At 58.7% G+C, this 107921-nt stretch carries 136 protein-coding genes (1 of these 136 running past the window's edge); 72 read left to right on the top strand and 64 right to left on the bottom strand.

Translation table 11 applies throughout. The annotated features are described in order from the left end of the window. The 3 genes from FHT76_RS00680 to FHT76_RS00670 form a co-directional block, all read right to left on the bottom strand. Positions 1-423: the 5' portion of a hypothetical protein gene (locus FHT76_RS00680; protein ID WP_259183601.1), read on the bottom strand. It extends 546 nt beyond the left edge of the window; 423 of the gene's 969 nt are visible here — the first part of the coding sequence; its start codon is at positions 421-423; its stop codon lies off the left edge, out of view. A gap of 443 nt (positions 424-866) precedes the next feature. Further along, positions 867-1181 (bottom strand): hypothetical protein, encoded by a 315-nt coding sequence (locus FHT76_RS00675; protein ID WP_259183600.1) that lies wholly within the window; start codon positions 1179-1181, stop codon positions 867-869. Beyond that, positions 1181-1660 (bottom strand): GNAT family N-acetyltransferase, encoded by a 480-nt coding sequence (locus FHT76_RS00670; protein WP_259183599.1) that lies wholly within the window; start codon positions 1658-1660, stop codon positions 1181-1183. The genes FHT76_RS00675 and FHT76_RS00670 overlap by 1 nt, the downstream gene beginning before the upstream one ends. Positions 1661-1861: 201 nt before the next feature. On the opposite strand from FHT76_RS00670, the gene FHT76_RS00665 reads away from it, so the two are divergent. After that, positions 1862-2305: a PRC-barrel domain-containing protein gene (locus FHT76_RS00665; RefSeq protein WP_259183598.1), complete on the top strand. Its 444-nt coding sequence runs from the start codon at positions 1862-1864 to the stop codon at positions 2303-2305. A 69-nt stretch (positions 2306-2374) separates the two neighbouring features. Here the strand turns inward: FHT76_RS00665 and FHT76_RS00660 are convergent, their stop codons facing one another. Then, positions 2375-3202, bottom strand: a complete 828-nt coding sequence (locus tag FHT76_RS00660; RefSeq protein ID WP_259183597.1) for a hypothetical protein — start codon at positions 3200-3202, stop codon at positions 2375-2377. 550 nt (positions 3203-3752) lie between these two features. Here FHT76_RS00660 and FHT76_RS00655 point away from each other — a divergent pair. Continuing rightward, positions 3753-4172 (top strand): helix-turn-helix domain-containing protein, encoded by a 420-nt coding sequence (locus FHT76_RS00655; protein ID WP_259183596.1) that lies wholly within the window; start codon positions 3753-3755, stop codon positions 4170-4172. Further along, positions 4172-5488: a type II toxin-antitoxin system HipA family toxin gene (locus FHT76_RS00650; RefSeq protein WP_259183595.1), complete on the top strand. Its 1317-nt coding sequence runs from the start codon at positions 4172-4174 to the stop codon at positions 5486-5488. The genes FHT76_RS00655 and FHT76_RS00650 overlap by 1 nt, the downstream gene beginning before the upstream one ends. Positions 5489-5560: 72 nt before the next feature. Here FHT76_RS00650 and grxD read toward each other — a convergent pair whose 3' ends face one another. Together grxD and FHT76_RS00640 are read right to left on the bottom strand one after the other, a co-directional pair. Then, a complete protein-coding gene (grxD, locus tag FHT76_RS00645) occupies positions 5561-5887 on the bottom strand; it encodes a Grx4 family monothiol glutaredoxin (RefSeq protein WP_259183594.1) in 327 nt (108 codons plus the stop codon). Between the two features lie 141 nt (positions 5888-6028). Continuing rightward, on the bottom strand, positions 6029-6382 hold the full coding sequence (locus FHT76_RS00640; RefSeq protein WP_259183593.1) for a hypothetical protein: 354 nt from the start codon (positions 6380-6382) through the stop codon (positions 6029-6031). Between the two features lie 305 nt (positions 6383-6687). Here FHT76_RS00640 and FHT76_RS00635 point away from each other — a divergent pair, with 305 nt between their 5' ends. Continuing rightward, the gene (locus FHT76_RS00635) at positions 6688-7404 is read left to right on the top strand and encodes a hypothetical protein (protein WP_259183590.1); all 717 of its coding nucleotides are present in this window, start codon (positions 6688-6690) and stop codon (positions 7402-7404) included. On the opposite strand, the gene FHT76_RS00630 is transcribed toward FHT76_RS00635, so the two are convergent. From FHT76_RS00630 to FHT76_RS00620, 3 genes are all read right to left on the bottom strand, one after another. Next, the gene (locus tag FHT76_RS00630) at positions 7392-8456 is read right to left on the bottom strand and encodes a hypothetical protein (protein ID WP_259183589.1); all 1065 of its coding nucleotides are present in this window, start codon (positions 8454-8456) and stop codon (positions 7392-7394) included. The two genes, FHT76_RS00635 and FHT76_RS00630, sit on opposite strands and share 13 nt — an antisense overlap. Positions 8457-8570: 114 nt before the next feature. After that, complete coding sequence (locus FHT76_RS00625; protein ID WP_259183588.1) at positions 8571-8885, bottom strand: hypothetical protein; 315 nt, start codon at positions 8883-8885, stop codon at positions 8571-8573. A gap of 154 nt (positions 8886-9039) precedes the next feature. Beyond that, positions 9040-9420, bottom strand: a complete 381-nt coding sequence (locus FHT76_RS00620; RefSeq protein WP_259183587.1) for a diacylglycerol kinase — start codon at positions 9418-9420, stop codon at positions 9040-9042. A gap of 261 nt (positions 9421-9681) precedes the next feature. Here FHT76_RS00620 and FHT76_RS00615 point away from each other — a divergent pair, with 261 nt between their 5' ends. The 10 genes from FHT76_RS00615 (at position 9682) to FHT76_RS00570 (ending at position 17002) form a co-directional block, all read left to right on the top strand. Next, positions 9682-10578, top strand: coding sequence for a hypothetical protein (locus FHT76_RS00615; RefSeq protein WP_259183584.1), 897 nt, complete (start codon positions 9682-9684; stop codon positions 10576-10578). A 35-nt stretch (positions 10579-10613) separates the two neighbouring features. Beyond that, on the top strand, positions 10614-10892 hold the full coding sequence (locus tag FHT76_RS00610) for a hypothetical protein (protein WP_259183583.1): 279 nt from the start codon (positions 10614-10616) through the stop codon (positions 10890-10892). A gap of 32 nt (positions 10893-10924) precedes the next feature. After that, positions 10925-11146, top strand: a complete 222-nt coding sequence (locus FHT76_RS00605; protein WP_259183582.1) for a hypothetical protein — start codon at positions 10925-10927, stop codon at positions 11144-11146. A gap of 32 nt (positions 11147-11178) precedes the next feature. Beyond that, positions 11179-11400, top strand: a complete 222-nt coding sequence (locus tag FHT76_RS00600) for a hypothetical protein (RefSeq protein ID WP_259183580.1) — start codon at positions 11179-11181, stop codon at positions 11398-11400. 255 nt (positions 11401-11655) lie between these two features. Beyond that, on the top strand, positions 11656-12744 hold the full coding sequence (locus FHT76_RS00595; protein WP_259183577.1) for a hypothetical protein: 1089 nt from the start codon (positions 11656-11658) through the stop codon (positions 12742-12744). Positions 12745-12818: 74 nt separating this feature from the next. Then, the gene (locus FHT76_RS00590; protein WP_259183576.1) at positions 12819-14438 is read left to right on the top strand and encodes an FMN-binding glutamate synthase family protein; all 1620 of its coding nucleotides are present in this window, start codon (positions 12819-12821) and stop codon (positions 14436-14438) included. 91 nt (positions 14439-14529) lie between these two features. Next, complete coding sequence (locus tag FHT76_RS00585; RefSeq protein WP_259183574.1) at positions 14530-14724, top strand: hypothetical protein; 195 nt, start codon at positions 14530-14532, stop codon at positions 14722-14724. A gap of 90 nt (positions 14725-14814) precedes the next feature. Next, positions 14815-15345 (top strand): hypothetical protein, encoded by a 531-nt coding sequence (locus tag FHT76_RS00580; RefSeq protein ID WP_259183573.1) that lies wholly within the window; start codon positions 14815-14817, stop codon positions 15343-15345. Between the two features lie 4 nt (positions 15346-15349). After that, positions 15350-15775 (top strand): hypothetical protein, encoded by a 426-nt coding sequence (locus FHT76_RS00575; protein ID WP_259183572.1) that lies wholly within the window; start codon positions 15350-15352, stop codon positions 15773-15775. A gap of 210 nt (positions 15776-15985) precedes the next feature. Further along, positions 15986-17002, top strand: a complete 1017-nt coding sequence (locus FHT76_RS00570) for a hypothetical protein (protein ID WP_259183571.1) — start codon at positions 15986-15988, stop codon at positions 17000-17002. A 58-nt stretch (positions 17003-17060) separates the two neighbouring features. Here the strand turns inward: FHT76_RS00570 and FHT76_RS00565 are convergent, their stop codons facing one another. Further along, a complete protein-coding gene (locus FHT76_RS00565) occupies positions 17061-18071 on the bottom strand; it encodes a hypothetical protein (RefSeq protein ID WP_259183570.1) in 1011 nt (336 codons plus the stop codon). Between the two features lie 336 nt (positions 18072-18407). Here FHT76_RS00565 and ileS point away from each other — a divergent pair, with 336 nt between their 5' ends. Continuing rightward, positions 18408-21302, top strand: coding sequence for an isoleucine--tRNA ligase (gene ileS / locus FHT76_RS00560; RefSeq protein ID WP_259183568.1), 2895 nt, complete (start codon positions 18408-18410; stop codon positions 21300-21302). A gap of 34 nt (positions 21303-21336) precedes the next feature. On the opposite strand, the gene FHT76_RS00555 is transcribed toward ileS, so the two are convergent. Genes FHT76_RS00555 through FHT76_RS00535 form a run of 5 tightly spaced genes read right to left on the bottom strand, consistent with a single transcriptional unit; the run spans position 21337 to position 23324 of the window. After that, positions 21337-21483: a hypothetical protein gene (locus tag FHT76_RS00555; protein ID WP_259183566.1), complete on the bottom strand. Its 147-nt coding sequence runs from the start codon at positions 21481-21483 to the stop codon at positions 21337-21339. 12 nt (positions 21484-21495) lie between these two features. Beyond that, entirely contained in the window at positions 21496-21747 is a 252-nt protein-coding gene (locus tag FHT76_RS00550; RefSeq protein WP_259183564.1) for a hypothetical protein, read from the bottom strand. Continuing rightward, on the bottom strand, positions 21744-21992 hold the full coding sequence (locus tag FHT76_RS00545; RefSeq protein ID WP_259183562.1) for a hypothetical protein: 249 nt from the start codon (positions 21990-21992) through the stop codon (positions 21744-21746). Before FHT76_RS00545 ends, FHT76_RS00550 begins: the two co-directional genes overlap by 4 nt. A gap of 8 nt (positions 21993-22000) precedes the next feature. Further along, positions 22001-22969, bottom strand: coding sequence for a hypothetical protein (locus FHT76_RS00540; protein ID WP_259183561.1), 969 nt, complete (start codon positions 22967-22969; stop codon positions 22001-22003). A 49-nt stretch (positions 22970-23018) separates the two neighbouring features. After that, positions 23019-23324 (bottom strand): hypothetical protein, encoded by a 306-nt coding sequence (locus tag FHT76_RS00535; RefSeq protein WP_259183560.1) that lies wholly within the window; start codon positions 23322-23324, stop codon positions 23019-23021. A gap of 221 nt (positions 23325-23545) precedes the next feature. Here FHT76_RS00535 and FHT76_RS00530 point away from each other — a divergent pair, with 221 nt between their 5' ends. After that, positions 23546-24205 (top strand): hypothetical protein, encoded by a 660-nt coding sequence (locus tag FHT76_RS00530; protein ID WP_259183559.1) that lies wholly within the window; start codon positions 23546-23548, stop codon positions 24203-24205. Here FHT76_RS00530 and FHT76_RS00525 read toward each other — a convergent pair whose 3' ends face one another. Next, positions 24206-25516 carry a hypothetical protein gene (locus FHT76_RS00525; RefSeq protein WP_259183558.1) on the bottom strand — a complete coding sequence of 437 codons (1311 nt, stop codon included), beginning with the start codon at positions 25514-25516 and terminating at the stop codon, positions 24206-24208. It abuts the gene before it with no gap. Between the two features lie 303 nt (positions 25517-25819). Between FHT76_RS00525 and FHT76_RS00520 the strand changes: the two genes are divergently transcribed. Continuing rightward, on the top strand, positions 25820-25999 hold the full coding sequence (locus FHT76_RS00520) for a hypothetical protein (protein ID WP_259183556.1): 180 nt from the start codon (positions 25820-25822) through the stop codon (positions 25997-25999). Between the two features lie 74 nt (positions 26000-26073). Next, positions 26074-27132 (top strand): hypothetical protein, encoded by a 1059-nt coding sequence (locus FHT76_RS00515; RefSeq protein WP_259183552.1) that lies wholly within the window; start codon positions 26074-26076, stop codon positions 27130-27132. Positions 27133-27139: 7 nt separating this feature from the next. Here the strand turns inward: FHT76_RS00515 and FHT76_RS00510 are convergent, their stop codons facing one another. Further along, positions 27140-27367, bottom strand: coding sequence for a hypothetical protein (locus FHT76_RS00510; RefSeq protein WP_259183551.1), 228 nt, complete (start codon positions 27365-27367; stop codon positions 27140-27142). Positions 27368-27675: 308 nt separating this feature from the next. Here FHT76_RS00510 and FHT76_RS00505 point away from each other — a divergent pair, with 308 nt between their 5' ends. After that, complete coding sequence (locus tag FHT76_RS00505; RefSeq protein ID WP_259183549.1) at positions 27676-28641, top strand: hypothetical protein; 966 nt, start codon at positions 27676-27678, stop codon at positions 28639-28641. A gap of 3 nt (positions 28642-28644) precedes the next feature. Here the strand turns inward: FHT76_RS00505 and FHT76_RS00500 are convergent, their stop codons facing one another. After that, on the bottom strand, positions 28645-29196 hold the full coding sequence (locus tag FHT76_RS00500) for a hypothetical protein (protein ID WP_259183548.1): 552 nt from the start codon (positions 29194-29196) through the stop codon (positions 28645-28647). Between the two features lie 121 nt (positions 29197-29317). On the opposite strand from FHT76_RS00500, the gene FHT76_RS00495 reads away from it, so the two are divergent. The 5 genes from FHT76_RS00495 (at position 29318) to FHT76_RS00475 (ending at position 34695) form a co-directional block, all read left to right on the top strand. Further along, the gene (locus FHT76_RS00495) at positions 29318-30331 is read left to right on the top strand and encodes a hypothetical protein (protein WP_259183546.1); all 1014 of its coding nucleotides are present in this window, start codon (positions 29318-29320) and stop codon (positions 30329-30331) included. 56 nt (positions 30332-30387) lie between these two features. Continuing rightward, a complete protein-coding gene (locus FHT76_RS00490; RefSeq protein WP_259183545.1) occupies positions 30388-31449 on the top strand; it encodes a hypothetical protein in 1062 nt (353 codons plus the stop codon). Next, positions 31446-32570 (top strand): hypothetical protein, encoded by a 1125-nt coding sequence (locus FHT76_RS00485; protein WP_259183543.1) that lies wholly within the window; start codon positions 31446-31448, stop codon positions 32568-32570. The genes FHT76_RS00490 and FHT76_RS00485 overlap by 4 nt, the downstream gene beginning before the upstream one ends. Before the next feature lie 377 nt (positions 32571-32947). Beyond that, entirely contained in the window at positions 32948-33619 is a 672-nt protein-coding gene (locus FHT76_RS00480) for a hypothetical protein (protein WP_259183542.1), read from the top strand. Next, on the top strand, positions 33616-34695 hold the full coding sequence (locus tag FHT76_RS00475) for a hypothetical protein (protein WP_259183541.1): 1080 nt from the start codon (positions 33616-33618) through the stop codon (positions 34693-34695). The genes FHT76_RS00480 and FHT76_RS00475 overlap by 4 nt, the downstream gene beginning before the upstream one ends. 85 nt (positions 34696-34780) lie before the next feature. Here the strand turns inward: FHT76_RS00475 and FHT76_RS00470 are convergent, their stop codons facing one another. Both FHT76_RS00470 and FHT76_RS00465 read right to left on the bottom strand, forming a co-directional pair. Beyond that, positions 34781-35380 (bottom strand): hypothetical protein, encoded by a 600-nt coding sequence (locus tag FHT76_RS00470; RefSeq protein ID WP_259183539.1) that lies wholly within the window; start codon positions 35378-35380, stop codon positions 34781-34783. A 111-nt stretch (positions 35381-35491) separates the two neighbouring features. Then, positions 35492-36319, bottom strand: a complete 828-nt coding sequence (locus FHT76_RS00465; protein ID WP_259183538.1) for a helix-turn-helix transcriptional regulator — start codon at positions 36317-36319, stop codon at positions 35492-35494. 180 nt (positions 36320-36499) lie between these two features. Between FHT76_RS00465 and FHT76_RS00460 the strand changes: the two genes are divergently transcribed. Next, positions 36500-36901, top strand: a complete 402-nt coding sequence (locus FHT76_RS00460; RefSeq protein WP_259183537.1) for a hypothetical protein — start codon at positions 36500-36502, stop codon at positions 36899-36901. 63 nt (positions 36902-36964) lie between these two features. After that, a complete protein-coding gene (locus tag FHT76_RS00455; protein WP_259183536.1) occupies positions 36965-37375 on the top strand; it encodes a hypothetical protein in 411 nt (136 codons plus the stop codon). 275 nt (positions 37376-37650) lie between these two features. Here FHT76_RS00455 and FHT76_RS00450 read toward each other — a convergent pair whose 3' ends face one another. Beyond that, a complete protein-coding gene (locus FHT76_RS00450) occupies positions 37651-37863 on the bottom strand; it encodes a hypothetical protein (protein ID WP_259183535.1) in 213 nt (70 codons plus the stop codon). Positions 37864-37991: 128 nt separating this feature from the next. Here FHT76_RS00450 and FHT76_RS00445 point away from each other — a divergent pair, with 128 nt between their 5' ends. Together FHT76_RS00445 and FHT76_RS00440 are read left to right on the top strand one after the other, a co-directional pair. Further along, a complete protein-coding gene (locus FHT76_RS00445; RefSeq protein ID WP_259183532.1) occupies positions 37992-39017 on the top strand; it encodes a hypothetical protein in 1026 nt (341 codons plus the stop codon). Positions 39018-39062: 45 nt separating this feature from the next. Next, positions 39063-39308 carry a hypothetical protein gene (locus FHT76_RS00440; RefSeq protein ID WP_259183530.1) on the top strand — a complete coding sequence of 82 codons (246 nt, stop codon included), beginning with the start codon at positions 39063-39065 and terminating at the stop codon, positions 39306-39308. Positions 39309-39334: 26 nt separating this feature from the next. Here the strand turns inward: FHT76_RS00440 and FHT76_RS00435 are convergent, their stop codons facing one another. From FHT76_RS00435 to FHT76_RS00400, 8 genes are all read right to left on the bottom strand, one after another. After that, positions 39335-40600, bottom strand: coding sequence for a type II toxin-antitoxin system HipA family toxin (locus FHT76_RS00435; protein ID WP_259183527.1), 1266 nt, complete (start codon positions 40598-40600; stop codon positions 39335-39337). After that, positions 40597-40926: a helix-turn-helix domain-containing protein gene (locus tag FHT76_RS00430; protein WP_259183523.1), complete on the bottom strand. Its 330-nt coding sequence runs from the start codon at positions 40924-40926 to the stop codon at positions 40597-40599. Before FHT76_RS00430 ends, FHT76_RS00435 begins: the two co-directional genes overlap by 4 nt. A 160-nt stretch (positions 40927-41086) precedes the next feature. Continuing rightward, entirely contained in the window at positions 41087-42115 is a 1029-nt protein-coding gene (locus tag FHT76_RS00425) for a hypothetical protein (RefSeq protein ID WP_259183522.1), read from the bottom strand. 1 nt (position 42116) lies between these two features. Beyond that, a complete protein-coding gene (locus FHT76_RS00420; protein WP_259183521.1) occupies positions 42117-42452 on the bottom strand; it encodes a hypothetical protein in 336 nt (111 codons plus the stop codon). An 87-nt stretch (positions 42453-42539) separates the two neighbouring features. After that, entirely contained in the window at positions 42540-42980 is a 441-nt protein-coding gene (locus FHT76_RS00415) for a hypothetical protein (RefSeq protein WP_259183520.1), read from the bottom strand. 31 nt (positions 42981-43011) lie between these two features. After that, positions 43012-43845 carry a metallophosphoesterase gene (locus tag FHT76_RS00410; RefSeq protein ID WP_259183519.1) on the bottom strand — a complete coding sequence of 278 codons (834 nt, stop codon included), beginning with the start codon at positions 43843-43845 and terminating at the stop codon, positions 43012-43014. Beyond that, positions 43842-44747: a hypothetical protein gene (locus FHT76_RS00405; protein WP_259183518.1), complete on the bottom strand. Its 906-nt coding sequence runs from the start codon at positions 44745-44747 to the stop codon at positions 43842-43844. Before FHT76_RS00405 ends, FHT76_RS00410 begins: the two co-directional genes overlap by 4 nt. Positions 44748-44758: 11 nt before the next feature. Then, complete coding sequence (locus tag FHT76_RS00400) at positions 44759-45247, bottom strand: ImmA/IrrE family metallo-endopeptidase (protein WP_259183517.1); 489 nt, start codon at positions 45245-45247, stop codon at positions 44759-44761. Between the two features lie 147 nt (positions 45248-45394). Here FHT76_RS00400 and bamA point away from each other — a divergent pair, with 147 nt between their 5' ends. From bamA to FHT76_RS00385, 3 genes are all read left to right on the top strand, one after another. Next, on the top strand, positions 45395-47644 hold the full coding sequence (gene bamA, locus FHT76_RS00395; RefSeq protein ID WP_259183514.1) for an outer membrane protein assembly factor BamA: 2250 nt from the start codon (positions 45395-45397) through the stop codon (positions 47642-47644). Between the two features lie 162 nt (positions 47645-47806). Then, the gene (locus FHT76_RS00390; protein WP_259183511.1) at positions 47807-48700 is read left to right on the top strand and encodes a radical SAM protein; all 894 of its coding nucleotides are present in this window, start codon (positions 47807-47809) and stop codon (positions 48698-48700) included. A gap of 61 nt (positions 48701-48761) precedes the next feature. Then, on the top strand, positions 48762-49403 hold the full coding sequence (locus tag FHT76_RS00385; RefSeq protein ID WP_259183510.1) for a hypothetical protein: 642 nt from the start codon (positions 48762-48764) through the stop codon (positions 49401-49403). Positions 49404-49478: 75 nt separating this feature from the next. Here the strand turns inward: FHT76_RS00385 and FHT76_RS00380 are convergent, their stop codons facing one another. Then, positions 49479-50129: a glyoxalase superfamily protein gene (locus tag FHT76_RS00380; protein ID WP_259183509.1), complete on the bottom strand. Its 651-nt coding sequence runs from the start codon at positions 50127-50129 to the stop codon at positions 49479-49481. 350 nt (positions 50130-50479) lie between these two features. On the opposite strand from FHT76_RS00380, the gene FHT76_RS00375 reads away from it, so the two are divergent. The 5 genes from FHT76_RS00375 to FHT76_RS00355 all read left to right on the top strand — a co-directional run bounded on the left by FHT76_RS00375 (position 50480) and on the right by FHT76_RS00355 (position 54416). Next, on the top strand, positions 50480-50713 hold the full coding sequence (locus FHT76_RS00375; protein ID WP_259183507.1) for a hypothetical protein: 234 nt from the start codon (positions 50480-50482) through the stop codon (positions 50711-50713). Further along, positions 50710-51087, top strand: coding sequence for a hypothetical protein (locus tag FHT76_RS00370; protein ID WP_259183506.1), 378 nt, complete (start codon positions 50710-50712; stop codon positions 51085-51087). Before FHT76_RS00375 ends, FHT76_RS00370 begins: the two co-directional genes overlap by 4 nt. 124 nt (positions 51088-51211) lie before the next feature. Then, on the top strand, positions 51212-53431 hold the full coding sequence (locus tag FHT76_RS00365) for a PcfJ domain-containing protein (protein ID WP_259183505.1): 2220 nt from the start codon (positions 51212-51214) through the stop codon (positions 53429-53431). A gap of 68 nt (positions 53432-53499) precedes the next feature. Beyond that, a complete protein-coding gene (locus FHT76_RS00360; protein ID WP_259183502.1) occupies positions 53500-53706 on the top strand; it encodes a hypothetical protein in 207 nt (68 codons plus the stop codon). Between the two features lie 140 nt (positions 53707-53846). Next, positions 53847-54416 carry a DUF1810 domain-containing protein gene (locus FHT76_RS00355; protein WP_259183500.1) on the top strand — a complete coding sequence of 190 codons (570 nt, stop codon included), beginning with the start codon at positions 53847-53849 and terminating at the stop codon, positions 54414-54416. Between the two features lie 26 nt (positions 54417-54442). On the opposite strand, the gene FHT76_RS00350 is transcribed toward FHT76_RS00355, so the two are convergent. The 7 genes from FHT76_RS00350 to FHT76_RS00320 form a co-directional block, all read right to left on the bottom strand. Further along, positions 54443-55576 carry a hypothetical protein gene (locus FHT76_RS00350; RefSeq protein ID WP_259183499.1) on the bottom strand — a complete coding sequence of 378 codons (1134 nt, stop codon included), beginning with the start codon at positions 55574-55576 and terminating at the stop codon, positions 54443-54445. Positions 55577-55655: 79 nt separating this feature from the next. Next, positions 55656-56180, bottom strand: coding sequence for a hypothetical protein (locus tag FHT76_RS00345; protein ID WP_259183497.1), 525 nt, complete (start codon positions 56178-56180; stop codon positions 55656-55658). Positions 56181-56255: 75 nt separating this feature from the next. Then, a complete protein-coding gene (locus FHT76_RS00340) occupies positions 56256-56813 on the bottom strand; it encodes a hypothetical protein (RefSeq protein ID WP_259183496.1) in 558 nt (185 codons plus the stop codon). Further along, complete coding sequence (locus FHT76_RS00335) at positions 56813-57307, bottom strand: hypothetical protein (protein ID WP_259183495.1); 495 nt, start codon at positions 57305-57307, stop codon at positions 56813-56815. Before FHT76_RS00335 ends, FHT76_RS00340 begins: the two co-directional genes overlap by 1 nt. 150 nt (positions 57308-57457) lie before the next feature. Beyond that, positions 57458-58195: a metallophosphoesterase gene (locus FHT76_RS00330; protein WP_259183493.1), complete on the bottom strand. Its 738-nt coding sequence runs from the start codon at positions 58193-58195 to the stop codon at positions 57458-57460. 207 nt (positions 58196-58402) lie between these two features. Next, the gene (locus tag FHT76_RS00325; RefSeq protein ID WP_259183491.1) at positions 58403-59404 is read right to left on the bottom strand and encodes a hypothetical protein; all 1002 of its coding nucleotides are present in this window, start codon (positions 59402-59404) and stop codon (positions 58403-58405) included. Positions 59405-59622: 218 nt separating this feature from the next. Continuing rightward, entirely contained in the window at positions 59623-61023 is a 1401-nt protein-coding gene (locus tag FHT76_RS00320) for a hypothetical protein (protein ID WP_259183490.1), read from the bottom strand. A gap of 217 nt (positions 61024-61240) precedes the next feature. Between FHT76_RS00320 and FHT76_RS00315 the strand changes: the two genes are divergently transcribed. After that, entirely contained in the window at positions 61241-61720 is a 480-nt protein-coding gene (locus FHT76_RS00315; protein ID WP_259183488.1) for a DUF4262 domain-containing protein, read from the top strand. Between the two features lie 129 nt (positions 61721-61849). Here the strand turns inward: FHT76_RS00315 and FHT76_RS00310 are convergent, their stop codons facing one another. From FHT76_RS00310 to FHT76_RS00295, 4 genes are all read right to left on the bottom strand, one after another. Beyond that, complete coding sequence (locus FHT76_RS00310) at positions 61850-62494, bottom strand: hypothetical protein (protein ID WP_259183487.1); 645 nt, start codon at positions 62492-62494, stop codon at positions 61850-61852. 235 nt (positions 62495-62729) lie between these two features. Beyond that, on the bottom strand, positions 62730-63815 hold the full coding sequence (locus FHT76_RS00305) for a hypothetical protein (protein WP_259183486.1): 1086 nt from the start codon (positions 63813-63815) through the stop codon (positions 62730-62732). Positions 63816-63854: 39 nt separating this feature from the next. After that, positions 63855-64331, bottom strand: coding sequence for a hypothetical protein (locus FHT76_RS00300; protein ID WP_259183485.1), 477 nt, complete (start codon positions 64329-64331; stop codon positions 63855-63857). A 196-nt stretch (positions 64332-64527) separates the two neighbouring features. Then, positions 64528-65166, bottom strand: a complete 639-nt coding sequence (locus tag FHT76_RS00295; RefSeq protein WP_259183484.1) for a hypothetical protein — start codon at positions 65164-65166, stop codon at positions 64528-64530. A 193-nt stretch (positions 65167-65359) separates the two neighbouring features. Here FHT76_RS00295 and FHT76_RS00290 point away from each other — a divergent pair, with 193 nt between their 5' ends. Both FHT76_RS00290 and FHT76_RS00285 read left to right on the top strand, forming a co-directional pair. Then, the gene (locus FHT76_RS00290; RefSeq protein ID WP_259183483.1) at positions 65360-66352 is read left to right on the top strand and encodes a hypothetical protein; all 993 of its coding nucleotides are present in this window, start codon (positions 65360-65362) and stop codon (positions 66350-66352) included. Positions 66353-66364: 12 nt separating this feature from the next. Further along, entirely contained in the window at positions 66365-66577 is a 213-nt protein-coding gene (locus tag FHT76_RS00285; RefSeq protein ID WP_259183482.1) for a hypothetical protein, read from the top strand. Positions 66578-66723: 146 nt separating this feature from the next. Here FHT76_RS00285 and FHT76_RS00280 read toward each other — a convergent pair whose 3' ends face one another. Continuing rightward, on the bottom strand, positions 66724-66993 hold the full coding sequence (locus tag FHT76_RS00280; protein WP_259183481.1) for a hypothetical protein: 270 nt from the start codon (positions 66991-66993) through the stop codon (positions 66724-66726). A 110-nt stretch (positions 66994-67103) separates the two neighbouring features. Beyond that, positions 67104-68261, bottom strand: a complete 1158-nt coding sequence (locus tag FHT76_RS00275) for a hypothetical protein (protein ID WP_259183477.1) — start codon at positions 68259-68261, stop codon at positions 67104-67106. A 137-nt stretch (positions 68262-68398) separates the two neighbouring features. Between FHT76_RS00275 and FHT76_RS00270 the strand changes: the two genes are divergently transcribed. The 7 genes from FHT76_RS00270 to FHT76_RS00240 all read left to right on the top strand — a co-directional run bounded on the left by FHT76_RS00270 (position 68399) and on the right by FHT76_RS00240 (position 73348). After that, positions 68399-68947, top strand: coding sequence for a hypothetical protein (locus tag FHT76_RS00270; RefSeq protein WP_259183474.1), 549 nt, complete (start codon positions 68399-68401; stop codon positions 68945-68947). Between the two features lie 95 nt (positions 68948-69042). Then, positions 69043-69768: a hypothetical protein gene (locus tag FHT76_RS00265; protein ID WP_259183472.1), complete on the top strand. Its 726-nt coding sequence runs from the start codon at positions 69043-69045 to the stop codon at positions 69766-69768. Next, positions 69765-70241, top strand: a complete 477-nt coding sequence (locus tag FHT76_RS00260) for a hypothetical protein (RefSeq protein WP_259183470.1) — start codon at positions 69765-69767, stop codon at positions 70239-70241. Before FHT76_RS00265 ends, FHT76_RS00260 begins: the two co-directional genes overlap by 4 nt. A 139-nt stretch (positions 70242-70380) precedes the next feature. Continuing rightward, positions 70381-71124, top strand: coding sequence for a hypothetical protein (locus tag FHT76_RS00255; protein WP_259183468.1), 744 nt, complete (start codon positions 70381-70383; stop codon positions 71122-71124). A 118-nt stretch (positions 71125-71242) separates the two neighbouring features. Next, positions 71243-71719: a hypothetical protein gene (locus FHT76_RS00250; RefSeq protein WP_259183466.1), complete on the top strand. Its 477-nt coding sequence runs from the start codon at positions 71243-71245 to the stop codon at positions 71717-71719. Positions 71720-71794: 75 nt separating this feature from the next. Further along, the gene (locus FHT76_RS00245; protein ID WP_259183465.1) at positions 71795-72649 is read left to right on the top strand and encodes a hypothetical protein; all 855 of its coding nucleotides are present in this window, start codon (positions 71795-71797) and stop codon (positions 72647-72649) included. A gap of 219 nt (positions 72650-72868) precedes the next feature. Next, positions 72869-73348 (top strand): GNAT family N-acetyltransferase, encoded by a 480-nt coding sequence (locus tag FHT76_RS00240; protein WP_259183464.1) that lies wholly within the window; start codon positions 72869-72871, stop codon positions 73346-73348. A gap of 55 nt (positions 73349-73403) precedes the next feature. Here the strand turns inward: FHT76_RS00240 and FHT76_RS00235 are convergent, their stop codons facing one another. Together FHT76_RS00235 and FHT76_RS00230 are read right to left on the bottom strand one after the other, a co-directional pair. Next, positions 73404-75080 carry a hypothetical protein gene (locus FHT76_RS00235; RefSeq protein ID WP_259183463.1) on the bottom strand — a complete coding sequence of 559 codons (1677 nt, stop codon included), beginning with the start codon at positions 75078-75080 and terminating at the stop codon, positions 73404-73406. A 469-nt stretch (positions 75081-75549) separates the two neighbouring features. Continuing rightward, positions 75550-76170, bottom strand: coding sequence for a helix-turn-helix domain-containing protein (locus FHT76_RS00230; RefSeq protein WP_259183462.1), 621 nt, complete (start codon positions 76168-76170; stop codon positions 75550-75552). A gap of 173 nt (positions 76171-76343) precedes the next feature. Here FHT76_RS00230 and FHT76_RS00225 point away from each other — a divergent pair, with 173 nt between their 5' ends. The 3 genes from FHT76_RS00225 to FHT76_RS00215 all read left to right on the top strand — a co-directional run bounded on the left by FHT76_RS00225 (position 76344) and on the right by FHT76_RS00215 (position 78370). Further along, a complete protein-coding gene (locus tag FHT76_RS00225; RefSeq protein WP_259183460.1) occupies positions 76344-76913 on the top strand; it encodes a hypothetical protein in 570 nt (189 codons plus the stop codon). Between the two features lie 72 nt (positions 76914-76985). Beyond that, positions 76986-77903 carry a hypothetical protein gene (locus tag FHT76_RS00220; protein ID WP_259183458.1) on the top strand — a complete coding sequence of 306 codons (918 nt, stop codon included), beginning with the start codon at positions 76986-76988 and terminating at the stop codon, positions 77901-77903. A gap of 86 nt (positions 77904-77989) precedes the next feature. Further along, positions 77990-78370, top strand: a complete 381-nt coding sequence (locus FHT76_RS00215) for a hypothetical protein (RefSeq protein ID WP_259183457.1) — start codon at positions 77990-77992, stop codon at positions 78368-78370. Positions 78371-78455: 85 nt separating this feature from the next. On the opposite strand, the gene FHT76_RS00210 is transcribed toward FHT76_RS00215, so the two are convergent. Continuing rightward, a complete protein-coding gene (locus FHT76_RS00210; protein WP_259183456.1) occupies positions 78456-78827 on the bottom strand; it encodes a hypothetical protein in 372 nt (123 codons plus the stop codon). Between the two features lie 14 nt (positions 78828-78841). Here FHT76_RS00210 and FHT76_RS00205 point away from each other — a divergent pair, with 14 nt between their 5' ends. After that, the gene (locus tag FHT76_RS00205) at positions 78842-79867 is read left to right on the top strand and encodes a DUF6036 family nucleotidyltransferase (protein WP_259183455.1); all 1026 of its coding nucleotides are present in this window, start codon (positions 78842-78844) and stop codon (positions 79865-79867) included. Between the two features lie 22 nt (positions 79868-79889). Here FHT76_RS00205 and FHT76_RS00200 read toward each other — a convergent pair whose 3' ends face one another. From FHT76_RS00200 to FHT76_RS00185, 4 genes are all read right to left on the bottom strand, one after another. Beyond that, complete coding sequence (locus tag FHT76_RS00200) at positions 79890-80126, bottom strand: hypothetical protein (protein ID WP_259183454.1); 237 nt, start codon at positions 80124-80126, stop codon at positions 79890-79892. Between the two features lie 74 nt (positions 80127-80200). Further along, positions 80201-80395: a hypothetical protein gene (locus FHT76_RS00195; protein WP_259183452.1), complete on the bottom strand. Its 195-nt coding sequence runs from the start codon at positions 80393-80395 to the stop codon at positions 80201-80203. A gap of 159 nt (positions 80396-80554) precedes the next feature. Beyond that, complete coding sequence (locus FHT76_RS00190; protein WP_259183449.1) at positions 80555-80926, bottom strand: hypothetical protein; 372 nt, start codon at positions 80924-80926, stop codon at positions 80555-80557. Positions 80927-80961: 35 nt separating this feature from the next. Then, on the bottom strand, positions 80962-81303 hold the full coding sequence (locus FHT76_RS00185) for a hypothetical protein (protein ID WP_259183446.1): 342 nt from the start codon (positions 81301-81303) through the stop codon (positions 80962-80964). 160 nt (positions 81304-81463) lie between these two features. Between FHT76_RS00185 and FHT76_RS00180 the strand changes: the two genes are divergently transcribed. The 7 genes from FHT76_RS00180 (at position 81464) to FHT76_RS00150 (ending at position 88202) form a co-directional block, all read left to right on the top strand. Then, on the top strand, positions 81464-81877 hold the full coding sequence (locus FHT76_RS00180) for a hypothetical protein (protein ID WP_259183444.1): 414 nt from the start codon (positions 81464-81466) through the stop codon (positions 81875-81877). Between the two features lie 66 nt (positions 81878-81943). Then, positions 81944-82366: a DUF4262 domain-containing protein gene (locus FHT76_RS00175; protein WP_259183443.1), complete on the top strand. Its 423-nt coding sequence runs from the start codon at positions 81944-81946 to the stop codon at positions 82364-82366. Between the two features lie 403 nt (positions 82367-82769). Beyond that, positions 82770-83381 (top strand): hypothetical protein, encoded by a 612-nt coding sequence (locus tag FHT76_RS00170; RefSeq protein ID WP_259183441.1) that lies wholly within the window; start codon positions 82770-82772, stop codon positions 83379-83381. Positions 83382-83491: 110 nt separating this feature from the next. Beyond that, positions 83492-85009: a PcfJ domain-containing protein gene (locus FHT76_RS00165; protein ID WP_259183440.1), complete on the top strand. Its 1518-nt coding sequence runs from the start codon at positions 83492-83494 to the stop codon at positions 85007-85009. 11 nt (positions 85010-85020) lie between these two features. Next, positions 85021-86070: a hypothetical protein gene (locus FHT76_RS00160; protein WP_259183438.1), complete on the top strand. Its 1050-nt coding sequence runs from the start codon at positions 85021-85023 to the stop codon at positions 86068-86070. A gap of 184 nt (positions 86071-86254) precedes the next feature. After that, positions 86255-87442: a hypothetical protein gene (locus FHT76_RS00155; protein WP_259183436.1), complete on the top strand. Its 1188-nt coding sequence runs from the start codon at positions 86255-86257 to the stop codon at positions 87440-87442. A gap of 61 nt (positions 87443-87503) precedes the next feature. Then, on the top strand, positions 87504-88202 hold the full coding sequence (locus tag FHT76_RS00150; protein ID WP_259183435.1) for a hypothetical protein: 699 nt from the start codon (positions 87504-87506) through the stop codon (positions 88200-88202). Positions 88203-88220: 18 nt separating this feature from the next. On the opposite strand, the gene FHT76_RS00145 is transcribed toward FHT76_RS00150, so the two are convergent. Further along, positions 88221-88724, bottom strand: coding sequence for a hypothetical protein (locus tag FHT76_RS00145; protein WP_259183433.1), 504 nt, complete (start codon positions 88722-88724; stop codon positions 88221-88223). A gap of 179 nt (positions 88725-88903) precedes the next feature. On the opposite strand from FHT76_RS00145, the gene FHT76_RS00140 reads away from it, so the two are divergent. Beyond that, positions 88904-89629, top strand: a complete 726-nt coding sequence (locus FHT76_RS00140; protein ID WP_259183430.1) for an ATP-binding protein — start codon at positions 88904-88906, stop codon at positions 89627-89629. Between the two features lie 264 nt (positions 89630-89893). Here the strand turns inward: FHT76_RS00140 and FHT76_RS00135 are convergent, their stop codons facing one another. Continuing rightward, a complete protein-coding gene (locus FHT76_RS00135) occupies positions 89894-90718 on the bottom strand; it encodes a DNA topoisomerase (RefSeq protein WP_259183429.1) in 825 nt (274 codons plus the stop codon). 1002 nt (positions 90719-91720) lie between these two features. Between FHT76_RS00135 and FHT76_RS00130 the strand changes: the two genes are divergently transcribed. Together FHT76_RS00130 and FHT76_RS00125 are read left to right on the top strand one after the other, a co-directional pair. Beyond that, positions 91721-92443 carry a DUF4262 domain-containing protein gene (locus tag FHT76_RS00130; RefSeq protein ID WP_259183428.1) on the top strand — a complete coding sequence of 241 codons (723 nt, stop codon included), beginning with the start codon at positions 91721-91723 and terminating at the stop codon, positions 92441-92443. A 130-nt stretch (positions 92444-92573) separates the two neighbouring features. Beyond that, a complete protein-coding gene (locus FHT76_RS00125; RefSeq protein WP_259183426.1) occupies positions 92574-92963 on the top strand; it encodes a hypothetical protein in 390 nt (129 codons plus the stop codon). A gap of 69 nt (positions 92964-93032) precedes the next feature. On the opposite strand, the gene FHT76_RS00120 is transcribed toward FHT76_RS00125, so the two are convergent. Further along, positions 93033-93620, bottom strand: a complete 588-nt coding sequence (locus FHT76_RS00120) for a hypothetical protein (RefSeq protein WP_259183424.1) — start codon at positions 93618-93620, stop codon at positions 93033-93035. 153 nt (positions 93621-93773) lie between these two features. Here FHT76_RS00120 and FHT76_RS00115 point away from each other — a divergent pair, with 153 nt between their 5' ends. After that, entirely contained in the window at positions 93774-94484 is a 711-nt protein-coding gene (locus FHT76_RS00115) for a TIGR00266 family protein (RefSeq protein WP_259183422.1), read from the top strand. A 4-nt stretch (positions 94485-94488) separates the two neighbouring features. Here FHT76_RS00115 and FHT76_RS00110 read toward each other — a convergent pair whose 3' ends face one another. From FHT76_RS00110 to FHT76_RS00065, 10 genes are all read right to left on the bottom strand, one after another. Next, positions 94489-95289: a hypothetical protein gene (locus FHT76_RS00110; protein ID WP_259183421.1), complete on the bottom strand. Its 801-nt coding sequence runs from the start codon at positions 95287-95289 to the stop codon at positions 94489-94491. Positions 95290-95350: 61 nt separating this feature from the next. Continuing rightward, on the bottom strand, positions 95351-95797 hold the full coding sequence (locus tag FHT76_RS00105) for a hypothetical protein (protein WP_259183418.1): 447 nt from the start codon (positions 95795-95797) through the stop codon (positions 95351-95353). Between the two features lie 98 nt (positions 95798-95895). After that, positions 95896-96363: a hypothetical protein gene (locus FHT76_RS00100; protein WP_259183415.1), complete on the bottom strand. Its 468-nt coding sequence runs from the start codon at positions 96361-96363 to the stop codon at positions 95896-95898. A gap of 18 nt (positions 96364-96381) precedes the next feature. Then, positions 96382-96825 (bottom strand): hypothetical protein, encoded by a 444-nt coding sequence (locus FHT76_RS00095; protein ID WP_259183413.1) that lies wholly within the window; start codon positions 96823-96825, stop codon positions 96382-96384. Between the two features lie 11 nt (positions 96826-96836). Continuing rightward, entirely contained in the window at positions 96837-97298 is a 462-nt protein-coding gene (locus tag FHT76_RS00090) for a hypothetical protein (RefSeq protein ID WP_259183411.1), read from the bottom strand. 9 nt (positions 97299-97307) lie between these two features. Further along, positions 97308-98099, bottom strand: a complete 792-nt coding sequence (locus tag FHT76_RS00085) for a hypothetical protein (protein ID WP_259183410.1) — start codon at positions 98097-98099, stop codon at positions 97308-97310. Between the two features lie 27 nt (positions 98100-98126). Next, the gene (locus FHT76_RS00080) at positions 98127-98585 is read right to left on the bottom strand and encodes a hypothetical protein (protein ID WP_259183408.1); all 459 of its coding nucleotides are present in this window, start codon (positions 98583-98585) and stop codon (positions 98127-98129) included. Between the two features lie 19 nt (positions 98586-98604). Then, the gene (locus FHT76_RS00075) at positions 98605-99201 is read right to left on the bottom strand and encodes a hypothetical protein (protein ID WP_259183406.1); all 597 of its coding nucleotides are present in this window, start codon (positions 99199-99201) and stop codon (positions 98605-98607) included. Next, positions 99195-99536, bottom strand: coding sequence for a hypothetical protein (locus FHT76_RS00070; protein ID WP_259183404.1), 342 nt, complete (start codon positions 99534-99536; stop codon positions 99195-99197). Before FHT76_RS00070 ends, FHT76_RS00075 begins: the two co-directional genes overlap by 7 nt. A gap of 1 nt (position 99537) precedes the next feature. Beyond that, positions 99538-100383 (bottom strand): hypothetical protein, encoded by an 846-nt coding sequence (locus tag FHT76_RS00065; RefSeq protein WP_259183402.1) that lies wholly within the window; start codon positions 100381-100383, stop codon positions 99538-99540. A 276-nt stretch (positions 100384-100659) separates the two neighbouring features. On the opposite strand from FHT76_RS00065, the gene FHT76_RS00060 reads away from it, so the two are divergent. The 6 genes from FHT76_RS00060 (at position 100660) to FHT76_RS00035 (ending at position 103884) form a co-directional block, all read left to right on the top strand. Beyond that, a complete protein-coding gene (locus tag FHT76_RS00060; protein ID WP_259183400.1) occupies positions 100660-100986 on the top strand; it encodes a hypothetical protein in 327 nt (108 codons plus the stop codon). A 10-nt stretch (positions 100987-100996) separates the two neighbouring features. Further along, on the top strand, positions 100997-101566 hold the full coding sequence (locus FHT76_RS00055) for a hypothetical protein (RefSeq protein ID WP_259183398.1): 570 nt from the start codon (positions 100997-100999) through the stop codon (positions 101564-101566). Further along, positions 101566-102192: a hypothetical protein gene (locus FHT76_RS00050; protein WP_259183396.1), complete on the top strand. Its 627-nt coding sequence runs from the start codon at positions 101566-101568 to the stop codon at positions 102190-102192. Before FHT76_RS00055 ends, FHT76_RS00050 begins: the two co-directional genes overlap by 1 nt. Positions 102193-102347: 155 nt before the next feature. After that, positions 102348-102929, top strand: coding sequence for a hypothetical protein (locus tag FHT76_RS00045; RefSeq protein WP_259183395.1), 582 nt, complete (start codon positions 102348-102350; stop codon positions 102927-102929). After that, positions 102914-103483: a hypothetical protein gene (locus FHT76_RS00040; RefSeq protein ID WP_259183392.1), complete on the top strand. Its 570-nt coding sequence runs from the start codon at positions 102914-102916 to the stop codon at positions 103481-103483. Before FHT76_RS00045 ends, FHT76_RS00040 begins: the two co-directional genes overlap by 16 nt. Before the next feature lie 233 nt (positions 103484-103716). After that, positions 103717-103884: a hypothetical protein gene (locus tag FHT76_RS00035; RefSeq protein ID WP_259183390.1), complete on the top strand. Its 168-nt coding sequence runs from the start codon at positions 103717-103719 to the stop codon at positions 103882-103884. Here the strand turns inward: FHT76_RS00035 and FHT76_RS00030 are convergent. Continuing rightward, on the bottom strand, positions 103862-104224 hold the full coding sequence (locus FHT76_RS00030) for a hypothetical protein (RefSeq protein WP_259183388.1): 363 nt from the start codon (positions 104222-104224) through the stop codon (positions 103862-103864). The genes FHT76_RS00035 and FHT76_RS00030 overlap by 23 nt on opposite strands. Positions 104225-104354: 130 nt before the next feature. On the opposite strand from FHT76_RS00030, the gene FHT76_RS00025 reads away from it, so the two are divergent. From FHT76_RS00025 to FHT76_RS00005, 5 genes are all read left to right on the top strand, one after another. After that, positions 104355-104891: a hypothetical protein gene (locus FHT76_RS00025; RefSeq protein ID WP_259183387.1), complete on the top strand. Its 537-nt coding sequence runs from the start codon at positions 104355-104357 to the stop codon at positions 104889-104891. Then, positions 104888-105706 (top strand): Sir2 family NAD-dependent protein deacetylase, encoded by an 819-nt coding sequence (locus FHT76_RS00020; protein ID WP_259183386.1) that lies wholly within the window; start codon positions 104888-104890, stop codon positions 105704-105706. The genes FHT76_RS00025 and FHT76_RS00020 overlap by 4 nt, the downstream gene beginning before the upstream one ends. 60 nt (positions 105707-105766) lie before the next feature. Beyond that, a complete protein-coding gene (locus tag FHT76_RS00015; RefSeq protein ID WP_259183385.1) occupies positions 105767-106987 on the top strand; it encodes a hypothetical protein in 1221 nt (406 codons plus the stop codon). 62 nt (positions 106988-107049) lie between these two features. After that, positions 107050-107325, top strand: a complete 276-nt coding sequence (locus FHT76_RS00010; RefSeq protein ID WP_259183384.1) for a hypothetical protein — start codon at positions 107050-107052, stop codon at positions 107323-107325. A gap of 16 nt (positions 107326-107341) precedes the next feature. Continuing rightward, entirely contained in the window at positions 107342-107569 is a 228-nt protein-coding gene (locus FHT76_RS00005) for a hypothetical protein (protein ID WP_259183382.1), read from the top strand. The last annotated feature ends 352 nt before the right edge of the window (positions 107570-107921 follow it).

Raw genomic sequence — 107921 nt, 5'->3', positions numbered from 1 at the left:
GCCTGCCAGAGGACGGGGCGTACGCATCTCCCGGTCGTATTCCAGCAGGAACAACAGATGGAAGAACGCAACGTCGCCCGTACCAGCCTCGACGATTTGGCTTCCTGACGGAACCATGTGGTCGCGTGGCACCCCGCTGATAAGGGCTTCGACATCGTTGGCGGAGATCGGCTTGCCGTATTCCGCTCCCAAACTGGATGCTAGGCGAGAGGCGAAGCCATTCGGAGCGATGATCGCCGGCTCGGGATCGCGGCCGTCTAGTGCATATCTATTCAGTTTGTTCAGAAGGGCATCAGGTTGCCAACCAAGGGCGGCGCAGATGATCTTGAGCACGCGCATGTGTTTCACGTCGCTGCCAAAGGCCGCGCGCACGGATTTCGCGAGAGACTTGACGGATTGTTGGTTTACGAAGAACGCAGGCATTCGAACCTCCAGAGAATGGTGGCGGACAAGACGTCTTCCGGTCTCCCCACTCCAGTGCCACCGATTGGTCGGTCGAATACTGAAATTCCCTATCGATCTTCAGCTTGCCTCGCGGCGGGGAGTGCTGGGCGATCGATTGCCCGTGCCAATTGGCATACCGGAGAGGAACTGGGCTGTCAACGCGGAGCAAAGTATAGGTGAGGCGCGGGCCTGGTCGGTCATTTCGGCTCGATCCCGCCGAGCGTCGGCCTGGTCACTTGCGATCACGGCGCAAAAATGAACCAGTTCACATCAGGGATTTGAGATGATGCAAAAGCTCAACACCGCGCTCGCGGCAACCAAGGCCGGCTACGACGATGGCAAGCCTTCGGCGCAGCCTAGCGGGATGAGGATGTAAGTCTTCGCTCGCGTTGCTGATGAACGCGTACGCATCGGAATGTAAATCAGTGGTTTCCAGATCGTCTTTCTCGTCGAATTCGGCACCAACGCTGGACCTTCAAGCTACCGTACGTTCCGATCCAGCTCCCGATAACGACGAAGGCAAGGTAGGCGTTGTTCTGCGTATATTGGACGACGGCGAACGCGGTGAAGACATAGATCGCCGCACCGACGGTAGCTGCGGCCGCATCTCTGCCTCGGCCGATTGCTTCGGTGTAGAGAGCATGGAGACCGTCCGAAACGATCACCGACGCCATGATGGCAAGCGCCGTCAGGGGCTTGATAGTGGCGAGAATTTCTAACACAGGCAGCGCCGCCATCAGTGTTCGCCGTACGCCGACTTGAGCCGCTGATCGTCGGTGTCGTTGAAGACGTACTCGAGCATGCCGGGACGATATAGGCCCTTGTCGACATGCATCAGGTTGAAGCTAAAGCGGTTGACCATGATCCGAGACAGCTCGTTGATCTTCTCCTCCGGCACCGTGACCATCGGCTTGTCGCAATCGAGTTGTCTCAGCGACCTGTCGATGAGATGGACGCCGATCCCCTTGCTTGAATACTCGGTCCGCACGCGCAGGCAGCGCAGTTTGGGCTTTTCTCCCCGTTTGACCAGCGCGACGCCGACGATCTGATCGTGTTCTTCGGCGAGGATGATCTCGCTGTCGCCAAGAACAGTCGATGGAACGACCTTGTTCCAGTACCAGTCGTTGAAGTCTGGATAAAACCGATCCAATCCCGAGGTCAGCTCGAAGGAGCGGTAGCAATCGGTCAGCTTCTTGGAAATGCGATACGTGATCATTGGTGCACCCGTTGAGGAACAGCGCGTGTCGCCGCGGCGGCTTTCAATCGAGTTCTTTAATTACCAAGCCAATAAATGTCAACCTGAAGGGCGGGCCGATATCCCTGGGGACGCGCCGGCGGTCGGAACAATTGTAGACCTCGGACATTGAACTCATGTCAGTTAATTCTGACGAGAAACAGAAAGCAGGAGAAGAGAAAAATGAAAACTCTAGCTATTTCCGTGCTCGCACTTTCCCTCTCGGCGGCGACGGTGTTCGCTCAATCCGAGGCCGCTCCAGGCGCGGATGCAACCCTCTCAGGTCCTGGTGTAACCGCTGGCGCTGCGCCCGTGATGCCGGTGAGATACGTGAGCATCCAGAGCGGCGATCTTCTTTCTTCGCGGCTCATCGGAACCGACATCTATAACGCCCAAAACGAAGAGATCGGCGAGATTTCCGATATCGCGATCGCCGACGGCAAGGCGGTCGTCGGGATCGTGGCGAGCGTCGGTGGTTTCCTCGGAGTGGGAACGAGCTACGTCGTTCTCGATCCTTCGTCGGTCTCGCTGTCCAACGCCGACGGTACTTGGAAGGCGCATGTGGACACCACCAAGGAGGACCTGAGCAACGCGCCCAAGCTCGACTACGACAAACTGTCCAAGTAGGCCATTGCGGTTGTGAATTATTTCAACTCAGGGAGACCGCGTGATTAGCGCGGCCTCCCGAACCTTCGTTCAGTGTGCGCCTACGGCAATCTTGGTGTCATCGGCCATCGGCTCAGCGCCGTGCAGGGATTGAGCGTTCGACTTGGAACGTCCGCCGGTCCTCGCCTTGCGCAGTTCGCTGCGATAGCTCTTGGACAGCTCCCAGCGGACGTTTTCCGCGCCCTTGCCGTTCTGTCGCTCGTCGGCGATTCGCATTGCCTGGCCGCGATCCTTGATGTAGTGAAGCGCCGCGGCAACCCGTGAAGTATGGAGGGATTTCATCTCCGCGCTGTCGTCCGGCAGAGGGTAGAGAGCCCTATAGTCCTTTGCCACGGTCGCGGCGTTGACCGGTTCGTTCTTGCTCTCGAGTATCTTGAGGATGGTGTCGTTGCGCTTCGACTTTCTGAAGTAGTCGGAAATCGCCTGGCTCGCCGGGTCCCGTTCCGCCTTGGCACCAAGCGCGGCGTCAACGGCGGCGATCTGTTCCTTTACGGTGAGCTTCTTGTCGAGGATAGTCTTCTTTGCCTTGGTTGCGGCTTTAGGCTTGGCAGAGGCTTTCTGTTCCGCTTCGGCGGCCGGCTGCGCGACGGCGACTTCCGCCACGGACGACGCCAGTTGCAGTGGGCGTCTGCCAATCACTAACATCGGGGCGGCATCGGCATTGGAGCGAACATCCAAAGCCACATGCTCGGGGTTGAACATGAGCATAACGTTGTCGGTGGACTCGATCTGGGTCGCGTTCATGTCTAGTTCGGCCTGAAGCGCCTGCATCCGCTGAATCATGTCGGTCCGATTGACCAGAAGAGCGTCCCGGGTGCTGCGCAGTTGCTGGGTGAGTTTTGGATTGCTGTCCGGCATTTCGTGTACCTCGCTTGTCCCAGGACTTCCTGATCTCCTGGGTTTTTCCTTCAGGGTCTGCGCTTACGGCAGAATTTTCTGGGTCAACACGACGCGATCGGCATTAGTGGTCTCCGAAGCTAAACCAATGCAGAACTCGAAGATGAATTTGGATCGCTTACGCACGCTACAACTGTCTTTCCTGTCGCCCTGCAGCTATCTCCTACAGGCATGGTTAACAGCTCGTAAAAATTGTGGACAAAATATGATGGATGTATCGGGGGAAACATGAACTCACCTGACCTATTTAGACGGGAGTTCATGTTTTTATGGCGAAATATTGCGGCGGCCGAGATCAGAAAAGCTGGGCGGAGAAGAGAATTCGAAATGCGTGGCCGATAAGGCCCGTTGTCGGCCGGCGGACGCTGAGGATGTCCGCTATGTCTCGTATATAATACGGAAAAGGCTAGAACGTCTTATATACAAGACGTAATAATGTGATCGCTTGCGTCATGCTCAGTTATGTATTATAAACGAGACACAAGGCAGCGTTACGTATCGGATAAAAGACATGGACGGTGACAACGGTGTAAAAACCACGAAGGGCGGCATCGTCCATCCGAAGGTCGATCGGGCGATTGCCAAGATCGGCGCTGACATTTCCCATGCGCGTCGGGTGCGAAGGATTGCCGCCGAGGACTTCGCAAAGCGCATCGGCATCTCCCGCGCCACCTTACACCGTCTGGAGACCGGCGATCCGGGAATCTCCTTAAATACATTGGCTATGGCTCTTCACGCGATCGGCCGGCTGGACGCATTGGCGAACATCGCAGACGCGGCGAATGACCATATCACGATGATGCAGATGCGGGAGCAGGCACCGAGGCGCATCAGCAAGCCGCGCGTAGCGATGCCAGTCCACCAAGTCGAGGAGGATGCTGAGGAAGTCGCTCCGACACCGCGTCCCGAAACCAAGTTCAAGGGGTTCTGATGGCCAAGAAGCAGATTTTCGTACGCATTGGCCGCGCCGCGACCCCGGTCGGGGAGATGATCGTCAGCACCGATGGCGCACGGGAAACATCGGTCTTCCAGTACGACCGGAGTTGGCTCGAACATCCGCAGGCATTCGCCCTGTCGCCTGGGATGCGCCTCGACCAGAGCCCGTACTATTTCAACAAGGAGGACGGCTCCTCCCTGCCGCCGCCCATCTCCGACGGCACTCCGGACTCATGGGGCCGTGCCATCATCAAGGCGCACCTGGGAGGGCGTTCGTGTACCGATCTGGACTTCCTGCTCCAGTCGTCCGACGACCTTCGTTCCGGTGCCCTTCGCTACTATGAGAGCCGAGATGAGGCAGCTCCTCCGGTCGCGCCGCCGATCCTGAAGCCCGGGCTGCACTCCGTTCCAAGGCTGATCGACCTCGACGCGCTCATCATCGAGGCCAGGGCCTTCGAACTCGATCCGGCGCGCTACAGGGAAAAGCGGGCCAACATGCTCGGCGGCGATCTTCTCAAAGGGGCAGTCGGCTCCCTCGGCGGTGCGCGTCCCAAGATCAACGCGATCGACGAGGACGGTTCGCTGTGGATCGTCAAGTTGGCGAAGTTCGACGACCAGTATTCCGTGGCACATGCCGAGGTGCTTGCGCTGACGCTTGCACGGGCTGTGGGCATCGAGACCGCGGAAGCCAAGGTCATTCCGAGTTCGCAGAAATACCCGATCGCCATCGTCAGGCGCTTCGACCGAGCGGAGGAAGGCATCCGCATTCCGTTCATCTCTGCGCAGACCTTCATGAATCTTCCGGGTGCGGAACCCGGAAACTATGCCGACATCGCCTTCCAGATGATGGAATGGTCGGCAGATGCCACGAGCGACACGCAGGAGCTTTTCAGGCGCTTGGCCTTCAACATCCTGATCCAGAATACCGACGACCATCTCCGCAACCTGGGCTTCCTCTATGGCGGCGGGGGGCGGTGGAGGCTGTCGCCAGCATTCGACGTCAACCCCGTCCCAGAACGCGGCACTACCCTCAAGACCGCAATCTCTGAAATCCACGGTACCGAACTCGACATCGACCAGTTGATCGATGCAGCACCGTATTTCGGGATCGTAAAGGACGAGGCCATGGGGGTTATCTCGGAGATGGCGGCTACCATCAAGGACAGTTGGCGACAGATCGCGGGACGCTTACAGATGCCTGGGAAGGACATCCGCTTCGTCGCTCCGGCATTCGAAAACCCGCAGATGGATCGCGCCATAGCGCTCAAGACGCCTAACGTTGCCAAGCTCCATGGCTTGACGACCGGGTGAAGACGCTGACGATGCCCGAGAGCGTCTGTTTGGCAATCGCTCAGTCGTATTGGCCGCTTATGATTGAGGCTGTCAGGCCGCCAGAAGTCCCTTGTCGATGAAGAGCGCCTTGAGTTCTCCGGCTTGGAACATCTCGCGGATGATGTCGCAGCCGCCGATGAACTCTGCCTTGACGTACAGCTGCGGGATCGTCGGCCAGTTCGAATATTCCTTGATGCCTTGGCGGACATCGGGATCGGAAAGAACGTCGACGCTCTTATATACGACGCCGAGATACGACAGTACCTGAACAACCTGGGCGGAGAAGCCGCACTGCGGAAAATCAGGTTCGCCCTTCATGTAAAGGATGACGTCATTCGACTTCACGTCGGCGTCGATCACAGTTTGGATGTCTGACATTGGCATTTCTCCTCAGGATTATTAGGAAAGATGATGACCGACCGCTCCGATTGACGCAATCGTCGAATTATGTGTCGACCTCGGCGCGCCGTCGCGATCTTGCGTACAAGACGGTTGGAGACGACAGATTACGGCGCAAGATCAGTAGAACAGAACCTGCTCTCCGCCTTCAGTATCCAGAACCGAGAAACCCAGTTCCAGTCGCGTGTAGCGGCCGTTGTCGTGCTTCTTGAGGTTTTCGTACTTCTCCTGGGATAGGCCGAAAGCGTTTTTCACAACCAGTTTGCCATACTCGTCGATGAAAATGATGTAGTAGGTTCGCTCCTCGAAGTCAGGCAGCCAGATTTCCACGAACTGCACGTCGTTCTCGTCTTCTTTGCGCTCGAAGTCCAGCATTGCGATTGCGGCGACCGCGGCTTCTTGGTAGTAGCTGCTACGGCACGTCAGCTGCTGTTCCGGGCCACCGTTGATTTTCACCGCGAACGTTTCAGACATTTGTGCTTTCCATTTCAAGGTTTGCTCACATCCAATGGTTCGCCGAAAAACGGGCGTCGTCAACAATATGGGTTCTACGCGTCATAGCCGTCGACGCACTCTGATTTGAGGATCGGAGACTTCTTTTTTTGTTGACGGAAGGGACCACGTCTGCGCACTGTTTCTTCGCGGGCCGCCAGCAGCCTTCGGGAGTCCTCGCCCTCACGGGCATCCTAAACCTGGTATTGAATTCAACGATGTCGTCATGAACCCCTTGGGCCATGCCGGATGACGAGGACAGCCGGAAGGGCCAGTGAGGGATATCCATGACCTTCGAATTCGATCACGAGCGCATGCGTCAGCTTGCCAAGGCTTTGAGCGCGCGCACAAACCGGGAAATCAAGCTCGGCGACATCTACAACGACATCGCTTCCGTCTTCGGGATGAAGGGCGATGCGATGATGCACGCGCTCAAGAGTATGCCTGGGCTGTCGGCCGCCGAAGCCCAGATCACACCTGTCAGCAGCCTTGCCGACCTTTCCGCTTTCTCGGGCGCGATGCTTTGCAAGGCCGAAGCTCGCAAGCGCTGGTACTGTGGTGTATGCGTCGTCTATCTCGCAAGTCTGGAGGGCGTCGAGGCGCGGTCAGACGTGGAGGGGGCCGAAAAGCACCGTAGCGCGTTCATCAGAGCCATCGCCCCCGGTCCGCGCAGCGAGGTCGTCATTTCCGACCTCGGAGACGGGTTCTTCGCTCTCGGTCTGCCATGCGTGGACAGCTTCAGTCAGGTCGAGAACCACATCAACAGACGGATGGCTCACTGGGAAGCGCAACTGCTCGAGAATGGCGAGGAACCGGACGACTTCGAACTCTCGGCCTTCGCGTACGTGTTTGACGAGACGTCGATCAAAGCCGAGCGCATCGACAAGGCCATCGCCGACGGCAAGCCAAAGGCGGTCAACATCGCCAAGGCGCGTCGGGAGTTGGATGCGTTTCCGCGGCTTCGGTTTGATTCCTTCACGACGGCCGAAAACTACAGGCCGTAGGCGGCCGACGTTGCCGCCGCCCGTGGTCTCCTTGCCTCCCGCTCCCTGACGAGTTCGACCATTACGGGATCGATCGTCAGTGGACGGTAGAAGCCCGGTGTCTCTCGCCTCCCGATTTCCGCGTCGATGTTTTCGGCTTCGATGAAGCCGAGCTCCGCGTCTTCCAGGCGCTTGTCGCTGACGTCGAGCAGAAAATTGTTCGAGATCGCGGCGTTGAGGTCGTCACATCCTGCGCCACTGACAATCGATCCGTCTGCCCGTGTCGGAAACGAGTAGGCGACATCGTTGAAGCTCGGGAAGAAACAGGCGGGCTGCGATCCGAACGAAACCGTTGTCAGTCCGAGGCCCAGTTCCCTGGCGAGGAGCAGTCCACGGTCGTAGTCGTCCGAGTGGAACTTGAGGGCGCGTCGCGCCGCCATCTCGGGTAGCATCGCTGCCCTTGCGTCGATGTCGGCCCTGCCCTCCATGCCGGGAACCGGCTGGCGGAGCTTGCGGGATTGCCAGGATTTCCATGCGTCGTCGCTGGTCGAGCCATCCGTCCCCATAAAACCGTGAGGAACCGCCCTCAGGTCGGAAACCTTTTCGGCGAGATCGATGAGGCCAGCTCCAATGCCGCAACCACGAAGACTCTCGTCGAGATGGCGTGTCCCCTGAATGGTCAACTCGTCAAGGACGAAGGTAGCAAGCGGGTTGTTGATTCCGCCGAAATAGGTCCCGACCACCCGCCGTTCGTCGCCACTCCAAAGGCGGACGTCAAATTGTCCTCGGTCATAGCGTGCAGTCGCCTTGAGACCGGCGAGTTCGGTCGTGATCGTTGCGGACCGTTTGGCCTTCGCCACGTCGTACTCGACCCACTGAGCATCGGTTTTTTCGACTATGGCTTCCAGCTCGTCGATCGACCTGGAGAACCAGTAGAACGTAACTCCGGGGTTCCTCGTCCAAAGCTGCCAGCCGTCGTCGACCGCTTCTATGAAGTGCCGTCGGCTGCCCGAAGCGGACGCCGCCATCCATTTGTTGTTGCGGACTTCCCAGCGGGAAAGGATATCGGTCATTGATTGTCACCTGGTCGATGGCGCTATTTATAGGCCACTGGATGGCAACCGGCAAACACCGAGCCAAGGAGACACGGCGGCTCTGGAAAGGGTAACAGGAAGTCGATCGTCAGACTAAGCTTGGCGCTCCCAGCGGATAACGGTCGCCTCGGTGTCGGTGGACACGCATGGATGCATGGATTTCAGCATTTCGACCATGTTCTTCGGGTCGGCATAACCGTTCTGGCGCAGCTCCTCCGTCGTCAGTGACGAGATCGGCTTGCGGTCGATAGCCAGTACGTTGACGTTGGCCGTGGGCCAGAAGCCAGATACTGACCGAACGTGAAGGGGACCGAGCTGGATGCTGCAATACCCAAGACGAATGACGATCGTCTTTGTGCCGGCCTCTACGGATTCCAGCTGGTTGTCTGCGATCGCGATGCTCTGCATGAACTCTCCGAGGCCTGCGACGGGTTCTTTACACACATCGGGCCGTTGAAATAAGTGCCTACTAATTAACGTTTGGACCAGCCGGACTCAACCGAGCTGCGATCAGGGCTGATATGCGCCGCACGCAAGGCGCGATCCGGCCACACCCGACACGTCAGCCAAGAAGACGTGCTGCGATCACCGCGCCGCAGAAGCCGTAGGCGGCGAGGATCGACAGGGCGACCATCAGCGAGCCGAGGTCCTTGGCGTTCTTCACGGCGACCGAATATTCCGGCGAAACGAGGTCGGCGATCTCCTCGACGGCCGTGTTCATCGCCTCGGCAGCGAAGATACCAAGAAGAAGGGCGAAGCCGAGGAAGAAGTCCGTCAGTCCGACGCGAACGGCGATCATGGCGCTGACCAGCGCGCAGGCCACGAAAGCCTCGTGCCTGAACGCGGTCTCGCTGGAAAGGCGGCGAAGCCCCTGAAAGGAGTAGCGGGCCGCTCCGACGAGGTGCGCAATTCCAGTTCGTTTGGGTTTTGTGTTCTTTGTCATGAACTGAAGTCTTCTGCGGTTTTCGTCTCGCGTCAACATGTCGTCTACAGGCAACCGCCGGTCAAACCTAGTTTGCTGTGGTTCACCAAATCCGAAAATTAACCTATGGGCATGAGTGATGCCGCAGACCAAGTTTTATCGCTTCGCCCCAGAGCAGAATTTGTTGACAGGAAGATTTGGGGTCTATATTTAATCCAAGAACTCAACGGGCGTAAGCGGACACCAATTCTCCGACGCCCAGACGCGAGATTGAAAGACGCCATGACGGAAACCTTCAGCGAAATCTCCGACAGGTACAGCACGGCGGAAGTCGCCCTTAGCCTCGCTGCTCAACGCCTTCAGTCCGACAAGGATCGGCGCAAGGCATCGCTGATCGCCAGGTTTGTGGATTTCGTGTCCGAGACGGATGCGGAAGAGAACGAACGCAAGGCGCGCGAGGAATTCGAGAGCGTCAAGGCCGACACTGAGCGTCAGGTCGCCGAGAGGCTGCATGACCTCGCGATGTCCGAGATCGCGGAAGATGCCGACGTCGCTTCACGACGCTCCATCCAGGACGCGGAACGCGGCCGGTCACTCAAGGTCCTTCAGGACGTGGAGCAGGTTCTCGCCGTCGCCCGTGTCGCAAGCACGAAGATCGAAGAAGCGACAGATGCATGCAAATCGGCCTCCTCCATGGAAATGATGGATGCCTTCACCAGCAACAAGGCGATCTCGGCCATGTCGCATATGAAGACATCGAACGCGAAGTCCAAGCTCACCGAGGCAAAAGCCGCGATCGAGGCGCTTTGCGAGGCCATGCCGGACAGAGGGCAGAAACTCGACGCGGAAGAACCAGACGATTTCCTCGACCTCGTGCTTGATTTCGCGGACTTCCCCATCGACTTCATGTCTTGGATCAACAAGGGCAAGCTCGACACCGCCGCAAAGCAGTGCGCCGAGGCTCAGGAACGGGTCGCGGAGGTCATCGCCGACCTGAGCGCCGTCGAGGAGAAGCGTCGGCTGGCATACGAACACGAAGCGGCGCTGTTGGCGGAAATCGATCGGCCGTATCTGATTGCGGCGCTGGAATTCATTCCGACCGCGCTCCGTTTCGCTATTCCAGAGCATCTCGCAGACGTTCCTGTCGCACCGCGCGGGATCGCGTCGCCGACTGTCTGAAAACGGCCCGTGATCGTGGCCAACAGCAAGGAAGAATGATGTCTGAAATTACCCTCAAGGTTTCGAGCAGCGAAGTTATCCGGAAGCTTGGCGAAGCAGCTAAGGAATTCCAAGCGGCAGTCGGAGACGATGGCCTCGTCAACATGGATCAGGTGGCCGACGTCTTCTCCGAGAGCGACCTCGATTACAATTTCGTGGTGGACCTGATGGAGGAAATCCTCCTGATCGCCGGAGCGGTCGAAAAGGTCGGCAACGAGGTGCGGATCAACAACGAGCGCCTCGAAGCTTTCCTGTCCACGCTAAAGGGGGCGTGACCGTGGACGAAGCTGCTTTGAACGAGAAAAGAATGACGCTTCTTTTGGCCGCCGAGATATTTCGTGATGCGGCGGACGACAACGACGTGGTCGATACCGATCGTGTGATTGCCGTCTTCGCGCAGAAAGACATCGACATGGGCTTCGTGGTCGATCTCGTGCAAGAGGGCGTCGTCGCAAGGACGAAGGACGACTTGCGCATAAAGCGCGAGCAGATCGATGCCCTAATCGCCTCGATCCAAGTCGCCGAATAGGCACGGACAAACAGCAGAAAGGCACCACCCCCATGGCTAAAGACCAGTGGAACACCGGCGTTGAATATCTCGACAACGCTTTTAACGAAATCGATGCCGCCTTGTTTTCGGGCGACGGATTTGAAGACGAACATCGGGTCGCCGTTCTCGAGCGATACGTCGAGCGATGGTCGAGAAAGGTCGTTGAGATCAAGAAGGAACTCGCCGAAGACGCAGCGGCAGATACCGAAGACGATGGAGACGGCGACGAATGACGCAGTAGTTGTCGCGGCTATTGCCACTTTCACCGCGGGTCTATTGCTGCTTTCACCGCATTTTTATTGACACTTTGCCCAAGTTTCGATGGGCGTGCCGCGCGGGTGCAACAGGCATTCCGTGCCGCGCCTGGCGACCATTTCGCTGGACATCCACTTAACACCTGGCCCACCATCTACTTAACGTTTCGCCCACCACCTACTTAGCGTTTCGCCCACCATCTATTTAACGTTTCGCCCCAACATGGAGCCGTCATGCACGACCACTGGAAATCCGTCATCAGCTCGCGGACATCGTCGAAAGAGGTGGTGGATGCAACGGTCGGAAACATCGGCAAGATCAGAGAACTGGAAGACGAACACGATTTCCAAGGACAGATTGAAGACTGCGTCGCGTCCCTGACGGGATGGTTCTCACGGGCTGTCCGCTCGCGGGCTTCCATCTGGGGCAATCCTTTCCGACACTGCAATAACATCCTGGATTTGATCGCGACGGTCTCGAAAGAAAAGAGGCTGCGTCCGATGTCTTTCGTCCCGTCGTTTGTCGAGGAAGATGAAGAGGCTATTTACGAAATTGCGGGCGTCGGAAAAATCTTTCGTCTCGCGACCCCTGAGGCCATCGCCAGGGAGATCGCCTACAGAAAGGTCTCGTTTGCGAGCGAAATTCGCTCGGCTGTGAAGTTCTCGTCAAAAGGGCCTTCCGAATACTGGACGGCAAGGTCGGCTGATGGAGAACTGATCGCCGTCGGGCAGACGGTTGCGGGCATCGTTTGGGGAGCCATGTTTACCGCGCCCGGGAACCGCCCCGCCGCCGAAGACCTCGTGACCGCCTACGTCGTGGACAACCAGCTCCCCATGATTACGGCGACCGCCGTTTCGGGGCTGGTTTTGGCGGCCGACGGGGCTTTCCACAGGCTGACTGAAATTCCTGCGGGCACGACGATCAATGGCGACGTGGACCTGCTCGGAAAATACGCGGACCTGACGAACTGGCCGGACGGTGTCACGGTCGCCGGGTATCTCAACATTCACGGCGGACGCACCGGGGTGCGCGTCAGCCCGCCTCGGCTTCATGTCAAAGGCGATCTCGTGTGGGTCGACGAGGCGCTGGAAGCCATCGGAGACGGATTGGTCGTCGACGGGAACGTCAGTTTCCATTGCGGTCGCCTGACCAAGGTCGGTCTAGGGTGCAGCTTCGGCGGAGACCTCTGGGTCGCGAACGAGGCGATCATCGAAGAGACATTCACCGTGGCGGGGAAGGTCTTCACGGGCGACGTAAAGTCCCGCCGCCAACGCGACTATCCACGCCGATCACTGATCAAGCGCCTCCTGCGCGTGAAGTGACGTCTTAAATTCTGATTTAATCTTTCCCGATCGGCGGTCGCCATGCCGCCGCCAAGACATCATCTGGAGTGCCCGTGTCTGCCATCTTCAAAATCTCGATCCTCAGCCGCTACGCGTTCTTCGCGGCCTGTGTCATCGCCGCCGTGGGGTCGGCTTTCTTCATCGGAGACGCGGTCGGGATCGTCGTGTTCATCGTGTCGGCGCTCCTTTCCGCCATCGGTGTCTTCGACCTCTTCCAAAGCAAGCATTCGATCACCCGCAACTACCCGGTTCTCGGCCACGCCCGCTTCATGATCGAGGCGGTCCGCCCTGAACTTCGCCAGTACCTGTTCGAAACCGATTTCGAGCAGCTGCCGTTCTCGAGGACCCAGCGCGCGCTCGTCTATGCCCGCGCCAAGAACGAGCCCGACCAGCGCCCGTTCGGCACGATCCTCGACACCTATCTCAGCGGATACGAGTTCATGGGCCATTCGGCCCGACCGGTTCCGGTCCCGGACCCGTCTTCTTTTCGCATCACCATCGGCAACGACCAGTGTCGGCAGCCGTACTCAGGGTCGGTCTTCAACATCTCGGCGATGAGCTTCGGCGCTTTGAGCGCAAACGCCGTCAGGGCCTTGAACAAGGGTGCCAAGATCGGCGGCTTCGCGCAGGACACGGGCGAAGGCAGCATCAGCCCATATCACCGCGAACACGGCGGCGACCTGATCTGGCAGATCGCCAGCGGTTACTTCGGCTGTCGCAACCGTGACGGCACCTTTTCGCCAGAGAAATTCGCCAGGCAGGCTGCCGACCCGCAGGTGAAGATGATCGAGTTGAAGCTAAGCCAAGGAGCCAAGCCTGGCCATGGCGGCGTTCTGCCGGGCAAAAAGGTGACCAAGGAGATCGCCGATACCCGCGACATCCCTGTCGGTATTGAATGCGTCTCTCCGTCGTCTCACAGCAGCTTCTCGACACCGCTCGAAATGGTGCAGTTCCTCAAGACGCTGCGCGAGCTGTCGGGCGGAAAACCCGTCGGCTTCAAGCTGGCGATCGGCCAGCCATGGGAGTTCATGGCCATCGTCAAGGCGATGCTGGAAACGGGGATCATACCTGACTCCGTGGTCGTGGACGGCTCGGAAGGCGGCACGGGCGCGGCACCGGTGGAGTTCGCCGATCACGTCGGGGTTCCGATGCGCGACGCCCTCTTGCTCGTTCACAACACGCTCGTCGGGGCAGGCCTCAGGGAGCGCATCCGCATCGGTGTCGCCGGCAAGATCGTGTCTGCCTTCGACGTCGTCTGCGCGCTTGCCATCGGCGCTGACTGGGTCAACTCGGCCCGCGGCTTCATGTTCGCGCTCGGATGCATCCAGTCGCAGAGCTGCCACACCAACAAGTGTCCGACGGGGATCGCCACGCAGGACCCGCTTCGGCAGAAGGCGATCGTCGTTCCGACCAAAGGCGAACGTGTCGCCAGCTTCCATGGCAACACGATGCATGCCCTGGCCGACCTGATTGCCGCGTCTGGCATCTCCCATCCGTCGGAAATCAGGCCGCATCACCTAGCGAGGCGAACTGGCGGCGGGAATTTCAAGCTGTTCTCGCAGTTGCTGACCTACGTCGACAACGGCGCGCTCCTGAACGGAGCCGTCGAGGACGAACTGTATGCATCGTCTTGGCGGATGGCACAGGCGGCAAGCTTCGATGCCGTTCATTAGGCGCGAACTGGATGACGGATCGCCTGTAGGGCACCGATTTCGATCAATCGTGGAGCAATCCACACAATGCCAGAGTGGCGAGGAAACCAGAATGTATGGCACGGTGACAACGGTAGGCGTAAACGGCAACCATTCGGTCTATTCCGACAAGCGCGATGCGGAGCAGACGGTTGGGAAGCTGCGGATGTTCGCCGAGATGGGAGAAAATTTCGACCTTCGGGAATTTCCGGAAGGCGGATGGCACATCGAAATATCCTATCGCGGCCGGAGCGAAGGATTCCACTGACCGCGAAGCCTTGTTTTTTCGGGATCGGAGTCTTCCTTTTAAATGTGCGACGTGAAATAAGGTCAGCGATTAACGGAGACCATCGCACGCATGTCCGACATCGACCTTTCCGCCGTTTCGACCGAAGACCTGCTCAAGGCGCTGAGCGCCAGGCTTGCCGACGTCGACCTCAAGAAGCTGGATGGATATGACCGCTGGCAAGCGCCGGAGCAGATCGACGTCGTCCACGCAGTTCTGAAACTGCTGGCCAAGCCGAGAATTCCGAACGACGGCGGCTGGCCTGTCGTTCCCGTCGAACGTGTCCACGAGATGGCCTATATCGTCGGCCTGCTGCGGCAGTCGGCCATGGAACCCGATCCCGACGGCTCCCACGTCATCCGTATCCATTACGAGAACCGGAGGGACGGCTATCTCGCTGCGCAGCCTTTGCTCGTTCCGCACAAGCTGCTGACCCTCGACGACATCAAGATCGCCCAGCGCGCGCTCGGAATGCTCGGCAACTCCGTGAACAGGATTTCCGATGAAATCACCACGGCGTTGGGCTATTACGTCGCGGACCTCGAGTTGACCGACGACGGTCACCGCGAATTGGCCATGAGGGAAGAGCAGGCGGAGGGTTAGTACGATGGCGTCGGATTCGAACCGCTGGAGCATGTCAGGAGAAGAGATCGCGGCGCACCTCGCCTACCTGGCCCGCATCGGGATTTCAGACGGCGACGTCAGGGCGGCCGGGACCATGATGACGGGCATGATGGGAGACGGTAATTTCCCGATCTTCTCCCAGATCGTCCCTCTCCTGCCCGTGGGCCTCGCGATCAGCATGGTGGCTGGCGAGCGGCGCGGGATGGAAATCCGTCCGCACATGTACGTCGCCAATGCCGCTTGCCTCATTGAACTTGCCAGGTTTTACGATCTGGCGGCGGTCGTCATGAATATGCGGGCCGCACATGGCGAAGCCGATGCCTCGAGAGGCGCGGAGGCCATGCGCGAACACGCGCGTTACCTTGTTGAACTCGGTCAACGGCTTAACATTGCCGAGGATGAGACCTAAGGAGTGTCTGACCTGGAGATCGATGTAGCGTTTCCAATACGAGTGCACGGCATCATGTCGGGTCGGAGGTCGGAGCGCGCACTGTGCGGCAACCATGTGCATTCCCACCGCTTGACCGTCGTCAGCCCTGAAGAGACGTCCATCGTGTTGGAGGCGTCGACAGCACGTGAATCGAGCTACGCCGAAGGTCGCCTACGCGCTCGCGCAGGCGTGTTCGGCAAGGTGCGGGCGAAGCGCTTCGAACTACGGAGATGGCGAGGAAAGCTGTACTCGCGCTTTTGCGCGGTCGGTGATCTGGAAACACACTGCACAACCCCGCCCAGCGATACCCATAATATGTTCGAGACGGGAATCGGCTACGACACTATCTCGATGTCGGGCCATCCGACCTCGCCAGCTCGCCTCTACAAGTTCATGGAGGACTTCTTGTGGCGATGCGTGTATCAACATGGATGGATGAGGAGAGGAGACTGCCGGGACGAGCGAATATGGGTCGGCGGCTGTGTACACGATGCACCGCCATTTCGGGAGTGGCAAGGAGACCTCAAGTCTTGTGACATGACCGAACTCGAGGAACTCGATCGTCACTACCGGGCCATCTGCGAAAGGCTGTTGGTCATTGGTGACCATGTCTGGATCGAGGTCAAAAAACCTTGCATCGCGGTCATGCATTACGCGGAGGTCGAATCGACGGACTATCTCCGACGACCCAAGGCGTATGTCTTTCATGCCCTCCTACCCGACCTGGAAACCAATGACTCGATGCGGAGATGGTTCCCCATTGATCAAGGGGAACAGGCCTTGGAACATGCGCGTAGATATTGCGAAAGCGGAGACGAAGTCGTCGATCTCAGGCTTCCCATTGAATGCGATACGTCAGAGTTCGGCTTCGACTCGGACGGAGAGCGGCTTTGGAACGTTGCATATACCCTTGCGCTTCACTGCAAGGAAAGTGCTCGAATGATACCGCGGAAGTTCTCAGACGATGAACATGAATTGATCGCGGATGCGTACGCCGAGGCGATAAAGACAAACTCCGTATTGGGCGAACGAGGAAGTCCTGAATTCCACATCAGGAAGCTGATGGAGCTGAGCGAGCGAACCAAATATCGCGGATCGCGGATGACGCTAGGCCTCCCGTGGGAAGATTGGAAGCGTAGTCGGCTGCACGGTGAAATCCTCGATCTGCTGGACAACCGGGAAATCGACATCTATCGGCTTGGATAACACGTGGCATCGACTAGGTTGGGATGCGAGGAAGGACATCGCACCCCAACGTGCTTCGTCAGTTGCTTCCCGATTTCCGCCTGGTTTCGATGAAGACCTTCTGCTTACCGAAGAAGGTCCGCAGATAGCGGGTCATCTTCGCGCGCGCTTCGGCTGGCGGAAGCGCGGACCAGTCGGCGATCCGGAACGGAAGATCGCTGTCGAGGCAATTCGGATGAAGAAGGTCGAGGTAGCGTCGGCCGCCGTCTGTGATGTCGGTCTTCTTGCCGTTGCGCTCCAAGAAGCCGCCTTCAATCAGCTGTTGGAGGATAGCCGCCCGCGACGCGCACGAACCAAGTCCGTAGTATTTCCGGTGTCTGTATTTGCCAGTTCCCTTCCAGCTGCTCATCCGATCAATCCGTTGGCCGTCGTTGAGCGGTCCAGTCTGGCGAGCGTCATATAGTGTCTGAAGGCCATACTTGGATGGTACGGGTCCGCGCAGTCCTGCGTCTTCCATGACGGAACGACCCAACAGGGCGAACGAATTCACTAGAAAGTTGTAGTCGAAGAAGCGGAGGTTATCACCCATCTCGATGAGTGGAATCGCGAACTGGTCAGGCCGCCGCGCTGCTGATAGAGACTGTCGCATTGCGTTGTCCGATAGGTCCGGCACCCAAGGGAAAAGCGTCCGCTCCCACGGAATGGTCTCGAAATGGTCACCGAGGAACTTCGCCGCCAGATGGACGCTTTGTGCGGACGGGTCCATGAGGAGAAGAATTAGGTCGGCTGTATGAAGAGCTTGCAGGCCCTCTTCGGTCGAGATTACACGTCGGGCGGAAATGTCCTTGATGCCTTTGACAGGGCGCGCTGCGTCGATCGATATCGCTCGATATGCGGTGTCGCCGACAAAAGGAAAATCCTGCCACTTCAAGCCGCGCGGAAATTGAAAACGGCGATGGCCAACATACCAGCCGAGCATCGGGTGGAAGACAGCGACTTCTGAGAAATCAACGTCGGGATAGAATTCTGCTAGAACTCGGCTGAAACGAGCCGTAACTGAGGGTTTCTCGGCGATGATTGCCAAGCGCATATGTCCGGTCTCCTGATTAGGACGGTTGGGGTCGAATGCTTGGCTTGGCCAAGTGCTACAAATAGTGGACTTCGATTTCGAAGGATCGTCAACCAGACGTCGATATCAAATTGGACTAGGGCGGCCGCCTGGCATCGAAGTCTTTTTTTGGATTCAGCCTTGAATTCGGCTACCAGTTTCTGTTAGTGTCGCTGCCATGAGAAACTTTTGGGCCATAGCGATCCGAATTACTTACCTGGGCCACCGTTCGATCTAATCGCGGTGGTATCCAGGTTTTGCGCGTTTGCGCGATTTCTCACCAATTCCCTCACTGCATAGAAAACGCAGGATATCGCTATGTCTTCCGAAACGAAGTCGCACGACTACTCGTCGACGCTCGCCCTCCCCGTAAACAAGCTGCCGATGAAGGCAGCATCCGCCGAAAAGGAACCGGAACTGCTCGCCCGATGGGAGCAGATGGACCTTTACGGCCGCCTTCGCGCCGCATCCGCCGGCAAGCCGAACTTCACGCTGCACGACGGCCCTCCCTACGCCAACGGCCACCTACACATGGGTCACGCCCTCAACAAGGTGCTGAAGGACGTCCTCGTCCGGTCGCACCAGATGACAGGGTTCGACGCCGCCTATGTTCCCGGCTGGGACTGCCATGGCCTGCCGATCGAGTGGAAGGTCGAGGAGGCCCTCAGAGCTGAAGGAAAGTCCAAGGATGACGTCCCGGTCGTCGAGTTCCGCGCGCTGTGCCGCGACTTCGCCGAGCGCTGGCGCAGTGTCCAGTCGTCCGAGTTCGAGCGCCTCGGTGTCTCGGCCGACTTCCGCAACCCTTACACGACGATGGCGTTCCATGCAGAAGCGACGATCGCTGGCGAGCTCATGAAGCTCGTTGAAAGCGGTCAGGTCTATCGCGGTTCCAAGCCCGTCATGTGGTCGGTCGTCGAGCGCACGGCGCTGGCGGAGGCGGAGGTCGAGCACCTCGACTACACGAGCGATGCCGTGTGGGTGAAATTCCCCGTGGCGTCCGGTGCCGACGATCTCCTGTCCGCCTTCGTGGTGGTCTGGACGACCACGCCTTGGACCCTGCCCGCGAACCGCGCTGTCGCTTTCTCGCCCAAGGGCGGCTACGGTCTCTTCGAGGTGACGGCGGTCGAACGCGACTACGGCCCTGGTGTCGGAGAGCGGTTCCTGCTGTCGCTGGAGCTTGCCGACAAGGTCGCCGCGAGCGCGAAGCTTGCGCTATCGCTCGTCCGCGATGTCTCGTCCGACGAGCTGCAGGAGATGGAATGCCGACATCCGCTTGCGGCGCTCGGTTACACATTCCGGGTATCCATGCTGGTCGGCGATCACGTCACTCATGACAGCGGCACCGGCTTCGTTCATACGGCCCCTGGACATGGCCGCGAGGACTTCGACGTCTGGATGAGGAATGCGCCGCTCCTCGCTGCCAAAGGCGTGTCGACCGTCGTTCCCTTTACCGTGGATGACGCCGGCTGCCTGACGGATGCGGCTCCTGGCTTCGGGCCATCGTCCGAAGGCGGTGCGGCGCGTGTCCTCGACGACAACGGCGAGAAGGGAGACGCCAACGAGCGCGTGGTCGCCGCCCTGATGCAGGCGGATGCCTTGGTCGCGCGTGCGCGACACAAGCACTCCTACCCGCACTCCTGGCGGTCGAAGAAGCCTGTGGTCTACAGGAACACCCCGCAGTGGTTTGTCTACATGGACAAGGAACTCGGCGACGGCACGACGTTGCGCTCGCGTGGCCTGGCGGCCGTCGGGGAAACCGAGTTCGTTCCGGCCAGCGGGCGCAACAGGCTCAAGGGGATGCTGGAGGACCGCCCCGACTGGGTTCTGTCACGGCAGCGCCGTTGGGGTGTCCCGGTCACGGTCTTCCACGATGCCCAAGGCGAAGTCCTCGTCGACCCCGTCGCCAACGGCAAGGTTGTCGACGCCTTCCGGCACGAAGGGGCCGACGCCTGGTTCTCGGAAGGTGCCAAGGACCGCTTCCTGTCGCACCGCGACGACGCCGATCGCTGGACGATGGTCGACGACATCCTCGACGTCTGGTTCGACAGCGGCTGCACGCACGCCTTCGTTCTCGACGCTCCGCGCAATGGCGGCCCTGTGGCCGACGTCTACCTCGAAGGCTCGGACCAGCACCGCGGTTGGTTCCAGTCGTCGCTACTGGAGAGCTGCGCCACGCGCGGGCATGCGCCGTTCAAGAAGGTCGTGACCCATGGATTCGTCATGGGCGAGGACGGCATGAAGATGGCGAAGTCGTCGGGCAAGGCCTTGTCGCCGCAGTCGGTGGTCGACCAGTACGGCGCGGATGTCCTGAGGCTTTGGGTGGCCATGTCCGATTACAAGGATGACCTCCGGGTCGGTCCGGCAATCCTCAAGTCGGCGTCGGAATCGTATCGCAAGATGCGCAACACGTTCCGCTGGATGGTCGGCATGCTGGATCACTGGGACGGACGTGATGTCGATCTTGCCGCGCTGCCCGAACTCGAGCGGCTCATGCTTCACCGCTTGACCGAACTCGACGTCGAGGTGCGCGAAGGCTACGCTTCAATGGATTTCAAGCGGGTCGTGCGCTCGCTCTCGGAATTCATGAACGTGGAGCTGTCGTCGTTCTACTTCGTGGTCCGCAAGGACGCGCTGTACTGCGATGCCCCGTCAAGCCTTCGTCGGCAGGCGAGCTTCGCTGTGCTGTCCAAGCTGTTCGACTGCCTCGCGAAGTGGCTGGCTCCCGTTCTCCCGTTCCTGGCGGAGGAAGTGTGGATGGCGGCTTATCCGACTTCGGAGTCCGTCCATCTCGAGCAGTTCGAGGAGGTTCCGGGAGCTTGGGTCGATGCCGATCTGGACCGGAAGTGGGACACCGTCATGACGTGCCGATCGCTGGTGAACGTGGCGCTGGAGAGGGCGCGAAAGACCGGGGACGTCGGATCGTCGCTCGACGCGCGGCCGATGGTACATGTCGAGGATGCGGCCCTGCTGAATACGCTCCGCAGTGTCAACCTCGCGGAGGTCTGCGTCACCTCTGGTCTGGAGCTGCTTGAAGGTCGCGGGCCGGATGAAGGCGTAACCGATCAGGCTCTCCCGGGTGTCTCGGTCGTCGCACGCCGGGCGAAGGGATCGAAGTGCGCCCGGTCATGGGTCGTGTCGGTAGATGTCGGCAGCGATCCGGACTATCCTGATCTTTCCGCGCGAGACGCCGCCGCGCTGAGGGAGATGGCTTGAATAAATGGCTGGCCAGCAAACGCAGGCCAGCCATTTATTCGTTCGGGACGGCTTCCGCCTCGGCCATCCGACGATCCCATTCAGCCACAACCGCCGGCATGCCGTTCTTGCGTTCGCGACGCAGCTTGTCCATGGACCATTTGCTTGGGTCGCAAGACCAGTCATCGTGCTTAGGTTTCATCTCCATCTCCCTTTAAGCGATCCGGGCCTTGATGCCGACTTTGTCGAGATGCGAGAGAAGTCGGCCGTAAACCGCCGACTTCCTTTCCTGTACGTCGCGCTCGACGCAGGCGGTGATGAGGGCATCGGTGATCTCGAGGCCATTGCCCTCGGCGAACAGACCGTTGCGTGGCGCTTCCGTCAGCCCGTGAACGTCCGCGAGCTTGTCCTGGTAGCAGCGGCCGCTCTCGATCCACCAACAGCCTTTGCAAGGTAGGTTGCTCATGCCTTTCCATCCTTTCGCTTCGCGTCTCGGACTCTCGGCCACCATGTGCAGCCCCGCCAGTTAGGCCCGCGCGAGGTGATCATCGTGTCACGATCCACCACGATCTCGACGGGGCCGAGGTAGTAGGAACTCTCCGACAGGCTGATCCAGTCACCACGGTCTCTGTATCCAAATCGCCAGACAAGCGGATGGAGGCGAATGGCCTTCAGTCTTCCCTCTGGCGAACGATATGTACTTTGTGCCATCGTTGACCTCAAGGCGCGCGGCGGGCCGCGTCCACGGGAACGGCGACATCGTATTCGGGTAGGTTCTTCTGGACCGTCTCGTAGTTGGCGAGGAAGCCGCAAAGCTGCTGCTGATTGTAGAGGTTGTAGCTCGTGTAGAGCGCGAACAGACGGTCGAGAAGATCGGCGACGTTCACTTCGTCAGGAGACTTGCGCCAGAGCCTATACTGCTCGCGGATGTCGAGAAGTTCGTCGGCGACGGGACGAGGCCAGAAGAAGATGTCGCGCTGGTTGTCGAGGACACCTTGGGCAACCGTGCGCGCGCAGGCTTCGATTCTGGTGTCGAAATCGAGAACCTCCGGCATCAGGATGTCGAGATCGGTGATGCGGTTCCAAACCCGGCCGGGACGTTGCGCGGCGATGTCGAGCAAGCGAGCCTCGTGCATGAGCGGCGCGATAATATGGGTGTCGATACCCTTCACCGCACCCATGCTGTCGTATTTATAAGCGTCCGTCCGGATCGTCACGACATGGGAGTCGTAGCGGATTTCCAGCATCATGCGCGGCTGCGCGCATTTTCTGTACGGCTGGCCGTCAACCATCAGGAGGCCATCGGCGACCTCTCGTTTGGCTGCCACGTTGACCGCGCGCGTATCCCCGAGGCTGTAGCTGATCTTGGAGGCGGCCGGCATCGCGGCGGCCTTGTCTTTTGGAGCGAGGTAGAGGGTGAAGGCCTCCTTGGGATCGGCGGGCTTGTCTTTGTAGGGCCACCCCTGCCAGATCGGCTGGAAGAACCGCCCATCAAAGGTGCGGACAAGGAAATCGTCGGGATAGTTCGTATTTTCCGTGCTTTTCCAAGATGCGACGACAGGAGCGTCGGTACCGGAGACCTCAGGGACATCCACGCTGTCGGCTTCGTAAAGGACGCGGGACGTCGGGCGCTTGCCGTCGTTGAGTACGAAGTTGGCCTGATAGGCAACGTTATACGGAATATGCATTGCAGCTCCTCATCCTCGGGGCGTAGTCAACGACGGTATGTTTTGCCGATCAATAAACCGGCGCAGGCCACTTGAATGGTTCATTGGGTTCGGCAGGCTTCGCCTCCCACTTTACGCAGACCTGATCATCGACATATCCCGTGAGGGGACCTTTGATGTGATGCTTGGGTCCGGCCGCATAGATTGGGACAAGGTGACGCTCCGTGGCCACGCAAACCTTCTCGGGGCGCGTCGACTGCCAATAGAAAACCGCGACGCCAACCGCCAGTCCCGCGACGGCAACCACCAACCATTCGGACGATGACGTCGACTGAGAAGCCGTATCGCGGGGTCTGGCATTCGAAACGGAACTCATGGCTGATCTCAAACCGCGGGCGGGATCGAGCAAACGGTGCTCGAAGATGACGCCCTGATTATCTGGAGTCTTCAATATTGTCAACACTTGATGTCTTGATTTAACGACGGATTTGGGGATCGAAGGCCGAAAGATTAAGCCGGGATTAGACATGAAATCCAATGATTCGAGAAGCTTCGTTTAGAAGGCTTGCATGGCTTTGGAAGGCGTGAAGATCAAAGATGGAATCCAATCGCCCTTGGAGCATTGCCGTGCATCTTCCGTATCCATTCCTGGTCTACCTTGTCATCTGGATCGCCGTTTCCGCTGCCGTCTTTGTCGGCGCGGCAATGGATCGGCGGATAAGGTCCGAGATGAGGGCCTATCTCGGCTTTCTCTGCATGCCGTGGAAGATCGCGGTTCTCGTCCCTGCGGCACTGTTTGTCACCTTTGCCGGGCAGTTCGCCTTCGACGACACGTGGGACGTCGTGACGGGCGGTGGCATGTCGCTCCTAACCTACATGACGGCACCGTGGGCCGTCGGAATGTCCTACCTCGTCGCCACAGGGCGACGGCCATTGCGCCATGCGTTCATTGCGCTCGTCGCCTGCTTGTTCTCCGCCTCGTGGTTCTATGACGGCTGGCTCCTGCTGCGGGACGGCCACTACACGCCCATGTGGCTTCCGAACCTGCTGTTGTCGCCGTTTCTCTATGTCGCGGGAGGCGCGCTATGGAATCTCGAAGCGGACGCCGAGGGGAAGCCAATCTTCGGATTCTTCAGGAAGGACTGGCCAGCGCCACCTAAGCCGCCACAGGTCGGTCGGCGGCTGGCCATGGTGTGCCTGCCGCCGATCATGGTCGTCGCTACGGTGTTGCTGTTTTGCGTGAAGTGGCGGTTCTGACTACGGACGGAAAACGAACTCGGTGCGCTCTCGGTCCGTTACCAGAACGCATTCGAGCGGCCGACCGAGGCCCTTGCGGACATGGATGGCCGCGGACCCGCGCAGACCAGGCAAGGAGAGCGGGCGCTGGGAGGAGACAAAGGCCGGAGAGTTCGCCGCCTTCGCCGTTTCGAGGAACTGACCGCTGTCGCCGTCCCGAAGATATCCGTCCGCACCGTCGAGAACGGTGGCGAAGACATTGCCTTCTGGCTTCGTCTCGACGATTGCCCGGCCGATAGTCCGCATAAGCGAGCGGACAAACGTGGCCGATGCATCGTCCATGTCATCGGGGTGCGGCAGAAGCGCGACGATGATTTTGCCCTCCCGCACGGCTTCGGCGATGTCGAAGTTGAGGGCCAGGGCCGACTTCTGCATATCGGCGTGCGTACCTGCCGCCTGGCGCAAGGCCTCCTGATAGAAGCGATGAGCCTCGTTGGCTACACGATCAGGCTTGTAGTCGCGGTTCTCCGAGAGATCGATGCCCTGAAGGTAGAGGTAGTCGATCAGGGGTTCACAGACGGATGCGGGCAACGGACCGTCCCGGTGCAAGTCGCACAAGGCTTCCAAGCTCAGATGTTCAGGAAGCGATCTGGCGCTCACCCGATACCGATGCTCCTGCGGCAGTTCGGACAGGGCGGCGAGAGCCAAGGTCAGAAACTTGGCGCTCCGAATGCGGTGATCATAGAGCGGGTCGCCCTTGCCGAAATCGCCGAGCATGCTTTCGAACAGGAGGGCGGCCAGATCGTCCCTTCCGAGCAGTTCGTAGATGTCCAGGTTCCACCCTTTCCTCTCGCGATGGAGAGGATTGAGATTGATGATCCTGACGTCGTGTTCTCGACCGGCGGCCGTCGCAGCGGAGCGGACTTCCGTGATGCACTCTTTCTGCGCGCCCGTGAACGCGAAGAACATCCCGTTGCCGTTCCTGATCAACGAAGAGGCGGTCGCCAAAACGAAATCCTGTGTGGCGTGGCGATCGGCGCTGGAGACGATCTCGACGTGGTTCATGCAGTCGGACAGCGGAAGTCGAACAGCGGCGGCACCGGGTTCATCGTCGACAACGCCGATCTGGATATCGCCGACGACCGGAGACTTGACCAGCTGCGCCTTCACGGTCGCCCAGTTTTTGAAACCCCAAGCGGTGCCGAGCAACTCGTACGTATGCGCCAGAACGATCTTGTAGCCGAGTTCGTCGGCTTTGTCCTTGAGGGCGTACGCGCGTTTGCGTGCCGCTTCGAGATCGCGGACGGGAATTCCAAGGGTGTGGTCAGACATTTCTTTCCTCTCGTGGCATCGCGGTGAAGTGAAGGTCTCCCGTTGCTTCGTCACCATCGCCACAAGGGTGAATGTTTGACGGAGGTCTGCAGTCCAAATGCCGTTTTACCGTATCCTTTCGGACGGGAGTGGAAGGCCCGGCGGCCCTAAGCGGTAATTAATGACATCGACCGATACATGTCAACACCTTACATTCGGGGTCTTCTATTTTATGGAAACATTTTGCGCCGTCGCGCGGATAGGCTTATTTTGGATCGAATGCAATCGGATGGGTCTGAGACGGGACCCGCGAAAGGATATATGATGGCTATCCCGGCAGAAGAAGTCTTCGCGGCGACGATGACACCCGAGATGATCGCGGCGAGCGACCGCCGGGCCGCGGAGCTAGGCCAGGAATGGAAAGCAGCCCGGGCGGAACTGCCGGCAGAGGTCCGGGATCGATTGGACGTCGTGAGGCAGAAGCGCATCGGCTCCGCTCGATAGGAGAGATCGTTCCTTCCGCTGTAGTCGCTGGCATCCTGGCATGCCATAACTTCTCCGTCAGACGGAGAAGACCGATGCGCGTGCGAATTCCATTTTTCTACAAGGCCTCAGGAGTGCTGGCATCCGGCAGCTTTCCAGACCTGCCTGTACCCGCTTCGTTTCTCGAAAGTTTCGAACACGAGATTCCGGAGGCGACGACCGAAGACTTTCCGTTCGCCTTCTTCTATATCGATGGTCCGCCGACACGCGGCCTTCCGCATGTCGTGAGGATCGGAAGCGGCGGAAGCTTCTACAGGAGCGCTCCATGGCACGCGGGCCGCGGCGACATCAAGAAATCCCTGAGCGTTTCGTGCCTCGCCCCGGCGGCCAGGAACCCGAAAGCGGCGTACGAGGCTTATTTTTCCGAGCGTGGACCGCTCGGTCACCCGTCATCCGTCACCAGCATTTTGGAGTGGTACAATCGCGGAAGGGATGCGGAAAACAGGCCTGCATCCGAGAGGTTCTCATCCATCACCGAGACTGACCGTCCCCTGAGACTTTTGGAAGCTCAGGAATTCGCGGAAAGAATGGTCGTGATCGACGGCGAACTCGTCTTTCGTTGCGACGAGCCGAAGATCGTCGTGTCGCTAGACAGCAACATGGCTCCTGCTTTCATTCTCGGTTGGTCGGGATCGACGCGCTTCGGCACGGTGATCAGCGAAGCGTTCGGCGTCAAGGTCGGGTCGCCGGCGCAGACCCGCTTCTTCAGGGCGGACGACATCGACGGCGCGCTGGCGTTCGTGGCAAACAGAGGCATCGACAATGAAATGCAGTACGCGAGGGAATTCATCTGCCGCCTGCCGCAGCTGATGACCTTCGATCCCGCCAAAGATTTCATCGAGCGGTCGGCGGCTGCCGCTTTGGCCGGGGCAACCGACGGCGTCGGCGCGATGGACACGGACGCTGTGCAGTCTTGGCTCGCGCTTCGCGACGGCATCAGGTCGATCGAACCCGCCGAAGTCATGGGCCATGTTCGCGCCCTTGTTCCCCACATTCAGGACGTTTCCCAGCGCGTCGCGATGAAGGAAGTATTGGAGGAGTGGGACGAGATACAGGGGCGCGTCTCGACGTCGGCGGCCAAGCCGTCACCTTGAACCGGACCTACTGGAGGCCTGCCCGGTCTTGGAGGAGTTTCGCTGCCTGCTCTTCGGTCGCAATGTCGTCCCGATCACAAGCGTCTTCGGCGCACTCGCAGACCCAGTAGGACTGCCACGAATTCTCGTTTTCGTGGCCAGGGTTGTCACGATACCGTTCGTTGATGAAGCCGCCGTGGGCATGTGACCATTTCCAGCCGAGTGCTTCCGCTGCCTGCTTGTAAACGGTGGCCATAGGTTCATCTCCATCAATCGTTTCAACGTGTACGGAGACAACAGGAACGGCAGGTTTTCGTCAACGGAAATATCGGAAAATGTCGAGATAAGGCATTGAAATTGCATTGTATGTTTGTGTTTGGGTGTATGTATGTTTCCTACGAAACAAACAAAGCGGTCGAGACAAACAAACAACACATACAGCGCACCGTGGCAGCTTGCGGGGGCGTGAGATACTGTTGGCGGAATACTCCGGAGTACCTGTCGATGCGCGTCCAATTTCCATTTTTTTACTCTGCCGATGTCGTGATGGGTAGGACGGACCGCGTGAGGACGGAAACGTTCCTTGAGACATTCGAAATCGACGTTCCCGAACTGAAGGACGTCGACATGCCGGTCGCGCTCACCTTCCAAAGTCACTACGGACACCCGTCGGTCTTCAGGCACCACAACGGTACTTTTTTGTCCGAGGGAATTAATCCGGGGGGTGTCCTCGCAAAGGAATTCGTCCCCCATGAAGGAAACCCGGCCGCAAAGGGCATAGCCACTGAACTTATGGCGTCGGTCGATGAGCGGACGCAGGCGATCGAACAGGAACTTCAGAAGTTCTTCCGAACGCCGAATTTTGAGGCTGATCGCAAACCGAGCGCCTTTCACGTCAAGGATTGGTACTCGGGGACACGCGGGCGCGCCCTGGCGAAGGCCCAGCGGTTCGCCGAAGGCTTGGTGGTTTTTGACGGAAGGCTATGGTTCCCGATCGAGGAGCCGAAGCTGGGCGTTTCACGCGACGTCCAGCCGTTCCTTTCGGTGATCACCAACAGGGTGGATCACGCGTCGAGGGTCAACGCGCTTTGGGGCCACCCGGCCCGGACACCGGTCTTCAATATCAACGCTCTCGCCGATGCGGACGCCTATTGCGAGGCCCATGTCGGGGACGTCATGCAAAACTTCAATCGAGCATCGCTCGATATCCGCATTCCGGAAGCCTTCGTCTTCGACCGCGCGCGCCATGCCATCGAGCGGGCCGCCATGGATGTGCTGGAGGTCGTTGCGTCGACAATCCGTGACCAACAGGACGAAATCGTCGGCCGATGGTTGGAGGCCAGGCGCGTGTTCGAACGGGGCGACCGATCGGACGCAGGCTGGGAAGAGGAGGTCGTGCGCTCGGTCGAGGGTCTACTGCCTTACATTCGATCAATCGAAAAGCGCCGGGAGATCGCGGGCATCCTGGAAGTGTGGTCGGAAAGCACCATCTCGCTCGATCTGGCGGACCGACGCAAGCTCACACCCTGACAGTCAGAGTAAAAACCCGAAGGCGGGCCTGTTCGCGATGGCTTTGGCGACGATCGCTTTGGCGTCACTTCTTAGCGTCCTCACCGCTGCCCGCTCGAGCATGTTGCGCGGCTGGTAGGTCGAAAAGACCTCGGTCTCCTCCGTGACATCGAAGAACAGGTCCGTGGCGCAGCCGCCAAGCCCCCGCATACCGAGGCTGTAGTCAGTCACCTCGCCGATGAACACGATGGGCTTCCTTCCCCAATTCAGGGCGGCCAGTGTCGTCGCCTCGACCGTCGTCGGCCAGCACATCAGGAGGATGTCGCGCCCGTCGCCATAGCGGTCAACTGCCTCAACTGCATCCATCTCGACGACGTCGTGGTGCATGCCGAGATTATGGCAATCATGGCCCGAAAACAGCGACGTGGAGACGATATCGACGCCGCGGCTCGCAAGGCCGGCGGCAAGCAGGCCGTTTCCCGCAAATGTCTCAAGGACCCGACGTCCATCGACCCACGTCTTCAATTCGTCGCAGAAGCGATCGTCGAAGTTGCCGAATTGCCCAGGACCTCGCATTCCAGTCTCCCTTTTCGCAGGCATCCATAGGCCATTTTGTGGAATTGGCAAGCTTTGCTGTGCCCTCGGTTTGCTATTCGCATCCCGAGGGGCCAAGGTCATACGGTCACAGGAGCTTCAAATGCGTCTAACCGTTCCTTATTGTGAGATTGGCCGTCGAGACGACGGCGATTTTCGTTTGATCTGCGAAACGGAAATCGAGATTCCCGATGTTTCTGGGATGGATGCACCTGTGGTGGCACAATACGATGACCTGATAGCGATCCGCCAGATGACACGCCCGATAAGGCTTCGCCAGGGGCGTTTTTTCTTTCCGGCCATAGGCCCGAACGGGACGGTTCCACTCGATGCCGCCGCGATCCAGCGCAATCCGGCCGGTTCGCCCCCGTCTGATCTTCTTCTGTATCTCGAATTGAATGGCGGCTATGGTGAGGTAATGGGTGGCGCGCTGAAGGAAGATTTGGCGCTGTGGTACGCAGGCAGCCCGCCGAAGTGGTTTTTGGACGCGCGAGGCTTCGGGCCGTTCACACCCGTGAACGAGAGACGCCGTCAGGACCTGCTGGCGGCATCGCGCGGCCTGCTGCTCATCGACGGCCAGCTTCACTACGAGGCAAACGAACCTTTCATTGCCGTCACATCGACGGGACAGACCCTCGTCAGATGCGACTTCGACATGCGGGTTCACGCCAGGCGTTTCGGGGGAGATATCGCCCGCTTTAGTATCGCCGATGCCGAAAGGGCGGAAGAGTTCGCGGACCGGGAGTTTCAACACAGAGCTCCGATCGACAAGCAGTACGATGAAGTGACTGTATTCGACGGCCACGCTTTCGTGTTCGACGCCGCGGCGGACATCGCCATCACTGTCGGACTGCAACTCATCGAACTTTCGCAACACCGCATCCATCAGATGACGGCTGGACAGGTGCAGTGCTGGCTCGATCTCAGGGACGAAACCGAGGCGATGAGGACGCGGGGTCGCGACCCGGAAAAGCTGATTGACCTCATCAGGGAATTTCTCGACCTTGGCATGCCGAACGCCGATAAACTGGAGGCGAGGACGGTAGGTTGGCTCGACTGGGTCACAAAGGAAACGGGGCGTCAACTCCCATCGGCAGGCCCACTCGGCGGCCCCTGATCTGCTTGTCGCCCGCGGCCGCGAATGGCAATGTCCTCCCAACATCGGAGACCATCATGAAAATCCAGCTTCCCTTCATCTATGCCGCAGAAGCCGTCGTCGGCAAGAAGCGCAACCCGCAGACGCTGAACTACCTCGGGACGGTCGAGGCCGACATCCGGGAGATCAGCGCCGACATGGCTCCCGTTGCGGTTTCATGGGCATCGACGAATGGCGCGAACCGTCTGCACGAAGTCAGGACTTTCGATGGTGGCTTCTACGTGCCGGCCGCGAAATTGCAGCGGGATGCTAAAAAATTCCCGGCATCCATGCTCTCCAACATCTCCCGCATGGACGAAGACGCGGCCCGTGGCATCGCGGTTATGCATGGCTATCCGCTCACCGATCAGGCCTGGCATGATATCGCGAACTTCACAGGTCCGACTCCAAAGGGTGCTCCGCAAGTCAACGACATCAAGTCGCTCGTCAGTTCCGAGGAAGATGCCGAACGGGCCAAGGCCGAAGAAACGGCCGCCGGCCTAGTCTCCATCGACGGCATCCTCTTCAGACGTGTCGAGGAGCCGGTCATTGCGGTATCGAACCATCTTCTGCGCGGGTCGCCGAACGTTAGCGTCTCCGTCCATACGGGCGCGCGTCGTTTTGGAAAGCCGATCGATCTCGACGAAGGCATCCTCGTCTCCGATCCGCTGAACACGAAATTCTTCCCGCTGACCGAGATGGCTCGCGCACTCGATGTCGCCCGCGATTTCGGTCTCCCGCTCGATATCAGGATCGATGGAGAGCCGGAAATCCATATCCCGGTCGTCTTCACCTTCGACGCCGAATTCGATGCCGCGCTGCGCACCGTCGAGTACGCCTTCGAAGGCCTTAAAGCTGGAATCGCGCGCTTCGACCGAGCGACGATCGAGGATTGGGTCGTCATTCGCGAGCGCTGGTGGACATTCCTTAAAAACGGCGACCGCTCGATCATCGAGGACCTCGCGGACGACGCCTTGCCGCTGCTGGCCGAGCGTGTCGGCACGATCGATCCCAAGGTTTCGAACGCCATCGAGGCGGGCCTCGGTGACTGGGGCGAAGGAACGATCAGCGTCTCCTTCGGGGAAAGTCTCAAGCGATGATCCTCGAACGTCCTTACGTCATGCCCTATGCATATCTGGTGGATGCCGTTGTCCGCCGGAAGCGTTCTACCATCGGTCAGAAGTTCGCAAGGACAGGCCATGTCGAGGGCATGGTGAAGGAGGTCTCGCTGGTCGACGCACCTGTTGTCCTGTCGTGGAGCGTGAATGCTGGCCCAGATGCATTGCGGCACGAGGTCCGTTTCTTCGACGGAAAGTTCTACCTGCCTGCGATGTCGGCCCACGACTCGTTTCCCGCCAACTACCGGAGCGAAGTGTTCGAAAAAGGTGACCTCCCGAACCGGGCGGGAATGAAGACGTCGATGTCAGTCAAGCTTCACACCCTCAGCCAGGCCCGCCTCGGGACACCCCTCGCCATCGAGGAGGCCCGGGCGCTTGGCACGGTTCTCAAGGAAGGGTTCTTTATTCCCGCGGTCCTCGAAAGCCAAGTCGAGAGCATCGTCGCTTCAACCGAGGAAGATCGTCGTTCGGCGGCGACCAAGCTCCTGCAGGACTGCCTCGTCGTGAAGCGCGACCTCTGGATCAGAATAGAGGAGCCGCGTTTCATGCTCAGGCGCGAGGACCCGATCCCCGGCGGCGAAGGCGAGACGTTCAATCCATTCGCCGAAGTCTATTTCGGGCCGTCCGACGTCAGCGACTGCATCTTCCCGCTCGCCAGGCGGCACGTCGGATCACCTTGGCTCACGACGTTCTTTTCGCCGACAGAGCTACAGGCGTTCGCAGAAGAAGCGGCATCAAGGAATGTCGTTTACGCCTTCAGGAACGTCGTCGTCCACGATCCATCCGTGTTCACGTCCGACTGGGACCTGAACGCGCGCGTTCGACTGGTGGATTTCGCGGTCAGTTCCATGGCTCCAGAGATGGGGACCCAGTCACGCTCCGTGTTCGCCGCGTTCCTGGAGGCGCGCGACGCGGGCATACGCTTCCGCGAAACCGGAGACAGGTCTCTCATCGACGAGGCGCTGACCACTCACGTGCCGCTGCTCGCGGAAGAGTTCGAGGGCAAAAAGGACGAAGTGATATCGGAAATCATCGAAAGTCTGTCGCAACTCGGGTCGGAGAAAGCGCCGTCCACATCGGCGAGCCAGGGGCTGTCGCTGTGAAAATAAGCATCCCTTTTGGCTACTACCGCGGGGAGGCGTCGCCAAAGACCACCCGGCCGGCCGTCGTCGAGTTCATCGATGCCGACGCATCGGTGATCTCCGGCGTCGATGCTCCCGTGGTCGCGGAGTGGAAAAACTGGAAGGGTCAGCAAGGCGACGGGAAAACGATACCCTGCAGGCACTCCCAAGGGAGTTTCCTTGTTCCCCTGGGATGTGGACCGCGTAGCGCCGTGTCGGTCGACGACCTTCCGACACCTTCCAAAAAGAAGTCCGCAAAAGCTCTCGTCCTTATGGCGCTGATGCCAATGAACACGGGGGAACCCATACACAAGGCATGCATGGAGGCTCTTGCCACCGGCGAGGATAGATGGGCTGGATTGGACGTTTCCGAGGCTGGGTACGACCGCGCTGGCCGCATCAACCGTGCGTCGCGGGTAGCCACGTCTTTGGTGGTGGTCGATGGGATTGTATGCCGAAAGGTTCCGGAGCCAAAGCTTAAGCTCCATGTGTTCGGGAAATTTGCGAAGCTTGGCGTCTACTTCGGTGGCATCCACTGGAACGAGAACGGGAGAAACAATTTTCCCGGCGAGTACATACTCCCGCTGACGGCGACCGACACGGTGCGTCGCCTGGTCGAGCTTCATGGCATCGAAATGCTGGACGAAGAAGCCGTGGAACGGGTCGACCACCCGGAACTGTTTACGTTCCGAGCTTCCGATTCGTTGACGGAAGTCTTGGCCCGCCGGATTGTGGGAGAACTAAAAGAATATGTCGGGACGCTGGATCGCGAACAAGTAACCAGCTGGGTAGAACTAAGGGAAATGTCCGAGCCCCTGGGCAAATTGGACAATAGCTTCGGACACGACGTTCGCGGCGATTTTCGCCACGAGCATATGCTCGACATCGTTGAACAACTATCGACTTCGGTGCGTGACAACATATCGAGACGCGATATCGGAATTGTTGCGGGTTGGGCGCGGCAATTCGAAAAAGAGATGACGGCTGGCGCGGGACCTCAGCCGAAGCCTATGGGAGGACCGGGAAGATGAGATTTGAGCTGCCATTCGCCTACAACGTGGAGGCAACCACATCGAGATGGAAAACCCAGAAGACAGTGGCCAAGATCGGTTTCGTCGGTTGGGTTATCCCGGAAGTTTCGTCGGCTCAGGCTCCGCTCGCGATGGAATGGGAACACGTCGTAGTCGACGGCTACGCCCATGACCGCGGCGAGGTGTATCGTCGCGAAGTTCGCTTCATGGATGGCAAATTCTACACCCCGTTCGGGACCATGGGACGATCCGCCGACTACACGCGCGCGTTTCCGGTGGAAGAGCTGCCGACACAAGAAAACAACCGGCACACTGCGCTGCGGCATTTTCAGGATTTTGACCGGTACGAATCTGACGATCCAAGGGCGAAGGCTATTGAGGAATGGTACTTCGGCGGAGATACGACCTCCAAGCTGGACGGGCAAAATGATGTAACGATTGTAAGGTCGGAGGAGCAGGACGAACGCGCCTACGCGGAAGAGGTGGCTGCCCGTTTCCTGATCATCGACGGCGCGGTCTATATCGCTGTCGCCGAGCCGCGGCTGGTGGCCAGGGCGTGGCGTTTGCCGTTTCCGGGCGTATCGATCGAGATCGAGCTGGCTCCGCATGAGAGGCTCGATGGAGCGCCGAGCGAAATCCTCCGCGCACGGCCAGACGAACACGACAAGATCGAGGACTTCGTAGTCGCGAGCGGGGCCCCGTTACAGCGGGTCGAGGCAAGGAATCCAATCGTTCACCTGCCGCAGGCGTTCGAGTTCAACAGCGTCCACGAGCTTGCGACGCGCACGGCGTATTACGCGCGCACGGCGACGAGGCCATACCTCGATACCATAGGACGGGATGCCGCCAACGCCTGGTACGACCTCCACGAAGCGATCACGATTTTCGAGTCCGACCACAACGTGGGCATGCTGGAAGAAGCCATGTCGCAGGTCATACCGGTCCTCCTGGAGCGCGTGCAAGCGGCCGGTCTCGATTGGACGTCCAAGCTCGAGGCATCCGTGGACCTGTGGGCTTCGTCGGAAATCACGTTGGATATCGGGACTACGATCGGAAATCTCGGAATGAAGCGGTGAGCGCTTGCTCCGCTAGAAATAAAGTCGGATAAGGAACTGGCGTCTGATCGCCTTCACGGTCGAAGAAGTGGACGCGCCTGCGCCATTATGCTGCGTCGAGAGACACCGTCCGGACGTCTTCGGAAATGCGCATGAGGAAGGCGGCCGTGGCTGCCTTGTTTTCGTCGTCGGACCATAGCGAAGACCTGATCTTCATCCTCGAATGCTCGACGCTGCGAAGCGTGCGAAGGTCTTCGGGCTGCACGCTGTCGAGACCTGCTTCAGGGACGCCGATGAAAAACGCGCTGCCCTCTTTCGGTAACGGATGATAGCGCTTGTGCCTGAAGACGTCATCGTGCGCGTATCCGAGGGTCGGGACGTCGGTGATCCATGCCGCGATGCTGACCTCGAAGCGGTCATCTTTGGTCGCGCCGTACCCTTCGACGAGTTCGTTCCATTCCTCCAGCGCGCTGTCGATGCAGCTGCCGAGCATGCCGAAGTCGCAAAAGCTGCTGCGGTCGTCGACAAACACGCCATTGATGTAGATTTCGACGATGGCGTTGGTCTCGCGACCCCACGTCACTTCGATGATATCGGTGATCTCGCGGCGCGATAGCGAGCTTCCAGGGATGCCGTGGATGAGACGGGTTACCTCTACCAGTTCAGGTGGGAAGGTCTTTGGAAGCTGGATGGTTTCGTCCCGCAATTCGTGGTCTCCGATCTGTCGAATACCACGATTGTTCTCCGGATCGGGGTCCGCGGGAAGGCGGAAACGGCGACCCAATCATGTAGACGGAATCGCGCTTTCCGAAAGAGATCACTCCGCTTTTTCGAGTTCCTGCCGGAAGGCCGGATCGACGACCGAGAGCGGTGCGGAAACTGCAAGGATCGACGCCACTCCGATGTAGGAGATCGTCGCATCCTCGGGATTCTCGTTGTCATAGCCGTGGACAAGCGAAATCCGCGGCCGCAGACCGCCTTCCAAGGCCTGGAACAGCTGCTGCACCTGAACCCGCTTCGTCCCCGCTTCGGACAGGAAGCCCTCGTCGGGTTGAACTTCGTAGTGGTCGGAGTAATCGTTGCCACGGCGGTAGACCTTGACGGTGCGATAATCGCGGGGCAATTCCGCATCGTCATCATCGTCGCCCTCGCTATCGACGATGCGTCGAAATTCGATGGGAATCTCAGGTGCGATCGCGACAGCATGCCGATGTGTCGGACTGTCGAAAATCAGAAAGCCGCTAGCGAGCTTGCTGTCGAGATCGGCCATGAGGGTCCGGGCCACCAGGCCGTTGATCTTGGCGGTATGCGTTCCTTCTTTCGGAATTCTCCAAATGATCATCCAGCCGCTGCCGTCGATGTCGATGCCTGCTCGATCCCACTCGTTCAGCATCCGGCGCGCCTCGGCGTCGTCGGTGGCAAGAAGGCCATGATCGCGTCGAACGACCTCAGCCAACCTTGGAAAGAGATCGTCGATCGTGCAATTCAAAACCGTCGCGATCTTTTCGGCGAGTTTGATCTTCACAGGACTGGTGCCGGCCTCGAGCCTCTGTAGATGCTGCTGGCTGATGTGGACCGCGTCGGCAACCGCCTTCTGCGTCATTTCAAGTTCCTGACGTTTGGACTTGAGGTTATTGGCAGCCACCGACTTCTCCTTAGACGACGTTTCGCCAGGACTGATACCCAGGTTGTGGAAAGCTGTCAATCGGTCTTACACATTGTGTGGGTATCAATGTGTGTAATGGATTGGTTAACGTTCCAGGACGAAGGCTGTGGCGGAAAAGGAATCGATTTGCTAGGAAGGCCACCCTTGCGGAAGGACCCCATGCTCGAAAACTACATCCTAGACCACCACGACGTCGTGCCGGAGCCCGACTACTCCAAGTGGGAGCAATGGATGGAGACGGCGGACCTCATTCTTGCAACGACCGACAACGGCGTCATACGGATCAAGACACTGTTCCTGGGTGTCGACCAGAACTTCCTCGGGAGCGGCCCTCCCCTCCTCTTCGAGACGATGACCTACCTCACCGACGACTTCGAAGAAGAGACCCAAAGGTTGAAGGTGGAGTTTCGCGGCTTGGAGTGTTGGCGATGGAGTACATGGGAGGAAGCGGACACGGGACACTGGAAGGTGGCGAAGAAGATGTTCCGCCGTCTCGACCATTTCAGGGGTCCGTTAGCCGACGTCATCAAGTACATGCGGATCGATACACCAACCTCGTGATCCTCGTAGACACGCCATGAAATCAAGACAACAATCTGGTTAGTCGATCATGGAGAACCGGAATTGTCCGACGTCAACGAAATCAAAACCCTTGAAGACAGGCTCGACAGGCGCGGCATTCGCGACCATGTTCCGATGATCGCGGTGGTCGGATCGCTGATGATGCTGCCCTGTATCCCTGTTTTCCAGAACGACCTGCCTGTCGCCGCGATGGCGCTGCCACTTGTTCCGATGCTCGGCGTTCTCTTGTGGGTGAAGAAGAGCCGTCGCTGGGAGAATGCGGCACGGCGCAAGATCGCAGATCATTACTACATGGAACTAATTAAGACCAAATGGACCACGCCTGCCGGCGCTGAAGGCATCGTCATCGAGGTCGGCGAGCGCGGTTACAACGTCGTGCTTGCTTTCGCGAACGGCGGCAAGGAAACCTACGCGGTGAACCAGCTCACTCCGGTAGAGACAAAGGCAGCCTGAAAGCTTCGCGCGGGTGCAGGCTTGACGTCGCACCCGCCGACGTCTATCTATCGATCATGGCTTACGCGATTCTGTATATACGCCCCGTGCGAATACCCTGACCGATCACTGAGGTGATCGGCTCCCGATATTTGTCGGGGCGGTGGCACGGGATGTGCAGGAGGGCCTTATAACCCCTTTAGCGCCTGATTAGCGTTCCAGACTCGGTTCGAATCCGAGACCGCCTACCAACCTTCTGTCAGAATGCAAGACGTGGACGACGATCCGCGTTCGCATCACTCCATCGTCATGTGCCGGACCGTGCCTTCCTGCGGATGACGGCAAACAACCTCGACGAGGCCCATGTCCATGGGACGGTCCTCGAACCCGTCCTCTGCGATTTCCTCGAGCTTGGCTGCCAAGAGACGCCCGTGTTCCGCTGTGTCGATCGGCTGATCGAAGGTCATCTGCAATGCGAACGTGTAAACATGCTTTTCGCCAGTGGACATCTCGACCTCCGTTTCGACCTCATTCAAATCGTTGACGTCTTTTATTCTTCACAGTCGGGCGTTGTCAACACTTGATCGAGAGCGTACTGTCATATATGAAGACCCCAACGAGAAGTTGGAGAACGCAAATGGCCAAGATCACGGTCGACGAAGTCCGCCAGGTCGCCAGTCTCGCACATCGCCGCGCGATGTCGGACCGGGAGGTCGAGCTGGCTGCCCGCGCGAAGGACAACCGTCTCACCATGGAAAGCGGCCAGGCGTCGGCGGCTCTTCTCTTCGCGTCGAGAATGGCGGGCCTGATTGACGGATTCCCGTCGGAGCTCGACCTCGCATGCAAGAACGGCCATTTGAGGGGCGCGTTTTTTCGTCTTCGCGACGGCAAGTGGGGTGTGGACTTCCCGGCTGCGTACAGCGCCCACAATTTCGTCGTGTCGGAAGCTGTCGTACTCGAGGCCGCTCTGCGGGCGATGTGGATCGACGATACTCCTGCGGCCGTCAAGGCGGTCCGCGAGATCGTGGGATGGAACCTCAAGACGCTGAAGGACGATATCGTCTCCGCCGCCGCCGGACTTCACTGGCACAGCGTCGTCGGCCTGATGGGCGTCGGCAACGGCGTCGGACACGTCTTTGGCTTCCGCAACGAGGACGAGGTGGCTGTCGCCCTTGCCAAGGCCGCCGTTGTACTGGACGTCAATCTCGGTGAGCCGGCGATCCCTGGCAAATTGGACATCTGCACGCGCCTGACCGGCGGTATCGACTTCGCCTTCCTCAAGGCGATGATCGAAGTCGGTGGAGCGAAGCCGAGCGTGGCCTCTCTTTTCAGCGCGGTCTACGCCAACAACACCAAAGCCGTCGAGTTGATCGTCGCGGCTGGCGTTCCGGTCGGATCACTCGGAAAGGACGGGGTGTCGGTTCTCCACTTGGCCGCGACAAATGCCGTGAACGAACACCACTCGGACGCCGGTATCGCGATGTTCCACAGGCTTGCCGAGTTGGGAGCGCCGCTCGATGTCGTCGACGGAGATGGAAAGGTCGCGACGGATATCGTCATGGACGGCATCAGGAGCGTCGAGGCCGGCGATCTCGATGGCGAGCGTATCGAGATCAAGAGGCTCGAATGGCTTTTGGAGGCGTTCAACGTCCCGATCTATTGAAGCCGGGCGAGCATAAAGCCAGTTGAATGAAATGGAGGAGGTCACATGGGGGAACTTACAGCTACGAACTCGGGGATGCTCGCCCGCCTTGGGCGGGGTGTTGTGTTCGCGTGGGGATGGCTTCTTTGCAAGCTTTCCTACCATTCTCTGGAGCGACCGAAATCCTGGAACCGAGACCGGCAGTATCCCTATCGGCTCTGCCGCTGCACCCGCTGTCATGGCAAGGACTGGAGGTACAATCTCGATCCCGCGCTTCGCGTGAGTGTGGACGACGACACAGACGTTGACTGAGCGAGAGGTTCGGGTAGGCAGATCGCCTACCCGAACCTAACTCCGACTTCTTTGGTGAGGTCCAGCGCATCGGCACGCTCAATGACCCGCGCCGCATAGTCGCCGGGCATCGGCAATTCGGCCAGCATCGGTTTCCAGGTGCTGGCGGCCTGCTTGACCGTATCTGAGATAGCCTTGCGCACGATCTTCGTCGGGATGCCGCACAGCTCGGCGGCACGCTCGAACCGCGCCAGTTCGACAATCGCCGAATTTTGCGTGTTCCTGAACTTGAGCGCCAACGAGTCGCTACCGTCGTAAACGAACGTCGTCACGATATCGTAGGCAGGGCTGATGCTCCCGGTCAGGCCATCCGCATAAATCAGAGAATGGTTCTTGAGGTGCGCGTCGCCGTTGCCCATCAGGATATTGACGGCCAGACGGCGTGCGATCTCGAGAAAACCCCTGGTGCCGCCGCCGAGGCGCTTGGCGATGTTCATCACCGTCTCTTCGTTGGCCGCCGTGTATTTGCGCTCCTTGGGGACTTCCATCACTTGGCAGAGGTCTTCGATATGCACCCTGCCCCCGTCGGCCGTTCGGTCGAACCTCGTGACGGCAAGGACGTACTCGCCGGCCGCCAGGATTTCTTCTTTGATCCCCGTCACGGACTTGGCGGACACGAGTTCGCAGGGCGCGACCGAAATGCCCGCGGCTTCGGCAAGCTTCATGCAGCTGTACTCGACCTCCGGTAGGAAGGCGAACCGCGTGCTGGGCAGCTTGGCGATGATGTCGCCATTGGTGCCGTTCGCTGGAAACGTCAAGCGCTCTTCCTGCTTCAGCATGCTCATCTTGAGCTGGATGCCAGCCAGCGAAAACTTGATGGTGCCGCTTTCGGTCGCCACTTCGGCGTCGGGTACCGCGCCGGCATCGATCTCGATCCCGTCTTCAGAGCGTACGATGACACCGCCCGGCAAATCGTCGCCGAGATACCGCAACACGTCGAAGTCGGACGTCCGGCCGCTGGGCAGTCCGCGGCTCACCATGTCGCGCAGAGCGCCTTCCGGCAGCAGGTTGCTGAACCACGGCGGCAAGTCGCGACCTTGCTGCGTGAAGCGGCCGGAGGTCAACTGGCGTACCGTGCGCTCCTCGTCGCCGATGAACAGCATCGAGGAGCTGAGGACCGGCCGCGCCTCGCCCATGGCGATGTATGCGGAGTCGGTGATGAACCTGATCATCCCGTCGCGCTCTCTGTTGAGAGAGCCAACGCGCGTTTCGTCGAGGCCGGTCCGGAGAAAGACGCCGAGCGTTTCCGTCATTGGTTGCCCTCGTCGTCGCTGCCGTCGGGAATAAAGAGGTCTTCGACCGGCGAACCCTCATACGGCTTCGTCGCTCCAGACCTCGGGGCCGAATACTCGCTGATGATCGCATTCACCCTGCCGAGCGCCCGCCGGGGGACGAAGACGATCTCGGTGTCCAAAGCTTCTGCGACGGCTTGGAGCGTCTCCGCTTCGGGATTGTGGTTGCCGCTCTCCAGCCTGGAGACGTATGCCTGGTTCATACCGATCAGCGACCCGAATTCCGACTGGGTCATGCCAGCGGCTTTGCGTAGCTTTTTGATCGCAAGCAGGAATTTGATCAACATGTCGCCTTCCGAGGATATATGTGTTTAAAGACATATTTTCCGGCAAATATGACCTATAAGGAATGTTCAGTCAAGGAGGTGGAGCGCCGGGAATATGCCCCATAATGGATATGTAGCACGAAATATGTACTATAATACATATCTATAATCGACTGGTGGGTCAACCAGCGAGGCCAACGGTGATTTCGCGATTGTCGATCAGATCGAGTGCGTGTCTGGCGATTATCCGAGTGTCGTCGCCGATAGCGTCACTCTTCAGGTGCGGCAACAACCGATCAAGCGCCTGCGCGACCCTGTCGACATCGGGCGTGGCCGCCTCCATCGACTCGACCGCATCCGCCCAAGACCGAAGTAGGCTTGGCGTCGCGATTCCCCTTCGTCTGCCTGCCGTTAGTTCGCAGCCGTGCAACAGCGCTTGATAGATCGCTTCCACTCGGTCGAACACGTCCAGTCGCGGCAAGGCCTCAGGAATGAAGACTTCGAGTTCCGTGACGTTCGCCTGGCCGTAAAGCTCCATCGACAAAGAGATCGCTTCGGCGAGCTGCGCGTGGTTGAACACGGTCGCGTTGGCGCACTCGTCGTAGTTGGCGTTGGAACGAGGGTCGGTTCGGTCGCCTGACCAGCGGGCGTGTCGTCTCGTGGTGGGGTAGACATTCCCGGGCTTCGAAACCTGGTAGATGGGAGGCGGACATGCGATCCAGAACTCGCCGTCGATCATCACCACATCGCGGGTCCACCGATCGATCCGCGCTTGGTCCTTTGCGAGCCTTTCGTCCAGGTATTCGTACTGGTGATACCGGGACGGAGGAAACGAGCTCTTGCGTGAGCTGTCGATCTTGAAATATCGCCCATGCAGGAACGGCATCTGTGTGCCGCTTTTGAGGCGGGCAAGGACATCGGCGCGTGTCAGGAGCCGATGAATGTAAGGGCAGTCGAACCAGATGTGATGCATGCTCAGGAACATGGAGTTGCCGGAGAGCTTTCCGACGGTCTCGAAGGCTTGCCTATAGGTCCTTCCCTCGTAGAGCCTGATGTCAGCATCCGGCCAGCGCGCCGCCACCGGAGCCGACGATCCGTCTATCTCCTCGATTACCACTTCGACATGCTTTTGAAATTCGGTGTCTTGGACAAACCTCGACTCCTTGAGTGACGCACGTGCGTGGTAGATGACATTGAACTCGAGCAGCATGTCAGGCCGCCATCAGATCGGAGGGAGATTGCTTACGCCTGGAAATGCGTCGAAGCATGTTCGGGTCGATGTCATCGGGATATGCGTGAAATTCCGGCGCTCCCTCGATCTCGAACTCGAGGCCGCAACCCGTTGACAGTAGTTCCGATGCGTCGGTGCAGATGTAGGTCCTTCCCTCGAATTCGATGTCCAGGGGGTCGTAGTGTCCCCATTCGCCGCCTGACATGCAGGTCGAGCAGATGTGACGGCGCAATTCAAGCACGGCCTCGTGCAGGCTCTCGAATTCAAGAGTCCAAACATGTGGGAGTGAAACCTTGCTGAGTTTGATCGCCGTCATCCGTGCCTCGCCGTTCCAATAACCAATGGTGAGGTCGACCGTCGTCGGCGTCCAGAATTTTCGGGTGGGATCGGAGGCGGCTTCGCGTCAGTCGGTCGGAATGGGTTTTTCCCAAGCTTCTTCCGAGGGGATGGCTTGAGCCGTTTCGCGGAGCATCGTCGACACCCAGCTCTCGCCTTGGTGGCGTCTCTCCGCCTTCAGTGTCTGGTTTTCCGCTTCGAGTTCACGGTATGCCTTCAGGAGCCGCAAAATCCTTTGGGGACTGGCCGCAGCCTGGAAGCGGGCATCTTCTTCCTTCCAGACGTGCGAGACTTCCATGCCCGCCTCGGCCGAGACGACGGCATAGTCGACGCAATTCGCCGGGGCCGAGCAGTGGCGGCAATCCATGGGAGTGTACGCGCCGGCCGTCGCGTCCTTCGCCAGCCGCTCGAGGAAGGCGATGTCCGCCCGGATTTGCTCTTTCCACTTCAGCTCGTCGGCTGGCGAACGGACTTCGATGGTGTCGGTGGGGACGGTGGGGTCGCTCATCAAGGTGTTCCGAAGGCGTTTGCGCTGGCGGTCAGGCCGCCAGCGGGATTTCGATGGTGAGATACGGATCGAACAGAGGGTTCTCGATCTCGCGCCGTCCTTCGTACTTGTAGCGGATGTACCCGAGCGGATTGCAGACGACCCGGGTTCTGGTTCCAGGCACGACATAGTCGAAATTCGTATGCGTGTGCCCGTGTATCCAGAATTCAGGCTGAAACTCGGCTATCTCCTCCGAGAAATCCGAGGCGAAGGAGCTGTTCAGCTTCTGGCCGGCGTACTTGGGATGTACCGACATATGATGCGGGCAATGATGGGTCACGACGACTGTCGGACCCGCGTGTTTTCTCGCAAGCGCCCCGCGCAGCCATTCGCGGCTCTCCTCATGGATACTTCTCGTCCGCTCCGGCGTGAACCGTATGATCGCGCCGTTCTTGTCGCGCGAATGGATCGTGCGATAGTCGTTCATCGACAGAAGAGCTTCCTTCATCCCCTCTTCGGGTCTTTCGTAGAGGTTGAAGTCGGTCCACATCGACGCGCCCAGGAACCGCACACCCTTGATCACCACTTCTTCGTTTTCGAGGAAGTGGACGTTGGGATACTTCGAGCGCTCGGCCATGCCGCCAGCCATGCTGTCGTCGTAGATGTGGCCGTAATGTTCGTGGTTGCCCGCGACGAACACCACCTCGTGACCGGCCATGGCGATGTTCTTGTGCAGCCACTTGAGGCTTTCGGAAACGGGACACGTGATGTCGCCCGCGACGATGACGACGTCGGCGTCTGCCGGGAGCTCGAGCTTGTACTCGAGGTCTCCGTTGTATTTCAGATGGAGGTCCGAGAAGACCACCGCTTTCAGCGTCGCGCTCATGCTACGTCAAATCCATAATTTACCGGGTTGTATACCTTGGGGACAAACAGGCGTCGGAAGGACCAGGAGTCCGATCCGTCCTGCGATCTGTTTAACGATACCCGATAGCGATGATATCCGAAAGCCACCGCGCAGTCGCGATGGCCGTCGAGCTTGCCAACGGATTCGCCATCGGTTTCAGCGATGCCGAGATTGGTGCGCGCTGTCGAGATCAGGCCTTCGAGGTCGCGCATTCCATCTTCGTTGAAGCGGACTTCGACGGTCGTCCCTAGCCGCAAACCGAACGGGACTTCGAACCGGTCGCCAACGACGACAAGGTCTCCGTGACCGACAAAGTCGAGCGCCTCGCCGACGCTTCCGAACGGTTCGAGTTTCGCGCCGAACATACCCGGCCAAGGCAGCTTGATTGCCTTAATGACATCCTGCTCTCTATCGCCGCCGTTGAGGTCGCGATAGACGTCGCTCAGCGTCGGGGCGCGGTACGGCATCAAGGCAGAAATCCGCTCGCCGCGCGTAAACGGCAGCAGACGGTCCACGAAGACAGCCAGAACCCGCTCGTCGTCGTTCGTCGGGCCGTCCTCCATCAGCAGGCGGCAGGTGATCAGATAGGGAGCGGCCTCTTCGATCAGATCGGCATCGCCTCCGTGAACGAACCGGACTAGCCGGTCGTTCACGATGTCCCAGGCTTGCCGGCCGTCGGCAGTGGTCGCAGGGAGAAGTGTGGCGACGGCCGACACGATCCGAGCCGTCAGCATCGGCAGGACCGTCGTGACGTCGGCCGCATTGTAGATGTTGACCTTCTTGCTGGGCGTGCGCCAGTCTCCGATCAGGCGGATTCCGTCGTTTACCAACTCCGAATTCGGGGAAATCTGGATCGGGGTGAAGGCGGCAATGGCTCTCAAGCGGTATTCTCCTAACGTGGCAGGCGGCGGGCGAGCGCGCCCGCGATATGACGGCAGTCGGTAGCGAAAACCGTTTCGAGTTCATGCATTGCGGCATATCGCTGGAGCTCGTCGATCCAGCGATGCGGAACCAGTAGATTGAGTGCGAACCACTCCGCCTCGAATTCCTGCGGGTATAGCGCGCCGCGCGTCGTCCGCAGCCTGTAGGCCTTCTCGCTGCGCCACCACTTGGGATGCAGGAGCGCCTTCCCTAGTTCGGCGGCGATGGTCATCTGCCGTTCCGGGAATGAAGAACAACCGGTGACGTAGATCGTGTTGTCGGCCGGGTCGCTGAAACCGAGGATGTTCGCCATGTCGCTGCCTTCGAGCGTCGCGTAGACGACGTTGAAGCCCAGCGTTCTGGCGACCGCCTCAGCGTCGACCGGGGGCTTGACGATCTCGAGCTTCGCCAGAACGCGACGCGCCTTCCACGAAACGATGGTCTTTCTGGCGATGTTCATTCACGCCTCCGCGCGACGGTTGAGGTCTTTGATATATGGCATAGTGGATGGCCGGTCAATTCAAGACATCGCAGTTGCCAATTCGGGAAATCCGCTCCACGCTTGGATATCAAAGAAGAATTTCAGACCCGCAGAACGGAGTACACCGTGAAATCCAAGACCTTGCTGGCGGCAGTATCCATTGTCGCGATCTCGGCCGTCGCCGCGCATGCCCGCCCCTCTATTTCGGTCGTCGGCAACGGCAAGGTGGATTCCGATTACATCGTCTCCGTGTTCCCCGACAAGAATGCCTACGTGGAAGCCGACACCGATCGGGCGGTCAAGGACATCTTCGCCACTGGCGCGTTTACGGACGTCAAGGTCGACAACCGCGGCTCAAAAGTGGTGGTCACGGTGGTCGAGACCCCGGTGGTCGTCAACGTGGCCTTCAACGGCAACAAGCGCCTCAAGGACGAACAGCTCGACGCGGCTTCAGGACTGAACTCGGGCATGCCTTTTGATCCAGCGCGTCTGTCGGAGGTTTCCGACCGCATCGTCAAAGCCTACGCTGCGACCGGGCGTCGGGACACCAAGGTGACGCCGATCGTCGTCAACCGCGATGGCGGCTTCTACGACGTATCCTTCGACATCGACGAGGGAGATCGGTCGACCAGCGAAATCTGGTTCGAAGGCAATGAAAGCTTCTCTGCCGCGCTGCTCCAGTCGGTGATGGCCACCAAGTCGACAGGCCTCCTGTCGAAGCTGTTTTCCCGCGACGTCGTAGACGCAGGAAAGATGGAGCTCGACCGCCAGCGCATCGCGGATTTTTACCGTTCCAAGGGCTTCGCGGACGTCGTGGTGTCGGAAGCCGAGATCGATTTCGATCCGGGTGGTAAAAAGGCGATGGCGGGCTTCAGGATCAAAGAAGGTCCGCGCTACTCGATCAGCTCCGTATCCATCGACAACACCACTGGCGTACCATTCGACCGGCTCCAGCCTCTCAAGGACCTGGAGGGGAAATACTACGATCCGGCAAAGGTCGCGCGCGGCGCTGATCAGATCAGGCGGACGTTCAACGGTCTGGTCGATGTGACACCGAAGACAGATCGGCTACCCAACGGGGTCATGGACATCTCCTATGCGCTCGACAAGGCACAGAAGGTCTACGTCGAGCGCATCGACATCGTCGGAAACGACTTCACCAAGGATTACGTGATCCGGCGCGAGTTCGACCTGTCGGAGGGAGACCTGTTCGACCCGAGCCTCGTGCGCGAGGCGGAGCGTCGGCTCAACCGCCTCGGCTTCTTCGATAGCGTACGGATAACGACGACGAAGGGGTCGGCAGAAGATCGTGTGGTCGTCAGGGTGGAGGTAGTCGAACGCAAGACGGGAGAGTTCTCGATCGGCGGCGCGTATTCGACGGCGGACGGCCCGATGGCGATCATAGGCCTGAGCCAATCGAATTTCATGGGAACTGGCCGCGCCTTCTCGGCCTCGGTCGGTCAGGGTACCGAGACCGGAAACTACGACCTGTCTTTCACCGAGCCGTATATTTTCGGCAACCGCTTGTCCGCGACCGCGCAGGTCTTCCGCCGGGACTACGACAACCGGAAAGGCGGGTTCCGTCCTTATGACGAAACCGTCGACGGCGCGAAGTTCACGCTGAAGGGGCCGATCACGACCAACACCGATCTCGGTGTCTATTACTCGTTCACTTCGTCCTCCAAGTCGGACATCGATGCGGATGTGGCAGGAAGCCTGGTCTCGGGCAAAGACCACGTCGTTTCCGCCCTCGGCTATGACTGGTCTTACTCCGACCTCGACGACGAGAAGAACCCGTCGAACGGCCTCAAGGTCACCTTCGGCCAGCAGGTCGCGGGCCTTGGAGGCGACGCCCAGTTCGTGAAGTCAGAGGCTTCGGCGCGGGTCTACCGAGAATTGTCGGAGCGCCACGAGATCGTCGGAAGTATTGCGGTGCGCGGTGGCCAGGTGGCAGGCGTCGGTCAGGACCTCGACTTCTCCGATCACTTCAGGACGGCCGGCGAGCTCGTTCGCGGTTTCGAAAACGGCGGCATCGGCCCACGCGACGCGACGACGGGCTACCTCCTTGGCGGCCAGTACTACGCCGGCGCTTCCGCGGAGGCAATCTATCCGATTCCGGTCCTGTCCGACGGCCTCGGCATCAAGGGAAGCATCTTCGCCGACCTCGGTACCGTATGGGGTACGGACAGCGGCGCGGTGTCTTCCTCTGGTGCGAAGGCGCTTTATGACAACGCTTCGATCCGTTCGTCCGTCGGAACGGGCGTTGTGTGGGACAGCCCGCTCGGCCTGTTCAAAGCGAACTTCGCCCTGCCGTTGTCGAAGGAAGACGGCGATCGCACGCAGGTGTTCAGCATCTCGGGTGGAACGCGGTTCTAAAGGTCACCCTCGCCCAACACCACTGCCGCAGCACGGAGTCTTTAATTTGTTGACGGAGCCGCATGATCGAGACGACAATCGATAAGCGGCTTCTAGCATTTCTGGGACTCAAGAGCAGCCGGCGGGATATAATCCAAGACAACGAACGACGGGCCTGCGCCAATGATGAACTTCGACATCGACGAATCCATACGCGACTTCTCGGCCATCCGTTCGGCCATGGACCAGAGCGTGAATTTCTCGCGGCCGACGGCCGACGGCGGCATGGTGGAGACCAGGTTCGTCCGAAGAATTCCGACGCGTTTCATCGTCTACATCTCGTCGATGACCGGGTGCGACAAGGCCTGCCGCTTCTGTCATCTCACACAGACCGGCCAGACGATGGCAAGGCTACTATCCGTCGACGAGATGGTTGCGCAGGCGGAGACGGTGCTGGCCGCGTCGACGTTCTCGCCTGGAGAGACCGTGCATTTCAATTTCATGGCCCGTGGAGAGCCGCTTTCGAACCCTGCCGTCGGTCCAGAGCTGTTCGAGAAGCTGCGTGATCTCGCGATATCGCTGGGGCTGAAGCCGCGGGTCAAGCTGTCCACGATCATGCCTTCGGACTTCGTTGCTCACGACTGGGCGACGTTCGTTCCAGACGGCATTCCGGTCGACATGTACTATTCGCTCTACCGGATCGACTCCGACTGGCGGCGTCGTTGGATACCCAAGGCGATGACGGTCTCCGCCGCTCTCGACCATCTCGTCGCCTTCCAGAACGCGACGAAGCAGCGCGTGATCCTCCATTGGGCGCTGATCGCGGGCGAAAACGACGCAGTCGAGGACGCCGAGGAGATCGGCCGACGCGCAACAGCTTCAGGTCTTCAATTCGACTTCAACCTGGTTCGCTACAACGCCGCCAACGGAAAATCGAGCGAGGCTCCGCGAGAGCGCATCGACGCCTATCTCGGCGCGATGTCGCGCTTCATCGCCGCCCCGAACCGGGTCAAGGAAATTCCGCGGGTGGGGTTCGATGTCGCGGCCTCGTGTGGCATGTTCCTGACCGCTGCTTAGCGCTTGTGGTTTTCCAGCACGGAACGGATGCTCTGGCATTCTCTCTTTGACAGGACAACTCGTGAGACCCCCGAAAGCAGAACGACCAGCACACGGCTACTCCATCCCCGATGGGGAAGCGAGACAGGCGTGGACTGCCATGATCGACGCGGTGCGCCAGCGGGTGGCCGCCGAAGGTCTCGCGGACGTGATCCTCTTCCACGGGACGTCGGAACGTGCGCTCGATGGTATCGCTATCGAGGGAATGGAGGCGATCGAGTGTTCGCACGCGCTGCCGCCGGATGATCGCGACGATGAGCGGTTCGGCACGTTTTGGGGGTCCATAGACACGGCAGCCACCTATGCCGACGATACGGCCGCCGAACGACATGAGGACAGTCTGCCCGTGATCATCGCGATCCATGTCTCGACCCTCGAGTGGCTTGCCTCTATCGTCCCCGATGGGGCGACAGTCGACTTTCCACTCGACGGGCTGACACTGCTTCATGACCCAGACGTCGCCGCCTATTGGAGCGATTTCGGCATGACTAGGCCGTGGCGGGAGTCGCTTCGCGACCTGGGAGCTGTCTTGGCTCTTCACGGTCAGAACATCCATATCGACGACATGACGGTGATCAGGTCGATGGATGATTTCGATCTGGTGGTCGAGGAGACCAGAAAAACGCGGCAGCCTTCAGCGGCTGCCGCGGCACCAGCCATCTGACGCAGGCTGCCAATGTAGCGGTTCGCGTGCGTTGATGATGGGGCGGACCAAGTCTGGCCTCGCTCCCGATGTCCATTATCGACGGAACGCTGGAGCGGCGGCTTCGGGAGCGGGCAGCCAGGAGATGGTGCGGCTGTGACGTCCTGTTCCGCTGAAGACAAGGTCGTGTTCGACCACCTGTTCGGGATAGTCGGCGAGTTTCCATTCGACGACGTTGTCCCTCGCCGCGCGGGCCATGCGACCTTCGGCGTACTCGTGGAACTCCGCTCCCCGCAAGTGGTCGGGAACCTCGATATCGACGACAACCGAATATTCTTCGTTGTTCACCCGCTCCATTTCGCGGAACCGCATCGCGGGCGACTCCTCCCCGTCGAAGAAGTGGTACGACATCGAGATGCGTGCGCCGTTAAGGATTCCTTCCTTGGTGTTGGCACCGCCTTCGTCGATGTCGGGGTCGTAGCGGCGGATCATGTAGAAGCTGGCGCAATGGTCCTGAGCGGGAAACACGACAGGCATGGATGGCGTCGCCTCTGGGACGGCTGTAGCCGATGGCGCGTTCTCGTGGGCGGCCCGCATGGCTGCCCACGTTCTAAAGCCGTCCGAAGCCGCCATCAGCTCGTACGCCTGGGCGAGCGACAGCTTGCTGCCCATCTCTTCGTGGCGAGCCTTGATCTGTCTTGCGCGGGTGCGGGATTGTTCGATGAACTCTGAAGTCGTCCTGGTCATCTCGTCTCTCCTTGAGCGGCGTCATTGGTACGAAGGACCCCCGTTGCTTCATCCGCGCCGCCGGTTTATCGACGATTGCCTGACGAATTCATTCTCTTTGTCGCTTTTCCGTGTCCGATGGACGGGGGTGGAAGGCCCGACTGCCTGTGAGGGAAGATAGACAGGAAGGGTTCGGATTGCAAGACCTCGGATTGCCTTGACAACGGAATGCCGCGCGGGGCCAAGCGCCGCATGGAATGTAGTGCCTCGCGAGTTTAAAACGCGCGCGATTTAGCGGGTCCATGGGCCGACCGTTGGCACATAATTGAGGTCTTGATATTTCGCCTCATGAATATCGAAGGGAACCGACCATGTGCCAGACATTGCATGAGCAGGACATCACTCCACGCAAATGGGGCATCGTAAACGGGGTGTCTGTATGGCTCGATGAGCATCCGCAGGAACCGGAACAGGGATGCGAAGATAGTGAAGTCGCGACCAGGCTCGCGGACGTGCCCTCGAGAACGATCTTCGGAACGCTACAGTTGGTCGAGTCGTCAATCGAGGACAACGAGATCGAGCAGGGACGGGCAAACCTCAAGTGAACGAGTTCTCCTCCGCTGACGTCAGGATGCTTCTCAACGCACTCAGGATCGGTGCCGAAGACGGGAGCCTGTTCGCACAGAACAACGACGGCTCGGCCAACAAAGCCGACGTCGCCCGTTACGAGCGGCTTCGGCAGAAGCTTGCGGGCGACGCTGTTCCCAATTCGGAAACGGTGGCGTTCAGCAAGCTCGCCCTCGGTGCGAAGTTCCGTTATGCGGCTGGCAAAGGCACTGTTTGGGTCAAGATCGGCCACGATGAGGTCGCCAAGTGGGACGTCACGAAAATCGCCGACACGTGGATCGGTCAGCAAATCTGCTCGTTCTCCGAGGACGAAGACGTTTCGAAATCCGTTTATCTTCTTCCGGACCAGTAGACGGCGGACTGTCGCTAGAGTAACAAAAACTAGGGCAATTTGCCTGCGTGGCAGCGGTCACTCAAGCGCTTTGACCTTCTCGCGATGAGGCCATACCCTTGGTCAGCCAATCACTTAAGACACCATGCCATCCAAGCCCTCGGAACTGTCAAAAATCCTCAGTGCATACAGCAATGACGAGCGTGTTCTGACACTGCTGTCCTTTGCCGTTGGTCGCGCGCTTGAGCGTGACTTCATCAGCCAGCGTTTGCCAATTGGGCGGCAAGCCACCGAAACCATCCGCCACGTCTCCGACTGGCTGCAAGCATCGGTGGTCGAGAACGACGAATGGCTCGGAAGGCTTGACAGCCACGGACGGCCCCTGAAGCTAATGAAGCTTGGGTCTCTCGAGGCCGCTGCGAAAGAAGCCGACAAAGCGATGCGCAAGCGGGCGCAGAAGTTGCGCGCCGTGAAGATCAGAGACGGCGACGAAGTGTTGTTCAAAGAACTGGCCCAAGGCTACTACCTCGTCCGTCTGTTGACGCCGGAGGCGCTCGACGTCGAAAGCGCGGCGATGCAACACTGCATCGGCCAGGGGGCTTACGACCAGCTCCTCAAAGACAGCTCCTTCGCATTCTACTCCCTGCGCGACACGTTCGGAAAACCGCATGCCACACTCGAGGTCGAGAATGGGTGGCTTCGTCAATGCCAGGGAAAGCAGAACAGCGTTCCCGCCGGTAAATATATCGGCCTCATGCTGCCTGCATTCGTGGAGCAGAAATGGAAGACACGAGTGCCCCTCGAAGGTTCCATCATCGGGCAAGGGGGCGTCGTGTATGATCCCATGTGCCTTCCGCATGGATTTAAGGCCACCGGAAATGTTGACCTATCTCAGCTTTCGATCACGTCGTTGCCGAATGACATGCACGTCATGGGCGACCTTGACATCCGCGGGACGAAAATTGAAGCCCTTCCAGATGGGCTTATTGTCTACGGGCACGTTCGCGCCCAAGGGGCGGCGCTCGCACGACTAGGTGCGCGTATCGAGATCGGCAAGGACCTGGCGATCCAGGACACAGCCGTTACCGAGATTCCTGATGACATCCTGGTCAAAGGAAGCCTAATAGCTAGAAGGGCAAAGCTGGCAGCCCTCCCCAACAATTGCAAGATCGGAAGAAACGTTGATGTCGGTCAAACGCCTATCCGCTCATTGGCCGCCGGAACAAGGATACACGGCTCCCTTTACGTCGACGGCTGTGAAAATCTGACAGAACTTCCTGAAGACCTCGTAGTATCGCGTTCGTTGCACATCGAAAGGACGCCCGTCTCAAGTATTCCTAAAGGAATGCGCATCGGTGGCGGTTTGTTCGCGGCTGGGTCATTGCTCACAGACCTTGGGACGCAAAGGAGGTTCGAGCACCTCGACCTCACGGACACTCCTATCAAGCGACTGCCGGCTGGCGTTAGCATCGTTGGAAGACTGGGAAATGGCGCGCTGAAGCTCTCGGGCTGTCCCCTCGAGTATATCGGCGAAGGACTGCGTGTCGTCGGTCGAGTTGATCTGCGAAACACGCCTCTCAAGCACATACCGGCCGACACCGCTGTGAAGGGGGAGCTGATCCTTTCGGGGGCCAAACTGGAGGCCGTTCCCAATGGCCTATCAATAGAAGGGACGTTGGATGTCAGCAACACGAATGTGAAAGTTATTCCTAGTTACATCAAGGTGACCGGTTCGCTCATCGCGCGGGGCCTCCAAGAACTGCACATCCAAGAGGGCCTGTATGTTGGAAAAACGCTCGACGTGTCAGGCGCAAGGATCGTTGGTTGGGGCGGCGGAGGGAAAATCGGAAGTATCCGTTGCGATGGTGCTAAAATCGACCACATGCCGCGGATGATGCAATTGAAGGACTTCACAGGTGACCGAGCGGCAATCGGCATCTGGCCTACCCGGATGATGGTCGAAGGCAATTTCAGATTTGAGCATGGAGTAGCGGGGATAATGCCGGCCGAGCTTTGCGTCGGCGGCAATGTGGAGTGCGAAATGGCGAGAGGAGCCGCCGCGCCAAATAAGATCGAAGCGGGAGGCCACGTTAGATTCAAGAGGGCAAGGTTCCAGCAATACCCGGGAAAACTTGAGGCGAAGTCAGCCGACTTCCGCTTCAGTACCCTTACGCACCTTCCTGCCAGCTGGAAGATCGATGAAGACCTGATGGCGAACAACTCTAAACTGGAAAGCATCGAGGCGGGCGTGCGCGTCGGGAACGATTTCCAGTTTGACGGGACACCGCTGCGAAATCATCAGGAGCTGGAAGAGTCTGCGCAACCATCGCAACCTTCCAGTGTATCGGCTCGGTTCGGACACTAACGTGTTGCCGACTGCGAAAAGTTCTCGCATCCTGAAATTGCCTTCACTTAGCAGCAACGGGAGTCATCGTGGAGATTTTTACCCAACAGCAGATCGAGTTCTATGCTGAGACGTGGAGCGCGCAACTCGAGAAAGCGATCGACGTGCTCGGGCGGCTGGCCGTTGGCACGGGGATCGAGCGCTTCGGCGAGGCTGTGGAGCATATCCGTGCTGGGCAGCGCGCCCTCGACGGGATTGCTGCCAATTCAGACGCCACTAGGCCTGAGGAAGCCTAGCGAAGCTAAGGTTGGCCTCGCGGTTACTTGAAGGCCTGATCCAGCAATTCGCCAGCCGCCATTCCATTCGTCTCTACTCCTGCCTGTCGGAACGTTCGTAACACATGTGAAAGGACGAATCAGCCACGCCATGGAATTTAGTGATCACGCCGGCCGTGCAGTTGGGGTCAACTAGGGTGACAACGCTAAGGTGCCGGATGCCGAAACCTAATTTAGAAGTCCTCTTTAACCCTGATATCTTCGTCAAGGCTCAGTCGACCGCCTTTTCCGTCGCCTTGGAAGAGATCAAGGCGGGCCACAAAGAAAGTCACTGGATGTGGTTCATCTTCCCGCAGCTCCGTGGCCTTGGCCGATCGTTTTATGCCGATGTCTTCGGTTTGGCCGACGTTGCGGAGGCGCAGGAGTACCTTCGGCACGCTGTACTCGGAGAGCGGCTTCGTGAGTGCGTAGAAGCGTTGATGGCTCACAGGGCGCGGACCGCTAAGGATATCTTCGGGACGCCAGACGATCTAAAGCTTCATGCTTGTCTGACACTTTTCGATGCCGCCTCTCCGCGCGATGTATTCGCGGATGCCCTGGCCATCTTGTACGGTGGTCAACGGCACCGCCTCACCCTCGAAATGATCGCCAGTAGAACAATGCGTTCTGGGTCGATCTGGACGTTGGGTGTGGCGGCGCTACGCCGACGACTTTTGCGGATCGGTCGATGAGACCCGTTCGGCAGTCCCGCGAACTACTACAGCTCGTGTCCTGAACGATATCGATCGGCCGCGAGACTTGTGATCGATATCGAATGAGCATCCAGCGGTGCATTGTTCACCACAAGGATACGGTTCGTTGATCCAATTCCGTCGATCATTCTCCTGCCGCCATCGGTTAGTGCAGGGAGGTAGTAGAAGGCTCCATCGACCCGGGCAGTCTGTTGGTCGACGAGCCATCGTAGCGGAAATGCGAACTTCACCTTCTTCCGCGCCAGTCTCATGAAGATAACGGCGCTGGCTTGGAGATCGGCTTTGTCTCCTCCGGAAACCGAAATTACTCCGCAATCGGGTAGACCAACGACAAGTTCGTCGATGTCGCTCTCCACTAGCTGATTAGCAGGATAGGAAGCGCCTGGAATACGCAGTGCTTTCATCTGGTCTATGAAGATCATGGCCGTGAGTTCGAACGAGCCGGGATGGACATCGACATAGGGCGCGATGATGGCTTGTGCCATCGCGATGAGGCCGTCAACCTCGGCGCAACGCGGATCGATTTCAAGATATCGCTCGAAGATCATCTCAAGCGCAACGGCGGCTTCCGCAACACTGATGAATTCGCGGTAGAACCCGTCGAACCTGTAGTCGAAGTGGTGAACTGACTGGCAGAAACCCATTCTAGCAAAGATGGCATAGGCCTGTATGGTGCTGTGGCAATCGATGTCGAATTTGTTCGATGCCATTTTATTGAACTGCCGGATATCGGCGGCCGCACTGGCCTCACCTGTTGATTTGCGGCAAGCGCCCTTTAGCTGCGCCCATGAGCTGAAGCCAAATGAAGTGGCGAGATATCCCTGACATTGGGTGAGCGAGCGCTCCACTCCAAACCTTGCCAGGCATTTTTGAAGGAATTTTGCTTTCGAACGAGCTTGTTCGATATTGCCGACGATAAACCGCATTGCGGACTCCCGATGAATTGCTGCGAACCAGTCACCCTTGGAAACGCCAATTGAATCGGTACCGACTGCATTGTTGTTTCGTCTGCTATAATCGATGCCAACCGGCTTGGGTAAAGGGTGACCCCGTCGCGTTCGATGCCGCGCGAGACTACAGTGAGCACTCGAAGCTGGTGTGTCAACCAGGTTTCGAGGATCGAAAGATGATGTGGACAAGCATCGAACGACATGGGAGTTTCACCATCTCGGGGAGTTTGAATTCCAGTCGTTCGCTTCGCTTTTTGGCTGATTTTGCCTAAGGAATCGGACTGACGGAGGGCGCTGGATCGGCGGCAAGACAGCGGCGATATTCCTGCAAAGCGGCCAACAGCTTGTTCGGACCGAACGACCTGACTGGACCGCCAATCTGATCCATGAGCTTCACCAGAGGCTTGTCCGACCGCGGGTCAAGGCAATAGTCATGGTCGTCGCAAACGCTCCGGTAGAACGTGAACAGGTGATCGAAGCCACCAACTGTTCTGATGTCGATATCGCGGTTCCAATTCCTCGAACTCTCGCTGAACATCTCGGCGAATTCGTCGGGATAATGGTAACCGAGGTAGACGAGCTCGGCCGCGAGTTCTGCCATCTTCGTGAACTCGGAGTTTACCGCGACCTCGGTGTCGAGGACCATTTTCATGAAGTCGTCGACGCTTTTGCGCACATGGGCAAGCGCGACCTTGTCGTGACCGCCGGACTGGTAGAAGCCGATCTCGATCTCCGGGTAGAGGTTCTCGAGGATCGCCACCGCATGGGCTTTCAGTTCTTGTCCTGCAAGCATGATGATCTCCTGAGGCGACGCGTCTGGTCGGTAGAATGTAAGCGACGGCCCAGCAATCAACGAGCTGTTCGTGTGCTAAGCGCCTTGTGTTGCGTCGCATTGGGGGTAAAGCAAACCGAGGACTATATACACCGCTCGGCCCTTCGAAGTGATGCGCGCAAGCTGGTTGTCGAAAGCGGACGTCACTTTGACCTCGAGATAGCCGCGGCGGACGAGATCGGCATCCTGCCCTTGGAATCCAGTCACACAGAATTCGCCATCGCCGTCATGGGCTAGACGGAGGCGCGAGGCTTGGAGGTCGTTACGCCAGTCTTCGCCGCCGAAGAGTGCGATCAAGCGATTAAGGTTGATGGAGAACGACTTTTGTTTGCCGAAACCCGGTTCGTCTTCTTCCTCGTTTCGATAAGAGGACCTGACCGGAAGAAGGTCGGCGGCCGCGAGGAGTTCAAAGACTTCACGCACGTCGCGTTCGGTCGTCCGCGTAGCGAACAAGATATCGGAGGCTGCGACCTTTGCCTCGTCATTCGCTTGCGCGACCAGCATGAGCAGCCTGAGAATTGCCGATGCAGCCGAAACGTCGCTTGGGGGCGACACGTTCTGGCTCACAACCTCTCCATCGACCGTGTGTTCCATCAGGCGTTCCTCGCAGCGGCCAGCTTCGCGTTTTCATGGCAGGCATCTGTGTACGCGAAGTCGTTTTCACCGCCTCGTTCGAATGCCAGATCGATGGTATCTTTATCCGCTTCGAAGTCCACATCGCCTTCGAAGGTGAAGACGGCAGCGGCATGCGCGACCCTGAGCGCTTCGACCACGGCATAGCGAGTGCTCAAAGGCATATCCCCGCATTCGAAATCCTCGAGGATGTTGGCGAGCGCTCCCCCACTCATGTGAACGCCGACTGTCGAGCGATAGAACACGTTCGACGGGGCTTTCCTCACGATCATCTTAACCAGGGAAAGTGGGACGCAAGCCTCGTTGAGGCCGCTGGTCATCTTCACCATGGGTTCGTCGGCCGGCACGAGAGTGACGACGCGGTTTCCAGGGATTTTACGGAGGATGGAACCGAGAAAACTGGCGACACCTGTGGTCTTGTGGTTGGCGACCGACTTGTTGTAATCATCACGCATCACGTGTGCCTCCGATGTCGAGCCAAGGCCTCCATCGGGCTTGACGTCTTCGTTTCGTCAGAACGTGTAAGGAACCCCGCACCCAATGTCAACACTTCGGCGTTCGAGGTCTTGATATAACTGGCTCGAATGCGGCGTAGAGGGTCGCCACTAGACTTCGACGACAAGAGCCTCGTCGAACCTGACGTTTCCGAACATTGGCGCTGCTGGATTGCAAAGGATGCGGCAGCGCCCTCTCCTGACGTCGACGCTATGGTGGAGGTGTCCATGTACCCAGAGATCGATGCGGCCGGCATCGATGAGAGACGACAGGTCGGAGGCTGAGTTCCCAGCCGACCAGGTATTGCGCATCGCCTCCGTCAGGCCGTCGGGATGCGGCGCGTGGTGAGAAAGAACCACCAAAGGCAGAGTACGGTCAGAATGCTCTACGAGCCGCACTAGTTGAGCTCGAGCCGTCCGGTGAAGCGCCACGGCGTCGCCGACGGTGATCAGGTGCGCGACGCCATCGTGAGCGATCTCGATGTTCTCGCCGGTCTCGGCCGATGGATTGGCTCCGGCGAGCGATAGGGTGTGGTCGGCCCACAGGGTAGCGCCAACAAAGGTGCATCCACCAATCGTCGCCGCCTCTCCGTCGAGAACCGTCACACTGTATTCGCGTGCCAACGCCTTGGCGAGTTCGAGGTCTTCGTGAAGGACGCCGTTCCAATGTTCGTGGTTGCCCATGACGAACACGATTGGCTTGTCACCCGCTAGACGTCTGAGGAAGCGGAATGCGGGAAGGCTGTCACCTTCCCAGATATCCCCCGCGCAAACGAGAATATCGAAGTCTGGGCGTCTAGGCTGAAACGCGTCCGGGTAAGGAACAGTTTCGAGATGGAGGTCTGACATAACCCATAGATTCGGCAAAGGCAGCACCTCAAACGGAGTTTCGACGAGCGTTCCGGCTTCTTGGAGCGCATTTGGATTTTATAGCACAAAACCGCGAAAAATCCATTAGAAACAATGTGTAACGGTTAGTTCTTTACAATTGAAAGCCTAATCAGTGGCCGGTAACGGGTGTTATCGGCCACTCAAGATTTCTCGATCATGAACGTCTCAGGATTTGACCTTCGAAGCGGATAGGAATTTGTCGTAGAGACCGAGGCGGACCATCAAGCCACGGATCGCCGCACGTCGTCCGCATTCCTCCGCCTGCCCCTCCATGGGGTGAGCCAAATTGAATTCCTCGGCCGCTGCCGCCAGAACCGTAGCTTCATCGAACGCATGCGCAGTCACAGGGGTATATGCCTTCGGTTGAACAGGGGCCGTTTTCTCGGATCGCGCCTCCGCGACAACTCGTTTCGCATCCTCCACGGGCACGTCATACAATGAGGATAGAAGGGACATTTCATCGTCGCTTTCAGAGTAACCCTGTCTTTCTGCCGCGCGGACTATCGCGTAGCGCTTTTCGGGGGTCATCACGCCGGCATTGCGCCGGTCATACTCATCGAAATCATGCATCATGTCTTCTTCGCCAGAGATGAAGCCTGGACGGGTGGGCCTGCTACCTTCCCACCGACCTGGTGCCCCGAACGTACCGAACGACAGAAGGTAGTTTGGATAGACGTGAGCGGATTTGAACGTGTCGACAACTCCTGCCCGCTTCATTGCGGGGCTGACAGGTCCGGAATGCCGGATATCGGTTTCGACCGTTCCAACGATCCAGGTTTGCTTATTTTCAGGTACCTGGTCGAGCGTCTCGGCCGCCCCGAAGGCTTCGCGGACGCCATGAACGGATGCGGCCAGGATCACTCCGATCGAGGAATATGCAATAGGCGTCTCGCGGCCCGAATACGAAGTCTCGACGACGGCGGCTTTGGCGATGGTGATCAGTTCCGCGGGTTCGGTCACGACCGACATGGCGACGACGATATCGAAGTCCGAATCCCCGAAAGACTCGCGGTAGGTCGCCCTCCAGCTGGGGTCATGACGGCCGTCCTTCCATGTGTACCAAGCGTATGAGACGCAACCGAACTTGACCGTCGCGCCCAGCGCCTGAAGTTCTGCACCCAACGGAACGGCTACGTTGTCGAAATCGGCTGCGGAACTGACTACCATTATTTGGCGGCCTTGCGCCGCCTTTCTTTCTGCGTAGGCTCTAGCGAGTTCTTGGAATACCGAGGCGGCAGCGATTTTGTAAGCATCACACTCTGAATTTTCGTTCAGCATGACTGCGAGATTGTCGTCGAGATTCCTCATGATTGGACCTTGGGTTTTTCCTTGGTTGATCGTTGTCGCAATGGTCGTTGCCTAAAATGTCGCAAGTTTAGCTGAGGTCATGCGACCCTTCGCCCCATGATCCTCGCTGCCGAGTTTTTGATCCTGGACACAAACCACTGCCGTCTCGTCGAGCGCTTGAGCAGGCGCTTGCGTTCAGACTTCTTGATATGGTCGTTAAGGACGAGCGATCCCCTGACGACGAGGTCCTCAGGTAGGATCGTAATCTGGTCATTGAGTTCAAGCGTTTCGCCGACGGCCAGAGACCGAGGAAGGGCGTTTATATTCGTCATCGAGATACCGAGATAACCAGGCACCGTGAGATTGTCGGGCAGGCGTTCGACCTTGGTGCGCGCGAGCCTGAGGCTTCCCCCAATGATAATTGACGCCGGGATGTCTTCGATCTGCGAACCGACAAGCTCGAGGTTTCTGACCTTCATTCTCGGTGGTAGCGTCTTGAGGTGGCTGTAGAGGGCTCTAATATCCCTCACCCTAACCGAACCTGGGATTTCCACGATCTTCGTGTCTGAAATGTTCAGTTCGCCCGCCACGACCAGATCGGCAGGCAGTTCGGTTATCTCGGTCTGCTCGATGTTGAGATTGCCCTTTATCCTAAGACCGCTAGGAAGCTTGGTAATCTTCGAACACTCGAGGTCAAGCCTGCCATTGACGGTCGTGTTCGCCGGAATGATTTGGAGTGCGCTACGACCCGCCGAGATCGGGCCGCCAATCCGGGCGTCGGAGGGAATTTCCTTGATTTCGGTTCGATCGATTCTGAGCCATCCGGGAACCTTTAGGTTACTGGGTAATTTGCGTATCGGTGTCTCTGCGACCGATAGATGGTCTCGGACCGAGAACCCGTCTGGAAGCTCCGAGATCATCGTCCTGGTCAGAATGACATCTCCGCCGACATAAAGATTGACGGGAAGAGTCTTTATCGGCGTGCCATAGAGATTGAGATCGCCATCGACGCGAAGGTTGTCTGGAAGGCGTTCGATGCAGCGCTCCACTAGTCTAAGGTCCCCTGGCACATGCAGACCGTCCGGCAGGCAGTCCAATTTATGCCAGTCGCCGTAGATATCGACGACAAAGCCATATTCCCCGATGTGGTCCGGGTTGAAACCCCAACCATGATTCTGAATAAGGGCGGTCATCTTGCCGAAGAGATCGGCTAAGGCAGTCACCTCAAGAGAATGTTTGCAACGGTCAGATACCTTACCGCCTACGACTTTGAACGAGAGCAAAGAGCCTCCTTCCCCGTTTACGACGTGGATGTTTTCTTCGGGATTAACGAGTCCGTCGGCCAGATCGTCATCGTCGTCTGGATGCAGCTTGAAGCTGACGACCTTGGTGCCATCGCCAAGATCATCGAGTACGACGCCACGTCTTGTCTCCAACACGCTTGCCCAGTAGTGGTCGGGGTCGTATCTGGTGAACGTGAACTCAACGATGTCGGTCATGGAATTTCTCATAGAATTTAGCTAGGCAGATGGATGGCTACAATGCTGAAGCCGCCGTGGGGGGATTGCAAGTGATAGAAGGTAGTCCGATTTCGCGGCACATCGGGTACACGACCTCCATGGCCGGCTTTCTCTGGAGCGTCCCATAGCAGGCCAGCGTTCTCATTGTGCGTGGCGGGTCATCGCGCTAAGGTGCCGGAACGGTTGGAGTGAAAGAATGCATCCGCAAGACAAGATAAAGATGGCGATGATCGCCGAACACGGCTTCTGCTTCAATCCGGTCATGGTCGGCAACACGACGATGGTCTATACGGCAGGCCTTTTCAGGACGTTTGGACATCCCGAAATCTTCGTCATCGGATACCAGCCGCAGGACGCATACAACCTCATCGGCATGGTATACCACAGGATCAAGGCTGGAGACCGTTTCGCCGACACGATGGTGATCGATGACCTGTTCGAAGGCGATCTATTCGCGGTCCGTCCGATATTGCAGTCCAGCACCGATGAGAATTCCGGTCTCGGACAGAGGCTGGTAGGCGAATTCCCGGCAGTACAGCTGTTCTTTTCAGACGAAAACTGCTTATTTCCATGGGACGAGGGCTGTGATCATCGCTGCAAGAAGCTCCAGACGGGCCAACTGGAACTAGCCGCTGAGCTGCCTGTCCGTCAGGTCCGAAGTCTGAAGCTCAACTGACAGGCGGTGAATCAGGCTGCGGACATCGCCATGAATACCGATCCATTCTCGCTCGTTACCTGCGCGCGACGGATTTCCGGACAGTTAAGTTCAACGGTCGGATTGCTATCCTGGCTGACCTGATCGGGGTCACCGTGCTGGAGGGGCCGGCCGCGAATTGAGACTTTCAGTCTTTGGAGGGTTTTTCTCAAACCTGATCAGCTTTGCCATATGGTGCAAAGCGTAGGTTTCGAACGCCATGCCATGGGCATCGATCTTCCATTCGAAGAACGGAAAGCCGTTACCGTTGACCATAGAGCCATCGGCATTGATCGGTCCGAAGGCCACCCTGCTGATCTTCACCGAGTAAAGCCTGCCGAAAAAGTCGGGCATTGCGTTTTGGCGTCCCATCCAGAACCTGATAGCGCTGGATATCGCGTCGAATTCGTCAGTGGCGGTAAACTCAGCCGAAATGTGCCTTACCGACCTGTCGGCGCTGGCGTGTTCGTAGGCGGCGGAGAATGCATGAACCACCCGGTCGGATGCGGGCCGCTTATAGTCTAGGGCCTCACCGGACACGATGTGATGCGCGCAAGCACGAATGCTTTCGATAGCGGCAACAATTTCCGTGCGCCCTTGTGCGGCTTCGCCGAGCCAATCGCTGTTGAAGGGGCGAGACACCCGAAAGCGATAAACTCTTCCTTCTGATGGGCGGGGCGGAAGAATACTCGCTTCGTCGCCGAGAACGTGTTCGAGGCGATCCCATAGATCACTGGATTCAATCTGTCCGACCATCGGAATACCCCTAAACTTTCGGTGGAGACTTGGTTAAGCTTAGAACAATCGGTTGTCAATAATCCGATTGCCGGGGTCTTGAATTAATTCCCGACCTAAATTTGGCCGAGCAAGGTATCGCTCACTTGATCATCCCCAGAAGCGGCCGCATTCAAACCTAAGCCGTACACAACGGCTGTGGTCGATAAGCTGTGTTATCGGCCACAGAATGCAGATTGTCGGCCAGCGCGTTCAATCAAAATCGTGTGGGAGCGGCCAGTGCGACTTCAGGCAAGGTTATTTCACGATCAGATAATGAGCTGATGACCGACGCTATCTCCTTGGCTGCCTTGCGTTCGGCCGCTACGCCTTGTTTGTTTGCGTTTGCGATAAAGGCCGATCCGAGCGCTTCCAATGAATCAAGGCCGCCTGGTTCCATCATTTTGTCGTACGCATCCATTAACTGGCAAGCCAGCAGCGCTCCCGACCTCGAAAGGTCACCAAGGCGCTCACACGCGATAATGTCGTAGAATTTCGCCATCGCGCTATAGATCGCATGGTTTTCCGCATAGTCGCCAAGGATGGACCTGTTCACCTTCGGCCTCAGACGGGCGTGCATTTCGCGTATCGCGGTCTCAAGCTCCGGTCGGTCCGCATTGTCCTTGTTGGCCTTGGCAACGGCCTGTCGCCATGAGCCGACCGGAAATACAGCCGTGGCCGAGTTAAATCCATCGCTGGCTTGGGTTTTCACCAGGGCTAGCATGCACGGATGATCGCTTCCGTCTCCGTCCGGGTCAAATGTGCATTTGACCACCATCACTTGTGGTTCCGGCGTGCCGACATATAGCAAGCCGTTGACCAGGCGTAGCCACTCGGTGTTGTAGCGCAATTCAGCAACCGCAGACTCGCGACCACTAGACGATATCCGGTCGAAGAGGTCTGTGCCTGGCTCCGAATGCAGCGTGACAGACACCGAGTTACCGTTTTCAGGTGGCGATGAAACCCAATGTTGCGTGATGTCCGCAAGGGTGTCAGCTGAGGCCGGCCGTCCGGAAGCTCCGTAATGCCCATCCACGAGCAACTGGAACTGATCTTCACCGATCAGCCTGGTATGCATTTTCCCGTCTTGCGGCCAAGGAGGGAGAAGGTCTCTCAACGGGACGCCCTTATGCTTGATCGATGGGTGCACTTCGCCTTCCCATTCTAGGGCGATGGGGGCCTCTTGCGGATCAACGACAGGGACGTCGATTTCGACGTATTCCCTGACCCTGAACCTTTTAGCCCGGGCTTTTCCGCGTGGGACGGCCATCATTTCGTATACGACCGGTACATTAAATAGCATGATGGCTCCTAAGTTGCGGATTGCTGGTAGGTGCGGCGATTAGATAGCCATCCCCAGTGGAAGTTGCGACGAGGCGGGATCAGCAAGCGCCGATATTTCTGCCATTCGGTCTTCGATTTCCGAGAATTCAACGTAGGACTCGAGTTCTGGATCAAACACGCGGACGATTTCGATGTTGCTCAGTTCGTTGGAGGTGATGATGGCGTCTTCGATTCCCTCTCCGTGGATCGCTATCTGGCAGTCAACGCCCAGCGCCTGCGCCTCGCTCACGGTGAGAATGTTGAAGTCCTCTACCCAGTGCGCCAAATCCGTCCGCACCCGGCACTCGTAGATGAACTGCCCGTGCGCGTTACAGTAGCTCTCATCTGCGGCGAACCAGATTCCGGGACTGCTTTTCGCGTTCGGATTTTGATCGAACTCGAACTCAGTAAACAGTCTGTCACTGCCATGGAAGACGGTCAGATCGACCGTCTTGCGACCGTATTGGGACTTTACCTCGGAGATATTGTTTCTCAATTGCGCACCCCTTGAACCGCTGCTCACTCATTGTCATTGCTTGCAATGCAACGTTCCAGTCGCGTGCAACGCTGAGGTTCGCCTTTCATGTGTCGATGACCTTTGGGTTCGACGAACAGCGCAGCCGCCCGTCGTTACGCCTCGAGAGGCTACCTGTGGCCGATAAGGCCCTTTACCGGCCGCCGATGGGAATCGATCAGCGCGGCCTGAGGAGAGGCGCAGTCGGCTCATTCATGGCCGGAGGCTCGCTTGAGGCGACGACATGCGGGAACATTGTCTCCAACGAGCGTATATCCATGTCAGATCGCTGATGTAGGATGGTCCCCTCGCTCCATATCTGTGCGAAGACTCGTTCCGCTGTTTCGCCGTTGCGGTATGTTCGGGTGTATTTTGAAGTGACGATTGCGTAGGACTCGTCGTCGGATTGGCGCACCTGCAGGTAGGTCTCGTGATCGCCATCGACGTAGGTTTTGTTTTCGGTCACTGCCTCCGGAAGGCGGGCAAATCCGATCTGGCGCGGCGCTGCGCGGACCGGGGATGGGTCTAACCTATGACTTTTGGCGAAACCCGTTTCGTCGAAATCGTCAGGAGTGAAATCGAACGTCCTTTTGACGCGGAAGGTGTCGCAGTGCCAGAACACGACAGAGCCGCTCTCCAGAGTTACCTTGACGATAGCTGACTGCGACCGCTGGGCGGCTTTTACCTTGTCGCCAGCAGACAGCCCGCCGTCGTCCATCCGGTGGGAATGCGAATAGCCTGCGACATTGCCAGGACGTGCCTTGTGTCCGTTGACAACGACATACAGTCCAACGTCGTCCACTCTCACCAGCGCCATTGCGTCGATCCTTTCGTAATGGTCCTCACCTTAGGTCTTTGCGCCGCACGGTTCAACCGTACGGGTTCCAAGCCTATAGGGCGTCGACCGACGACATTCCCTCCACCCGCGATATTCAAAGACTTCGCCATCAGTTGACGCGTACGTGAAGTCCTGATATTCGGACGGCAAGTTTGTTAGAGAGGACGACCGAATGACCGACGCGCCAGCTTCCAATCTCATCGACGTCCTCAAAAACATCGTCATCGCCTGCGAGGCCAACGGCCTTCGCGACCTTCCGTTCGTCGTCGACGGCAGGCGTGCCATCGACAGCAGGACGTCCGATCCGATCTCCGAACTGATCAAGGAACTCCGCGAGGCGGCTGACCTGGAAGAGGAAGCCCACGTCGAGCAGGACCACTATCACGCCGAGCTTCTCTACAAGGCGGCAAACGTCCTCGACACCCTGGCCATGCCTGCCAAACAGGTAGGATGGGAAACCGAGGCGGAACACACTATGGAGCAACAGATGTTCCACGCATGCGGCCGCGACGACGTTCCAAAAGACGTCCAGAAGCTGGTCGGCCAGCTCTGGAAGCAGTATTGCCTTGCCGCCGCACCGAAGGAACCTGACCTGACGGAAGCCGGTCCGACGCTGACGGACGCGCAGGTCGATCTCGCCCGTGCCATCTACCTGTCGAAGGTGAAGGAATACGACCGCGACTTCGAGCGCGACGACAAGCCTGAAGGTTTCTGGCAGGAAAAGTACGGCACCAACCTCCACGCCACGTCTCTCGGCGAGCAATGGGCAATGCGCCAAGCGCTCAATGCGGTTCTGGCGGATATCGGCCTGGTCGTCGCGGACGGTTCCAAGGCGACCGCGGAGGACCAGCGCCACAAGGCGATTGCGATTGCGAAGATGCTCAGCGAGCGGATGGACTTCAATCTGCGCGTCCGCGACCTTTGGTCGGACGCCGCCAAGGAGATGGCGGCCTTCATCCTGCATCCGAGCGTCATCGGCGAGCCGGTGCCGTTGAAGTGCTTCGTCGTCGACTACAAGCTCGGGGACGAGGCCGTCGACACCGCTCTCTTCTACTACGACACGCAGCAGTCCGAGGCACAGGAGTTCTGCAAGGCGGTCAATGAAAAGGGCGGCGCGGTCAACATCAAGACACGTAGTATCGGAACACCTGCAAAGGCGCTGTAAGGAGAACTGCAAATGATGGCCAACAAATGGATTCAGGCGGTCTTGATCGGCGGCTTCGGCTTCGGACTTATCGTGGGTGTGGTGATTTCGGCTCTTTCGTCGGCACCTGTTGCCGTGGTGATCGTAGGATTCATTCTGATGGTGGTGAGCCTGTGGAAGACCGCCAACTGCCGTGGCACGGATGGCTGGGGAGGCCCGTACCACGGTCCCTCGTCGAAGAAGTAAAGCCTTCCGCTCAACGGTCGATATGGGTTAAAGAGAACTGAAATATCGGGGGTACAATGATGAGCGTGGCTGAAGCGTTGTTGGTCAAGAAAGTCGCCAAGGCTATCGATCAGGTCCAATTGTTCTCGCGGTACGATGATTGGTCGTCAGATCGAGTTGAAGGTTTTCCGATCGAAATCTGCCGCCACCGACGCGGTCGCGTTGTAGACCCGGTAGTCGTAAAACGTTTCGCGGGTGCCGAAAGTGAATGCGAGGATCGCCTTCAGGAGGTCCTCAGCGAGGCCCGCGCAGTCGCTGCAATCAAGGCGCTGAGAAAATTTGAAGAGAGCGTCGCGTTTGGCTAGTGGGCGCACCGAAGCGTCGTTGGGCAACACGGCCGCACAGGTCGATTTAACGATATCTATCGACGCGCGCATTTATCCCACGTGTGCCCGCTGTTATCGATAGGCGGTTTTCGCCATCGATAACAGCTATAAAGAACAGTCGAGGACAGACCACTGATCGCCAGAACTTTGAATCGGAGCGATCAGGGCTTTGGCCCAAATGTTGTTGTCTGTGGGGATGGCTCGTCGTTGAGACTGAGACCCCTATGCTGGCGGAGCCTTAGTTCGTATAGCTCGAGCGGGTCGAACGGCAACGTCCAGCCAGACGCGGCGAGGAAGTCGGCGTATTCCTTAGGCCGGATTTCGGCGATGTCGCGGATCGCCTGCAACTGACCGTCGAGGTCCTTGTCCCGCAAGGCAATGTAGATGTGCTTCCATTCGCCACCGGTGTTGGAAAAGACGACGGAGAAGGACTCGCCGATGTCCCTCAGGACTCCTGCCACGTCGAACCTTTGCGATATCGCCATCAGGCTTTCATCACGGTCCTTATAGCTGTCTGTGCCAACGAGCCTGGAATCGGTCCAATCATAGCCGAAATCCGGGTCGTGCTCGTTGCAATGCCGCAGAACCAGTTTGGATCGGATTGCGTCGGCTGAGGCGTGGTCGGCGATCGGGAACGACAGTAGGCTGTCCTGCCACGTTTTACCTCGCGGGTCGGCAAAGGCGAGCGTAAGATGGTGTGTCGCTCCCATGATCGGGTCGGGGCCAAGTCTCAACGTTGGAAGCGCGCCCATGCGGCCGAGTGTTGGGTCACCGATACTGTCGACCGCGATCGAAAGCTGATTGAACTCCTCGCAGATAAGGTACGAGATTTCCTTGATGTCCACCGCATGCTCGATCTCCCATGCGCTGGCATTGTTGGGAGACCTGAGGTTTGCGATTTCGTTTTCGATGCGGGCCGTGGCCCAGTCCCTCGCCGTACGACGAAGGTATTCTGGCAAAGACATATCCGATGGCCTCTGCTTTCCAACCTCGAGGTAGGCGCACTCGTTTGCCCATACTCTGACCGAGTGGGACTTATGGGAGCTTGCGTCGGTCCCCTCAAAAGTCTCGTACTGGATCGTGAGAGCGTCGCCCTCCGGGTGGACGGGGATGAAACTCTCGAAAGTAAGCGCGAACGTCGCAAGTTGTGGCCCTTTGCCGTTCTTGCCGTCGACGGAAATTGAAATGCTCTCCGCGACACGCAATGGGAAACTTGAGGTTTCACCCATCCTTGCCATGTTGAGGCAGGAAGCGAACATCTGCGCCTCTGGGTCTTTATGTTGCTTCGGTGCGCCAAACGTGAAATCCAAGGCCGTCATGTGTATCTCCCGCGAATGGCGCATTGTGTCCAAAGGCTACGCAATCGGCAACCACATGATTTGGCGCTTCGCACATAGGCCTCGTTGCATGCTGACGTCGCCGTTAGTATGGGAAACCAATTGCAACGAGGCATCCCATGGCAAAGAACAGCGTAGTCGAAATCCATCTCTTTGGTCGCGTAGATACCGACCTCGAAACATTCGAAAATCTTGCGAACGCCGGGTCCCTAGCGAGCTTCGGCACGCCATATTCCACGGGCTATGGAAACGAGCAGTTCATCGTCGAGCTCGAGAAGGCGCAGGAAGAGAAGCGCGCCGTCACGTACCAGATTCACGACAACTGGGAGACTTTCGAGGAGCTGAGGGCCAATTGCCAGTCGGCAGGCATCAGTTACGTCGCCCACACCGCCAACGCTGGTGAAGAGGGCTGGTCCGGCGGGATTTCGTGGCGGCCGGGAATGAACAACGAGTTCGAGTTCCTGGTCCGCGGCGAGAAAGCCGAGCCGATGGTCCCTGTGAACATTCTGCGCGCAGCCCATAACAAGGGCGAGGAAGCCGTGGCTGCCATCCTCGACGCTTTGACCGCGAACACCAGGATCGGCGTCATCGAGATTGCCGAAGAGTTCTCGAATGCCATGGCGGCCGCTACGAGCATAGCGAGGATAGCGCCTGCCCGTCGCTTCTAATGTACGACACAGAGCAATGCACTATTGAAAGACTTCGCCGTTGACTATCGAAACTGGAGTCGTTAATTCTCGACGACTTTAGATCGGAGACTGGAATGGCAAGAGCTCGCGTCAGGAATACCCCGGGTGGCGGAACGAAAATCGACACCCTCTATTACGACGCCGAGCAGGTTGTCGGGACGGAAAGCGACGAAGAAGGCGGCTCGCGCGACAAGGTGATCCATAAGAAGGTCGAGATCGACCTCTATATGCAGAAGGCATTCGTGACGGATACGTCGAAGCCGACACCTGCGTCGACGAAGGACATCGGGTTCAAGCTGAAGTGCGAAGAGACCGGCGACGAGGTTTTCGGTAGCGACATCTCCGTCATGATCAAGGACATGCGGTCGAGACTGGATCATCGGTACCGCATCACGTGGAAGCGATGGTTCCTCGTCCGCATCGACCCGGTGCGTGTACATCGCGCAGTGGGAAGCGGCCTTGAGCTGTCGTGGGAAGACATCGAGCGCGGCGAAGCGTATGACGGCTCCATTCTGATGCGCAAGTACAACGCCTACGCCGACGTCAACTCCAACCACTGGATTGTGTCGAAGTGGCCTGAAAACTTCATCGAACGCGGGAAGATGATCGCCGCCATCGAGGCGACCGAGGAAAACGAAGCGCTGTTGAATACCGCTCGGGTCCAGGTGGACGTTCTGCGCAACAAGCTCGTCGAACTTCTCGGACCAAAGCTGATCATGGAAACGTTGCATCGCCTGGCGGCCGGCGGGACGTTCATCGCTCACGATACAAGCACGGGGCAGCGGGGCGAAGTGCAATGAAGACTGCAAAGGTTCGCAAGGCCGCCGATGCGGTTAGAAAGCGGCTGGAAGCGGAGAAGAACAACGCCAAAATCGACGCCGTCTTCCGAAAGATCACCAAGCGAGTTCTCAGGGAGACGTCGGATCGCGTCCTCGTGACCCCTGCTATCTTTCACGATGTCGGAGGTTTCGGAAAGCGTTTCCTCGATGGCGAAAGCAGCGTGCGAACGTTCGAGGCGTTGTACGCCTCCCATGTGGCCTACGGGACGGACGATAGCGCCGATTACATTTTGGCTGAAGTCGCTAGGCTTGAAGACGGATTTCCGTGCATGATCAACTGCCACAGCTACTTGTTCCATTGCGGGGATGCGGAGGGCTTATACAGGGCCTTGAAAACCATGCTGTCGCTGAAATCGACGGCTGCCGCTTTCGAGGAACTCATGGACGACGATCGCCGCGGTAGCGACCCAGATCGGTGCAGGAGACCATCTTGACGTGGTAGGTCGTGTTCTTTTGTTGTGACGTCTGCGGTTACTGCCACCGACAACTCTCGGGTGTCGAAGTGTTGACAGCGATACGGGGTCTTGATATTCAGCGGAAATCGAGACTTGAATTCCAAAAAGAGGCAGCCTGATGACCGACGCCGCAAAGCCAGACACGGTAGCCACCGCACCCGAAGGTCAGTCGCTTCAGTGGGAGGCCCGCATCAAGTACCCGGCAGGCTTCACGGCAAAAACCGATCTCGGCACCTATTCCGTGGCTGGCGACAACGGCACGTGGACTGCCTTCCGCAACGGCTACGAATCGACCATCGAGAGCAATCTGGCGACGGTCGGGGACGCCAAGAGCGCCGCGGAGCTTGACTACCGGCGATCCAAAGCAGCCATGTCCGAACTCAATATCGCCGTTCCACCGAAGGCCGACAACTTCTACAGCCAGCAGCAGGTCGACGAACTTGCCAAGGACGGCAGGCTCGTCCCAACCGAGGGCAAGACGCCTTCGTACCTGGCATCTGCTCTGAACGTCATCGTCCTCTACAAGACGGGTCGCTGGGTCATGGGCAAGGTCGGCGAGCATCAGTGGGACCGCATCACGCACTACCACGTCCCCGTGGAGGCTGCTTCGTCATCATCCGACCCCGACGAAACCAAGCGCGATGCCAAGCATGTGACAGTTGAAGTCCTCGACAGTGATGCCTTCAACTCGGCTTGGGCTGCTATCGAGGACCTAACCAAAGAGCAACTGGTCGAAGCGTACAGATCGATCCTGCTTAGCCAACAGGCACTGGTTCGGTCACATCAGAGTCTGGAGGCCATGATCAAGGAGAAGGAAGAGCGGCTAATGGCGGCGCTCTATCCAGCTGCACCCGCTCAATGATTCTCTTGCTTGACAACATGCAAACAAACATGTCCTGATCGTTGACACCGCATCGGGGTCTCGATATTTCGGGCGCAGACAAGTTTCAACGACCGCCGTCGAAAGGCCAGCTATGCTCGTGAAAGCGAATTCCGTCTGCGTGATGTCGATCGGCTCCACCGTTCACTCGCTTCGCGTTTTTCTTCGAGTCAAGGACGGCCTGTGGCAGGACGACGCGGAAAGGGAATTCACCAGGTGGCTAAGCGGTCGGGTGCTGCAGGATGTCTATAACGACCTGAAGACCAAGATCAGGACTAAGGTCCTCCAGACCCACGCCAGCGAAATCCCGTACAACTGGTATAGGTGCGCCGTGTTTGTTGCGTGGATGCTGGACACAGGAAGAGCGGTCAGCGTCATGGATGCGTCCGACGAAGCGGAAACAATGCTGATCGCGACATGCGAGAAACCCGATGACGGTGACTGGGTCGGACAGGTGCGGCCACTCGGGCGGCACTCGGAAATTCACTCCTATTCGGACACCGATCCGGATTCTCCCGATCTCGCGCGCTGGCGGAAAATCCAGCTGGAATCTGCGGCATTCAAGGCCATGCATTAAGGTCGTCGGGAATAGCAGTCCCTGCTCGCATCCTCAGTGAACACGACAATGAGGTAATCATCCATGGAGTTTAAAATGGCATCCAGTGCTGCTGACAAGGACCTCGGGGCTGTTGTCAAGACAATCGCCTCCCGGTTTTCGGCTCTCGGAGCGACCTTCGATGACGACGAAAAGATTATGTGGGCATTTGGTCATAACCGCCTGTTGAACCTTTGGCGGCGTGACTTGGTGACCTTCACCCAGAGAACAAAGGAAGCGTCTCCGGTGATTCAGGCGGGATCGCCACTGGACGACATGCGGCAGGCTATCGAAAGCCATTTCGAAAGCTTGGAGCCGGGCATGGAAATCACCGATGGGATCAGGGCTTTGTACAGTCGTCTCGAAACCGAACTCGTCTCAAAGTGCGCGGAGCTACCTGCGCTCTCGATTCCTTCGGCCGAGATTTACTCCGCCTTCACACAAAGGGACGATACCGATGAGGCGTTGCAACAGCTTCAGCGGGAACACATCGCTTTGGCTCTGAGGCCGACCATCGTAGAATTGCTTTCTCGATGGCTTTCGGGAAGACTAGCCACTACGGTAGTCGACTGCTTTCTGGGGCTGCCGGACAAAGTCAATTACGACGAGGGCATCCTGTCGCTATGGGACGACGGCAGTAAGCCGGACGACCAGCGGTTCGACATTGGCTACGTCACGAAAAGACAAATGCTCGGCTCGTGGTTCGTGGATGAGAATTCGCCAGAGTACGCAAGGGAGGTCTACTTGCGAAACAACTCTCTGGCGATCCTCCTGATGTTCGAATGGGATGTCAGTACTCCGTGGAAGATGTTCCAGAAGGAACGTCATCTGGTGAGCTTCGACCAGGTGAAAGCTGCGTCTGACGAGGCGCGATTGGAATTCAATACGAGACGTGAGGCAGCAGTGGCTTGAGCGTCATTGCTCCAGCTGTGGCCCATAGCCTTGGCGCGTCGCGTTTTGCGGTCGCTTGGCCGCTACCTACAGCAGCGACGACCACCACTCATACACAGAAGCGACCACGTTGGTCACGTCCCGATAGGCGACGGTCGCGCCGGTTGATCACCGTTGACCGTTGCAGGGTGGTCTCTTGCCATTCCAGACGATAGCGTTTTCCTTACACAGGAGAAGGTTATGGACTACTACGGCGATCTGGGTTTCGGTATGTTCGGCTGGGCCGACAGCGATATCGGCATCTTTGGCGGAATCCGCTCTGGAGCGTTTCAGAAAGCGGGGCAGTTTCGTTGCTCGTTCACGCTCTACGATACCGAATTCAAGTCGCGGACTGGCGCGGATAAAATGATCGGCACCTTGGAACTGATCGTCAGTACGCCGGAAGCCGAGGGTGAACCGCAGCGAATCAAGGAACTGGTCAAACTCGAGATTGCTAAGGCGCTGCGCGGTCAAGGATATGGCCGTCGGGTGGTAGACGCCGTCATGAGGATAGCCGAGGACGATATCCTCATCTGCGACATCAAAAAGACCAAGCTTCCGTTCTGGAAGAAGATGGGACTAGAAGATGTCGCCATCAGGGGAAACCAGATGAACGGCCATCTGCGAAAGGTCCACGAAATAAGACCGTCGGTGTCGGCCGGCATGACGATGAGCATGTGAAGTGGCTGGCCGATAACAAGCATTATCGGTCAGCGATTGATCACCACGAGACTGATCAGTAAGTCGGGACCGCTGGAGTATAGGCAGAAGGCAGTCTCTCCGGCTCGTCATCGAACGAACCGATGATCTCCTCAATGTCGTACCCGATCGAGGCGAGGATATCGGTAGCACTCGCGCCGCTGTGTTTCGGGTGGATCAGACCGACTTCGCGATACTTGGCGAACTGGGAAGCTTCTTCCAAGAAATCGTCTTCCCTAGTCGCCTCAGCGATGAGGTCCACAGGCCTTCGCGCAGCATCCACTCGCTTCAAGCCGTCTGCGACCTTGAAGAAATCAAGACATGCGTCTTTCGCTAGAAGATGACCCACCGTAAACCGCAAATCTGCGTTTTCATCCCGGAGGTCCTCGAAGTCGGCCGCCGACACATCGTACCCAGCCTCGCGAGCGGCGACGCCGAGAACGGTGGAACCGAGATGCGGGTGCGCTGAGATGTATTCGATGTCGCTGAGTTCTCTCACTCTACTCCAGTCGCCGTCCACGCGCTTTGCGAACTCCGAAGCGAAGGTGGTCGGCGCAACGCACATGCCATCTGGTTCGAACACATGAAGATGGCGATCGACAAAATCGACCAACGCCTCCATATCGCCGGTGTTACGGGGGAAGAGCGCATCTGGCAGGTGGCACATGAATGCGGGAGCATCGGCGGTTACGACATACGCAGTATTTACTGGGACCGATAGGTACGCTTCGCTAACGGCGCGCACCCGCTCCATTGGGACCGCTGCCTCGGGCCAGAGGTACTTCTGTCTGCTGTCGACATAGTCGGAGAATGCAGAAATAGGATCAGGCGCGAAAACCCGCTGGCGTTTTTCCACTGCCTTGGGGGTTTCCTTGATATAGGGATCAGTTCCCCATCGATGGTAGGAGGTGTACTGCGAGGCCAGCCCTGGATATTTTGAAGCGAGTCCGAAGAGCGGCGATCCTTCGAGAGACACGACCGCGTCCCTATATGCCCAGCAATCAAAGTCACCTGCGTGCTTCATGAAGAGCAGAACCTTCTTGTCCATCCTACGCAGCGTCTCGTAGACCAACTCAATTTTCTCGCCTTCGATGACCCGAACAGGCGGAGTAACAGGCAGTTCCGTCAGCTTCGCAAATTCCATGATCTCTGTGAACCCATCGCTTCCATACAGGGAGCGGCGGTCTCCACGTGGTTCGTGATCGTAGATTTTTCGGCCGTCATGGGAAACGTATAGGGAAATTTGACGGCCCATCCCCGCGCCGAAGACCGTCTTCTTTGGTTTGGTAATCTTGAAGCCGGCATATTCCGGGACGGAAACGTCTTCGATTTCGTAGCCGGTGTCGCAGATATTTGCAGCGAGGAGACGGATATGTCCGTCGGTCAGTTCTGTAAGTCGCGCCTCTTCAAAGGGCTTGATCATGTCGGTGGCGGCACGCGCAACGGACATTGGGACGTCGAGTGCGGCCGCGAATTTTTCGGAGAACTCGCGCTGGAGGGAATGAGTTCCATCAGTAAAATGCTGTTCCCTGCTCCCAATGGTGTCATTGGAGATGAAATTCAGCATCTCATTCCAATTGCGGTAGCCGCTTCCCTTCGCGATTGCTTCGCGGCAGGCGGACATGGTGCGCGGCAGGCCCATCGTCTCGAGAGACGAACGCAGACGGCGCGAAAGATTGGAAGGACGTTTTTCAGACGTGAAGTGCGTGCGCATCGGATTCCCTTTCTAAACAGAAGGCCCCACACGTTCTTGAAAGGAAGATGACACCATCTCGGATCAACTTAGAAAATGCGAACTGGCCGGTGGCCGCGCTCTGTGGGGGCGCATCCGTTCGCGGGACACTGCTTAAATAAGCATCCCGTCAAACTTTGCAAGCGGAAAAGTGTATTGGGGTCTTTATTTATTTTTAGAGTAAGACGTCGATCTGGATTGACGTCTTCCATAGTTAGGGTAGCCCATCAATGAATGGAGAACTTGAAGATTTTCGGACAGGGTTATTGGAGTTGTCTTCACGTTGATCGAAACTGCCCACTGAAGGCAACCTCAGTTTGTGTGACGAGGTCCAACAGGCGCAAGGCGGCCCGAGGTCGATCCTGTCCGGGCCTGAGGCCGTCGAGCCTGTGCTTGCGAGAACGTGGCCGAAAAGTCCGTTCCTCACAGGGACTGAGCGTGTCGGGTTGGACTAGCCTGGTACGACAGGAATACTGCGGAAGCGGCGCACGGATGCCAGAACTATGCCCTCGATGTCGAATTCCTTGTCGTTTGGTTCAGGGCCGTCGAGAAACACCAAGCGGGTTTCGGCGCGGCTTCCTTCAGTGCTCGTCGCAATCACCAGATCGCCGTATCCAGGCGTAATCCCTACGACATCCATGCCCTTTGCCGATAGGACGACGACGGTATCGCCCCGTGGCACGCCATACTCCGCCGCATGGTCGTCTCGGACTTCGTATGCCTGCTGGAATTCGGAAGGGAACCGTGGATCGGGTGCGCATCCAGATTTGGATGGAGATGTCATTCTGCCGCGCCAGACATCCGTCTCGCAGTAGCCGATCAGAGGGACCTCCTGTGTACCAGAAACTGTCGAGGATCGTCCGTAGAGTAGGTAGTCAACCGAACAATCGAGGGCTTGCGCAATACGCTCAAGATTGCCGACGCGTGGCTGCGCTTTTCGCCCCGCCACGAGGTCTCGGGTAAATCCAGCGGCGAGCCCAGCCATCTTGTCTAGTTTCGTCGGATTGAGTCCGAGAGAAGCGATGCGGTTCTCGATGCGCTTAGCGAGTTCGTCAGTGTCGATGGAATCCATAAGACTGTTCCCAAGAAGTCAGTTTCCGAGGAAATATCCACATTGCGCGCCGATACGCAAGTGATAATTGTGGATTTTTCCACTGCACAACTCGGATGGAGATACTCCAACTGGAGGACGCCTGGCTTCCAATGAGCGTGCTAGTCACAGATAGGGATTGGGAGGCAACGGGAATGAAGGCGATATTAAAGGGAATGGTAGTGCTGGCCGGTCTGCTCGTCGGGGAGCCGATGCTCGCAGCGGAATGCAATTTCGACAAGCCCGTGGGCGCGTGCCAGGGATCGATCCACATCCAGTCAACAGGCGGCTCGAAACCAAGTTACAGTGCCGAGATCGTGGTCAGGAGTTCAGCTCCCAGCTGCTCGAAGGTCGAATACTATCTCGACAACACGCCGCAGGTGACTGTCATTCGCGGCAACTCGGAGCCGGAAAGCCTGTCGGGTACGGCCCCGATCTCGAAGAAGTCGCTCAAGGTAGCGCGGTGCACAGCCTACGAGGACTTGGCGATGGCCATTTCACCACAGAACAAAGAACTCGTTCGGCGTTTCGGCGGCTGCGCCGACGACAAGGCGACGATCTCCAAGCTGACGAAATACGATCCAGACGCGCAGATCGATGACCTCCTTGCCTTCATTCCCAAGGCGATCAAAGCGCATCAGGCGTACGAGGACTCCGCTGAAGACGTTGCCAGGCTTCAGGGTTTGCTGGCTATCGTGAAGGATTGCAAGGCACGCGCGCCTTAGTGTTGACGGTATCGACCACCTTGTCTTGGCCCAGCGCCTGGGGCACCCTTTTCGTGAAAAGGAAAGCCTCAAATGGAATGCTCGCTCGTCACGCAAAAAGCGCTCGTGGAAGTCTACGGACGCATACCACCTCTTCCAATCGCCCGAACAGACTGGAGAAAGGTCAAGCTCGCAGTGGCTGGGCAGGTTTTCGGGCGCACCTTCAACGATGACGAGGCGCTGGACGACTTCATCGAAGATCAGGAACACTACGACAAGTCGAACCAGATCAATCGGTATCTTGTCGAGGCCACTGGCATCGGCCCCAACCTGTTTACCGTAACGTCAATGTCATATCCGGAGATGGATTTCGGCGTCGACACGACGATGCTGGATTTCGACAAGGCTCACTATCGGCAGATCGAGGAGGATATCGCCAAGGAAGAGAGGCGGGAACCACGGCCCTATCGAGAGTCCCTTTACAAGGTGTGGACGCGAACCCGGATTGACGGCGAGCTCGTCTACGGTTTCGTATCGGCAGCGGGGCCATGTCTGTGGGATGTCCTTGAGGCCGTCCTCTTCGACTGGATCGACGCCAACATGGAGCCGTACCTGAAGTCGGGTGGTACCCAAGAGGCTCTCGCAGCTGATATCGAGCGTCAGATGGAATCTCCAGAGCCGCATGAGAAACTACGAGACGATACCTATGCGGCCGGCTCGCGCCTGATCAACACGATGTTGACGGACGAAGGATTCGACCGCATATTCACCGACGACGATCCGTGGGTATCACGCAAGGTCGAGAACGACGGCCACGAAACGCGCGAAGAGATCGTGTTTTCGAACGCCAGAGCCATGGAGATGGCCAGATTTGGCTCGTTTCACGCCGATATTGCCGCCTTGCCCGACGGAACCGCTTCGTTCGATTCGCGCGTGGCGTCGGTCGTCGAAGAATTTCGCAGTCGGCTCAAAGAATTAGCAGATGCAATAAAAGTAAGCGGGGATGGTTAACCGCCATATGTTGCTTTGCACCATATCGGGTATACTGTGAGCACGGGAAGAACACGGCATGCAAGCTTTGTCACCGGGGGAACAGTATGACCAACTTCGCCATCCAGACGGCCGACACAGGAAAGCTCAAGGCATTCGCCGACGCATTCCATCGCGTCTATAGGGACAAGGGGCCTGATGCGTCTCTCGATTTGAACGAAGTTAGACATGTGCTCGACCTTGCTGTCGACGCGCTTGGCCAGCCAGCAAGGGATTTCTTGGTCCTCGTCGATCTCAAGAATCCACTTCGTCCAGCCGACCCGGACGATATCGAGATCACCTGTGACCCCGATGCCTGCGAAGAGATCAAGGCGGCAGCCGCCCTCCTTTACTGCTACAGGAACCCGGATCAGATAGAGGCGTCAGAACTAGACGATGCCTATTCGACCCTGGCGGGGTCCGACATGGAACATTCGCCCTCCCCCTAATCCACCGGCGACACGAATTTCACACGTTTTCGTCATACGGTTCGTTTGACGATAGAAAGAGCTTTTGACTATGTACTACGCATCCTCACTCGATCGGCAGCATTCCATCCGGAAGCGCGCCGCCCATCGCATCATCGCCCGATGTCTCCGCGGAGATCGGGGCGCTGACCTCATGCGCAGGGCGCACGCCGCGCTCGACGAAATGGAGAGGACGGATGGCCAGACGCCATACGTCCGTGGCTGGCGTGATCTGTTTTCGGTGGACCGCATCGAGGTTGCGCGCCGGATAGTGAGGCGCGACGAGGCCGCGGAAGACCTGCGCGAAACGTCTCCCTTCATGCAGCTGCATGGCTTCGACTACGGAAAGAGGATGTCGATCGTCTTCTCCGACGAAGAAATCATCCGTCCACGCATGTGGAATCTTGCGAAACGTCTGGCCAACATTGATCCTAGACATTCGGAGGTTCCAGCATGCAGGCAGCCAACACCGTTCTGAAGTCACCATACCCACGCGGCTCGGGCGACAGCATCGAAGACGCGCGCAAGGCAATGCTAATGAAAAACAAAGTACCCGTACGGACCGTCCGTGATCTCGATGCCGCGATCCGCAAGGTCGCCGAGATTTTCGACACCGAAGCGGTCGTCGTGGTCGGAAGCCAAGCGGTCCTCATGCGTTGGGGCAACAAGGCTCCGGACGCGATGAGGACCTCGGGCGAGATCGACATGTATCCCGCCAACCGGAAACTGTGGGAAGAAGCCGAGCGCCGCAAGTCGGAAGCAGAGGCTGTCTATTCCGAAGCCTCCGAATACCTGCACCGTATCGCGGGCGAAGGTTCGTCATTCGACGAAATCCACGGATTCTACGTCGACGGCGTCGACGAGACTACCTCGCCGCTTCCCCACGCATGGCAGGAGCGCGCGCTATACCGCGAAGTCCAGATCGCCGACGGCAAGGTCGTGACTGCGGTTTCGCCCGCGATCGAGGACACGCTGGCCGCCAAGATGATCCGTCTTCGCCAGAAGGACATCGATTTCATCCGGGCGAGCTATCTGTTCCAGCCTTTCGACATCGACGCCATGAAGAGAAGGTTGGAAACCATCCAGCCGCACGCGACATACACGCAGGAATATCTCGACGGGGCTCGTGCGAATGCGGCAGCGTTCCTCGACAGCCTGCCTAAGCTGGCGGCGAAGAACCCGATGGGCGATCTGGAGAAACAGCTTTCCCGCATCGTCCCAGATTATCCGCGGGACACGCACTGCGCCTTCTACAATCTGGCGGACAACAGCGTCACGATCCGCAAATGGGACCCCAGTCTCGAAATCTACTACAAGATCGACAACCCGTTGGGCCCGGCCATGGTCGCGAAGAACTTCCAGCACTTCGTGTTGGACGGCAAGAAGGTGACGAAGGAAGCCCACGACGAGCAGCTCGCGGCAGGCCCCGATCCGGATGCCCCGGCACCGACGCCGCCTCCTTGGCGTATGGCACCTTAGAACGCGTCAAAGTCAATGCACCTTAAGGCTGGCCAGGGGGTTTGTCTTTGGTTGGCTCTTGCTGGCACGAAGCGCGGTACTGATCCGCGGGCTCAGCGATGCCGACGTTTCTGGAAGGCCAGCAGTCGACGACCGGAGTAGCGTCCGTCGACGCCTTCTCCTCTGGAACGGCTTGGGGTGGAGTCGCTGCCTCTTCGGCCAGCGAGAAGCCAGCGCCAAGCGCGAGAACAAGTCCGAGCCACATAGCGATTTTTCCCATAGCCAGCCCTTCCAGAACCCGCGAAACATTCACTGGAAACTAGCGCATTCACTGGCGCATCGAAAGTGCGCTGCCTACTTGGTCAGCTTCCTTCGGCGTTCCATAGCTGGCAGCGGATACATCCGCATCAGGCTGTCGCGGAACGCCTGTCTCTCTGCTTCGGTGTCATCCGGCCAGCACAGCGCCTTGCGGAAGGTGTAAACGGCGACTTCGAACACGACAAGCGCCACCACCACGGCGACCCAATGTTCACACAGGTACTCGATCATCTCGGTCCCACCTTAGTAACTGCGATACACTTGGCGATAGTCGCAGTGATGGCAGCGATCCACACCACTGCCATAGGCTGTCGTTTCCGTTTCGACTTTGCTGTGGAAGCCAAGCCAACAGAGAATTTTGCGGAACATGGAGGTCTCCTTCGATAGCGGTCAGGCCGCATCCTGTTTCTGGATGTGGCGGGCGATGACGTCGGCGAGATGGGGATGGCTGTCGATGGCCGTCAGCCGAGCCTTCTTGTAGGCCTTCTCACTCTCGATCTCCGTCGCGACAGCCTCGTTGAAGGCGGACTGCATGATCTCGAAGGCGGATTTCGCCTGCGCGTGCTCGGCCTCGTAGCCAGAGCCGCAGTCGTCATACATGAAGAACATGCGCGCAGAGGACTCGGCGGACTTCAGCTCGCGCCGGGCATCATCATAGGCCTTCTTGAGGCTGCGAGCCGTCAGCCGCGCGCGGGTACGAACGCCGTGGGCGTCCGCGACAGCAAGAAGCGAGCTGAGTTCGGTGTCGGAGAATTGGAGCATCGTTCGTCCCTCGTGTTTTTGCGGGTTCGTTCGGATCAAGCGGCTTTCGAGGCCGACTTGGGTCTGTCGTACACCAGTTCATCGATCAGCTGTTCGAGGCGCGGGTGTTGCTCGATGGCCGTGAGTCTCGCGCGCTTGAATGCCTTCTCACTTCTGATCTCGGAGGAAACTGCTGCCGACATGACGCCTTTGGCCTCGTCGAGCGCGCTGCGATACGAGTCGCCGCAATCCGCGAAGCCTCCGTAATGGCGCTCTTCCCGCTCGGCCTTCTCGACCTCAACCTTGGCGTCCTTCGCCCGCGCGCGGGCGTCGGTACGGACCCCATAGGCCTTCGCGACGTTGACAAGGTGCTCAAGTTCTCCGGTCGAGATTTCCATTTCGGTCAGCCTTCCTCGAATCGACGTTGTCAACACTTCTATTCGTCACCGTCAGTAGCAAGTTGCGCGATTAATTGCAAGACTTCGATCCAGCGATATCGGGAAATAGAGACTTGGATTTCCGAGGGCTGCCAGGATAGGATCGACTGGAGTGGAAGGCATGGAAGAACACGAACGCACGGACGACGAGGAGCTGATGCTTCATGGCCGATGCCACCTCTTCGCAGTGGCCATGAGCGAGCTGACGGGCCATCCGATCGGTGCCTACCTGGACACCGACTTGGAAACGGGCGGCACGGTTCTGGTGCATGCGTTCGTGGTCGACGGCGATGACGGGATCGACATCCGCGGGAGAATGCCGATCGACGACATCATCGAAGACGAGTTCGACACGTTCGAACCAGAGTTCGCTTTGCTGTCGCGCGAGGACGTTCTGCTTCTTGGACACGGCAGACGGACGATTTCCGATCGAAATCGGGAATTGTCGAGGGCCAGGCAACTGGCGGCCGCGCTGGTCGAGCGTTTAGACCATGGCCGGCAGAACTCTTTTGCGTCCACACCTACATGTCCTTGAGTCCAGGTCTTGCCATGGCAGCTGGAAGAGTTTACTTCCTCGGCGAGCAATCAATGGGGCGTTTTGATGAACCCGGCCATGAAGCGCGTCATGCGCAACAACATCCTGATGGCTGGCCAGCACATCCAGGCCGTGTTCGGCGACAAGGGCGAACGGTTCTTCTACACGATCGGAAACGCCGAACTTGGCTTGCCTGAGCTGCTTCTCATCGGCAACTTCCCTGACCAGTTTGCGGCCCAAGCGTTGAACGAGATCGGGCAATACATGCGCGGGCGGGGCAAGCCGCCTGCCGAGGGGTTGCTGGACATCGGCTGGACGATGCCGTTCAAAGTCAGGAACGCGGGCGGCAACGTCAGAACCGAATTCACCGCGCAAGCGGGCGAGTATCTCGGGCACGAACGGTACGCTGTGGTGCAGGTGATGATCTGCGACCGGGATGGACGTTACCCGGGAGACCCGGGTTGCCAGTTCGAAGTTCCGCGGCCTTAGTAGTGTAACATTCCGACGGCGATTTTCGCGCCGGCGCTTGCGTCGCCCGCGATTCACTCTGCCACGGGCCTTGGAGGGTCGAGGCGCTCCACTGGTGAAGGTCCATTCCGTCTCCGGACCAGAGGACCGAATCGACGAAACGGTAGTCGGTCGCCGTGCGGCAGCCGTGGGACTGGAATATGGCACGAAGCGTAACGGCGGGCGGTGTCTTTATTTGTGAATCCCCTTGAAATCATGACTTCGATCAGGTAAGTCAATCTCCATGGAGCCGCCAGCAGCCTCCGGCAGTCCTCGCCCGCAAGGGTATGCTTAACGCTGGCATTCGGAACTTTCGCTACGACCCCAACAAAGGTCCGCTGGCGGAGACGAGGACGACCGCCGTAGGGACGAAATGGGGATTCGTATGCTGGTAGAACTCAACCACTCCGAAGTGAGGAACCTCGCCAAGGCGATCCGCGAACGCGTCGGACGCGACGTGAAGCATTCCGCCATCATCGAGGTCATCGCAAAGGCGGTCGGCCTGAATGCGGATGCGATGATGCACGCTCTGAAAAACTCGACCGACGCCAGGCTCAAGCTGGACGGAAAGGCGATCGAGGCGCTGGCTGACAACCTGAGCGGAATTTCGAAGGCGAAGGTGGACGTCTCGGACGTCATGACGGACATCGGCCAGGGAGACCTCGACGCGCCGATCTACGTTGTCTTCACGTTCCGCTGGAAGGACGGCGAGTTGAGGATGTTTTCAGGAAACGAACCGCCGGAACCTGTCGAACTTCACTACGAGGACGCGCAACTTGGACCACTTAGCGAGCTAATCAGAGACTCGCGAGCGAATGTGGACCGGACCATCTTCGAGGGCATGCTCTACCGTGTCGAAGTGCTTGCCGTTCCGGTCGCGAAGGCGGGTGGCGTTCATTATTCGGACCCGTTGCAAGGAAAGGTCATCGAGGCTCTCTCGAAGGCGTTTGCTCCGTCTGGTCGACTTTACGTCCCAGTGGCTGCAAACAGGCCATAACGAGGAAATCGTGTTCCTTACGGGATGGTGTCGTCCCGTAAGGACAACCCGCCGGGATTTGTGCTTGCGGTCGCCTCTGGTATGTTCCACCGAAACATACGGAATCGACGATGACGGACAACGTACAAATTGAAACCTGGATGAGGCACGAGGCATCGCGCGCCAAGGCAAGAACAGGGGTCGACGTGTTCGATCTCCTTATGGCCAGTTTTGGGCGCGTAGTTGCCAAGGAATTGAAGCGTCTTGGTGGCTCCGATCTGGGTCGGGACTTGGAAATCGACAGTTTCGGCCGATACATAGACCACATCATCGATTGGCTCGTCGCGGCAAAGATGCGCAACGAGGAATGGTTGTCGCGCGTGGACAGCGAAGGACGGCCGAAGAAACTGATGAAGCTTGGAACGGTTCCCCAGATGGTGGCCGAGGCGAACAAGGCCATGAGAAAGCGTCTGAACGACGGCGCTGACCTCGCCTCCTCTGAAGGAGCGGAACTGGTCCACGACTGCGGCGGTGGATACGGCATCTTCAAGCTGACCTCGGCGAGCGCTCTCGATCACGAGGGCTTCGAAATGGGGCATTGCGTCGGCCAAGGCGCGTATGATCAAGGCGTCGCCGATGGCCGTCTCGCCATCTTCTCGGTCCGCGACAGGTTCGGCAAAAGTCATGTGACCGTCGAGGTCGACCTCCTGCGGCAGGAGGTAAACCAGATCAAGGGTAAACAGAACGAGCTTCCGAAAGCCGAATACATGCGCCTTCTAATCGGATGGCTCGATCCAGCATGGAGCATCGGGAAAGAAGACCTGCCCTTCGGGTTTGCAGTCGACCGAACCAGGCGGTTGGTCGACCTGACGGCCCTGAAGCCGGGTGACGTTTTCGACGGCGACCTGAGCTTTCGCTCGTCGGATTGCGAGCCGGACGAATATCACGTCCCGATAGCGGAAGGCGTCGTGGTCAAGGGTTGGCTGACTGTCACCGGGCCGGACCCGCTCGAACGCCTAAGGGCAGGAAGAGGCGGCTCGCACGGCGTCCTCCAGCGCGTTGTACTGCCGCGGGGTTTGAACGCCACGGGCGGACTTGACCTGCGATTCCTTCGTTTGCACGAGGAGAAGCTTGCCATCGAAGGCGGCCTCAACCTTTCCAATTGCGAGGTCACGAAGCTGCCGGAACGGGTGACGTCCAACGCTTGCGCGTTCAGGCGCACATTCTTCGACGGTGTCGGCGGCTGCACGTTCGGATCGACGGTGACCTTCTACGACTGCAATCACGCCAAGCTGGACGGAGTGGTTTTCGAGCGATCGGTCACGGTGCGTGATTGCACCAAAAATTGCGTCGATCATCGCGGAGCGGTGACCTTCGGCGACGGAACGGTGTTTCGAAGCATCCTTGAGGTAAGGGATTCTGAAATCGGCTTCGAGGGGACGATCACCTGCGGAAACCTGGTTCGCTTCCGATACTGCCACGAGGTCTACATGCCTGACGCCATGACTGTCGACGGTGATTTCTACGCAATCGAGAGCCAGATCGACAGAATGCCGCCCGAGTTCGAAGTGACAGGGCAATACGTCGACGAAGGGTCTGTCATCGCCGCCGAGCAGGCGAATACCGCGCCGACCCGCAAGTTCGGATAGGAGGGGTCAAATTGAAGATCGTGTTTCCGCTCTACTACGGCATCACCGGCCGCCTGCCCGGAAAGAAACAGGCGCGGAGTTATGCCTACCGCGAGCGGATCGAAGTCGAAATCCGTGAGGTATCCACCGAGGAAGCGCCGATCGCCTGTCGGTGGCGGCCGAACACGGATCATCGCCACGATCCGGACGATGTTAGGACAAACCACGGGAGAAGCGGCCCGGACCTCACGCAGTTCACGAGGTGGCACGAGAACAAACACTGGAAGCGCATGATCATGGCGGATGGCGAGTTGAGGCATCCGCCGATGCGCAGCCCGGAATTGGACCGCACTCAGTTCCAGTCCATGCTGAACAGCGGCCGCATCCAATTCAAGCTGGGAGTCAAGTGTTTCCCGGAATGGTTGACCGCCGCCAAGGATGTCGTCGATGACCAGGAAAGCCAGTTCGAGGTCGTGAAGTACAACCACCGAGAAGAGGCTCTTGCCAGCATGGAGAAGATGCTGGACAACGTCATCGCCGTCGACGGCGTGATCCACGCCGCTTGCTTCGAACCGTTCATCGCGGTCCGGAACGAAAACCGGGAGGGGACGGAAGTCCGTGAGATGGTCATCGAGACGACGGACCGAGCATTGACCTATGCTCGCAATACCGTAGCGAGCGCCATGCGGATCGATCGGTTCGACGACGCTTTGGCTGTCGCCACCGAAAACGGCACCGCCGGCGTCGACCAACTCATGGGGGTTCGACCGGAGGTGCTGATCCCTGAATCGTTTACTTTCGACTGGGACATGTACTGGGAAGTCACCAACCGGATCAATCCGTTCTGGACACTGACAAATGACAGGGGCCTCGGAAATTCACCGCTCGGGATCACCGCACGCTCGGCCGACCCGGAAGAACGGTTTGCTTCGTTGTCGTCCATTCCAGACGACGTGATCGAAAACTGGACGCGCGCCCGCATATCCGTGCAGCCGCTTTACGAGGCGCTAGACATCCTCAATGACCGGCCGGTCAATATCGAGTTGCCGACACCTGCCGCGACCGCGATGAGGATGAAGTGATGCGTATCGACTTCCCGGTTTACTAGGCATCGATGGTAGACTGCCGGACCTACGGGTTCAGGGAATTCAGGACGATCGACATTCCTGAGTTCGCCAAGTGTGGTGTTTCCGCGCTGACAAAGGACCAGTCCGTTGCTCCTTGCCGGATCAGCACGATAGATGGTTGGGTCCAAAGGAATTCGTCATGAAACTCGACATCAGGTTTCCCATTCTCGCCCGCTGTATCCCGACCGTCAAAAAAGGCGAGCGGTTCTTCTGGGGAAGCCACGTCCATACCGCGGAGATCGCCGAGATATCCTCTCGGGAGACGGAGATCGGCCTGGAGCGGATCACCTTCAAGAGCGACGGCCGTCGCAGGAAGTATCCAGAACTCAGGTTGCACCATGGCCGCCTTTATCGTCCGCTTGGAGGCCAGGAAGGATTGTTCTCGAGGTCGTTCAACGTCAGGCAGTACAACGACGACATCGATCACGTCATCTCGATCCCGCCTCACGAAAACCTGAGCGGCCGGCCGGTCGCGGACCCTCTTCGAAGGCACTTCCAATGGATTATCGATCTCCACGGCGCTGACACCCACTACGGCAGCAAGCTTTGGCCGGACTACAAAAGGAACTGGCAGGAGGCCCGCAACAGGAACGACATCCTCCTGTCCGAGACGCCGTTGGAACATGTCTATCCGGAAGATTTCGAGGCAGCTCGGAAGATGATCGAGGTTCAGGCCGACAGCCTGCTCTTCATCGACGGGCAGCCGTGGATGGCGACGACAATGCCGTGTATCACCGTTTTCACGCATGGTGACAGGCACTCGGCGCATGGCGTGGCGATGAAGCTAGGATTTCTGTCGCAAGGACTGCCAGGCAACGGCTGGATGCGGTTCCCGCTATCTGCGTACGAGGAAGCGTTGGATTTCGCCAACCAGATGCTCAACGCATGGTGTGGACTTCCAGGAGACGTCATCGAGGTCGCGGAACTCGATGGGATAGACCTGTCTGCCGTCGGTTTCGACCACAATGCCGAAGCAGCCCACACCATGGCGCTTACCCTTGGCTCCAACATCGTCCGCCGCGCCATTCAGCAGGACTTCCATCCGAACCACCGCGAGAGCGGGCCGTTGTTCGAGGGCGAGCAACTGGCGAAGTACGAACGAATTCACGATGCCGTTCTCGCCAACAACGACATCCTCGATCAGAGAAGCGATCTGACTGACCTTCTACCGGAACTCCATGACGAATGGCGCAGGCTGAAGCGACCGCGATACGAGGGTCTCAATGTGCCGACCCCGGAAATGACGGACAGGCTGATCGAGAAGGGCTTCGAAATGGCCGAAAACACCGTGATCAGCATCCCGACCGTGCGCATCCCGACGCCGTAGAACTTGCCATTCCTGGGACCGCGAAGAATACTGATGTCAAGACATCGAGAAGGCGGGCGGCATGGGCAGCGACGTAACGATCGGATTGAGGACAGCCGAAGGCGAAGTGATCGCGGCGCGGAGCTACAGCCACGTCATTGATAGAATCCTCGCCGAAGCGGACTTCGTCACCCCGAACGAAGTGGAATTCAGAGGTCTCGTCGAAGAATACCGCTCGAGCAAGGGATACGGACCGTTGCCGGCCGCGCCGTTCGGGTCCGGAATTTTGTTCGCCGACTTCCAGACGAGAACGATCTACAGCTTCCAGAGCATCGCGTTTTTTCCGGCGTTCACGAAAGACTCGGCGGTGAAGACGCTGTTCAAGTCACCTGAGCGGTTCGACATCTATGTTCCGCACTTCTCGATGGTTCTCGAATTCGCCCCGAGGCCGACCGGTGACTACAGGATGCCCGACATCGTCGAACGGAACATCGAACGGGCCGCAGACCAGGAGGGCCTTTGGAAGGCCGCGGGTATCGAAACCGTTCCTGGAACATACGCCAATTGGAACGACGGCAAGGAAGAAGTGCTGGCGAGAGCTATCGTTCCCCGAGGCGATTTCCTCGCGCTGATGGTCGACCTTCCGGGTTGGTCGATGATCACGTGCAACCCACGAAACAAGGCGGAAGTGTCGGCGATTTACGATGCCTTCGCCGCCGGCATCCCACTTGGCGCGGATGACGTGAAGGCGTGGGAAGACTTCATCGCCGAGCTAGAATAGCCAGGGAAGGATCGGTCTTCACGGACGTGGTCCGGAAGCGGAAGGCGCATCGGCTCTGTGCTCAAGGGTCAAGGCCGGTTTGAGGGTACCGTTCACCCGTTTTTGCTCCCGGTGCATCTCCACGCCCATCTTTTCCCAGAAGCCCCTTGCCGAAGGCTTGATGTCGAGGATTTCGATCTCGTCGGTGATGGATCGGGAGAGTGCTTCGATAGCGCGGCGGCCAAGCCCTTCGCCGGGTTGGCCTTTACGGGGGTTGCGGCGCAAGTCCTTGTCGATCTCGAAATTCAGGAGTTTGCGGATGAGCAGCGGCGCTGTCTCGTCGATCGGATATTCGATAAGCAGTTCCATGCTGCCGACAGCGCGGTCGTTGCCCGTGGAATGCCGATGTACCATGTCGTAGACGACGAACTTGCACCACAGGTGGCCTGCGGGATGGACGCGGTTGCTTCGTTTGCCGCCGAATATCGCCATGTCGTTGTCGTACCAGCCGAAAAGGCCAAGTCCCGATTCCTGGAACTGCATTGTGGTAACCTCATGCCCAACCGCGCCGATAGTGGCTGAATTACCTGAAATTGTCCACGCGGGAAAAACCTCAACTTGTACTTTATCGTGACGTCATTAATTTCTTGCCGCTGAACCACGCGACGTCTTGTAAAAAACATGACTATGTGAGAGTTGTTCCCTGAACGGAGACAATCAGAATGCGGTTGCTGACCCCCGCCGAAGTCTGGAAAGAATGGGAAAACGGCGAACACGCCGAGGCCAAACGGGAAGTCCTTCCGAGCCTCTTCGAAGAGGGCCGGAATCCGCGCTGCCTTCTGATCACGGGCGAGAACGGCAGCGGCAAATCGCTTGCCGTCGAAATCCTTCGTCAGGTCTCTCACGATATTCTGCAGGCCGAGGGTGAGAAGCTCGAGGTTATGGACATCGGCATGAAGCGCCGTGTCGCGGCCGGCATCGAGCGAAGCTTCATTTTCGGACATGAGACGACGGAATCGACCGGAAACGTGTCGATCCGCGTTGCATTGAACGGTGTCGCGAATTCACGGGATCGCGACCATCCGCACTGGCTGATCCTCGACGAGCCCGACATCGGCGTCGGAGACGGATATCACACGGCGATCGGCGAATACCTTGCCGAATTCGCCAACACATTGCATCCCGCCTGCATGGGTTTCGCGGTCGTGACCCATTCCAGGGCCATCGCCAAGGAACTCGTCGACGCCGGCGCGTCGAGCCTTCGAGTGGGACAGGACCTGCGCCCGATCGGGGAATGGCTCGCCAATGGCGACCGTCCGAAGAGCGTCGCCGACCTGCTTGCCTTGCAGAAAACGGTCAGGGACACGCGCTCGAACGTCAACAGGCTGTTCGAGACCTTGCGTTCGGAGAAGCGCCAGAATGAGCCGTCGCGTGGCTTGAAGGCCTGACTGGGGCAAAAGCTCTGACTAGGAGGGAAAAGAGGTGAGTAGTTGCAAAGGATGCAACAACTCACCTGCATTCTTTACATCTCGACCTGGAACAGATGTTGAGTTCGGCCATAGATCGGCAAATCATTACTTTGCTAGTGCGGGTAGCCGATGTCTTCGAGGAGATATGCCGCTCGGCGTGAGCATTAGAACCCCCGTGCCAGGCAATGCGCCCGCCAGGGGTTTCGCTTTTCGGGGGAACCCGACCGACAGTCCTTTTGATGATTAAGACCGCGGCCATTTGTAATGGCGGACGCCGTCGCGGATTTCATAGGTCTTTGCCGCGCACACGTAAAGCCCGCCGCCCCCTGGAAGGACAGTGTTATTGGCTTCGTCTACGAACTTCCGCAGGAGAACCAGGTTCCGTCGCGCGAAATCCTCCGTCGACGAGAACGGCATCGCGCAGATGAATTCGGATAACGCGGCAAGCGGTACTTCGAGCCAAGCATAGCCCTTCACGTCGTCTGTGACAGCGAGGAAAAGGCTTCCGCCGCGATTGTCGACGTAGAATTCCGGGCCGACGAGGTCTACCGATGTTCCGAATACATCGACCTTATTGACGTGCGCCGCTGGCCGGAAATGCCGATACTCGAAGTTCTCTTCCGTTACCTCTCTGTCACGTGAGGTCGACCGCGCTGGATCAAAAAGCGCGATATACCGCTCCGCGACGACCGAGAAGACGTTTTCCTCGTCCCTGTCGAAGCTGGCAACGTCGGCCCTTTTCAACGGCACGATAGCTCTGGCGTTCTGTTCGCGAGCAACTTTCTCGTTTACCCAGACCGAAGACTGGTACTTGGGATCGGTTTTCTCGACCTGAGCCTCCCAGATCGGAGACGAGGCTGCAAGCATCGCCAACGTGGCCGAGCCATCAACGTGGTCATCGTCGCCGAGGAACCGGAATTCTGTTCGGGGATAGGTAATCGTGTTATTCTCGTAGAGCCTTTCAGCCGCAGAGCGTGTCGCAGCCGGCGGCATGTCGAAGCGGGTGGCGCAAATTCGAACCAGGTCATGCAGGTTGAGGCCGTGAGAGACGAGACCAGAAGAAGACATGCCAAGACTCCAGAGCAATGATGGGGTCTTTATATACAGCGATAAGGCGCAGTCAATGTGGAATTCACAACTCCGAGCCAAGAGGGGGAGCTAATTTTCGGGCTGGTTTTCGCTAATCCAAAGACTGACAGGCCTGTCCAGCCACGCCTGGAGATGCTTGGTCTTGCCGCCATCACCCGCGAGTCCGATCATGAGCTGCGCGGCCTCGTCGAGGATGGCATCGTCTGGTTCTTCGACGTATGCGAGCCAAAGGTCGTGAAGCCTCGCCAACGCTCTTGTACTCTTGGTCCCGCCTCTTTTGATCTTGTCGGCGAGATAAAGCCATGAGTGACGCGAAAACAGGTCGCCGAACAGCGCCCTGACCAGTCGCTCGTCAGGCTCCGGTCCGCTGTCTGGGATCGGGCTGAAGAAGGCTTCGGCCTCCCTTGTGCCGTAGGTATCTTTCCGGCGGGTCTTGATGTCATCCGCGGCCAGATAGGCGGAAGCGAAGTCGATGATCGGATCGCCCTGCCCTCCGTATGGCGTCAAGACCCGCTTGTATTCCTTTCGCCAGGAATATCGGCTGTCGGCAGAGTGGAGTCCCGGTCTGTCGATGCGGCAATAGACGGTGGCGTTGGACGCGAGGAGATTCCGTTCATAGTAGCGCTTCACCCTCGCCTCGATCTCCGGGCGGTCGTCCCACTCGACTTTGGTTCCAGGCGCGTAGTTGCGGAAATTCTTGGGTTCCGTGGCGTAGACGCCTGGAGACGGTATTCTCGAAAGCATCCTGAATTCGAAGGCCGCCCACGTGAACGCCCTCTGGCCGGAGCGGTCGAAATTGCGTAGCAGTCCGGTCCTCTCGTCGCCAAGTTCGCGATAACCGCTGTGCTTTTCCGTGGCCCGGTTGTTGTAGACACCGTTCGCGGCCTCCGCGACAACCCAGTAGTGGTCGTCGTAAGCGTAGACCTTGTCCGAATCGAAGCCCGCTCCCCAACCGTCGTTGTCGTGAAGGACCAGCTCGAGATGCGTGGACGGGACATCCTGGATTTCGACGTCGACGCTCGCCCAGCCGATGCGTTCCTTGATGTTGGAGTCCGTCTTGGTGTTGGCGCAATAGTGGTTCAGATACGCGATACTCAGTTGCACGTCGTGGTCTCCGTCAGGTCCATCCAGTGTTCGGGACGAAACCGACGGCGGCAAGGTATTCCTGTCGGCGCGTTGTGCCTGGTGCGGCTAACTGCTATCCAGGTCAGGCAAGGAGAATTGGGATGGATCGGAACGAACTCAAAGAAGTGGAAAAGCGGGCGAACGAACCGCTCCGCCGCGACGGCTATTTACCTGAGTGACGTTTCGGTTCCATATAGTTTTACTTCTGGGCTCTCTTATGCCGCCGAGCAGAAAACAGCTGAGTTCGTGATGGCCGGGTTGCAGCTTCCGCTTATGGAGCATTTTCTGAACGTAGCTGTATCCCTGATGCGGGAAGGTATATTGGTCCCGGACGGTGCCGGCTATTTTGGCCGCGATCTTGGGCAAGGTATAGTACCGGTACGGCCGCACAGTTCGCCCTCCAAGCTGTTGCTTCCAGAGGAAGCGGAGGCATATCTGATCGTCCTCCCCGACGATAGCGGGAAGTTCCCATGGGAAGACGGTTGCGACGAAGCCTTCGCCGCCCAGATCGCGGGCTTCGACTGCATCGCGCTGCCACAGCCGCGTTCCGGTCCGCCTCCATCGATGCGCCGGCACTGATCACCGATGGAGGTTGCACTCCCGGCCTCTTACACTGAGTCCGAATTGCAACACGACTGTCGGAATGAACCCGGGTGCGCGACGTTCCAATCGACCCTGGAATCCTGACCGCGTATGGAGGGGCGTGTGAATGATTCTGCACACCCGGGAAGGAACAGCGCGGCGGCTGGCCTTCCCGGTACGGGGATTGAAAATGACAGCAGACAGCATAGTAGAGTGGGCGATCCGGAACGATTTCTATCCGGTAGGAGAGCGTTGTTTTCGCGGCACGAGGAACGGCTCCAGCGTCAGCATCGAAATCAAGAAGGCGTCGTTTATTGTCATCAGCGAAGGCGGCGGAAAATCGCCCAGAGTGATGTCGATGCGTTTCAAGGACGTCAGTTTTGACCGCGAGAACGACTCCATTGTCGGCGTTCCGGCGCTGACCCCGATCAACGTCGAGCTGGAACGCCAGGCCGCTGAGAAGCGTTCGTCGTCCCGCTTCGAGAGGGGGCCAATTCGGATACCAGCCAGTCGTTGAAGGCTATCGACCTGGAGATGGGCCGTGATTGCCGAAGGGAACGCGCACGAGGAGAAGCAGGTCGAGGAACTACGCTTCGAGAGCCTCGATCAGTTGCTTCAGGTTGCTCCGCGCTGGCTCCTCGAAGCGTTCCTTCAGCTGTGGCGTGATGAAGATCGAGGGACGGGTCAGGAACTTCTTCATGACGGCGGCGCGGCCGACCTTCCACTGTTCGTCGGTCGCCCACGAATATTCCTCGCGGATCGCCTCGTCGTAGGCTTTGAACGTCCGGTCGTCCGAGCCGAGGATGCTTAGGTCCATGTCGAGGAAGAGCGCGACATCGGATGCGACCGCCGTCGGAAGTCCAGCGGGAACGATATGCGTCGCCGACGCCTGGATACCTTTGTCGGTCGCATCCAGCTGCCGAGGGCTGGCGACGTTGGCAATCCAGGCCATCGCCATCTTGGCGCTAAGCAGTTCGTTGTCATGGCGACGGCTGTCGTAGATCACGTCATGGCCGACGACTTTCACTTCGAACACATCGGCATCGTTCACGAGCGCCCGATATTCTTCGAAGAGGCCCAACATCCACTCGATGTGGCTCCAGTTGTGGTACGCCCTGCCCTCGTCGTAGTGTTCCCGCGCCTGCGCGATGATCTCGGGTGTGAGGAAGGACATCGTGGACCTCTCTGGAATTTTAAACTCCACATCGAATTAGTGACTTGGTGGACCCTTGTCAATCACGCCGCGACGTCCTGTTTTCGGTTGCGCGGTCGCGTGTCCGACTTCATCATTTTGCAAAACGTGTTCTTTGTTTCGAGCGAGACCAAAATGAAATTCGACATCATCGGCCAGGGCGACAACTTCCTCTACGTCACGCTCGAGCGCGGCGAAGAGATCAGCTGCGAGTCGGGCGCGATGGCGATGATGGAAGGGAACCTCGATCTCGTCGGCGAGATGAAGGGCGGCTTCTTCTCTGCCCTCGGCCGCAAACTGACGAATGGCGAGTCCTTTTTCACGCAGTCCATCCGCGCCACCCGCGGCGGCGGCGAAACGTTGCTATCGCCTGTAATCCCGGGGGACATCCAGGTCCTTGATTGCGGTGGGTCGCGCCAGTATTTCCTCAACGACGGCGTCTTCCTCGCCAGCGAGAAGACCGTGGACGTCAAGGTCAGGACACAGAGCGTAGGTCGCGCGCTGCTTGGAGGGACAGGCGGCTTCTTCATCGGTCAGACCGAGGGCCACGGCAAGGTCGCAGTCTCCGGCTTTGGTACCGTCATCGACATGGATATCGACGCCACCCGCGACAACCCGGTGACCATCGACAACTGCCACGTCGTCGCGTGGGACGCTGGTCTGTCCTATGAACTGGCGGTGAGCACGAACAAGTCGTCCGGTTTCTTCGGTTCGCTCGTCAACAGCGCCGTCAGCGGAGAAGGCATCGTCTGCAAGTTTTCCGGGCGGGGCAAGGTCGTGATTTGTTCACGAAACCGCGAGTCCTACATCGGCTATCTGGCATCCAAGATCGCGCCGAGCAGCTAGGCGATCACATTTTCGGGCCGTAAGAGGCGGGCTTGTCGCGATTGCGCGCAGCCTGCCTTTCCATGACCGCCATATGCGCTCTCGCGATCGACGGCGGCAGGGTTGCGGCGAACTCCCTCAGGGCTTCCTCGCCGTCCTCCGCCAGGATCACCTCGGCGCGTTCCATGGCGAACTTGCCATGGATGTCTCCGGCGATACGGTCGGCCTTCTTCGCACGCTGCAATTGGATCAAGGCGGCCGCCTGCTCGCGTGAATACGGTGCGGGATCGATATGACCGATGGGATTCTTCTCGGTGTCCCACTTCTTGCTGGCGAGAAGCTGGCCGATCGCGCTGGACCGCAGGTAGGTGTCCGGCATCGCGTTGATGACCGCAATCGCCTGCTTCACTTTGTCCGCGTCCATGAGTGCCTGGAAAGGACCGTTGAAGACACGCTCGATCGCCTTGTAGGCCTCGTCGAGAGCCTTGCGTGCCGTGACGTAAATCGGGATGGACGTCTCGAGGTCGGTGGCGCGCGGAGCAGAGGCGACGGCGATTTGTCGATAAGGGGAGGCTTTCTCGCAGAGGTCGGGTTCGGCTTGCACGCCGTTGTCGGCATGGCCTTCAACGAAGTAGTCGCGAAGCTCCTCCATGTCGAAGGCCAGCAACATACGACCGCCGGGACAGACCTTGCCGGCGACCGCGAGGGACGGGCTGGGGCGGTTGCCGTCCCAATAGCTTTTCGGGCCGACGCTGGCGCGGTAGATCGCACGGCCGGCCTTCTTGCTCCAGTTTTCGAGGGATGCCGGGCTGTTCGAACGTGCCATAGGGAAGACCTGTTTTTGTTGACGCCAAATCTTCCCGCCAACGCGGGCAACCGACAACCGGCTACGATGGAAAGGTGATCATTTCGGGGCCAAATGCGGTCACAAGCGACTTCTCGGGCGGCAGATTGACGCGCAGCGCCTGCTTCACTTCGAGCGAATAGTCGCCCTTCAGAGAAAAATAGCCAAGGATCGTCATCAGCCAACCCTGCACCTGCAGATTGACGATGTTTCTGGTGGTCGAGAGCCGGTCATAGGCAAGGCGTTCCAGCTGACGATTGGCGACGAACTTGTCGACGTCATGCTTGACGTACCTGACCGCCGCGGTATCGATCCTCGCGGCACGCCAGAACACGTTTTCGTGGTCGGCTAGACCGATCGCCGGCATTCGATGCAGCCAGGCATAAACGTAGGCCGAATTGAAGTGGCCGGGATTCTGGAGATACGAGGTGAGGACGCTGGCCCGCATGGTCTCGTAGCTTGCCACCAAAAGGTTGTCTGCCGTGGACATTCCGTAGACTCCGTCAGCGTGAAGGCGCGATGGCGTCTTCGTTTCATTTGACGTCTTCTATTTTTTCAAAACCAAGGTGTCAACACCTGCGTTGACCGTTATCTTCCAAGTCTGTATGCGGAAGCGGCCGTCGGGTGACGGGCGATCACCGTGTTCGCGACCTCTGCATCATCCATCTCCTGAGACCAAGAGCCTTCGAGGAAGTTGAAGGCGTAGTCGACAGATGACGTCGCGCAGTTGGCGATGTGCTTTTCGGCAGTGACCATTCGGCCCTTACGGACGTTCTTGACGTAGTTGTAGACGCAACGGATGACGGCCGGATCGCGGACGGGGTCGGCGTCGGCGATGGCGTCCTCGAAGGCAGGCCAGCGTCCTCGGATGAACTCGCGGCTGTAGAGATAGGCGTAGCGCCAGTCGTTGAGGATCACCGATTCTGCCTTGGCGTCTCGCACGAAGGAAGCGCCCTCCTCCATTCTCCTCGCGACTTCGCGGCCGTATACAGTGGCTGCGGCTTCTTCCAGGTGGCTCCTGATGCGCTGGGAGAGGGTCGGGTCGAAACGATGCATGAAATGTCTCCTGAACTTTCAGGTCGATGGTCCCATCATGCGTTGTAAGGGACAACGCATGAGCTCCGTGTAAGACTGCTCCACGGCGGGGGTCATGACGGAGATGGCGCGGTCGTAGGCGGAAAGGCCTTCACGTCCTGTGCGGTTGCTCGCCAGCATCTCATCGTCGATGCCGAGGAAGGACAGAAGCTGTTCGGCACTGGAGAAGGACCGGGTCGCCTGCCGGTCTACTCCTGGCAGCTTGATGAAGACGAGGTAATGGGCGTCGCGGACTTCCTGCGTTTGCCTGTCCGTACGTCTGTTGCGGTACTGCAGAGATACCTCGTTTCCGATCGACGGAGCCTCGAATCTGATATACGGCCAGCCGTTCTTCGTCCGGCGCAGCGTGTGTGGGATGCCCGCGTCCCCCAGCAAACCTCGGAAGGATGTCAGCAAGGGCGGGATTTTCGACCGGCGGTCCATCAGGGATGCTCCTACGCTTCTACCGTTTGCGGGGCATACAGGGAACTCATTGCCGACATCCAAAAGATGCCCGCCTCTTGTAGAGAACGCCCTTCCCTGTTTTCCGTCTCGCCGAGCCGGCAATTGGAAACCGGGGATCGATAGGTGTCGATCAGGAAGTCGTCCGTGTGGATCGAGCCGGAAAGCGCGTCCAAGGCGATCTCGATCGCGGCGACCGCGCCCTTGGACTGCTCGCCAAACAGGCAGGTCAGTCGGTCGAGCTTGTTTGCCCGCTCAAGATGGATGCTGTCACGGTCGCTGCATAGACAACCGACGACGAAACGTTCAGGGGAACCCATGATAGGACTGAACAGCACGGGTACCAGCGACACAGACCGGAAGTCGGCTGTGCGCTGCGGGAAGCGGCTCCTGTCGAGAGCGACCCCGATCCGTGGCAATGCCACATTTTCAGGGTTCTTTGCCTCGGTTGTCATCTTGGTCCCTCAGTCTTCGTCGTCCGACGATTTGAAGGTTTCCAGAACACCCAAAATCCCGAGCCGAATACGATCGGCCGCTTCGCCATGATGGCGTGCCGCGACCTTGTCCCATTCGGTGGTGTCGATGTCCTGCGAAACCGCGTCGCTACGGGCCTTTTCGCCAGAAGCGATAGACGCACAGAGTTCGACAAGGGTTCGACGGGCGTCGTCGGGTTGAGAGACGATCCTCTCGGAGGCCGAGATCAGCAGGCGGCTCAGAGCTTCGAAGGGGTCGGTCTTGGTACTGCGGGCCTCGTTGGCCTCCGCTTCCGGGAGAGGACGGCGTACGACGGCGAACAGGTTGCCGTTCGAACGCCGGATCATTCCCCAATCGTCGGTGTCGCCGTTCGGACGGTAGACCAAGGCTGGAGGCTTGCCTTTGAGCGCCTCGCGGGCGGCCGTGATCATCGCGTCCTCCCGCTCGGCGGCCAGCATCGCGTCGTCGAGCGTCGAGCCTTCGAATTGGAGTTCGTACTCTTCGCCGCCTCGTGGCCGGACCGACGCCTTCACTTTGCCGTGCTTCTCGTAGCACAGATAAAGGGCGTTTTCCGTGGTCGCGCCGCGACCGTACATAAACGCCGTCCAGCCGCTGTAGCCGAACTTTCTGGGTTCGGGCGGTTGATAGACTTCGCCCGCCGCATACAAGACAGTTTCAGCAATGCGCCTGCGGTCATCGATGCCGAGAGCGAGAGTGCCGTCTGCGAACTCAAGATTTTCAATGGCCAATGCGGCACGGTCTACGCTGGTTTTGAAGGTCATCGTCGTCTCCTGAAATATGTCTGCCCGTCAGATCGCGGCTGCTTCCTGCGTGGCGGATGGCGTGGGCTGTTTCATTGGCGGTGTCCAATCGATGACGTCGCTTCCTGCGATGCCATCGCGGACCTTTTGCATCTCCTCAAATCCGTACCCCCAGACGTCGCCGTCGCATTTCCAGTCCGCCCACGGGCCGAAGTGGCGCTTGTCGACTTTCACGCCCTTGGAGACGTACCTGCCGAGGTCGGCGACCAGCCGCTGCATTGTGCCGCCGCCGCTGAACTTCTGCGGATTCCAGCGACCCTCGCGGCCTGTGTCGACCAGCAGATCGGTACATTCGTCGCGGAAGCGGACCCTGCCGCTGGCCGTAAGCTCGAATGCCGCCGTACGGTCATGCTTGGCGTAATGGAAGAAGCGGCGGCCGTGGGCAGCGATGTGACGGATCACCTCGTTTGCATGCGCCATCCGCTCGGCCCGTGTCTGCTTTGTCATGTTCCGGTCCTCTGTCTGGTTATGCTGCCGACGCTTCGGCTTTGCGGATCGGCGTGAGGCCAGCGCTCTTGTTTTCGATGGCGGTCGAAAACCGTGGCTCTGCCAGGCCAGTGCCGCAAGTCCACGACATGCCGTCGGCTGTCCGCGCGGCGTAGGAGCCGACTTCAATGCCGCCGATCTCGAGATCGTAGCCTTCGGCCGTCGTCAGGAGATCGACCGCATGTTCGGTTTCCTCTTCCATGAACTGTCGCGCGAGATCGGCGAACTCGAGGGCCAGGTCTGGATTGGCGTCATGGGACGCGAACAACTCGACTTTCATGAACTGGCGGAGGTGGGTTGCGCTCACTTCCGGCTCCCGTCGGAAGCACGGCGTCAGCGACACGTAGCGTCCCTTGGGAAGGCCGTCGAGCTTCATGGCGTGGATGAAGGACTGCTCCGCCGATCCAACCAGGTATTCGCCGTCGAAAGCGTACATGCGGCTTTCGTCGCTGCACGTCAGCGCGCAGATGTCCTTGGGGGCGTTCCAGTCGACTTCGACGCGCAGGAAACCTTTCCTCTGGTAGAAGGCAAGGGCGCGCGCAAGGCGTCCCCAGTCGGTGAAGCTGGAGATCAGCATTTGGCTCGCGCCTCCGTCGCCTTCTTGTTGGTCTCGAGGCGCTCGATCCAGGTGGGGTAGTTCAGTTTCGCCCATTCGACGGCCCCGCGGTTGTAGGCGGCCTGAACGGCGCTCTCGAGATCGCTCTCCAGACCTTCGATCTTCTCCTCGACGATGGTTTCCCACTGGTAGGCGAGCGCGAGGTCGATTGCGTTTTTAACGTCGAACCGGAATGCGGCGAGCTTTGCTTCGGGCGACCCGTATGTCGTGACGGCCGTCGCCATGATCCTTACGACCGCCTCGGAGACCAGGCGGTCGTGGGTTACGGGGTCGATCCCGATCAACTTGTTGTCCATGTCAGCTCCTGTGGCCGTTCACGAACGCGCGTGTCGTGGCGTCGTTCATGGTGATGAGATGATCGAGCGTTACGCTCGGGTGGTGGCGTTCCAGCCAGCAGCGGATCGCGCCGAGCTGGTCTGATAGTTCGATGAACGCCATGACGTCGTTGCCCTGTTTGAGGGCGTCCTTGAATTCGAGGAATTCTTCTTCGATCTTCGACACCTCGCCGACCACGCCCTTGGGGATCGGCTTGAGGTGGTAGCCGCCGTCCGGATCGCGGACGCGGTCTTCGACGAGTTCGCCGATGTAGTCCCAGAGCTGGTCCGTCGGGATCGTCTGCGAGAACGGACAGACGTGGCCGTCTTCGACAGGCTTGAGGATGGTGGCCATTTCCTTGACGACGTCACGACGCTCGACGAGCGTGATGCACTCGCTCGCGCGGATGCGGTGGAATTGGGTGTGCGGGAACTCGTAGACCGATCCCTTGACCATCGTGTAGCTACCGGCCGGCTTCACGTTTCCGAGCCCCTTGAAATCGGGTTCGCGCTCGTCGCCGGGCTTGCAGGACACCTCGTACATGCCATGGTCGCCAGCCTCGTCCTGAGTGAATTCGTAGACTTCGTGGGTCGTTTTTCCATGCAGGACGTGCGATTTGAAATCGTATCGGTGGTCGTGAAGCTCTTCCTCGCCGACGATCGCCGAGAGTGCCGGATGCCAGAAATGCATGCGGTATTGCTCGTTGAACTTCATCTGGATGAAGCCGAGGCCGAAATAGTGGGGAACCGCCCCTGTCGCCTTGAGGAAGGCCACGGTCGGGTTGAGGAGATCGTTCAAATTCAGGGAGTGACCAGTACGCTTGTTCATCGCTTTATCCATCGTTGGAAAGTGGGACGACGGGAGCGCCGATCGGCGTCCCGCAATTGAATTGGCAGTCATATATGCTGGTCATTTCCTTTATAGATGGCAGGCAGAGCGGCGGCAATACCGAAGCCTACTCTTTTTCAAGACTCCGTTGACGAATGCTGATAGCGAGTTCTTTTATTTTTTGCAATGGAGTCTTGTAAACTTATTTTTATCCGTCTAAGGTCTCGCCACGTCCCGGTTGACGTCCATCGCAACGCTAGCAATTGGATGACCCCAATGAACAAGTTCCACCGCTACGACTTCGCCACCAAGGGCTACATCTCCAAACTCAAGGAAGCCGCCGAAGGCACGGCGGATGTCGCCGACCTAATCCCGGCGTCCGCCTCCGTGCAGGATGCCCTTTCCGAAATCCGGGACCTCAACCAGCAGGATCGCGAATACGTCGAGGCGACCGCCGCCTACATCAAGTCGCTCTCCGACGTCGTGAAGGGCCGTTCGGCCGACACGGTCGATGAAAAGGAAGCCGCCTGGGCAGTCGCCCGCCGTCGCGTCATCGTCGAAGCTCCCGTCGGCGGCCGCAACGCCTACGACCAGGCCGCCTGAGGTTCTCGACATGGAGAACCTCATCGCCATTCTGCGCCCGCGCGTCTCCGCGATGGGATCGGCCATCGGCTGTCTCGGAGAACACGGTAGCCGCGACTATCTCCACTGGATGATCGACACCGTCGAAGCGGAAAGCGCGTGGCCACGCGACAAGCGGGTCCGCTGGCTCGGCTATGTCTCTGGTGCTCGCGATTTCGCGACGTTGGGCAAGGACTCCGTTTCCATCTCCAGAATGACCGACATCGACACGCCGATCCTGTCTGCCTTGCAGGGCAAGAACGAGGCCTTCCTGTTCGCGGGATTGGACGAGGTGTTGGAGGGCCTGGAATCCATCGCCGAACAAGCCGGCTCTCAGACGGTGAACCTCGCTTCCTATGCGCGCCGCAGCCCCACAGCGGCAAGAGCCTCGTTCAGCCTCGGCTACACGCAGGCCTACATGACGGGCAACCGCCTGATCGACGTCAACGGCGAGCGCGACCGAACGCGCGCCATCTTCCACAGGGTCTACGCGCAGTGCGGCTTCGACATACCGAAGTCCCGCGACAGGTCGACCGCCCACCAGACGAAGGAAACCGCCTGATGCACATCGAAGGCCTCGTTGAAGGATGCCGTGAATTCAAGCCGGAGCCGACCACCGTCCTCCATGCGAGCGAGAAGAAGACGTTGACTTCGGCCTCCACGGTCATCTGCCGGGAAACGGCGGACATCGTCTGGGTTCGCTCGAGCTTGGCGATCGCATATCTCAGCTTCAAGGGAAAAGTCGTCAAGCGGCTCGAGAGCCACAACGACTTTTACGGTTTTCTGTCCTCGGCCCGCGGGCTATGCAATGAAGCGCCCTCCCGTGTGAAGCACTGGCAGATCGAGCGCGACAGCGAACTGGAATTGCACGTCGTTGGCTGGGTCGAGGATTCTCCGACGGTCGGATACGAGAAGGTGGAATACGGTCGCCGATACTACAAGCCGCTCGCCAAACACGTCTGGTTGGATAGCCCCGACGCCAAGGTCGGGGAAGCCTTCAATTTCGACAACTTTCCGTTCGAGTCCCGCAAGGGCCTTGGCGTTGTGGCGCATACGGCAACGATCGTCTGGAAATCTTCGTGGTCTGACGAGGAAAACCTTGCCGCTTTCGCGGCCTACGAGGCGCTGGCAAAGGCCGAGACCCGTACCGTGATCGACACAGGCGTGTGGATTCCGGTCAACGACTGACAGCAGCGCCGACGCAAGACCGTGTCGGATGGATCAACAAAAGAGGAAGGCCGCATGAACGAGACCGAAGAGACGCGCCTGACACCAGAATTGCGCAGTCAACTCCGCTGCGCGGTAGGCGGCCAGTCCTCCGAAGATGCACGAAGGTCCGCCACATGACCCTCACTGAACCTGTCAAGGACGTCATCCGGGATTCTCTCGGTCAGATTCAGAGGCGCTACCGTGACGCACGTCGGGCGGCCATCCTCGCCGGTCCGTTCGGCGGCCTGATGTGGGAGGCGATGCGAAGCCTCCAGTCGCCGTCGTTCCTCGCCTATCCCCGCATGCTTGCGCATCCAAAGACGATCAAGGCCTACAACGATCCGGATGGACAAGGCGTCTGGCTGCGGGTCTTCGGTGAGGCCGAGGACCGTTTTCGACAGCTGGAGGAATGGGAACTCTACCACGTCCATCGCAACGAGCGACTATCGGCCATCTGCTGGTGGTCGGGCATTGGCGTTATGCTCGTCGCTACAATCGCGCTCTACTGCCTCGGATTGGAGACCGTTGGCCATGTCTCCCTCGCCGTGCTGTCGACCATGCTGACTGTATCGTTCTTCGGTGCGCTGTTCGGCCACACGATCGAGATGCGGGCGGTCAATAACTGCCGCAACGGCTTCGAAACAGTAGTGCGCGAGCTGCCGGACAGGCTGTGGACGGCGATGGACCAAGGACAAACGGAATGCCGAACCCGTTGAAAATCGCCGACCAAGCAATTCTTGCGGGTTTCTCTCGTGCCATGGAGTACGTCTACACAGAGTGGGGGGTTTCTCCTCTTCGGCAAAAGGACATGTTTGTCGGCATCCTAAGCTTTGTCGTCGCCCTTTTCGCAGTGGCGAATCTCCTGGTGTTGCGGCTGGAGAGCGTCTTGACGGACGCCGGCGCGAAAAGCATCGCCTTCATCACCATGATCGCGCTTCTTGCCGTGTGCTGGTGCTTGCGGAAATTCCAGAAAATCAGCAACGACTACACCAGAACGACATTCACCCAAATGACCATGGAGGCAGATTGGTGTCGAACGTCAGGAGCGGGGGTTGCGCTCAGGGCGGTCATCGCTCTATCGGTCGCCTTCCTCGTCATCCTGGGTGCCGGCAGCCTGACAACCGACCTCGGCGTTAACAGAATGCTCATGTTGAACGGGGTTTTCGTCTTGGGTGCGGTCATCGATGTCTACATGGACTGCGCGCCACCGCCGCCTCCATCCTCGGGTCGAAGGCGGGAAAGCTCCGTAACCAAGCTTCGTCACGCTTGACGACCTTCGCCGTCTGAACACAGGTCGCCCCAAAAAAGCTGAAAACCGATGGTATCAATCTCCCGTGGATTTCCGCTCCTTGTGAGTGGCAATCCATTGGCGAAGCACCTAGATTCGTCGCGTCGCTTCAATGCATGGAGATTGATTCGGTAGTGACCAGCGAACGTTCGAGAATGTCCGGAGCAACCCGGGCAAAGCTCCACCGGGAGCGAAAGCGGAACCGAGAGGTTCAGGTGGCAGTTGGGATCGCGAAGCTCGTACTGGGCCAAGGGGCCGGCGAGCAGCGCCGGGCGATCATCGAGGTACTGGAGAAGGCAAACGCCGCCGACGGAATACCGGGAGAGTATTCCCGCACCCTCGACAGGGCGATCGACAACCTCACTTCTTCTGCGCACCGATAAGGGTTTCGGCGAGCGCCGAGCAGGTGCCGCCGAGTTCCGCCGTCAGGGCTTCCATGCCCTTTTCCTGCTTGATGCGGTTCTGCCGCGTCAACTCGTTGACGACGAAGGTCTGCGCCTGGTCGTCGTCCATGCCGAGCGCCGAGGCCTCGAACATGTATTCCTCGCCGAGAACGGACAGGACGTTCGCGTAATCGGCCGGCACCGGCTTCTTGCCGTCCAGACCGCCCTTCACCGCCGCAAAGGCCATGCACTTGGCGAGGTCCAGATATCGCGTGCCGTCGGCTGCGTTCGCGAGCGTGGGCAAAAGGGCGATGGCGGCGACGATTGCGATCTTCAACATGGGTTTCCGTTTCAACGAGCTAACCGATGATCGCTCGAATTAAAGACCTCGTAAACGTAGGAATCTTGATTCCGAACGAAAACTTGCCCATCATTGGTCCAACAAGCCGAAAAGGCATAAGGACAGGACAATGGACACCGGGAAGAGCCAATACGACGCCATGGGAGATGCGACCACCCTCGCCGCTCCATTGCGCAAATGGGCAAGGATCGGATTTCTTCGCGGGTTTTCCGGCGTCCGCAAGGAAATCCTGCCGATGGGCGCGATGATCCTTCCGTCCAAGGCGTTCGGCGACGTCGCATGGGAAAGCCTCAACTCCATTTCCCACGAAGGCGAAGAATACGAGGCGCGACACCGCTACGTCCTCGAAGTCGAGGAAATCCTCCGCCAGCGCCAGTCGCAGTTCGTAGAAGACCATTACCGCAATTCCGTATGGGGACATATCTGCGACTTCCTGCTCGCTCTGGTCTTCGTCGGATTGATGATCGGGCTTCTAACCTCGGTCGGGCCGCTTTCCCCGCTGACTATCGGCCTTCTGTCGTTGATCGGCATCAAGATCATTTTCCTGCACGTTTCCGTGCGCCGCGCGATACGCATAGCCCAGTCGGCCTTCCAGTTCTCCCGCGACGACATCAAGTTGCCATGGGACGCGGGAGCCACTCGTTGATCGGCAGAGCCTTTTCCTCGATCGCCGACGTTTTCGGTATTTCCCGCCGCGCGGCCGCCGCCTCGAGAGAGGTCCGGCAGCCGCGCGTGGTCTTCCTGACGGGAGCGGGCCTCAGCGCTGACAGCGGCATTCCGACCTATCGGGGTGATGGCGGTCTATACGCCGGCATGCGGGCCGAGGAACTGATGACGCCGGCAAACCTCGAGCGCGACCCAGTGGGCGTCCACACCTTCTGCGACGACCGACGCCGAGCCTTGGCCGACGCCGAGCCGAATGCCGCGCATCTGATGATCTCCGAACTCGCCGCGAAGTATGGGGACAGGCTCACCCACATCACGCAGAACGTCGACGACCTCATCGAGCGTGCGGGATTTGGTGGGTCGATCCACGTCCACGGCAACCTGACGTCTATGCGGTCGCTTGCCGATCCGGACAAAAGGGTCGACATCGGGTACACGCGCTATTGGTCGGGAAACGCTTCCGAGGCCCCGGCCGGAGGCTTTCAGTTCCGGGACGAGACGGGAAGTCTGTACAGGCCGGACGTCGTTCTATTCGGCGAGCAGACCAGGCTCTACCACAAAATGTTTCTCGTGATGGGAGCGCTGCATCCGGACGACTTGCTCGTGGTGATCGGGACCAGCGGAAAGATCGTTCCCGTCAATCGCTGGACGGCCAACGCCGACTGCCGAAAGGTGCTAAACAACCTCCAGCCCGAGAACAAGATCGACGAGAGCCGGTTCGACGAAGCCATGATGATGCCTGCGGCCGACGCGGCCGGCCGCATTCGAGAAATCGTCACGGGTCACCTCGGCTAGTCCAGTCTTGTCGATTTCGGCCTGCGGTGCGACTTTGCGGAAACACCGAGGCACCGCCAGATGATCCTAGAAATCGAGTACCCCATCACCACCACAGGCCGTCCGAACAAGGCCGCCAAGCACAAGACGGTGGTTTTCCGTGACGTCGTGCGCGTGGACATCCCTGACTACGGGCCGTCCGCCAAGAGGCCCGCGATGTTGGTCGATGGGCCTCCCGGATTCCAACGCACGCCATACTACGGGATTGACGGACGGCTGTACGGCGAGACGGCCCAGAAGGTGCCAAGGGACCGTCGTTCGTCCCTGGTGATCAGTCTTCGAGGGAGCGACAACGTCCTCACGCGTCATCTCGAAACCGAACTGGTGGAACTGGGGAAGAAGCTTCGCAATCACCATTCTACGGCAGTGTCGACGGCGCTATTCCCGAACGAACTAGCGAATTATTTCGCCGACGGCCTACAGACTACGCGCGCCGCAGCCCGTGCCGATCTCGTGCCGGTCATCCTGCCGACATTCGAGCAATTGAGCGTCCGTGATATGGACATGGCGGAAGTGGAGCGGCAGCGGTCGGCGTTTGCCGCCCATCTCTCCGAGTTCGTAATCGTCGATGGCGAGCTGATGCGAACCGTGCCCGAGCCTGTATACGGCGTGAGCATCGGATATCCCGCCTACGGGGAACCAGGTGCGGACCGCGGGTCGGAAGGTTCGGCGGCCAAGGTCGAGATGATACTTCCTCCGAGATACAAGCAGCTTCACAAGATGCAGGAACATGTCAACGTCGTCGCCTTTTTCGCGGCCGACAGGTACAGGGATGCCTTGGCCTACGCCAACGAGATCAAGACCCACCAAGGACCGGGACCGCGAGAGGCGCTGGAAGCCGCCCGCCTGATCCGCGTAAAGGACGAATCCTTCGTCGGGTTCGACGACGAGAAGGCATCGTTGTTGATGGTGGCCGAGAACATGGCGAGGATGTTCCTGAAGGAGGCGCTCGGCTACCAGGACTCGCACTCCAAAGACAAGATCAGGGGCGCATTGGACAAAGCGCCCATCGAGACGATCATCGCATGGAAGGCGCTGACGGCGGCGATCAATTCGGAAGACATGAGCCTGCTGCCTGGCGCTGTACAGGACTGCCTCGATGCGCAGCGCCGAACGGGGACGAAGTACTTCGCTGACTTCCAGATGCCTCCGGCGGTGATCGAGGCGGCACTCGCGAAGTGGGACGACCGCGCGGTATCGTTCCCGATAGAGGCGGTCACGGGTCCAAATCGGTCAAGGTGACCTCTGACGGTAAAAAATAGTCGTGGCGATCGATCTGGGGTCTTTATTTTGTCAACACAATAATGTATGACCCCGAAATCGGATTGGCGGAGGGCTTGGCCTTGCAGTACAACTGGATGGAACACGCAGCGGCACTGGTTGCCACGTTCGCTTTCCTCGAGGCCGCCATTCTCGGCTACTACTACCTCCGCGCCCGCGTCAGTCCCGTCGGCTCACACGACCGTCTGGCGGTCGCCGTCTACGACTGGAACCTCCGCTTCGCCAAGCATAGCTTCGTCATCTGGCAGGTCGCCGTCTTCGGGACCTACCTCGCCATCTTCGGTCACGGCCCCGCTTAAACAGAAAGAAACCGCGATGTCCGCTGAAAAGGAAATCCGCGAGCTAGCCGGCCGTCACGGCGTGTCGGCCGAGCCACCCGACCTCAGTGCGCCGGACAACCGCTGGATCGCCCGCTTCTCTGCGCCGCCTAACGAGTTGGGCGAGGCCGACTGGCTGCTGATCAACCTGAACCGCCTCTCTTATGTCGGCGAGGCCGAATTCGAGCGGTTATACCGGCAACTGATCACGGAACGGGACGGCTAGTCGCGCTCCGGCTTGCGCGCGCCTCGGCTACTGTCGCATCCATTGAAAGATTTTTGAGCCGGAAGCAGATTCCTGAACGTTTTTTGAAGGGCCTGAACGTTTTTTGACGTCGGAGCCGTTTCTTGAGCGTTTCTCGAGGCCGAAGGCGGAGCGGGATTGCCCATGCGTTTTATCGTTCGCCACGAAGGGTTCGTGACTTCTCTCGGCCCTGAAGGACCGAGCTTCAGGTCTTGATCAGGCCGCTTTCGCGATCTGCTTGCTACCTTCTTCTTCCTGCTTCCGACCGGCACCCCGGTTCGATCCACAGGCCAGCACCGGAAGTCCTCCGGCTCGAGCCTTGCGGCCCAGATAG

This window comes from Rhizobium sp. BK176 (assembly GCF_024808055.1).
Note: the sequence above shows the minus strand (reverse complement) of the source record. Positions and strands in the feature narration are given on the sequence as shown.

Bases quoted from the DNA above. Each gene is read 5' to 3' on its own strand.
- FHT76_RS00675 (WP_259183600.1), bottom strand. From the start codon at position 1,181: ATGGCGGCGCTGCCTGTGTTAGAAATTCTCGCCACTATCAAGCCCCTG.
- FHT76_RS00670 (WP_259183599.1), bottom strand. From the start codon at position 1,660: ATGATCACGTATCGCATTTCCAAGAAGCTGACCGATTGCTACCGCTCC.
- FHT76_RS00665 (WP_259183598.1), top strand. From the start codon at position 1,862: ATGAAAACTCTAGCTATTTCCGTGCTCGCACTTTCCCTCTCGGCGGCG.
- FHT76_RS00660 (WP_259183597.1), bottom strand. From the start codon at position 3,202: ATGCCGGACAGCAATCCAAAACTCACCCAGCAACTGCGCAGCACCCGG.
- FHT76_RS00655 (WP_259183596.1), top strand. From the start codon at position 3,753: ATGGACGGTGACAACGGTGTAAAAACCACGAAGGGCGGCATCGTCCAT.
- FHT76_RS00650 (WP_259183595.1), top strand. From the start codon at position 4,172: ATGGCCAAGAAGCAGATTTTCGTACGCATTGGCCGCGCCGCGACCCCG.
- grxD (WP_259183594.1), bottom strand. From the start codon at position 5,887: ATGTCAGACATCCAAACTGTGATCGACGCCGACGTGAAGTCGAATGAC.
- FHT76_RS00640 (WP_259183593.1), bottom strand. From the start codon at position 6,382: ATGTCTGAAACGTTCGCGGTGAAAATCAACGGTGGCCCGGAACAGCAG.
- FHT76_RS00635 (WP_259183590.1), top strand. From the start codon at position 6,688: ATGACCTTCGAATTCGATCACGAGCGCATGCGTCAGCTTGCCAAGGCT.
- FHT76_RS00630 (WP_259183589.1), bottom strand. From the start codon at position 8,456: ATGACCGATATCCTTTCCCGCTGGGAAGTCCGCAACAACAAATGGATG.
- FHT76_RS00625 (WP_259183588.1), bottom strand. From the start codon at position 8,885: ATGCAGAGCATCGCGATCGCAGACAACCAGCTGGAATCCGTAGAGGCC.
- FHT76_RS00620 (WP_259183587.1), bottom strand. From the start codon at position 9,420: ATGACAAAGAACACAAAACCCAAACGAACTGGAATTGCGCACCTCGTC.
- FHT76_RS00615 (WP_259183584.1), top strand. From the start codon at position 9,682: ATGACGGAAACCTTCAGCGAAATCTCCGACAGGTACAGCACGGCGGAA.
- FHT76_RS00610 (WP_259183583.1), top strand. From the start codon at position 10,614: ATGATGTCTGAAATTACCCTCAAGGTTTCGAGCAGCGAAGTTATCCGG.
- FHT76_RS00605 (WP_259183582.1), top strand. From the start codon at position 10,925: ATGACGCTTCTTTTGGCCGCCGAGATATTTCGTGATGCGGCGGACGAC.
- FHT76_RS00600 (WP_259183580.1), top strand. From the start codon at position 11,179: ATGGCTAAAGACCAGTGGAACACCGGCGTTGAATATCTCGACAACGCT.
- FHT76_RS00595 (WP_259183577.1), top strand. From the start codon at position 11,656: ATGCACGACCACTGGAAATCCGTCATCAGCTCGCGGACATCGTCGAAA.
- FHT76_RS00585 (WP_259183574.1), top strand. From the start codon at position 14,530: ATGTATGGCACGGTGACAACGGTAGGCGTAAACGGCAACCATTCGGTC.
- FHT76_RS00580 (WP_259183573.1), top strand. From the start codon at position 14,815: ATGTCCGACATCGACCTTTCCGCCGTTTCGACCGAAGACCTGCTCAAG.
- FHT76_RS00575 (WP_259183572.1), top strand. From the start codon at position 15,350: ATGGCGTCGGATTCGAACCGCTGGAGCATGTCAGGAGAAGAGATCGCG.
- FHT76_RS00565 (WP_259183570.1), bottom strand. From the start codon at position 18,071: ATGCGCTTGGCAATCATCGCCGAGAAACCCTCAGTTACGGCTCGTTTC.
- ileS (WP_259183568.1), top strand. From the start codon at position 18,408: ATGTCTTCCGAAACGAAGTCGCACGACTACTCGTCGACGCTCGCCCTC.
- FHT76_RS00555 (WP_259183566.1), bottom strand. From the start codon at position 21,483: ATGAAACCTAAGCACGATGACTGGTCTTGCGACCCAAGCAAATGGTCC.
- FHT76_RS00550 (WP_259183564.1), bottom strand. From the start codon at position 21,747: ATGAGCAACCTACCTTGCAAAGGCTGTTGGTGGATCGAGAGCGGCCGC.
- FHT76_RS00545 (WP_259183562.1), bottom strand. From the start codon at position 21,992: ATGGCACAAAGTACATATCGTTCGCCAGAGGGAAGACTGAAGGCCATT.
- FHT76_RS00540 (WP_259183561.1), bottom strand. From the start codon at position 22,969: ATGCATATTCCGTATAACGTTGCCTATCAGGCCAACTTCGTACTCAAC.
- FHT76_RS00535 (WP_259183560.1), bottom strand. From the start codon at position 23,324: ATGAGTTCCGTTTCGAATGCCAGACCCCGCGATACGGCTTCTCAGTCG.
- FHT76_RS00530 (WP_259183559.1), top strand. From the start codon at position 23,546: ATGGAATCCAATCGCCCTTGGAGCATTGCCGTGCATCTTCCGTATCCA.
- FHT76_RS00525 (WP_259183558.1), bottom strand. From the start codon at position 25,516: ATGTCTGACCACACCCTTGGAATTCCCGTCCGCGATCTCGAAGCGGCA.
- FHT76_RS00520 (WP_259183556.1), top strand. From the start codon at position 25,820: ATGGCTATCCCGGCAGAAGAAGTCTTCGCGGCGACGATGACACCCGAG.
- FHT76_RS00515 (WP_259183552.1), top strand. From the start codon at position 26,074: ATGCGCGTGCGAATTCCATTTTTCTACAAGGCCTCAGGAGTGCTGGCA.
- FHT76_RS00510 (WP_259183551.1), bottom strand. From the start codon at position 27,367: ATGGCCACCGTTTACAAGCAGGCAGCGGAAGCACTCGGCTGGAAATGG.
- FHT76_RS00500 (WP_259183548.1), bottom strand. From the start codon at position 29,196: ATGCGAGGTCCTGGGCAATTCGGCAACTTCGACGATCGCTTCTGCGAC.
- FHT76_RS00495 (WP_259183546.1), top strand. From the start codon at position 29,318: ATGCGTCTAACCGTTCCTTATTGTGAGATTGGCCGTCGAGACGACGGC.
- FHT76_RS00490 (WP_259183545.1), top strand. From the start codon at position 30,388: ATGAAAATCCAGCTTCCCTTCATCTATGCCGCAGAAGCCGTCGTCGGC.
- FHT76_RS00485 (WP_259183543.1), top strand. From the start codon at position 31,446: ATGATCCTCGAACGTCCTTACGTCATGCCCTATGCATATCTGGTGGAT.
- FHT76_RS00475 (WP_259183541.1), top strand. From the start codon at position 33,616: ATGAGATTTGAGCTGCCATTCGCCTACAACGTGGAGGCAACCACATCG.
- FHT76_RS00460 (WP_259183537.1), top strand. From the start codon at position 36,500: ATGCTCGAAAACTACATCCTAGACCACCACGACGTCGTGCCGGAGCCC.
- FHT76_RS00450 (WP_259183535.1), bottom strand. From the start codon at position 37,863: ATGTCCACTGGCGAAAAGCATGTTTACACGTTCGCATTGCAGATGACC.
- FHT76_RS00445 (WP_259183532.1), top strand. From the start codon at position 37,992: ATGGCCAAGATCACGGTCGACGAAGTCCGCCAGGTCGCCAGTCTCGCA.
- FHT76_RS00440 (WP_259183530.1), top strand. From the start codon at position 39,063: ATGGGGGAACTTACAGCTACGAACTCGGGGATGCTCGCCCGCCTTGGG.
- FHT76_RS00435 (WP_259183527.1), bottom strand. From the start codon at position 40,600: ATGACGGAAACGCTCGGCGTCTTTCTCCGGACCGGCCTCGACGAAACG.
- FHT76_RS00430 (WP_259183523.1), bottom strand. From the start codon at position 40,926: ATGTTGATCAAATTCCTGCTTGCGATCAAAAAGCTACGCAAAGCCGCT.
- FHT76_RS00425 (WP_259183522.1), bottom strand. From the start codon at position 42,115: ATGCTGCTCGAGTTCAATGTCATCTACCACGCACGTGCGTCACTCAAG.
- FHT76_RS00420 (WP_259183521.1), bottom strand. From the start codon at position 42,452: ATGACGGCGATCAAACTCAGCAAGGTTTCACTCCCACATGTTTGGACT.
- FHT76_RS00415 (WP_259183520.1), bottom strand. From the start codon at position 42,980: ATGAGCGACCCCACCGTCCCCACCGACACCATCGAAGTCCGTTCGCCA.
- FHT76_RS00410 (WP_259183519.1), bottom strand. From the start codon at position 43,845: ATGAGCGCGACGCTGAAAGCGGTGGTCTTCTCGGACCTCCATCTGAAA.
- FHT76_RS00400 (WP_259183517.1), bottom strand. From the start codon at position 45,247: ATGAACATCGCCAGAAAGACCATCGTTTCGTGGAAGGCGCGTCGCGTT.
- FHT76_RS00390 (WP_259183511.1), top strand. From the start codon at position 47,807: ATGATGAACTTCGACATCGACGAATCCATACGCGACTTCTCGGCCATC.
- FHT76_RS00380 (WP_259183509.1), bottom strand. From the start codon at position 50,129: ATGACCAGGACGACTTCAGAGTTCATCGAACAATCCCGCACCCGCGCA.
- FHT76_RS00375 (WP_259183507.1), top strand. From the start codon at position 50,480: ATGTGCCAGACATTGCATGAGCAGGACATCACTCCACGCAAATGGGGC.
- FHT76_RS00365 (WP_259183505.1), top strand. From the start codon at position 51,212: ATGCCATCCAAGCCCTCGGAACTGTCAAAAATCCTCAGTGCATACAGC.
- FHT76_RS00345 (WP_259183497.1), bottom strand. From the start codon at position 56,180: ATGCTTGCAGGACAAGAACTGAAAGCCCATGCGGTGGCGATCCTCGAG.
- FHT76_RS00340 (WP_259183496.1), bottom strand. From the start codon at position 56,813: ATGGAACACACGGTCGATGGAGAGGTTGTGAGCCAGAACGTGTCGCCC.
- FHT76_RS00335 (WP_259183495.1), bottom strand. From the start codon at position 57,307: ATGCGTGATGATTACAACAAGTCGGTCGCCAACCACAAGACCACAGGT.
- FHT76_RS00330 (WP_259183493.1), bottom strand. From the start codon at position 58,195: ATGTCAGACCTCCATCTCGAAACTGTTCCTTACCCGGACGCGTTTCAG.
- FHT76_RS00325 (WP_259183491.1), bottom strand. From the start codon at position 59,404: ATGGTAGTCAGTTCCGCAGCCGATTTCGACAACGTAGCCGTTCCGTTG.
- FHT76_RS00320 (WP_259183490.1), bottom strand. From the start codon at position 61,023: ATGACCGACATCGTTGAGTTCACGTTCACCAGATACGACCCCGACCAC.
- FHT76_RS00315 (WP_259183488.1), top strand. From the start codon at position 61,241: ATGCATCCGCAAGACAAGATAAAGATGGCGATGATCGCCGAACACGGC.
- FHT76_RS00310 (WP_259183487.1), bottom strand. From the start codon at position 62,494: ATGGTCGGACAGATTGAATCCAGTGATCTATGGGATCGCCTCGAACAC.
- FHT76_RS00305 (WP_259183486.1), bottom strand. From the start codon at position 63,815: ATGCTATTTAATGTACCGGTCGTATACGAAATGATGGCCGTCCCACGC.
- FHT76_RS00295 (WP_259183484.1), bottom strand. From the start codon at position 65,166: ATGGCGCTGGTGAGAGTGGACGACGTTGGACTGTATGTCGTTGTCAAC.
- FHT76_RS00290 (WP_259183483.1), top strand. From the start codon at position 65,360: ATGACCGACGCGCCAGCTTCCAATCTCATCGACGTCCTCAAAAACATC.
- FHT76_RS00285 (WP_259183482.1), top strand. From the start codon at position 66,365: ATGATGGCCAACAAATGGATTCAGGCGGTCTTGATCGGCGGCTTCGGC.
- FHT76_RS00280 (WP_259183481.1), bottom strand. From the start codon at position 66,993: ATGCGCGCGTCGATAGATATCGTTAAATCGACCTGTGCGGCCGTGTTG.
- FHT76_RS00275 (WP_259183477.1), bottom strand. From the start codon at position 68,261: ATGACGGCCTTGGATTTCACGTTTGGCGCACCGAAGCAACATAAAGAC.
- FHT76_RS00270 (WP_259183474.1), top strand. From the start codon at position 68,399: ATGGCAAAGAACAGCGTAGTCGAAATCCATCTCTTTGGTCGCGTAGAT.
- FHT76_RS00265 (WP_259183472.1), top strand. From the start codon at position 69,043: ATGGCAAGAGCTCGCGTCAGGAATACCCCGGGTGGCGGAACGAAAATC.
- FHT76_RS00260 (WP_259183470.1), top strand. From the start codon at position 69,765: ATGAAGACTGCAAAGGTTCGCAAGGCCGCCGATGCGGTTAGAAAGCGG.
- FHT76_RS00255 (WP_259183468.1), top strand. From the start codon at position 70,381: ATGACCGACGCCGCAAAGCCAGACACGGTAGCCACCGCACCCGAAGGT.
- FHT76_RS00245 (WP_259183465.1), top strand. From the start codon at position 71,795: ATGGCATCCAGTGCTGCTGACAAGGACCTCGGGGCTGTTGTCAAGACA.
- FHT76_RS00240 (WP_259183464.1), top strand. From the start codon at position 72,869: ATGGACTACTACGGCGATCTGGGTTTCGGTATGTTCGGCTGGGCCGAC.
- FHT76_RS00235 (WP_259183463.1), bottom strand. From the start codon at position 75,080: ATGCGCACGCACTTCACGTCTGAAAAACGTCCTTCCAATCTTTCGCGC.
- FHT76_RS00230 (WP_259183462.1), bottom strand. From the start codon at position 76,170: ATGGATTCCATCGACACTGACGAACTCGCTAAGCGCATCGAGAACCGC.
- FHT76_RS00225 (WP_259183460.1), top strand. From the start codon at position 76,344: ATGAAGGCGATATTAAAGGGAATGGTAGTGCTGGCCGGTCTGCTCGTC.
- FHT76_RS00220 (WP_259183458.1), top strand. From the start codon at position 76,986: ATGGAATGCTCGCTCGTCACGCAAAAAGCGCTCGTGGAAGTCTACGGA.
- FHT76_RS00215 (WP_259183457.1), top strand. From the start codon at position 77,990: ATGACCAACTTCGCCATCCAGACGGCCGACACAGGAAAGCTCAAGGCA.
- FHT76_RS00210 (WP_259183456.1), bottom strand. From the start codon at position 78,827: ATGTCTAGGATCAATGTTGGCCAGACGTTTCGCAAGATTCCACATGCG.
- FHT76_RS00205 (WP_259183455.1), top strand. From the start codon at position 78,842: ATGCAGGCAGCCAACACCGTTCTGAAGTCACCATACCCACGCGGCTCG.
- FHT76_RS00200 (WP_259183454.1), bottom strand. From the start codon at position 80,126: ATGGGAAAAATCGCTATGTGGCTCGGACTTGTTCTCGCGCTTGGCGCT.
- FHT76_RS00195 (WP_259183452.1), bottom strand. From the start codon at position 80,395: ATGATCGAGTACCTGTGTGAACATTGGGTCGCCGTGGTGGTGGCGCTT.
- FHT76_RS00190 (WP_259183449.1), bottom strand. From the start codon at position 80,926: ATGCTCCAATTCTCCGACACCGAACTCAGCTCGCTTCTTGCTGTCGCG.
- FHT76_RS00185 (WP_259183446.1), bottom strand. From the start codon at position 81,303: ATGGAAATCTCGACCGGAGAACTTGAGCACCTTGTCAACGTCGCGAAG.
- FHT76_RS00180 (WP_259183444.1), top strand. From the start codon at position 81,464: ATGGAAGAACACGAACGCACGGACGACGAGGAGCTGATGCTTCATGGC.
- FHT76_RS00175 (WP_259183443.1), top strand. From the start codon at position 81,944: ATGAACCCGGCCATGAAGCGCGTCATGCGCAACAACATCCTGATGGCT.
- FHT76_RS00170 (WP_259183441.1), top strand. From the start codon at position 82,770: ATGCTGGTAGAACTCAACCACTCCGAAGTGAGGAACCTCGCCAAGGCG.
- FHT76_RS00165 (WP_259183440.1), top strand. From the start codon at position 83,492: ATGACGGACAACGTACAAATTGAAACCTGGATGAGGCACGAGGCATCG.
- FHT76_RS00155 (WP_259183436.1), top strand. From the start codon at position 86,255: ATGAAACTCGACATCAGGTTTCCCATTCTCGCCCGCTGTATCCCGACC.
- FHT76_RS00150 (WP_259183435.1), top strand. From the start codon at position 87,504: ATGGGCAGCGACGTAACGATCGGATTGAGGACAGCCGAAGGCGAAGTG.
- FHT76_RS00145 (WP_259183433.1), bottom strand. From the start codon at position 88,724: ATGCAGTTCCAGGAATCGGGACTTGGCCTTTTCGGCTGGTACGACAAC.
- FHT76_RS00140 (WP_259183430.1), top strand. From the start codon at position 88,904: ATGCGGTTGCTGACCCCCGCCGAAGTCTGGAAAGAATGGGAAAACGGC.
- FHT76_RS00135 (WP_259183429.1), bottom strand. From the start codon at position 90,718: ATGTCTTCTTCTGGTCTCGTCTCTCACGGCCTCAACCTGCATGACCTG.
- FHT76_RS00130 (WP_259183428.1), top strand. From the start codon at position 91,721: ATGCGTGGACGGGACATCCTGGATTTCGACGTCGACGCTCGCCCAGCC.
- FHT76_RS00125 (WP_259183426.1), top strand. From the start codon at position 92,574: ATGATTCTGCACACCCGGGAAGGAACAGCGCGGCGGCTGGCCTTCCCG.
- FHT76_RS00120 (WP_259183424.1), bottom strand. From the start codon at position 93,620: ATGTCCTTCCTCACACCCGAGATCATCGCGCAGGCGCGGGAACACTAC.
- FHT76_RS00115 (WP_259183422.1), top strand. From the start codon at position 93,774: ATGAAATTCGACATCATCGGCCAGGGCGACAACTTCCTCTACGTCACG.
- FHT76_RS00110 (WP_259183421.1), bottom strand. From the start codon at position 95,289: ATGGCACGTTCGAACAGCCCGGCATCCCTCGAAAACTGGAGCAAGAAG.
- FHT76_RS00105 (WP_259183418.1), bottom strand. From the start codon at position 95,797: ATGTCCACGGCAGACAACCTTTTGGTGGCAAGCTACGAGACCATGCGG.
- FHT76_RS00100 (WP_259183415.1), bottom strand. From the start codon at position 96,363: ATGCATCGTTTCGACCCGACCCTCTCCCAGCGCATCAGGAGCCACCTG.
- FHT76_RS00095 (WP_259183413.1), bottom strand. From the start codon at position 96,825: ATGGACCGCCGGTCGAAAATCCCGCCCTTGCTGACATCCTTCCGAGGT.
- FHT76_RS00090 (WP_259183411.1), bottom strand. From the start codon at position 97,298: ATGACAACCGAGGCAAAGAACCCTGAAAATGTGGCATTGCCACGGATC.
- FHT76_RS00085 (WP_259183410.1), bottom strand. From the start codon at position 98,099: ATGACCTTCAAAACCAGCGTAGACCGTGCCGCATTGGCCATTGAAAAT.
- FHT76_RS00080 (WP_259183408.1), bottom strand. From the start codon at position 98,585: ATGACAAAGCAGACACGGGCCGAGCGGATGGCGCATGCAAACGAGGTG.
- FHT76_RS00075 (WP_259183406.1), bottom strand. From the start codon at position 99,201: ATGCTGATCTCCAGCTTCACCGACTGGGGACGCCTTGCGCGCGCCCTT.
- FHT76_RS00070 (WP_259183404.1), bottom strand. From the start codon at position 99,536: ATGGACAACAAGTTGATCGGGATCGACCCCGTAACCCACGACCGCCTG.
- FHT76_RS00065 (WP_259183402.1), bottom strand. From the start codon at position 100,383: ATGAACAAGCGTACTGGTCACTCCCTGAATTTGAACGATCTCCTCAAC.
- FHT76_RS00060 (WP_259183400.1), top strand. From the start codon at position 100,660: ATGAACAAGTTCCACCGCTACGACTTCGCCACCAAGGGCTACATCTCC.
- FHT76_RS00055 (WP_259183398.1), top strand. From the start codon at position 100,997: ATGGAGAACCTCATCGCCATTCTGCGCCCGCGCGTCTCCGCGATGGGA.
- FHT76_RS00050 (WP_259183396.1), top strand. From the start codon at position 101,566: ATGCACATCGAAGGCCTCGTTGAAGGATGCCGTGAATTCAAGCCGGAG.
- FHT76_RS00045 (WP_259183395.1), top strand. From the start codon at position 102,348: ATGACCCTCACTGAACCTGTCAAGGACGTCATCCGGGATTCTCTCGGT.
- FHT76_RS00040 (WP_259183392.1), top strand. From the start codon at position 102,914: ATGCCGAACCCGTTGAAAATCGCCGACCAAGCAATTCTTGCGGGTTTC.
- FHT76_RS00030 (WP_259183388.1), bottom strand. From the start codon at position 104,224: ATGTTGAAGATCGCAATCGTCGCCGCCATCGCCCTTTTGCCCACGCTC.
- FHT76_RS00025 (WP_259183387.1), top strand. From the start codon at position 104,355: ATGGACACCGGGAAGAGCCAATACGACGCCATGGGAGATGCGACCACC.
- FHT76_RS00015 (WP_259183385.1), top strand. From the start codon at position 105,767: ATGATCCTAGAAATCGAGTACCCCATCACCACCACAGGCCGTCCGAAC.
- FHT76_RS00010 (WP_259183384.1), top strand. From the start codon at position 107,050: ATGTATGACCCCGAAATCGGATTGGCGGAGGGCTTGGCCTTGCAGTAC.
- FHT76_RS00005 (WP_259183382.1), top strand. From the start codon at position 107,342: ATGTCCGCTGAAAAGGAAATCCGCGAGCTAGCCGGCCGTCACGGCGTG.